General features: G+C 34.2%; 86 protein-coding genes (2 of these 86 running past the window's edge). 45 read left to right on the forward strand and 41 right to left on the reverse strand.

The window, feature by feature from the left end:
* The 7 genes from C1S72_RS08930 to C1S72_RS08960 form a co-directional block, all read right to left on the reverse strand.
* Window positions 1–218 carry the 5' portion of a F0F1 ATP synthase subunit epsilon gene (locus C1S72_RS08930; protein WP_104735841.1) on the reverse strand. It extends 61 nt beyond the left edge of the window, so 218 of the gene's 279 nt are visible here — the first part of the coding sequence; its start codon is at window positions 216–218; its stop codon lies beyond the left edge, outside the window.
* A 78-nt stretch (window positions 219–296) separates the two neighbouring features.
* On the reverse strand, window positions 297–1,805 hold the full coding sequence (atpD, locus tag C1S72_RS08935) for a F0F1 ATP synthase subunit beta (RefSeq protein WP_104735265.1): 1,509 nt from the start codon (window positions 1,803–1,805) through the stop codon (window positions 297–299).
* 169 nt (window positions 1,806–1,974) lie between these two features.
* The gene (locus C1S72_RS08940) at window positions 1,975–3,468 is read right to left on the reverse strand and encodes an SGNH/GDSL hydrolase family protein (RefSeq protein ID WP_230401606.1); all 1,494 of its coding nucleotides are present in this window, start codon (window positions 3,466–3,468) and stop codon (window positions 1,975–1,977) included.
* Window positions 3,469–3,472: 4 nt separating this feature from the next.
* The gene (locus C1S72_RS08945; protein WP_104735266.1) at window positions 3,473–6,226 is read right to left on the reverse strand and encodes a TonB-dependent receptor; all 2,754 of its coding nucleotides are present in this window, start codon (window positions 6,224–6,226) and stop codon (window positions 3,473–3,475) included.
* Between the two features lie 151 nt (window positions 6,227–6,377).
* A complete protein-coding gene (gene glmS / locus C1S72_RS08950; protein ID WP_104735267.1) occupies window positions 6,378–8,225 on the reverse strand; it encodes a glutamine--fructose-6-phosphate transaminase (isomerizing) in 1,848 nt (615 codons plus the stop codon).
* Window positions 8,226–8,231: 6 nt separating this feature from the next.
* Complete coding sequence (locus C1S72_RS08955) at window positions 8,232–9,827, reverse strand: DUF4270 domain-containing protein (RefSeq protein WP_104735268.1); 1,596 nt, start codon at window positions 9,825–9,827, stop codon at window positions 8,232–8,234.
* Window positions 9,828–9,851: 24 nt separating this feature from the next.
* Window positions 9,852–10,661 carry a glycogen/starch synthase gene (locus C1S72_RS08960; RefSeq protein WP_104735843.1) on the reverse strand — a complete coding sequence of 270 codons (810 nt, stop codon included), beginning with the start codon at window positions 10,659–10,661 and terminating at the stop codon, window positions 9,852–9,854.
* 110 nt (window positions 10,662–10,771) lie between these two features.
* Between C1S72_RS08960 and panC the strand changes: the two genes are divergently transcribed.
* The 10 genes from panC to C1S72_RS09010 all read left to right on the forward strand — a co-directional run bounded on the left by panC (window position 10,772) and on the right by C1S72_RS09010 (window position 22,187).
* Entirely contained in the window at window positions 10,772–11,620 is an 849-nt protein-coding gene (gene panC / locus C1S72_RS08965) for a pantoate--beta-alanine ligase (protein ID WP_104735269.1), read from the forward strand.
* Window positions 11,621–11,633: 13 nt separating this feature from the next.
* A complete protein-coding gene (panD, locus tag C1S72_RS08970; protein WP_104735270.1) occupies window positions 11,634–11,984 on the forward strand; it encodes an aspartate 1-decarboxylase in 351 nt (116 codons plus the stop codon).
* Between the two features lie 2 nt (window positions 11,985–11,986).
* A complete protein-coding gene (locus C1S72_RS08975; RefSeq protein WP_104735271.1) occupies window positions 11,987–12,943 on the forward strand; it encodes a lysylphosphatidylglycerol synthase transmembrane domain-containing protein in 957 nt (318 codons plus the stop codon).
* A gap of 90 nt (window positions 12,944–13,033) precedes the next feature.
* Window positions 13,034–14,170, forward strand: coding sequence for an alpha/beta hydrolase (locus C1S72_RS08980; protein ID WP_104735272.1), 1,137 nt, complete (start codon window positions 13,034–13,036; stop codon window positions 14,168–14,170).
* Between the two features lie 87 nt (window positions 14,171–14,257).
* Entirely contained in the window at window positions 14,258–15,466 is a 1,209-nt protein-coding gene (locus tag C1S72_RS08985; protein ID WP_104735273.1) for an alpha/beta hydrolase-fold protein, read from the forward strand.
* Window positions 15,467–15,537: 71 nt separating this feature from the next.
* Window positions 15,538–16,899 carry a DNA repair protein RadA gene (gene radA, locus C1S72_RS08990; RefSeq protein ID WP_104735274.1) on the forward strand — a complete coding sequence of 454 codons (1,362 nt, stop codon included), beginning with the start codon at window positions 15,538–15,540 and terminating at the stop codon, window positions 16,897–16,899.
* Between the two features lie 70 nt (window positions 16,900–16,969).
* Entirely contained in the window at window positions 16,970–20,404 is a 3,435-nt protein-coding gene (gene ileS, locus C1S72_RS08995) for an isoleucine--tRNA ligase (RefSeq protein WP_104735844.1), read from the forward strand.
* Between the two features lie 4 nt (window positions 20,405–20,408).
* Window positions 20,409–20,792 carry a TraR/DksA family transcriptional regulator gene (locus tag C1S72_RS09000; RefSeq protein ID WP_104735275.1) on the forward strand — a complete coding sequence of 128 codons (384 nt, stop codon included), beginning with the start codon at window positions 20,409–20,411 and terminating at the stop codon, window positions 20,790–20,792.
* Window positions 20,793–20,850: 58 nt separating this feature from the next.
* Window positions 20,851–21,474, forward strand: coding sequence for a DUF4097 family beta strand repeat-containing protein (locus tag C1S72_RS09005; protein WP_104735276.1), 624 nt, complete (start codon window positions 20,851–20,853; stop codon window positions 21,472–21,474).
* Between the two features lie 92 nt (window positions 21,475–21,566).
* Window positions 21,567–22,187, forward strand: coding sequence for a lipoprotein signal peptidase (locus C1S72_RS09010; protein ID WP_104735277.1), 621 nt, complete (start codon window positions 21,567–21,569; stop codon window positions 22,185–22,187).
* Here C1S72_RS09010 and C1S72_RS09015 read toward each other — a convergent pair.
* The 4 genes from C1S72_RS09015 to C1S72_RS09030 are packed head-to-tail and all read right to left on the reverse strand — an operon-like array spanning window position 22,184 to window position 25,007.
* On the reverse strand, window positions 22,184–22,747 hold the full coding sequence (locus C1S72_RS09015; RefSeq protein ID WP_104735278.1) for a 5-formyltetrahydrofolate cyclo-ligase: 564 nt from the start codon (window positions 22,745–22,747) through the stop codon (window positions 22,184–22,186). The two genes, C1S72_RS09010 and C1S72_RS09015, sit on opposite strands and share 4 nt — an antisense overlap.
* On the reverse strand, window positions 22,744–23,706 hold the full coding sequence (locus C1S72_RS09020; protein WP_104735279.1) for a succinylglutamate desuccinylase/aspartoacylase family protein: 963 nt from the start codon (window positions 23,704–23,706) through the stop codon (window positions 22,744–22,746). Before C1S72_RS09020 ends, C1S72_RS09015 begins: the two co-directional genes overlap by 4 nt.
* Before the next feature lie 6 nt (window positions 23,707–23,712).
* Window positions 23,713–24,585: a 30S ribosomal protein S6--L-glutamate ligase gene (gene rimK / locus C1S72_RS09025; RefSeq protein ID WP_104735280.1), complete on the reverse strand. Its 873-nt coding sequence runs from the start codon at window positions 24,583–24,585 to the stop codon at window positions 23,713–23,715.
* The gene (locus C1S72_RS09030; protein WP_104735281.1) at window positions 24,582–25,007 is read right to left on the reverse strand and encodes an ATP-dependent zinc protease family protein; all 426 of its coding nucleotides are present in this window, start codon (window positions 25,005–25,007) and stop codon (window positions 24,582–24,584) included. Before C1S72_RS09030 ends, rimK begins: the two co-directional genes overlap by 4 nt.
* A 122-nt stretch (window positions 25,008–25,129) precedes the next feature.
* On the opposite strand from C1S72_RS09030, the gene uvrC reads away from it, so the two are divergent.
* The 10 genes from uvrC to C1S72_RS09080 all read left to right on the forward strand — a co-directional run bounded on the left by uvrC (window position 25,130) and on the right by C1S72_RS09080 (window position 39,744).
* Entirely contained in the window at window positions 25,130–26,923 is a 1,794-nt protein-coding gene (gene uvrC / locus C1S72_RS09035) for an excinuclease ABC subunit UvrC (protein ID WP_104735282.1), read from the forward strand.
* Window positions 26,920–29,148 (forward strand): patatin-like phospholipase family protein, encoded by a 2,229-nt coding sequence (locus C1S72_RS09040; RefSeq protein WP_104735283.1) that lies wholly within the window; start codon window positions 26,920–26,922, stop codon window positions 29,146–29,148. Before uvrC ends, C1S72_RS09040 begins: the two co-directional genes overlap by 4 nt.
* Before the next feature lie 182 nt (window positions 29,149–29,330).
* Window positions 29,331–30,488 (forward strand): homogentisate 1,2-dioxygenase, encoded by a 1,158-nt coding sequence (locus C1S72_RS09045; protein WP_104735284.1) that lies wholly within the window; start codon window positions 29,331–29,333, stop codon window positions 30,486–30,488.
* A 15-nt stretch (window positions 30,489–30,503) separates the two neighbouring features.
* A complete protein-coding gene (hppD, locus tag C1S72_RS09050) occupies window positions 30,504–31,664 on the forward strand; it encodes a 4-hydroxyphenylpyruvate dioxygenase (protein WP_104735285.1) in 1,161 nt (386 codons plus the stop codon).
* Between the two features lie 143 nt (window positions 31,665–31,807).
* A complete protein-coding gene (locus tag C1S72_RS09055; RefSeq protein ID WP_104735845.1) occupies window positions 31,808–32,590 on the forward strand; it encodes a DUF3108 domain-containing protein in 783 nt (260 codons plus the stop codon).
* A gap of 9 nt (window positions 32,591–32,599) precedes the next feature.
* Entirely contained in the window at window positions 32,600–33,517 is a 918-nt protein-coding gene (locus tag C1S72_RS09060) for a tryptophan 2,3-dioxygenase family protein (RefSeq protein WP_104735286.1), read from the forward strand.
* Window positions 33,475–34,782 carry a M23 family metallopeptidase gene (locus C1S72_RS09065; protein ID WP_104735287.1) on the forward strand — a complete coding sequence of 436 codons (1,308 nt, stop codon included), beginning with the start codon at window positions 33,475–33,477 and terminating at the stop codon, window positions 34,780–34,782. The genes C1S72_RS09060 and C1S72_RS09065 overlap by 43 nt, the downstream gene beginning before the upstream one ends.
* 3 nt (window positions 34,783–34,785) lie before the next feature.
* On the forward strand, window positions 34,786–36,429 hold the full coding sequence (gene pgi / locus C1S72_RS09070; protein ID WP_104735288.1) for a glucose-6-phosphate isomerase: 1,644 nt from the start codon (window positions 34,786–34,788) through the stop codon (window positions 36,427–36,429).
* Between the two features lie 164 nt (window positions 36,430–36,593).
* Window positions 36,594–39,209 carry a TonB-dependent receptor gene (locus C1S72_RS09075; RefSeq protein WP_104735846.1) on the forward strand — a complete coding sequence of 872 codons (2,616 nt, stop codon included), beginning with the start codon at window positions 36,594–36,596 and terminating at the stop codon, window positions 39,207–39,209.
* 94 nt (window positions 39,210–39,303) lie between these two features.
* Window positions 39,304–39,744: a hypothetical protein gene (locus C1S72_RS09080; protein WP_104735289.1), complete on the forward strand. Its 441-nt coding sequence runs from the start codon at window positions 39,304–39,306 to the stop codon at window positions 39,742–39,744.
* Window positions 39,745–39,789: 45 nt separating this feature from the next.
* On the opposite strand, the gene C1S72_RS09085 is transcribed toward C1S72_RS09080, so the two are convergent.
* Window positions 39,790–40,845, reverse strand: coding sequence for an endonuclease/exonuclease/phosphatase family protein (locus C1S72_RS09085; protein WP_104735290.1), 1,056 nt, complete (start codon window positions 40,843–40,845; stop codon window positions 39,790–39,792).
* A 139-nt stretch (window positions 40,846–40,984) separates the two neighbouring features.
* Between C1S72_RS09085 and C1S72_RS09090 the strand changes: the two genes are divergently transcribed.
* Window positions 40,985–43,744 carry a carboxypeptidase-like regulatory domain-containing protein gene (locus C1S72_RS09090; protein WP_104735291.1) on the forward strand — a complete coding sequence of 920 codons (2,760 nt, stop codon included), beginning with the start codon at window positions 40,985–40,987 and terminating at the stop codon, window positions 43,742–43,744.
* Window positions 43,745–43,780: 36 nt separating this feature from the next.
* Entirely contained in the window at window positions 43,781–45,178 is a 1,398-nt protein-coding gene (locus C1S72_RS09095; RefSeq protein ID WP_104735292.1) for a DUF5689 domain-containing protein, read from the forward strand.
* Window positions 45,179–45,237: 59 nt separating this feature from the next.
* On the opposite strand, the gene C1S72_RS09100 is transcribed toward C1S72_RS09095, so the two are convergent.
* Window positions 45,238–46,182, reverse strand: coding sequence for an endonuclease/exonuclease/phosphatase family protein (locus C1S72_RS09100; RefSeq protein WP_104735293.1), 945 nt, complete (start codon window positions 46,180–46,182; stop codon window positions 45,238–45,240).
* Between the two features lie 113 nt (window positions 46,183–46,295).
* On the opposite strand from C1S72_RS09100, the gene hflX reads away from it, so the two are divergent.
* Both hflX and C1S72_RS09110 read left to right on the forward strand, forming a co-directional pair.
* Window positions 46,296–47,510, forward strand: coding sequence for a GTPase HflX (hflX, locus tag C1S72_RS09105; protein WP_104735294.1), 1,215 nt, complete (start codon window positions 46,296–46,298; stop codon window positions 47,508–47,510).
* Between the two features lie 70 nt (window positions 47,511–47,580).
* Window positions 47,581–49,830, forward strand: coding sequence for a transglycosylase domain-containing protein (locus C1S72_RS09110; RefSeq protein ID WP_104735295.1), 2,250 nt, complete (start codon window positions 47,581–47,583; stop codon window positions 49,828–49,830).
* Window positions 49,831–49,876: 46 nt separating this feature from the next.
* Here the strand turns inward: C1S72_RS09110 and C1S72_RS09115 are convergent, their stop codons facing one another.
* From C1S72_RS09115 to C1S72_RS09205, 19 genes are all read right to left on the reverse strand, one after another.
* Window positions 49,877–50,812, reverse strand: a complete 936-nt coding sequence (locus C1S72_RS09115) for a DUF3078 domain-containing protein (RefSeq protein WP_104735296.1) — start codon at window positions 50,810–50,812, stop codon at window positions 49,877–49,879.
* Between the two features lie 61 nt (window positions 50,813–50,873).
* Entirely contained in the window at window positions 50,874–51,380 is a 507-nt protein-coding gene (locus tag C1S72_RS09120) for a DUF2480 family protein (protein ID WP_104735297.1), read from the reverse strand.
* A 4-nt stretch (window positions 51,381–51,384) separates the two neighbouring features.
* On the reverse strand, window positions 51,385–51,708 hold the full coding sequence (locus C1S72_RS09125) for a DUF59 domain-containing protein (protein ID WP_104735298.1): 324 nt from the start codon (window positions 51,706–51,708) through the stop codon (window positions 51,385–51,387).
* 2 nt (window positions 51,709–51,710) lie between these two features.
* On the reverse strand, window positions 51,711–52,133 hold the full coding sequence (locus C1S72_RS09130) for a SufE family protein (protein ID WP_104735299.1): 423 nt from the start codon (window positions 52,131–52,133) through the stop codon (window positions 51,711–51,713).
* A gap of 31 nt (window positions 52,134–52,164) precedes the next feature.
* Complete coding sequence (locus C1S72_RS09135; RefSeq protein WP_104735300.1) at window positions 52,165–52,947, reverse strand: META domain-containing protein; 783 nt, start codon at window positions 52,945–52,947, stop codon at window positions 52,165–52,167.
* An 81-nt stretch (window positions 52,948–53,028) separates the two neighbouring features.
* On the reverse strand, window positions 53,029–54,096 hold the full coding sequence (locus tag C1S72_RS09140; protein ID WP_104735301.1) for a zinc metalloprotease: 1,068 nt from the start codon (window positions 54,094–54,096) through the stop codon (window positions 53,029–53,031).
* Window positions 54,097–54,262: 166 nt separating this feature from the next.
* Complete coding sequence (locus tag C1S72_RS09145) at window positions 54,263–55,477, reverse strand: aminotransferase class V-fold PLP-dependent enzyme (RefSeq protein WP_104735302.1); 1,215 nt, start codon at window positions 55,475–55,477, stop codon at window positions 54,263–54,265.
* Between the two features lie 4 nt (window positions 55,478–55,481).
* Window positions 55,482–56,708: a ligand-binding sensor domain-containing protein gene (locus tag C1S72_RS09150; RefSeq protein ID WP_104735303.1), complete on the reverse strand. Its 1,227-nt coding sequence runs from the start codon at window positions 56,706–56,708 to the stop codon at window positions 55,482–55,484.
* Window positions 56,709–56,800: 92 nt separating this feature from the next.
* The gene (sufD, locus tag C1S72_RS09155; protein ID WP_104735304.1) at window positions 56,801–58,114 is read right to left on the reverse strand and encodes a Fe-S cluster assembly protein SufD; all 1,314 of its coding nucleotides are present in this window, start codon (window positions 58,112–58,114) and stop codon (window positions 56,801–56,803) included.
* 9 nt (window positions 58,115–58,123) lie between these two features.
* Window positions 58,124–58,876 (reverse strand): Fe-S cluster assembly ATPase SufC, encoded by a 753-nt coding sequence (gene sufC / locus C1S72_RS09160; protein WP_104735305.1) that lies wholly within the window; start codon window positions 58,874–58,876, stop codon window positions 58,124–58,126.
* A gap of 3 nt (window positions 58,877–58,879) precedes the next feature.
* The gene (locus C1S72_RS09165) at window positions 58,880–59,308 is read right to left on the reverse strand and encodes a hypothetical protein (protein WP_104735306.1); all 429 of its coding nucleotides are present in this window, start codon (window positions 59,306–59,308) and stop codon (window positions 58,880–58,882) included.
* A gap of 10 nt (window positions 59,309–59,318) precedes the next feature.
* Window positions 59,319–60,767, reverse strand: coding sequence for a Fe-S cluster assembly protein SufB (gene sufB / locus C1S72_RS09170; protein WP_104735307.1), 1,449 nt, complete (start codon window positions 60,765–60,767; stop codon window positions 59,319–59,321).
* 9 nt (window positions 60,768–60,776) lie between these two features.
* Window positions 60,777–61,106, reverse strand: a complete 330-nt coding sequence (locus C1S72_RS09175) for a HesB/IscA family protein (RefSeq protein ID WP_104735308.1) — start codon at window positions 61,104–61,106, stop codon at window positions 60,777–60,779.
* Window positions 61,107–61,211: 105 nt separating this feature from the next.
* The gene (locus C1S72_RS09180) at window positions 61,212–62,288 is read right to left on the reverse strand and encodes a cytochrome-c peroxidase (protein ID WP_394338522.1); all 1,077 of its coding nucleotides are present in this window, start codon (window positions 62,286–62,288) and stop codon (window positions 61,212–61,214) included.
* A 3-nt stretch (window positions 62,289–62,291) separates the two neighbouring features.
* Window positions 62,292–63,065: an MbnP family protein gene (locus tag C1S72_RS09185; protein ID WP_104735309.1), complete on the reverse strand. Its 774-nt coding sequence runs from the start codon at window positions 63,063–63,065 to the stop codon at window positions 62,292–62,294.
* Window positions 63,062–64,390, reverse strand: a complete 1,329-nt coding sequence (locus tag C1S72_RS09190) for a hypothetical protein (RefSeq protein ID WP_317045759.1) — start codon at window positions 64,388–64,390, stop codon at window positions 63,062–63,064. The genes C1S72_RS09185 and C1S72_RS09190 overlap by 4 nt, the downstream gene beginning before the upstream one ends.
* Before the next feature lie 4 nt (window positions 64,391–64,394).
* Entirely contained in the window at window positions 64,395–65,603 is a 1,209-nt protein-coding gene (locus C1S72_RS09195) for a choice-of-anchor B family protein (RefSeq protein WP_104735311.1), read from the reverse strand.
* 8 nt (window positions 65,604–65,611) lie between these two features.
* Window positions 65,612–67,099, reverse strand: a complete 1,488-nt coding sequence (locus C1S72_RS09200; protein ID WP_104735312.1) for a choice-of-anchor B family protein — start codon at window positions 67,097–67,099, stop codon at window positions 65,612–65,614.
* A gap of 9 nt (window positions 67,100–67,108) precedes the next feature.
* Entirely contained in the window at window positions 67,109–68,656 is a 1,548-nt protein-coding gene (locus C1S72_RS09205) for a choice-of-anchor B family protein (protein WP_104735313.1), read from the reverse strand.
* 152 nt (window positions 68,657–68,808) lie between these two features.
* Here C1S72_RS09205 and thiL point away from each other — a divergent pair, with 152 nt between their 5' ends.
* On the forward strand, window positions 68,809–69,852 hold the full coding sequence (gene thiL, locus C1S72_RS09210; RefSeq protein WP_104735314.1) for a thiamine-phosphate kinase: 1,044 nt from the start codon (window positions 68,809–68,811) through the stop codon (window positions 69,850–69,852).
* On the opposite strand, the gene C1S72_RS09215 is transcribed toward thiL, so the two are convergent.
* Both C1S72_RS09215 and C1S72_RS09220 read right to left on the reverse strand, forming a co-directional pair.
* Window positions 69,849–70,130 (reverse strand): hypothetical protein, encoded by a 282-nt coding sequence (locus C1S72_RS09215; protein WP_104735315.1) that lies wholly within the window; start codon window positions 70,128–70,130, stop codon window positions 69,849–69,851. The two genes, thiL and C1S72_RS09215, sit on opposite strands and share 4 nt — an antisense overlap.
* Before the next feature lie 56 nt (window positions 70,131–70,186).
* Entirely contained in the window at window positions 70,187–70,966 is a 780-nt protein-coding gene (locus C1S72_RS09220; RefSeq protein ID WP_104735316.1) for an alpha/beta fold hydrolase, read from the reverse strand.
* A gap of 35 nt (window positions 70,967–71,001) precedes the next feature.
* Between C1S72_RS09220 and brnQ the strand changes: the two genes are divergently transcribed.
* Window positions 71,002–72,285 (forward strand): branched-chain amino acid transport system II carrier protein, encoded by a 1,284-nt coding sequence (brnQ, locus tag C1S72_RS09225; RefSeq protein WP_104735317.1) that lies wholly within the window; start codon window positions 71,002–71,004, stop codon window positions 72,283–72,285.
* Between the two features lie 31 nt (window positions 72,286–72,316).
* Here the strand turns inward: brnQ and C1S72_RS09230 are convergent, their stop codons facing one another.
* The gene (locus C1S72_RS09230; RefSeq protein ID WP_104735318.1) at window positions 72,317–73,609 is read right to left on the reverse strand and encodes an aminopeptidase P family protein; all 1,293 of its coding nucleotides are present in this window, start codon (window positions 73,607–73,609) and stop codon (window positions 72,317–72,319) included.
* A gap of 141 nt (window positions 73,610–73,750) precedes the next feature.
* On the opposite strand from C1S72_RS09230, the gene C1S72_RS09235 reads away from it, so the two are divergent.
* The 7 genes from C1S72_RS09235 to C1S72_RS09265 all read left to right on the forward strand — a co-directional run bounded on the left by C1S72_RS09235 (window position 73,751) and on the right by C1S72_RS09265 (window position 83,922).
* On the forward strand, window positions 73,751–76,591 hold the full coding sequence (locus tag C1S72_RS09235) for a WD40/YVTN/BNR-like repeat-containing protein (RefSeq protein WP_121495518.1): 2,841 nt from the start codon (window positions 73,751–73,753) through the stop codon (window positions 76,589–76,591).
* Between the two features lie 49 nt (window positions 76,592–76,640).
* On the forward strand, window positions 76,641–77,519 hold the full coding sequence (locus tag C1S72_RS09240; protein WP_104735319.1) for a hypothetical protein: 879 nt from the start codon (window positions 76,641–76,643) through the stop codon (window positions 77,517–77,519).
* 155 nt (window positions 77,520–77,674) lie between these two features.
* Entirely contained in the window at window positions 77,675–78,352 is a 678-nt protein-coding gene (locus tag C1S72_RS09245; RefSeq protein WP_104735320.1) for a succinate dehydrogenase cytochrome b subunit, read from the forward strand.
* 14 nt (window positions 78,353–78,366) lie between these two features.
* Window positions 78,367–80,364, forward strand: a complete 1,998-nt coding sequence (locus C1S72_RS09250) for a fumarate reductase/succinate dehydrogenase flavoprotein subunit (protein ID WP_104735321.1) — start codon at window positions 78,367–78,369, stop codon at window positions 80,362–80,364.
* A gap of 10 nt (window positions 80,365–80,374) precedes the next feature.
* Complete coding sequence (locus C1S72_RS09255; protein WP_104735322.1) at window positions 80,375–81,121, forward strand: succinate dehydrogenase/fumarate reductase iron-sulfur subunit; 747 nt, start codon at window positions 80,375–80,377, stop codon at window positions 81,119–81,121.
* Between the two features lie 81 nt (window positions 81,122–81,202).
* The gene (locus C1S72_RS09260; RefSeq protein WP_230401607.1) at window positions 81,203–82,135 is read left to right on the forward strand and encodes a M20/M25/M40 family metallo-hydrolase; all 933 of its coding nucleotides are present in this window, start codon (window positions 81,203–81,205) and stop codon (window positions 82,133–82,135) included.
* A gap of 17 nt (window positions 82,136–82,152) precedes the next feature.
* Entirely contained in the window at window positions 82,153–83,922 is a 1,770-nt protein-coding gene (locus C1S72_RS09265; RefSeq protein WP_104735323.1) for a MutS-related protein, read from the forward strand.
* Here the strand turns inward: C1S72_RS09265 and C1S72_RS09270 are convergent.
* Together C1S72_RS09270 and C1S72_RS09275 are read right to left on the reverse strand one after the other, a co-directional pair.
* Window positions 83,919–84,554, reverse strand: coding sequence for a GldM family protein (locus C1S72_RS09270; RefSeq protein ID WP_104735324.1), 636 nt, complete (start codon window positions 84,552–84,554; stop codon window positions 83,919–83,921). The two genes, C1S72_RS09265 and C1S72_RS09270, sit on opposite strands and share 4 nt — an antisense overlap.
* 66 nt (window positions 84,555–84,620) lie before the next feature.
* The gene (locus C1S72_RS09275) at window positions 84,621–85,514 is read right to left on the reverse strand and encodes a thioredoxin family protein (RefSeq protein ID WP_104735325.1); all 894 of its coding nucleotides are present in this window, start codon (window positions 85,512–85,514) and stop codon (window positions 84,621–84,623) included.
* 371 nt (window positions 85,515–85,885) lie between these two features.
* Between C1S72_RS09275 and C1S72_RS09280 the strand changes: the two genes are divergently transcribed.
* Together C1S72_RS09280 and C1S72_RS09285 are read left to right on the forward strand one after the other, a co-directional pair.
* Window positions 85,886–86,671, forward strand: a complete 786-nt coding sequence (locus C1S72_RS09280) for a sensor histidine kinase (protein WP_230401608.1) — start codon at window positions 85,886–85,888, stop codon at window positions 86,669–86,671.
* Window positions 86,668–87,360: a LytR/AlgR family response regulator transcription factor gene (locus tag C1S72_RS09285; protein WP_104735327.1), complete on the forward strand. Its 693-nt coding sequence runs from the start codon at window positions 86,668–86,670 to the stop codon at window positions 87,358–87,360. The genes C1S72_RS09280 and C1S72_RS09285 overlap by 4 nt, the downstream gene beginning before the upstream one ends.
* A gap of 53 nt (window positions 87,361–87,413) precedes the next feature.
* Here the strand turns inward: C1S72_RS09285 and C1S72_RS09290 are convergent, their stop codons facing one another.
* Window positions 87,414–89,504: a S46 family peptidase gene (locus C1S72_RS09290; protein WP_104735328.1), complete on the reverse strand. Its 2,091-nt coding sequence runs from the start codon at window positions 89,502–89,504 to the stop codon at window positions 87,414–87,416.
* A 79-nt stretch (window positions 89,505–89,583) separates the two neighbouring features.
* On the opposite strand from C1S72_RS09290, the gene C1S72_RS09295 reads away from it, so the two are divergent.
* The 3 genes from C1S72_RS09295 to C1S72_RS09305 all read left to right on the forward strand — a co-directional run bounded on the left by C1S72_RS09295 (window position 89,584) and on the right by C1S72_RS09305 (window position 91,940).
* Entirely contained in the window at window positions 89,584–90,726 is a 1,143-nt protein-coding gene (locus tag C1S72_RS09295; RefSeq protein ID WP_104735850.1) for a methionine aminotransferase, read from the forward strand.
* Between the two features lie 65 nt (window positions 90,727–90,791).
* Window positions 90,792–91,145: a hypothetical protein gene (locus tag C1S72_RS09300; protein WP_104735329.1), complete on the forward strand. Its 354-nt coding sequence runs from the start codon at window positions 90,792–90,794 to the stop codon at window positions 91,143–91,145.
* 15 nt (window positions 91,146–91,160) lie between these two features.
* Window positions 91,161–91,940 (forward strand): amidohydrolase, encoded by a 780-nt coding sequence (locus C1S72_RS09305; RefSeq protein WP_104735330.1) that lies wholly within the window; start codon window positions 91,161–91,163, stop codon window positions 91,938–91,940.
* Here the strand turns inward: C1S72_RS09305 and C1S72_RS09310 are convergent.
* Both C1S72_RS09310 and C1S72_RS09315 read right to left on the reverse strand, forming a co-directional pair.
* Window positions 91,927–93,483: an Ig-like domain-containing protein gene (locus C1S72_RS09310; protein ID WP_230401609.1), complete on the reverse strand. Its 1,557-nt coding sequence runs from the start codon at window positions 93,481–93,483 to the stop codon at window positions 91,927–91,929. The two genes, C1S72_RS09305 and C1S72_RS09310, sit on opposite strands and share 14 nt — an antisense overlap.
* A 99-nt stretch (window positions 93,484–93,582) precedes the next feature.
* A complete protein-coding gene (locus C1S72_RS09315) occupies window positions 93,583–94,263 on the reverse strand; it encodes a ComF family protein (RefSeq protein WP_104735332.1) in 681 nt (226 codons plus the stop codon).
* Window positions 94,264–94,419: 156 nt separating this feature from the next.
* On the opposite strand from C1S72_RS09315, the gene C1S72_RS09320 reads away from it, so the two are divergent.
* Both C1S72_RS09320 and C1S72_RS09325 read left to right on the forward strand, forming a co-directional pair.
* On the forward strand, window positions 94,420–95,304 hold the full coding sequence (locus C1S72_RS09320; RefSeq protein ID WP_104735333.1) for a hypothetical protein: 885 nt from the start codon (window positions 94,420–94,422) through the stop codon (window positions 95,302–95,304).
* Between the two features lie 63 nt (window positions 95,305–95,367).
* Window positions 95,368–96,909, forward strand: a complete 1,542-nt coding sequence (locus C1S72_RS09325; protein WP_104735334.1) for a glycine--tRNA ligase — start codon at window positions 95,368–95,370, stop codon at window positions 96,907–96,909.
* Window positions 96,910–97,021: 112 nt separating this feature from the next.
* Here C1S72_RS09325 and C1S72_RS09330 read toward each other — a convergent pair whose 3' ends face one another.
* A complete protein-coding gene (locus C1S72_RS09330; RefSeq protein ID WP_104735335.1) occupies window positions 97,022–100,456 on the reverse strand; it encodes a hypothetical protein in 3,435 nt (1,144 codons plus the stop codon).
* 122 nt (window positions 100,457–100,578) lie between these two features.
* Here C1S72_RS09330 and C1S72_RS09335 point away from each other — a divergent pair, with 122 nt between their 5' ends.
* The 5 genes from C1S72_RS09335 to C1S72_RS09355 all read left to right on the forward strand — a co-directional run.
* A complete protein-coding gene (locus C1S72_RS09335) occupies window positions 100,579–101,340 on the forward strand; it encodes an exodeoxyribonuclease III (RefSeq protein WP_104735336.1) in 762 nt (253 codons plus the stop codon).
* Between the two features lie 19 nt (window positions 101,341–101,359).
* A complete protein-coding gene (locus C1S72_RS09340) occupies window positions 101,360–102,316 on the forward strand; it encodes an OmpA/MotB family protein (RefSeq protein WP_104735337.1) in 957 nt (318 codons plus the stop codon).
* A gap of 32 nt (window positions 102,317–102,348) precedes the next feature.
* Window positions 102,349–103,386, forward strand: coding sequence for an NADP(H)-dependent aldo-keto reductase (locus C1S72_RS09345; RefSeq protein ID WP_104735338.1), 1,038 nt, complete (start codon window positions 102,349–102,351; stop codon window positions 103,384–103,386).
* Window positions 103,387–103,588: 202 nt separating this feature from the next.
* Window positions 103,589–111,220 (forward strand): T9SS type A sorting domain-containing protein, encoded by a 7,632-nt coding sequence (locus C1S72_RS09350; protein WP_104735339.1) that lies wholly within the window; start codon window positions 103,589–103,591, stop codon window positions 111,218–111,220.
* Between the two features lie 306 nt (window positions 111,221–111,526).
* On the forward strand, window positions 111,527–115,343 hold the 5' portion of the coding sequence (locus C1S72_RS09355; RefSeq protein WP_104735340.1) for a T9SS type B sorting domain-containing protein. The gene runs 2,345 nt beyond the window's last position; the window shows 3,817 of its 6,162 coding nt (coding positions 1–3,817); the start codon lies at window positions 111,527–111,529; its stop codon lies off the right edge, out of view.

Genomic DNA, 115,343 nt, shown 5'->3' on the forward strand with positions numbered 1-115,343 from the left:
AACCAAATACCATTATCATCTCCTTTTGAAAACTGGTCTTGAACCTCTTCTTCTAAAGTAATATTACCATATATCTTAACGTTACCTGCTTTTAATAAAGACACAATAGGAGCGTGATCTTTTAACATTTGGAACTCACCATTAACACCAGGAACGGCTATACTAGTTACTTCTCCGCTAAATAAAGTTAATTCTGGTGATACAATTTCTAAATACATAGTCATTCAGTATTTGGTATTCAGTATTCAGTATTCAGAGCATAAATGCAAACTGCAACTGAAAACTGCCTACTAGTTTTACGCTTCTGCTAACATTTTCTCTCCAGCTTCAATAGCTTCTTCAATAGTACCTTTAAGGTTAAACGCTGCTTCTGGTAAGTGATCTAATTCACCATCCATAATCATGTTAAATCCTTTGATAGTCTCTTTAATATCAACTAAAACACCTGGTATACCAGTAAATTGTTCTGCTACGTGGAAAGGTTGTGATAAGAAACGTTGTACACGTCTTGCACGGTTTACAGCCATTTTATCTTCTTCTGATAATTCTTCCATACCAAGAATGGCAATAATATCCTGAAGTTCTTTATAGCGTTGTAATAACTCTTTTACACGAGTTGCACAATCGTAATGTTCATTACCTAAAATATCTGCAGCCAAAATTCTTGAAGTAGAATCTAATGGATCTACCGCTGGATATATACCTAACTCGGCAATTTTACGAGACAATACAGTTGTTGCGTCTAAGTGGGCAAATGTTGTTGCAGGAGCAGGATCCGTTAAATCATCCGCAGGTACGTAAACCGCTTGTACCGATGTAATAGAACCTCTTTTAGTTGAGGTAATACGCTCTTGCATGGCACCCATTTCGGTTGCTAATGTTGGTTGGTAACCTACAGCAGAAGGCATACGACCTAATAGTGCAGACACCTCTGAACCAGCTTGTGTAAAACGGAAAATATTATCTACGAAGAATAATACATCTTTTCCTTGACCTTCGCCAGCACCATCACGGAAATATTCTGCAATTGTTAAACCAGATAAGGCAACACGCGCACGCGCTCCAGGAGGTTCGTTCATTTGTCCGAATACAAACGTTGCTTTAGATTCTTTCATTTTAGATTTATCAACTTTAGATAAATCCCATCCACCTTCTTCCATAGAATGCATGAAATCATCGCCATAACGGATAATTCCTGATTCTAACATTTCTCTCAAAAGGTCATTTCCTTCACGCGTTCTTTCACCTACACCAGCAAATACTGATAAACCACCGTGACCTTTTGCAATATTATTAATTAACTCCTGAATTAATACTGTTTTACCTACACCAGCACCACCAAATAAACCAATTTTACCACCTTTTGCATAAGGTTCAATTAAATCTATTACTTTAATACCAGTAAATAAAACTTCAGTAGAGGTAGATAAGTCTTCAAATTTTGGTGCCTCTCTGTGAATTGGTAAACCAGCATCTCCAGCTTTAGGTAAATCACCAATACCATCAATGGCATCTCCAATTACATTAAATAAACGTCCATAAACATCTTCACCAATTGGCATTTGAATAGGCGCACCAGTAGCAACTACTTCTGTTCCTCTAGATAAACCATCTGACGAGTCCATGGCAATAGTACGAACTGTATCTTCACCAATGTGAGATTGTACTTCTAATACTAAAATAGAACCGTCAGGTCTTTTGATTTCTAATGAATCGTAAATTTTTGGAAGTTCAGCGCCAGCACCGAATTCAACATCGATAACCGGACCTACTATTTGTGCAACTTTACCTGTAACTTTTGACATTACTTATCTGTTTTTATTTTGCTAAATTTTTAATCCGAAAAAACACCTCGTTTTTCGCGCTGCAAAGATATTATTTTAATTTAAAAACTAAAGCAATTTTGTGGGGATTTTTAGGTATAAAAAAATGCCCTCTCAACAAGGGCATTTTAAATTTTTAATTTCGTCTAATTTATTGAAGGGTAGGCGAGTAATTCGTTGGGTATTCACCTATATCAACTAAATTACCAGAAGCTTCAAAGTTAGAGCCGTAAGTAGCATCAATTGCTTTCATAAACTCGTTAGCAGCAACAGCATAGCCTCTAGATGTTAAATGCACGCCATCAAGAGAAAACACACCACCAGTTACTAAACTAGAAGTTAAAACATAGTTACCTGATGCAATACCAGTACTATTTAATTCTGACAATAGTGCATTGGCATCAACAAAAGCTAAACCTGCTTGATTTGCAGCAGCCTGAATAGTAGCATTAAAATTGTCTACTGCAGCCCTTATTTCTGCCTGTTCACTTGGCAACAAAACCCATTTATCAGCCAAAGGCACAGCAACACCGTTTACGGTTAACGGATTTCCAGGTACTGCTTCAGTTCCAATAAACGATAATGCAGGTAATACCAATAAATCAGCTGCAGTTGCTTGTCTGATACTTGGTAAGCCTAAAGCTGATAAATTTGTTAAGCTTTCATCTTCAATAACAACTGCATTAGTTTCAGATGCTTCAAACATTATAGTTCTTGCAGCAGCTTCATCAGCAGAAATTAGTCCACCTCCTAAAGCTAATTGTAAACCACCGTTATATTGTGCATATGCTTGATTTACAGCTCCAGCTGTTGCAGCATCTAAAGGAACAGGGTTGTGAGGTACTGTAGTAAAATGAGCAATATCTGTAACATAAGGTATATTTGCAACAACACCTTTAGCTCCTTGAGAAGTTAAGGTTGTTATAAGCGTTGAAACAGCAAAATCAAAAGTTGGCTGATCTGTTATTGGACTTGTTCCATCTCCACCTGTTGTAGCATAACCTAATACATCATTATTTCCTATCCATAATGAAAAGAATGTAGGTGCTTGAGCCATAGAAAGTTCTAAAACACTGGCATCAGGCGTTGATCCAGTCATTCTTACATAGTAAGGGTTAGCATTCGGCAGATTCATGATATTTCCATAACCAGGTGCCAATAAGTGGAAACTTCTTGCACCAGGAACTCCCATATTATTAAATGGACCAGTTGGATTATTTAAGGCAATATCAGTTGAAACAGTAATAGGTCCAATAACATCCTCAAGCGGTTGAGGAGCTCCACCAGTTGTTACTAATCTTGGATTGAAACCTGGAATTCTATTCCCAGCTAAAGCCAAACCTCCAAAGTTATCATTCATTAATGGCTGCGTGAAATTTCCTCCACCTATCATAGAAAATTTATTAGCTAAAATATTGGGAAAGGAATTTTCTTGAGTAGCAATAAATAAAGCACCATCTGAAAATCCAGAAGTTAATGAATTACCTAAAGCAACATAAGTTGAAAAATCCGCTTCTCCTGATGTTAGAGCTGGTAATGGAGCAGAACCATTAGTTGAGTCGTCGTCATTACTACAGGCTGTAGTAAGCCCTAGGGCTATTAGTAATAGCCATAAATATTTTGTATTCATAATTATCTTTTTCATGTTCTTATAGATTGTTTATCACTATTGATGCATAATACATAGATCCAATATATCCAGTACCAATGGCGGTAAAATATTCATCGCCTAACATATTGGTTGCACCAACTTTGATTACAGATTTTAGTTTAGGGATGGTATAGCTTAATTGAGCATCAAGTGTATGATAAGCTGGAATATCACCATCACCAAAAGTGGCTTGCCAGAAATAAGCATCACTCCATCTCCATGCTACATTAAATCCAAAATTCTTGAAGAGATCCGTATTTCCAAAACTCAATTTTACTTTGTGCTCAGGTGTATTAAAGCTTGTTCTAAAATCAGGATCTGCTGCTTGATCAAAATCCTGTTTAGCAAAGGTATAATTGGCACCTAAATCAAAATCTCCTAACACTTTGGTTGTTAATCCAATAGATGCGCCGTAAGAATTTACATTAGCATCAGAATTAGTATAAGTTTGATATTCTTGAGTGTCATCAAAATTAATAGCATCAATAGACAAACTATTATCACCTACTTGACCATATAATGGTGCAATAACACTTTCATTGGATATAAAATTCTTGTAAGAATTATAATATACACTAGCATCAACTATTAAACGATTTAATTTTCCACGATAACCTACTTCGAATGAAGTTACCTGTTCAGGTTTTACAACTTCTGAATTACCAATTTTCAATAGGCTAGCATCTCTCGTTCCAGGTGTATTACCACTTGCTAAATAAGCATCCACAGACGCTTTAGAGAAAGAATTGGTATATGCATTTCCAGCAGATTGATTTATCGAATTAGCTTGAGCAGGGTTATTTACGCTATATGGTCTAACATAACGGTCTAAATTGGCTTCTGCAGAACCAATCAATACATAAGGACCAGCATCTAAACCAATAAATAAATCTTGAGTGGTTGGGTTTCTGAATCCAGTTTGAAAGGAACCGCGGATATTGTGATTCTCATTGACCGTAAAACCAGCAGCTAATCTTGGAGATAAAAAACCATCAAATAATTCTGATTTATCATAACGAATTGATCCCGTTAATTTTAAATCAATACTTTCAGATAATTCCAAGTCTTTTTGAATTTGTGTGTAAATTCCGTATTCAGAATATTCGATAGGTCCATCAGAGTCCGTATAAATAGTTCCTGAAGAGTTTAGGCTATATTGTCTAAAAGAACCTCCAACTTGAATTTCAGCCCAGTCAACTAAATGACTAAAATTGTAATTACCATCGGCATGGTAATATTTTGAGGCATCTTGAAATTTTGAACCTGTAGCTAATTCAGGGTCGTTGATACTACGATTAAAAGCAGCTTGAAACTCTGGAGTTCCAGGAAGGAATCTTCCAGATTCAGCGGCAGCTCTTGCTGCAGCATGTGCTTGTTCTTCAGTAGCACCACCTAAAGTCGCTCCAGCAAATGTGTTTATATAGTCACCAAACCAATCTTCATCGCTTTTCCATGCTCTGTTGATTTGAATACCAGTTACAGTCATGTCATACGAATCACCAGCTTTGTCTGCAACAACATAACCTCTTACGAAAAAATTATTGTTTCTAACCTCAATTTTATGCTGTTGTTGCGTAAAACCATTAATGTAATAGCGGTTAGATCCTTGATAAATTGTTGATCCTGTTCCAATTTTTCCTACGTAAGCGATTTCAAAATCATTAGCCCAAGGTCTTAAATATAATCCCCAATCTGCTTTTATACTTTCAGCATTATAGTCCGTTAAGTCACTTTCATTATAACCTGTTCTACTCACTGTTACATCAGGGATAATACCTAGACCACCAGAAGCAGCTCGTATGTTAGTTGCAACCTCATCACCAAAAACATTATAACCATCATATCCTAAACTAGCACGTGTTGCTCCTGTTCCTGGCTTACCAGCATAATTATCAGCAACCCAATCAGTACCTTTTAACCAACCAAAGTTAACTTTGGCAGCAAAATGATCTGTAAATTTATGAGCCATTCTAATACCTACGTCTGTATAGCTATTATCACCAGCTGCATCTTGAGATGTAATACCTTGTTTAATGTAGCCACTAATACCTTCAAAGTCAAACGGATTTTTACTGCGCATAAACAAAATACCATTAAAAGCATTGGCTCCGTAAAGCGCTGAAGCTGCTCCAGGTAGTAGTTCTACGCTTAACACATCAGTTTCAACCATTCCTACTAAATTTCCAATAGGGAAGTTTAATGCTGGTGTAGAGTTGTCCATACCATCTACCAATTGCATAAAACGGTTATTAGCAAATGTTGCAAAACCTCTAGTATTAATAGATTTAAAAGTTAAACTGTTAGTGTTTACATCAACACCTTTTAAGTTTTCTAGACCGTCGTAAAAGTCGGCTGAAGCGGTGTTTTTAATTTCTTTTAAACCAAAACGTTCAACAGTTACAGGTGATTCAAATATGCGTTCTGGTGTTCTTGAAGCAGAAATAACGACTTCGTCTAGAGCTGTTCCTTCAGTCAAAACCAGTTTAATTACATCTGAGCTTGAAGTTACTTCGAGTGTTGCAGTTTCAAACCCAACACTACTTGCTTGAATACTAAATGGAGGCGTTAAATCTGTAGTAATTGTAAAGCCACCATCAAAATCGGTAATATTTCCTGTTGAAGTCCCTACAATTATTACATTGGCCCCTGGAACAGGTTGTTCATTGTCATCCACAACTGTTCCCGAAATTGTTGTTTGAGCAAATGTAAAAGCGCCACAAAACAACAATAGAATTGAAAGAATTGATCTCATTTTTTAGTTTTAGTTAATTATTATGATAGCAATATATATAAATCTACGAAAACTGAATGAAATTTTCTTAAAAAATTATGCGTGCATAATATAAATTAACAAAATAAGACTAGAAAAATTGATAAAATGATAATTTTTTGAATAAAACCTTTTATTCTACGGTTACAGATTTTGCAAGATTCCTTGGTTGATCTACATTCTTACCTAACATCACAGCAATATGATAGGATAATAGCTGTAAAGGAATAGTTGTAAGTAATGGTGATAATGATTCAAGTGTTTCAGGTACTTCAATGATGTGGTCAGCTAATTCTTTCACATTTATATCTCCTTCAGTAACAATTCCAATTATTTTACCTTTACGAGATTTTATTTCTTGGATATTACTTACCACTTTTTCATAATGCCCTTTTTTTGTAGCGATAACAATAACAGGCATTTGTTCATCAATTAGTGCAATTGGACCATGTTTCATTTCAGCTGCAGGATAGCCTTCAGCGTGGATATAAGATATTTCTTTTAATTTAAGAGCTCCCTCTAATGCCACGGGAAAATTATAACCACGACCTAAATAAAGGCAATTTCTAGCATTTTTATAGATATCAGCAACTGCTTTTATATGTTCGTCAGATTTTAAAGCTTTTGAAACTTTATCAGGTATTAATTCTAATTCTTGAAGGTGGTAGCGATAGTCCGAGTTTGAAATTGACCCTTTAGCTTTGGCTAACTTTAGTGCAATGAGTGTTAAAACAGTAATTTGAGTTGTGAATGCTTTAGTTGAAGCTACACCAATTTCGGGTCCAGCATGTGTGTAAGCACCTGCATTAGTTTCTCTAGCAATAGAAGATCCTACAACGTTACAAACGCCAAAAACAAAAGCACCATTAGCTTTCGCCAATTTTATGGCAGCCAATGTATCGGCAGTTTCACCTGATTGTGAAATAGCAATAACAATATCATTAGGGGTAATTACAGGATTACGATATCTGAATTCAGAAGCATATTCTACCTCAACAGGAATGCGAGCCAAATCTTCAAAAATATACTCTGCTACTAGCCCAGCATGCCATGACGTACCACAAGCCACAACAATTATTCGGTTAGCATTTAGGAATTTTTCGATATTATCATCAATTCCTGACATTCTAATAATACCATCCTTAACCAATAAACGACCACGATAAGTGTCTTTTATGGCATTGGGTTGCTCGTGAATTTCCTTCAACATGAAATGTTCGTAACCTCCTTTTTCAATTTGCTCAAGATTCATTTGTAATTCTTGAACGTAGGGGTCAACAAGCGTGTCGTCTTTTATTTTGCGGATTTTAATGTCTTTATTCATCCTTAAAATTGCCATTTCTTCATCTTCTAAATAGACGGCATTTTTTGTGTATTCAATAAAAGGAGACGCATCACTAGCAATAAAAAATTCATTGTCACCAATTCCAACAGCCAAAGGGCTTCCTAGCCTGGCTATTACAATTTCATCGGGTTTATTTTTATCAAAAACGGCAATAGAATACGCTCCTATAACTTGATTTAAGGCTATTTGAACAGCTTTCCCTAGCTTCACATTCTCTTTTAATTTTACATCCTCAATTAAGTTTATAAGAACTTCAGTATCGGTATCAGATTTAAAGGTGTATCCTCGAGCAGTCAACTCTTTTTTTAGAGCGTCATAGTTTTCTATAATACCATTGTGGATTATAACAAGGTTTCCTGAGTTGGAATAATGAGGATGTGCATTAATGTCATTAGGAACTCCGTGAGTAGCCCATCTCGTATGACCAATTCCTAATTTGGCATTGGTAGAAATTTCAGTAGCAACACGATTTTCTAAATCTGCTACTTTACCTTTTGTTTTGGAGACTTTAAGGTCTGTACCATCAAATAGTGCGATACCAGCACTGTCATAACCTCTATATTCAAGACGCTTTAAGCCTTCTATAATGATAGGATAGGCCTCTCTGTGCCCAATATAGCCTACAATGCCACACATATTTTTTTAATTATTTGGTTCGGTAAAATAGATTTCAAATTGTACTTTATTGTCACTAGGAACATTTTGACTTGTTCCATATAATGCAGTTCCACGAGGTGATAATACAGTTCCTGATGGTGCATATTCATCAGGAGAATTTAATACATCTGCCCTTTGGATATCATTAACATTGGTGGATACATACAAACCTAGGTTTACATTCAAGGAGTCTCGAAGCAAAATATTATTCAAATGTTCAGTTAGACGAAGTTTATATTTTACGCCGTTATCATCATCATCTCGCTCTAGCTTCTTTGAGAAATTGATTTTAGAGTTTAATGGATTAGAATTGTTTGTTGACGAGTCAAAAAAGTAATCAATTATAGGTGTGTTATTTTTTAAATCATAAAGAATAACCCGATCAGGCTCTTGGTCGTTGAAAATAGTTTGGTCAACATAAAAATATAAATTAGCCTCGTTTATTAGCCATGTGTCTTTTTTGCTTTTAAAATAGTCAAAAGCATCTACCATATCACCATTCTCATCTTGTATTTCTCCATTAAATAAATCAATAATAGCGTAAGATCCTTCACCACCTTTAAGATAAAGAACATCATCTCCTTCGTTAGGGTTAGCGTTTGCATCAGCATCACTGATTATTGTGTTAGTAGGGTCATTTTCAAGAATATTAAGCCGATTTCCAGAAAAGTTCATTCTAATAAATCGTTGTTCTGTAATCTCAACTAAATCACCTGTGTCCTCATCTATTTCCGTACCTGTGACAAAACTGTAGTAAACTTGAATGTATGCTTGTTGGAAATTCATCATTGCCATGTTTCCATTAGAGTCAGGTAGTTCTTCAATTTTCAGATATACGCCTCTAAAATAGTTTTTAAAATTGTTTTGATTGCTTAATTCAGGCATAGATGCAGGGTCATCTTCACCAAAGAAAAATAAATCATCCCAAAAATTGTTAGTATTTAATAATTCAACATGGATGCCAGGAGGTGCTGTTTGTTCTGAAGTTATATTTAACTCTTCATTGCTTGGGATAAGATTATCATTGACATACAACAATTCTCCAATATGATTATCAAAATTAATGGTTTCATTTGCATTGCTATAATAATTTTGGGACTCTTCCAAATTTGTTTCAGGGTTGAAGTCTCTCAAAAAGTAGTTATTTTGAAAAACAGAAAGTTTTATTTTTTGATTTCCAAAAATCGAATCTAATTCATAAATTTTGTCGCCATCATCGTCGGTGCCTGTGTTTTTGGAATAATATGGGATAACTAATACAACTGAATCTACAACAGGATTGTCTCCAAAATTAAAGCTAAATGTACTTGGAACAACTTGACTAACAACACTAGCAATTGTTTTGCCATAAATAGGATCGTTATAAACTCCTAAAAGATTTGAAGAAAGACCGTTCGTTTGAACTGGGTTAAGTTGCTTATTGTAAGCAACTACTGGGAATTTACTTGAATTGTTTTCGAAGTTTTTTATACCTTCAATATCACTTTCAATAGTCGTGAAATCGCGGTCACATGCGTACAATGACAACATTATCACTGAAACAAACAACAATGGTTTAAATATATTAAATGTATTTTTCATAGATTTTTTTGAGACAATTGTGGTTTAGCCTAATACTTTTGTATTGTAGAATTCGGTGTAGGCTTCACTAAATTCATCTTTCGACTTGTAATCTAATACAGGTTTTTCAGAATTTTGTAAATGATTTGTTAATTCTTCTGGCAGTTTTTCAGAACCTATAATTAAAGCATCAGAATAATCAATAGCAACCTTCATTAGGTTGTTGTATGTTGGTTTATTCAAGGACTCAATTGCAGCATCATCAATATTATCAAATTTAATTTTACTGTGCATATCTTTATTTAACGAGCCATCAAAGCTTTGATTGTATATAGATGTTACTATTTTGCTTTCATTAAAAAGAGGTTCATCCTTATAATATTCTTTTAAGTACAATGGTAATAAGGAAGCTAGCCACCCATGGACATGAATAATATCTGGTGACCAATTCAGTTTTTTAACAGTTTCAATGACACCTTTAGCAAAAAATATAGCTCGTTCATCATTGTCTGAAAACAAGTTTCCATCTTCATCAGTTAATGTCGCTTTTCTTTTAAAGTATTCGTCATTATCTATAAAATATACTTGAATACGTTCTTTAGGAATTGAAGCTACTTTTATAATCAAAGGCATATCTAGGTCATTAATCACCAAATTAATTCCTGATAGTCTAATAACTTCATGCAATTGATGCCTTCTTTCATTTATATTGCCATATCTAGGCATGAAAATTCTGATTTGACCACCAAGTTGATTAACCATTCTTGGTGCTTCAAATGACATAGATGAAATTTCAGTTTCTGGTAAATAAGGCACTACTTCAGATGATACGTATAATATCCTCTTATCTTTCATATGGTATATTGCTTTTGAAGATTCAAAATAAAAAACACGCAAAAGTACAAAAATTTATGCAAATTGCCTTTAAAATATTAAGTTTGCACCCGTTAATTTTTTATTAAAAGGTGAGAGTCTTTACAGAAAAAAAGCTGATTCAAAAACAGTTACAACAATTTAAAGCTAAAAAACAAACCATAGGGTTTGTGCCAACAATGGGTGCATTGCACCTAGGGCATGTCTCTTTGGTTATAAAAGCATTGGAAAACAATGCTGTGGTTGTTGTAAGTATATTTGTGAATCCTACTCAATTTGATAATAGTGAAGATCTTAAAAACTACCCAAGAACATTAGAAAGAGACACTAATTTATTAAATGCAGTGTCGTCGAGTATTATAATTTATGCACCTTCAGTCGATGATATTTATGAAGGAAACACCAAGTCTCAAAAGTTTTCATTTGGAGGATTGGAGTTTGAGATGGAAGGGAAGTTTAGAGTAGGACATTTTGACGGTGTTGGTACAATTGTAAAGCGATTATTTGAAATTATTAAGCCTGATAACGCTTATTTTGGAGAAAAAGACTTTCAACAATTGGCTATAATTAAAGCTATGGTAAAAAACCATAATATTCCTGTAAATGTTGTTGGCTGCCCAATTCATAGAGAAACCAATGGGTTAGCAATGAGTTCACGCAATGAGCGTTTAAAACCAAAATATAAAAAAGTGGCACCTTTCATTTTTAAAACGTTAAAGACTGCCAAGCAAAAATTTGGCACAAAAAGTGCTAGTAAAGTGACAGAATGGGTTGAAAAACAGTTTGATAATCAAGAATTATTGGAATTGGAATATTTTATAATTGCTGATGTTGAAAGTTTAAAGCCTGTAAAACGTAAATCAAATAAAAAAGAATATAGAGCCTTTATAGCAGCCTATGCTGATGATATTAGACTAATAGATAATATCGCTCTAAATTAATTATCTTTGCCGCATGCAAATTCAAGTAGTAAAATCAAAAATTCACAGAGTAAAATGTACAGGTGCAGACCTTAATTACATTGGTAGTATCACTATTGATGAAGACTTAATGGATGCTGCCAACATTATTCAAGGTGAAAAAGTTCAAATAGTAAATAATGATAATGGTGAGCGACTGGAAACCTATTGTATCCCTGGCCCACGAAATAGTGGTGAAATCACGTTAAATGGTGCTGCTGCTAGAAAAGTTTCAGTTGGAGATACCTTGATACTAATTACTTATGCTTTTATGGACATGGAAGAAGCCAAAGTATTTAAACCATCGTTAGTTTTTCCTGATGAAGCTACTAATAAGCTTATATAGATTTGAAACCATCAATTAAGAGAATATTAAAAATTACACTCCCGATTTTATTGGGAGTTTTTTTAATATGGTATTCTTTATCCAAAGTTTCCTTTTCTGAATTAATGGTTTATTTTAAAAATGCTGATTATTTCTGGATTGTACTCGGAATGTTTTTTGGCTTATTGAGTCATTTGTCAAGGGCATACAGATGGCGCTTCCAATTAGAACCCATGGGCTACCATATTAAATTACCTAACAGTATTATGGCCGTTTTTGCAACCTACCTTATAAATTATACCATTCCACGGGCAGGAGAAGTTGCTAGAGCATCTATTTTAACGACTTACGAAGGCGTCCCATTCGAAAAAGGTTTTGGAACCATTGTGGCTGAACGTGTGGCAGATTTGATAGTGGTTTTTGCTATAATTGCGTTAACATTATTCCTTCAGTTTGATTTCATATTATCATTTTTAACCAAATCCTTCAACCCGAAAAGCATAGTGATTGGGCTTTTAATATTTTTAATCGCTGTTCTAATATTTGTTTTTTACATAAGAAAAGGGACTTCTGGAATCGCCTTAAAAATTAAAACTTTTATTAGAGGGTTGACAGAAGGAGTCTTGAGTATTTTTAAAATGGAGAAAAAATGGGCTTTTATTTTTCATACCCTTTTTATTTGGACTATGTACATACTCATGTTTTATGTAACCTCATTTTCAGTTGCTGAACTTAATGGCATTCCTTTTGGAGCTATATTGATAGGGTTTATATCTGCTAGTTTTAGTATAGCAGCAACTAATGGAGGAATAGGGTCTTATCCGATTGCAGTTTATGCAGCTTTTTCAATTTTTGGAATACCAGAAGATCCAAGTATTGCTTTTGGTTGGATTGTCTGGACATCACAAACACTAGTTCTTGTAGTGCTTGGAGGTTTGTCATTATTGCTTCTACCCATCTACAACAAAGTCAAGGGGTAAAAATTTTAAAAAGTGTCTAATTACTAGAAATTATTTCTTTTAAACTTTAGCCTTTATTTCATAACTTGCCATAAATATTTCAATTTAAAAATGAAAAAACTAGCCTTCTTTCTCACTACTATATTTGTGTTACAATCTGTTACATCTCAAGTAAATTTCGAGTCTTTTCAATCTTCAAAACTAGGAGAAACCAGAGATTTAAAAATTCTTCTTCCTAGAGGCTATAATCCTGAAGAGAAAACCGAATATCCTTTGGTTATTGTATTAGATGGTGATTATCTTTTTGAACCAGTAATTGGAAATATAGATTACCAGTCTTATTGGGATGACATGCCAGAATGTGTGGTTGTAGGAGTTAAACAAGCCGATACGAGGACGCTCGATTTTTCGTTTAGTGATGAAACCTTTCTGCCTTCATATGATGGTGCCAGTTTTTTTGAATTTATTGGAATGGAACTCATTCCCTATATTGAGGATTCTTACAGTGTTTCTGATTTTAGGATTGTAATTGGCCATGATTTAAGTGCCAATTTTATTAATTATTACCTGTTCAAGGAATATCCGTTATTTAGAGCCTATATTTCTTTAAGTCCAGATTTAGCACCTCAAATGGACATTCGTCTTCAGGAAAAATTGCCTGCGCTGCAAGAAGACACGTTTTATTATTTAGCGACTGCCGATGATGATATCAAGGCATTACATGCTAAAATTGTTTCAGCTAATGATTTGTTGAAAACTATTGATAATCCAAAACTGCATTATAGATTTGACAATTTTGAAGATGCTAACCATTATTCTCTGGTAGGTTTAGGTATTCCGAAAGCCATTAATGAAATATTTACACTTTATAAACCTATCAACCGATTGGAATATCAAGAAAAGGTTTTAACGTATGAAGAAGGTCCTTTTGCTTATTTGGAAAAAAAATATGAAGATATCAAGACGTTTTATGGTTTTGAGAAAAAACCTATAGAGAATGATTTTAGAGCTGTTGCGGCAGCGGCCAAGAAGCTTAATGATTTAGAGTCATTAGAAAGTTTATCTAAAATGGCTAGAAAAGAATATCCTGAATCTATGATTAGTGCCTATTATACAGGGATGTATTTTGAAGAAAAAGGAAATATTAAAAAAGCATTGCAATACTACAATAGCGGTCTTTTATTAACGCCATCAGAATTTATTGACAAAGAAATGCTTTTGGAAAAAACCTATGAACTTCAAGATTAAATTTCAAAAACAGTGCATTTCATCGAATATATTTGCACTTTAAAGAATAATTAGTACTTTTATAGCCCAAATCTTAACCTACTAATTATGAAAAGAGCTGTACTTATTACGCTGTTTTTAACTTTTTCTGTGTCGTTGTTTGCTCAAACAACTATTAAAGAATTTAAATCAGGAAAGTTAAATTCCACAAGACAATTAAAAATTAAGCTTCCTAAAGATTATGATGATACTTCAACAATAAAGTATCCGTTAATAATTGTATTTGATGGCGATTATCTCTTTGGTCCTGTAGTTGGGCAAACACAATTTCAAACCTATTTTGATGAAATGCCAGGCTGCATTGTTGTAGGTATTTCCCAAGGTAAAGAAAGACCATACGATAGTCTGGTTGACGAAGTTACGGGTCTGCCTTTTGAGTCAGGAGCTCGTTTTTTTGAGTTTATTGGTCAGGAATTAATACCTTATTTAGATGCAAAATATAATACAAGCAAGTTCCGTGTAGCGGTTGGTCATAATATTATGGGGAATTTTATTAATTCTTTTATGATGAAAGATCTTCCGCTATTTCATGCTTATGTAAATTTGAGTCCTGATTTGGTTGGTTCTATGGGTGAGAATATTTCAAATCGTTTGAAGTGGGCAAAGAGTGATGTGTTTTACTACATGGCTACGAGTTCTAAAGATAAAAAGCGATTGAGAGAAGAAATTTTAGAAACAAATGAAAGAATCAAAGCGTTAGATAATCCTAAACTAACCTATTATTTTGATGATTTTGAAGGAGAATCCCATTACACATTAGTAACTGGGGCTGTTTCTAAAGCTTTTGATAAAATCTTTGAAATGTATAAACCACTTCACGAAAAGGAACTTACCGAAAAGGTACTTCCTTTTGATGGTACTCTGGATGAATATTTAGTTTCACGTTATGACCGTATTGAAGAGCTTTTCGGTATTGTAAAACCTATATCAGAAGAAGAGTTTCAAAAAGTAGTTGCTGTTGCTGATGAAAGAGAAGATATTGAGTCTTTACAAAAATTGGGTAAGTTGGCAAACAAGCAAAACCCAGATTTACTGCTTGGTAATTACTATTTGGCATTACATGCTGAAAAAACAGAAAAGCCTAAAAAAGCAGTTAAATTTTATGAAGCGGCTTTAGCACTAAATGAAACTGAGGCAATAAAAAAGGATCTTATTCAAACTAATATGGATGCTTTATTGACTCAAATTTCTAAAAGCAAAGAAAAGGACAAGGACAAAGAGATTGAAGAAAGTGAAGTTGTAGCTGAATCAGACTAACAAAAACTCTTAAAAACTATTTGCATTTACAATAGAATAATAATTACTTTAGCCTAAATAAATTATATTTTTTGGCTAAAGTAAAAACAACCTTTTATTGTCAGAATTGTGGGTCGCAATATGCCAAATGGCAAGGTCAGTGCAATGCTTGTAAAGAGTGGAACACTATTGCCGAAGAAGTTATTCAGAAACCTGAAAAAAGCGATTGGAAATCTACCTCTTCGGCTAAATCGAAACGTACTTCTAAACCACTATTAATTAATGAAATTGATGCCTCGCAAGATGCCAGAATGCAAACCAACGATGCCGAATTTAACCGTGTTTTAGGTGGTGGCATTGTACCAGGATCATTAACACTTTTGGGAGGCGAACCAGGTATTGGTAAAAGTACACTGCTATTGCAAATAGCCTTAAAATTACCCTACAAAACGCTTTATGTTTCAGGAGAAGAAAGTCAGAAGCAAATAAAAATGCGCGCCGAACGCATTAATCCCAATAGTAACAACTGCTACATTCTTACAGAAACTAAAACTCAAAATATTTTCAAACAAATTGAGGATTTAGAACCAGATATTGTAGTAGTCGATTCAATTCAAACACTTCATAGTGATTATATTGAATCCTCATCTGGAAGTATTTCTCAAATAAAGGAATGTACTACCGAACTTATAAAATTTGCTAAAGAAACAGCTACACCAGTTGTATTAATTGGTCATATTACTAAAGACGGAAATATTGCAGGGCCAAAAATTTTGGAGCATATGGTTGATACTGTTTTACAATTTGAAGGCGATCGTAACCATGTGTTTAGAATACTTCGAGCTAATAAAAATCGTTTTGGCTCAACCAACGAACTGGGTATTTATGAAATGCAAGGTTCAGGTCTTCGAGAGGTTTCTAATCCTTCAGAAATTTTGATTTCGAAAAAAGACGAAGAACTATCAGGAAATGCCATTGCAGCCACTTTAGAAGGTATGCGACCACTCATGATTGAAGTTCAAGCGCTAGTTAGTACGGCCGTTTATGGAACGCCTCAACGTTCTGCAACTGGTTTTAACGCTAAACGTTTAAATATGTTACTGGCTGTTTTAGAAAAACGAGCAGGCTTCAGACTTGGAGCTAAAGATGTTTTTCTAAATATTACAGGTGGTATAACGGTTGATGATCCAGCTATAGATTTAGCTGTAGTTGCAGCCATATTATCTTCGAATGAAGATGAAGCGTTACAAAAAGATTATTGCTTTGCCGCAGAAGTAGGTTTGTCGGGAGAAATTCGTCCTGTGCAACGTGTGGAGCAGCGCATTCTTGAGGCTGAAAAACTTGGGTTTTCTACCATTTTTGTATCTAAATACAATAAAATAGCTTTAAAAAATACAGTTATCAAAATTCAAATGATTTCCAAAATTGAGGATTTGGTAAGTTTTATTGTTTAAAAAGCTCTAAACCAAAGGCTGTTTTATCAAAATTCATTAATTTCGCAGGTCGAAAAGAATGAATGTACTCATGAGCACGAAATTTCCTGAATATAAAGGACTTGACTTACCAAAAGTAGCTGAAGAAATTCACGGCTATTGGGAAGAACATAATGTATTTGAAAAAAGCATTACTACACGTGAAGGCAAGAAGCCGTATGTGTTTTTTGAAGGACCACCTTCAGCAAATGGATTGCCTGGTGTACATCACGTTTTAGCACGTGCTATAAAAGACATCTTTCCACGATACAAAACCATGAAAGGTTACCAAGTAAAGCGCAAAGCTGGTTGGGATACGCACGGATTGCCAATTGAACTAGGTGTGGAAAAAGAATTGGGGATTACTAAAGAAGATATTGGTAAAACCATTTCGGTTGAAGATTACAACGCTGCCTGCCGTAAAGCGGTTATGCGTTATACCGATGTTTGGAACGACCTTACACAAAAAATGGGTTATTGGGTTGATATGGACGATCCATATATTACCTACGAACCTAAATATATGGAATCCGTTTGGTGGTTGCTCAAACAAATTTACACTAAAAATTTGCTGTATAAAGGTTACACCATTCAGCCGTATTCTCCAAAAGCTGGTACAGGATTAAGTTCACATGAGCTAAATCAACCAGGAACCTACCAAGATGTCACAGATACAACGGTTGTTGCGCAGTTTAAAGCTAATGAAGCATCGCTTCCGGACTTTTTACAAAACGAAGGAACCATTTATTTCTTGGCTTGGACTACTACACCTTGGACGCTTCCTAGTAATACAGCCTTAACAGTTGGGCCTAAAATTGATTATGTGTTAGTTGAAACGATTAATCCATATACATTAAAAGTTAATAAGGTAATTCTTGCAAAGAACCTTTTCTCTAACCACTTTGTTGATGAGTTAGGAGGAGAAGTAAAAGTCGGAAAATCTCAAAAGGTAGAAGAATACTCCGAAGACACATCAATTCTTTTTAAAGGAGGAAAGCCGAAAGAATGGAGAATATTAAAAGAATTTAAAGGGAAAGATTTAGTAGGCATCACTTACGAGCAGTTATTGCCATACGCCTTACCACATGACAATCCTGAATATGCGTTTAGAGTCATTGCAGGTGATTTTGTAACAACTGAAGACGGAACAGGAATTGTTCATACAGCACCAACCTTTGGTGCAGACGATGCCTTGGTTGCTAAACAAGCTACTCCAGAAGTACCACCAATGTTAGTGAAAGACGACAATGGGAATTTAGTACCATTGGTTGATTTACAAGGAAAATTCAGGCCAGAAATGGGTGAATTTGCAGGTAAGTATGTAAAAAACGAATATTACAATGATGGTGAGGCACCAGAAAAATCTGTTGATGTTGAGTTGGCCATCAAATTAAAAACCGAAAATAAAGCCTTTAAGGTTGAAAAATATAAGCATAGCTATCCTAACTGCTGGCGAACTGATAAGCCAATTCTTTACTATCCATTAGATTCTTGGTTTATTAAAGTAACCGATGTTAAGGACAGAATGTTTGAATTGAACGAAACCATTAATTGGAAACCAAAAGCAACAGGAACTGGTCGTTTTGGAAATTGGTTAGCTAATGCCAACGATTGGAACTTATCGCGTTCGCGTTATTGGGGAATTCCGTTGCCAATTTGGAGAACCGAAGATGGTAAAGAAGAAATCTGTATCGGTTCGGTTGAAGAACTAAAAGCTGAAATGGCTAAAGCTGTTGAGGCTGGTGTAATGAAAGCTGATATTTTTGCTGATTTTGAAGTAGGAAACAATTCTGAAGAAAACTATGCAAAGTTAGATTTACACAAAAACATTGTTGATGAAATTGTGCTTGTGTCACCATCAGGACAACCAATGAAGCGTGAAAGCGACTTAATTGATGTTTGGTTTGATTCAGGTTCTATGCCTTATGCACAATGGCATTATCCTTTTGAAAACAAAGAAAAAATAGACAACAACACTTCATTCCCTGCCGATTTTATCGCAGAAGGTGTAGACCAAACTAGAGGTTGGTTCTATACGCTACATGCTATTGGAACTATGGTGTTTGATTCGGTGGCATACAAAAATGTGGTGTCTAACGGATTGGTTCTTGATAAAAACGGACAGAAAATGTCTAAACGTCTTGGAAATGCTACAGACCCATTTGAAACCTTATCAACTTATGGTGCCGATGCCACACGTTGGTACATGATTTCAAACGCAAATCCTTGGGATAACCTAAAATTTGATGTAGATGGCATTGAGGAAGTAAAACGCAAATTCTTCGGAACACTTTACAATACCTACTCATTTTTCAGTTTATATACCAATTTAGATAAGTTTAATTACAGTGAGGCTGATATTCCATTGCAAGAACGTCCAGAGTTAGATCGTTGGATTTTATCAGAATTACACACCTTAATTCAAAAAGTAGACACATTCTATTCAGAATACGAACCTACTAAAGCAGCCAGAGCTATTTCAGACTATACACAAGAGTATTTGAGTAACTGGTATGTGCGTTTAAGTAGAAGACGTTTTTGGAAAGGCGATTATCAAACCGATAAAATTTCGGCTTATCAAACGCTTTACACCTGTATGGTCACTATCGCAAAGTTAGGAGCACCAATTGCACCTTTCTTTATGGATAAACTGTATTTAGATTTAAACTCGGTTACCAACAAAGAATCGTTTGAGAGTATTCATCTTGCCGATTTCCCAGTCTTTGATGAGACTTATATAGATAAGAGTTTAGAACGCAAAATGGAAGCGGCTCAAACAATTTCATCTTTAGTATTGTCGTTAAGGGCTAAAGAAAAGATTAAGGTACGTCAGCCGTTACAAAAGATTATGATTCCAATTGATTCAAATCAGCAAAAAGAAGAGATTTTGGCTGTAGCTGATTTAATTAAACATGAAGTTAACATAAAAGATATTGAGCTTTTAGAAGATGCTTCTGATATTTTGGTGAAACAGATTAAACCTAATTTTAAAGTATTAGGTCCACGTTTTGGGAAGGATATGAAGGCCGTTTCTGCTGAAATTCAAAAGTTTAATGCTGAAGACATAAAAAAAATCGAGCAAAATGGTGTTTTAGACGTTGAAGTTAACGGAAAAAATATTACTTTAGAACTCGAAGATGTTGAGATTACATCACAAGACATTGAAGGTTGGTTAGTTGCTAATGAAGGTGCATTAACTGTTGCTCTAGATGTCACAATTTCTGAAGATTTACGCAGAGAAGGGATTGCTCGTGAGCTCGTAAATCGTATTCAAAATTTACGTAAAGATTCAGGATTTGAAGTCACAGACAGAATTGATGTGATGCTTCAAAAAGAAGACAATATTGTTAATGCAGTCCGAGCTAATATGGAATATATAAAAGCGGAGACTTTAACGGAAGAATTAGAAATTAAAGATCAAATAAATAGTGGTATTGAAATCGCTTTTGATGATATAAATACCAAGTTGTTTATTCAAAAACATTAAAATTATGGCAGTAGATTCAAATGTAAGATATTCAGATAAGGATTTAGCAGAATTTAAGGAGCTAATACAAGAGAAGATAAAAAAAGCACAGCACGATTTAGAGCTTATAAAAAGTGCCTATATGAATGACCTTAACAATGGAACTGATGATACATCACCCACATTTAAGGCGTTTGAAGAGGGTAGTGAAACCATGAGTAAAGAAGCGAATTCACAGCTGGCAATTCGTCAAGAAAAGTTTATTCGAGACCTTAAAAATGCGTTAATTAGAATTGAAAACAAAACGTATGGTGTTTGTCGTGTAACAGGTAAACTTATAAGTAAGGAACGTTTAAAACTAGTTCCTCATGCTACACTGAGTATTGAAGCTAAAAATATGCAGCAATAAATCTGAATCAGATAAAATTTTAAAACGCTTCAAAACATCCTTGGAGCGTTTTTTTATTATGAAGTATTATTTTACCGTTTTTTTATTAATTGTTATATCATGGCAAGCTTGTGCGCAAAAACATATAGCAAAAAATCTTGATGCATCTCACATTTCAAACATTAAGATCAATGGTAATAATTTGTTTAAAATCAATATTACTTCCCAAGCAACTAGCAATATTGATATGCTATTGAAAGTAGAGGGAGAAGATAACGAACAGATATTACTTCTTTCACGGGTTCAAAATGACACACTATATCTAGCAAGCTCTTATCAACCTTTATTTACACCACCAGACAACAAATCCAGTGCTCATAAACAAATATCCATAGAGTTGGTATTGCAGATTCCCGAAAATGTCAATTTATTTTTAGAAAGTGATATTGCTTCTGTTTTTATTTCGGGAAATTATCATGATGTACTCATTGAACTATTAAATGGGCATTTTAAAACAAGTCAGTTTTTGGGTAACCTAGTTGTCAATACCTTACTGGGAGATATTTATGTTGAAACCAATTATGCCGTAGTTGATTGCTATACAAGAAAAGGTGCTGTTTTTCAGGAAAAATTGGTTGCTGGAGAAAATCAAATTTCGTTAAATTCAGTTAATGGCGACATAACCGTAACTAAAACTGAATAATATTTCTATTTTTGTGCTTCATTTTCAAATCAATGGCTTCAATTTAAGCCCAAATATAAATTTAAAAGATTGCCACTTTCTTGGTGAATATTATGTCCCTAAAAAAATCCATTCTTTTTATTATTATTATTTTATTGATTGATCAGGTTAGTAAAATTTATATAAAAACACATTTTGTGTTAGGAGAAGATGTTGAAGTCTTTTCTTGGTTCAAGCTATATTTTGTGGAAAATGACGGTATGGCTTGGGGAACAAAAATTAGTGATTTCATCTCTTTTATTAGTGACCGTAAGGCAAAAATTGCCTTAACTGTCTTTAGAATTATAGCCATATGTGGAATAGGCTATTGGCTATATAATGCAACAAAAAAACAAAATTCAAGAGTTTTGATTTGGGCTGTAGCATTAATATTTGCTGGTGCTATGGGTAATATTATTGACTCTGTGTTTTACGGTGTGTTGTTTAATGATAGTTATGGGCAAGTCGCTTCATTTTTGCCCAAAGCAGGTGGTTATGATAGTTTGTTACACGGAAAAGTAGTTGATATGCTCTATTTTCCATTATGGAAAGGTTATTTGCCAGACTGGTTACCATTTTATGGTGGTAAATATTTTACTTTTTTTGAGCCTGTTTTTAATATAGCAGATGTAGCCATAAGTACAGGTTTTGGGTTACTAATAGTTTTTAATAAAAGGGCTTTTAAAAGCAATTAAAACTTATAAGTTTTGTCAGGTGTTGTACAGTAGTTCAAGCGAATGTCACTTTCAAAAACATCTTTAATATCTTCTTCAGCTTCAAAAAAAGACAATCCAATTTTTAAGGCTTCAGGTTTGCACGTAGCTAAAAATTTATCATAAAACCCTTTGCCATAACCTACTCGGTGACCTTGCTTATCAAATGCTAAAAGCGGTACAAATACAACGTCTATTTTTTCAGCAGAAACTTCAATGCCATCTAATGGTTCTGGAATATTGTATTTGTTTTTTTTTATGGTTGTATTATCTGTTAGTAAATAATGAGTCATTGAAAAGTCACCGAAATCAGATTTTGAAATGGCAATATTCTTATCTTTTCCAGATAGAATATTTAATAAGTAATCACTATTAACTTCATTTTGTTCAGTAATAGATAAAAAAACATGGTAAAATGAAGCGTCCCAAATATTCAATTGAAGCAGTCTGTTAGCTATTTTTAAGCTTAAATCATCCACGGTCGCTTGACTTAAAGCCTTACGCTTGGATTTGTAGATGTTTCGGAGTTCAGATTTGGTCATTTTAATTTAGTAGTAATATGGAAAAGCGCATCACCTTGATATACTATAGGTGATTCGTTTACATTTATGACATAACCAGAATGAGCTGCTTTTACAAAATGATTAAATTTACCATAAGGGTCTGTTATATTCCCAATGATATCATCTTTTTCAACTTGAGAATTGATGGCTATTGAGGCTTTGAACATCCCAGAATAATTTGCGCGATGCCATTTGCTTTGTGAAATAAAAACACAATCTTTTTTAGGTTTTGTTACTTTGAATTTTGAGCCTAACATCCCAAAGTCATGCAAAATACGCTTGGCACCATTTACACCTGTGTTGGTTACGTTTGCATCAATGTAATAAGATTTTCCACCTTCAAAAAGTAACATCGGAATCCCTAGTTTATAGCAGGTGTTCCTGAAGGATTTTTTAAGGTTTTTCGAGTATAAAACAAAAGGTGCGCCAAAGGTTTTTGCCCAGGCATCCAGTTTAGGATTGTTTTTAGCAATCCGTATTTGAGGTGCATTAAAACGTCCAGATCCACCAGTGTGAAAGTCCATAACGAAATCTACTTGCGTGACCACTTCATTTACCAGTTTATAAGCTACTCGACTAGCCAGCGAACCTCTTTTAATTCCCGGAAAGACCCTATTTAAATCACGACCATCTGGAAACTCACGTTTCATATTTATAAAACCAAAAATATTGATGACTGGAATACAAATAATAGTACCACATTTTGGCTTATTGATACCTTTAGCAATCAATTGCCTCACGATTTCTACACCATTAACTTCATCACCATGAATACCGGCAGTAAATAAAATAGTTGGACCAGGTTTTTTGGAACGTTCCACAATGATAGGGACATCTATAGCTGAAGCCGTATGTAGTTTGGCAACATCAAAATTGAGCTCATAACTTTTGCCAGGTAGAATGGGCGTTCCTAAAATAGTAATTGGTTTTACTGGCATAATATTTTACCTATTTCGTTCTATAAAAGTAATAATGGCTCTCGCAATATTTTTGTGTGTAGCGCCTTCAATACCTTCTAATCCGGGTGTTGAATTTACTTCAAGTAATAAAGGACCTCTTGCAGATTGTAACATATCAACTCCACATACAGGAAGTTTTAGCGCTTTTGAAGCGTTCATAGCCAAACGCAGCTCATCTTCATTCAATTTTATAATATTGGCTGAACCACCACGATGTAAATTTGAACGAAATTCACCTTCTTTACCTTGTCGTTTCATGGCGCCAACTACTTGACCATCTACTATTAGTGCGCGAATATCGGCACCTTTGGCTTCTTTTATAAATTCTTGTACAATTACGCGAGCTTCTAATCCATTAAAAGCTTCCAAAACCGATTCGGCAGCATTTTTGGTTTCAGCTAAAACAACGCCAAGGCCTTGAGTACCTTCTAATAGTTTAATAATTACTGGAACACCACCAACATGCTCAATAACTTCTTCAACATCACGAGAATAATTGGTAAAAACCGTTTTTGGCATTCCAATTCCTGCTTTACTTAAACGTTGTAAGCTTCGTAACTTGTCACGAGAGCGTTGAATGGCATCAGAAGTTACAATAGTAAAGACATTCATCATTTCAAATTGTCTAACTACAGCACAACCGTAAAAAGTGACTGAAGAACCAATTCTAGGAATAATGGCATCAACATAATCTAAATAACGATCTTTATAATAAATAGTTGGCTTTTCCTTTTCAATGATAATATCACATTTTAAAGGATCAATCACTTCCATTTTATGGTTGCGTTTTTCACCTTCTTCAACTAGACGTTGGGTTGAGTACAAATTTGGATTTCTGGAAAGAATAACAATGTTCATGCTTGCTTTTTGTTAAATGAAATATTTTGCTCGTCAACATCAACCAGAAATTTTTTGTTTAAAAACTGTCTGCCAATAAGAACAGGAAACTTCATATCATCCCGAGTGCTTAAAGTTAAGTTAATCTTATACGTTTTTCCAAAGAATATGACTTCAGATTTTATTTTAAATCTATTTTCCTTGTAACCATTACTACTTTTAACATCTGTTCTCGAATACTGTTTAAAAACGACTTCCTTACCACTAAAGTTTGGATGTCCTTTGCTATAAAAGGTGCATTTTAGGCCAGTTTCCTCTTCAATTATCTGCGAACAATGAATGGCCGATGTATAAGCACCAGTGTCTATTTTAGCATCAATATTAAATAATTCCAATTTTGGAAAGTCGATTTTATCAACGCGTCCAACAATTTGTTTTGTCATTAAAAAAAATTTTAAAAAAGTGGCGCAAGGTAGGAAATTGAAACTAGTAAAAGCATACTTTTATTATAAAAGTTTACCTGTAATTAATCTGCTACAAAATAGAAATAATTACCTTTGAGGTAATGCCAAAAAGAGAGTTAGACATACAATTAAAAACCCTACCAAACGAGCCTGGTGTTTACCAGTATTTCGATAAGGAAGGTGCTATTTTATACGTTGGGAAGGCTAAAAATTTAAAAAAGCGTGTAAGTTCCTATTTCACCAAACAGCATGACAATGGTAAGACACGAGTTTTGGTAAAAAAGATTGCAGATATAAAGCATATAGTGGTGAACACTGAAACCGATGCGCTTTTACTAGAAAACAATCTTATCAAAAAACACAGGCCACGCTACAATGTGTTGTTGAAAGATGATAAGTCATATCCTTGGATTTGTATAAAAAAAGAGCGATTCCCTCGTGTGTTTTCAACGAGACGTGTAATAAAGGATGGATCAGAATATTTTGGTCCTTATACCAGTATGAAAACGGTTTCAACTTTATTGGATTTAATTAGAGGCTTGTTTTTGTTACGAACCTGCAATTACGACTTATCACAGGATAAAATTGATGCCGGAAAGTATAAGGTTTGTCTAGAATATCATCTGGGAAATTGTAAAGGCCCTTGCGAAGGATTTGAATCCGAAGCAGAATATCATGGAAATATTGAATCAATTAGAGAGATTTTAAAAGGAAATTTTAAAACATCTCTTAATCAGTTTAAAGCACAAATGCATGTTTATGCCGAAGATATGCGCTTTGAAGATGCCCAAAAAATAAAGGAAAAAATAGATGTTTTAGAAAACTATCAAGCCAAGTCAACAATCGTAAATCCAAAGATTAGTAATGTCGATGTATTTTCGGTTGTGAGTGATGAAAGCTATGCTTATATTAATTTTTTACAACTATCATATGGCTCTATTATTCGCTCACATACATTAGAAATTAAAAAAAAACTGGATGAAACCGATAAGGAGCTTTTGGAGTTGGCTATAACTGAAATCAGACAGCGTTTTCATTCTAATTCTAAAGAAATTTATGTGCCGTTTAAAGTGGATTTAGGTGAAGATTTAAAAGTCACAATTCCAAAATTAGGCGATAAAAAACGTATTTTAGAGCTGTCGGTTCGCAATGCCAAATATTACCGTTTGGAACAGTTAAAACAAGTTAAAATTGTAGACCCAGACCGTCATACCAATAGAATTATGGCGCAAATGAAATCGGACTTACGATTATCTGAAGAGCCACGACATATTGAGTGTTTTGACAATTCCAACATACAAGGAACTAATCCTGTTGCAGCTTGTGTGGTGTTTAAAAACGGGAAGCCTTCTAAAAAAGATTACAGACATTTTAATATTAAAACAGTCGAAGGCCCAGATGATTTCGCTTCTATGGAGGAAGTGGTTTATAGACGTTATAAAAGATTACTTGATGAAGAGCAACCGTTGCCACAACTAATTATAATTGATGGAGGCAAAGGACAATTATCTTCTGCGTTAAAAAGTTTAGATGCACTTGAATTACGTGGTAAAATTGCGATAATCGGAATTGCAAAGCGTTTAGAAGAATTATTTTATCCAGACGACCCAATTCCTTTATATTTAGATAAGAAAAGTGAAACGCTTAAGATTATTCAGCAATTACGAAATGAAGCACACAGATTTGGAATTGAACACCACAGAAATAAACGTAGTAAAAGCGCGTTAAACACAGAATTGGAAACCATTCCAGGTATAGGAGAGAAAACAGTTGTTGAATTATTAAAACAATTTAAATCTGTAAAACGTATTTCAAAAGCTACTTTAAAAGAATTAGAGACCGTTGTTGGATTGTCAAGAGCACAAAAAATACATAGTTATTACAACAAAAAATGAAGCAACTACTATTACTTATATTATTCTTTTTTACTCTTGTCGGTTTTTCACAGGAAGCAAACCAACAAGAAGTAAGAGTTGGTTTGGTCTTAAGTGGTGGTGGTGCTAAAGGGTTGGCACATATTGGTGTTCTTAAGGTTATTGATAGTTTGGGTATTAAAGTAGATTATATTGCTGGTACCAGTATGGGAGCAATAGTAGGCTCACTATATGCATCTGGTTATTCAGGAAAAGATATTGATTCAATTTTTGAGGATGTAGATTTTGACAAGATTATTAATGACAATCTACCACGAGCAGCCAAAACATTTTATGAGCGAGATAATTCTGAAAAATATGCTGTTACCCTCCCCTTTGATAAATTTAAGCTAAAATTGCCTTCTGCACTATCGCGTGGTCAAAACACTTTGAGCCTATTGTCGAAATTAACATTGCACGTTTGTGATGTTGAAGATTTCAGTAAACTACCTATTCCGTTTTTTTGTATCGCAACTAATGTTGAAACTGGAAAGGCCGTTATTCTGGATAAAGGAAGTTTGCCCCAAGCTATAACGGCAAGTGGAGCTTTTCCATCGCTTTTTCAACCTGTAATTATTGACGACCAAATTTTAATTGATGGTGGTGTGGTAAATAACTATCCAATTGACGAGTTGAAAGCGAAAGGTATGAATGTTATCATTGGAGTAGATGTTCAGGATGATTTAGCAACGCGAGATGAACTTAAATCGGCACCAGATATTCTACTTCAAATCAATAACTACAGAACCATCAATGATATGAAGGAAAAAGCCAAGAAAACAGATGTTTATATTAAACCAGATATCACCGAGTACACAGTTATTTCCTTTAATGATGGTGATAAAATAATTAAAAATGGTGAGTTGGCTGCCATAAAGAAAAGAGATGCTTTGGGTAAAATAGCATCCATGCAAACTCAAAAAAAGGAATCCTTTGAGACTATAAAGCCAATAGACAGTGTAAAAATCAATTCTATACTAATTGATGGAAATGAAAAGTACACCAGAGCCTACGTTTTAGGAAAGCTAAAGTTTAAGCAAGAAGAAACTATAAAATACTCAAGACTGGTAGAAGGGGTAAATAATTTATCGGCAACAAATAATTTTGAGAGTGTTATTCATCAATTAAAAACCTCTTCAGATAAAAGTGGTTATGATTTGTACTTTACACTTAAAGAAAGTTCTCAAAGAACCTTTTTAAAACTGGGAATTCATTATGATGATTTATACAAAAGTGCAGCATTAATAAACCTTACCAGAAAACAATTATTGTTCAATAACGATGTGGTATCATTTGATTTTATTTTGGGAGATAATATTCGTTATAATTTTGAATATTATATCGACAAAGGATTTTATTGGAGTATTGGTTTACTATCAAGATTTAATCAATTTGAAAAAAACATACCTGTTTCTGCATTGTTAACTGATGAAGATTTAGCTGATATTGATGTTAATAAACTAGATGTTGAACTAAATGATTTTACCAATCAATTCTATTTACAAACCTTATTTAGAAAAGACTTTGCTTTAACCCTTGGAGCCGAGCATAAGCGTCTTAAAATCTTATCTGAAACCATTACTCCTAATGCCAATGATGATGCGACGATATTTGAAAATAGTGATTATTTGAGCTTATTTGGTAAATTGAAATTTGACACTTATGACAACAAGTACTTTCCCAATGAAGGTATATTGTTTGATGGTGACTTTCATCTATATCTATATTCATCAGATTTTAATAATAACTTTAGCGAATACTCAATAGCCAAAGCAACTATTGGATATACGCATAGTTTTGGAAATTTTTCGACTAATTTAACAACTCAAGGCGGTTTTACTATTGGCGAAGACACGTCACCATATTTAAACTTTGTGTTGGGTGGCTATGGAAATAACCTCATAAATAATTTCAAATCATTTTACGGATATGATTATTTGTCTATTCCAGGAAATAGTTTTGTAAAAGGTGTTATTACTTTTGATTATGAATTGTTTAAAAAACACCATATTAATTTTGCTGCCAATTATGCCAATGTAGCCGATAATATTTTTGATACCGGAGAATGGATAACCTCTCCCAATTATTCGGGCTACGCTTTAGGGTATTCTTTAGAAACATTTTTAGGTCCAATAGAGGCAAAATACTCATGGTCACCTGAAATAAAAACCGGAATATGGTATTTTAATTTAGGGTTTTGGTTTTAGTAGGTTTCGTTTAAAAATCTTAATGTTAACTCATAATTTTTCACGATATTTGTAGATATATGAAACTTTTTTGGCAAGATTTATTAACTGTTTTAAAATTTCTAATAAAAAGAAACCCTGAATGATAGCCCATCATTTCTTTGATTTAGAAAAAACCCTTATTTTAATTAAAACTACACATTATGCCATTTTATCATAAATTAGGAAAAATACCTCCTAAAAGACATATTCAATTTAGAAAAAAAGATGGGAGTTTGTATTACGAACAACTCTTTGGGACTATAGGTTTTGACGGTATGTCAACCAATAGCTATCATGAGCAGAGACCAACACAGGTTAAAGAAATTAAAAAGCAGTATAGCATTGCTCCAAAAGTTGCTAAAAATAACAATATTCAATCATACCGTTTTCATGGATTCAAAGTTCCACAAGTAAACGATTATTTAGAAAGCAGAAAGGTTGTATTAACTAATAGCGATTGTAATATCATTCTAGCTGCTCCCAAAAAATCAACAAAAGACTATTTTTATAAAAACACAGATGCTGATGAATTAATTTTTGTACATCGTGGAACAGGCAAATTACGAACCATGCTAGGTAATCTTGATTTTAAATATGGTGATTACTTGCTAGTTCCTAGAGGGATCATTTATAAAATAGATTTTGATACGGAAGATAATAGACTTTTTATAGTTGAATCGTATTCGCCTATTTATACACCTAAACGATACCGGAATTGGTTTGGGCAGTTACTTGAGCATTCTCCTTTCTGTGAACGCGATATTAGACAGCCTTATGAATTAGAGACCAATAACGAAAATGGAGATTTTTTAATTAAAGTAAAAAAACAAAATGATATTATCGAAATGGTTTATGCCTCACATCCTTTTGATGTGGTAGGATATGACGGATTTAATTATCCATATGCCTTTTCAATTCATGATTTTGAACCTATCACTGGAAGAATACATCAGCCACCACCAGTGCACCAAACTTTTGAAACCAATGCCTTTGTGGTGTGCAGTTTTGTGCCAAGATTATATGATTACCATCCAGAATCAATACCAGCACCTTACAATCACAGTAATATAGATAGTGATGAGGTTTTGTATTATGTTGATGGCGATTTTATGAGTCGAAATGATATTGATGCTGGTCACATTTCATTGCATCCAGCAGGTATTCCTCATGGTCCACACCCAGGAGCGACTGAACGCAGTATAGGTAAAGTGAAAACAGACGAATTAGCAGTAATGGTTGATACATTTAAACCATTGAAAGTAACAGAAGAAGCTTTAAAAATAGCAGATGAAGATTATTTTAAATCTTGGTTGGAATAGTAAAATTTAAATAAGATGAGTAAAGAAATAAAATCCGTAGAGTACGGACTAGAAAAAATATTTGAAGGCGCAGAAGATTTTCTACCTTTATTGGGAACAGACTATGTGGAATTTTATGTTGGAAATGCCAAGCAAGCAGCCCATTTTTATAAAACGGCATTTGGTTTTCAGTCTTATGCATACAAAGGGTTAGAAACAGGTTCAAGAGAAGCCGTTAGTTATGTTTTAAAACAAGACAAAATCCGTTTGGTACTAACAACGCCATTATCAAGTAAATCACCAATTAATGATCATATTGTTAAGCATGGAGATGGTGTAAAAGTTGTCGCGCTTTGGGTAGAGGATGCTCGTAGTGCTTATGAGGAAACTACAAAACGTGGTGCTAAATCTTACATGGAGCCAACTGTGGAAAAAGATGATCACGGTGAAGTAGTACTTGCTGGTATATATACTTATGGCGAAACAGTCCATATGTTTGTTGAGCGTAAAAACTACAACGGGCAATTCATGCCTGGATTTGTAAAATGGGAATCTGATTATAATCCAAAACCAACAGGCTTAAAATATATTGACCATATGGTTGGCAATGTAGGTTGGGGTGAAATGAATACTTGGGTTAAATGGTATGAAGATGTTATGGGATTTGTAAACTTTTTATCATTTGATGACAAACAAATTCATACCGAATATTCAGCTTTAATGAGTAAGGTAATGAGTAATGGTAACGGTCGTATAAAGTTTCCTATCAACGAACCAGCTGAAGGCAAAAAGAAATCACAAATAGAAGAATATTTAGATTTTTATGAAGGTCCTGGTGTTCAACACATAGCTGTGGCGACTGATGATATTATTTCAACTGTCTCTGATCTGCGTTCTCGTGGTGTAGAGTTCTTATCAACACCACCTGAAGAATATTATAAAGCTGTTCCTGGAAGATTAGATGAATTTAGCCATGAACTTCGTGAGGATATTGAAACCTTAAAAGGACTAGGTATTATGATTGATGCTGATGAGGAAGGTTACTTGTTACAAATTTTCACAAAACCAGTTGAAGACAGACCAACATTGTTCTTTGAGATTATTCAGCGTATGGGAGCAAAAGGCTTTGGAGCAGGTAATTTTAAGGCTTTGTTTGAGTCCATAGAGCGCGAACAAGCATTGAGAGGGACTTTATAACAAATATTTAACTAAAATAAACTTAAAAACTCTATCAATCATGTCGATAGAGTTTTTTTGTTTTATACTTTTGGAATAGTAATTGTAATTAAAAGCTTAAACAATAATTTATGCTTGAAATTATGAGTGCAAATCAAAAACATATGAAAAAGAGCTTAATAGTAATCGTATTTATATTTTGTGCGCAATTATTGAATGCTCAAAATGAAAGTTCTTATGATGTTGGTGAATGGTTTCGTTTTGAAATGAGTTATAGCGGTTGGATGAAAGCAGGAGAAGCTACGCTCACAGTCAACGAAAGTTTTTATAAGAGTAAGCCAGTTTTTCATGTTGTAGGAAAAGGTTGGACAACAGGTGCTGTTAGTTGGTTTTTTAAAGTTGAAGATCGTTATGAAACATATATTGACAAGCGAACAAATATGCCTTACAAATTTATTCGAGATATAGATGAAGGCGGTCATACCAAAAACATTGAAATTGAATTTGATCAACAAAAAAACAAAGCCTATGTTCACAATATAAAACATAACAAAAAAGGAGTTTTTGATACCAAACCAAATATTCAGGATATGGTATCAACCTTTTATTATTTAAGAAACAACCTTCATGTTGAGAGCTTAAAAATAGGCGATGAAGTTTTTGTTAATATGTTTTTTGATGAGGAAAATTATGGCTTTAAATTAAAGTATTTAGGAGAAGAAATTATAAAAACTGAATTCGGAAAAGTGAACACCTTAAAGTTCAGGCCTTATGTTATGGCTGGGCGTGTTTTTAAAGAAGAAGAAAGTTTGACTCTTTGGGTTTCTAATGATAAAAATAAAATACCTTTACGTGTCAAAGCAGATTTGGCTGTAGGCTCATTGCGTGCAGATTTAGAAGCTTTCAAAGGGTTGAAGCACCCTTTTAAAATAGTTGTTGATAATTAATTTTTAAAAATGACCAAAGATATAACCAAGCAATTAAAAGAAAAATACGATAATTTAGGGCAAGATTTAGACACTCATTTAGAAGGTTTGCTTTACAGTAAACCTATTAATTATTGGGATTATATTCAAACAGATGCGCTTTTAGACTTGCAAACCCAACGCACTGTTTTACCAGATGAAATGGTTTTTATTATGTATCATCAAATAAACGAATTGTTATTTAAGATGATATTATGGGAAATCGAACAAGTTGCCAAAACACAAAAACTCACGGCAGATTTTTTTTCTACTAAACTGATGCGTATCAGTCGCTATTTTGATATGCTAACGTCTTCTTTCAATATTATGAGAGAAGGTATGGAAGTTGAGCAATATAATAAATTTAGACTCACTCTTACACCTGCAAGTGGCTTTCAAAGTGCACAATATCGTAAAATTGAGTTTTCTTCAACGGAACTTATTAATTTAATTGATAACCGTTTTAGAGAAACAATTGATAGAAATACTTCTTTTGAACATGCTTTTGAGCATTTATATTGGCAAGCTGCAGGAAAAGATTACAAAACTGGAAAGAAAAGCTATTTATTAACAGTTTTCGAAGAACGATACAAAGATGAATTTATTAGATTTGCGAAGTTCTATAACACAAACAACCTCTGGACAAAGTTTAAAGAACTTCCAGAGAATGTGAAAGAAAACAAAGTTTTAATTGATGCCATGAGACACTATGATCACACTGTAAATATCAAATGGGTTATGGCACACTATAATACAGCAAACCACTATTTAAATATAGGTGGAAAAACAGCTGAAGCAACAGGAGGAAGCGAATGGGTAAAATATATGCATCCAAAATATCAACGAAGAATATTTTTTCCAGACTTATGGACCAAACAAGAATTAGCAGATTGGGGAAAAAATGTATAACAGTTTTAGTTTTAGCTTTATCATTTTTTAGTTGTAAAAATGATAAGCCAGAACAGGAAGTCGTAGAAGAAGTGGCTGTCATTGAGCCTCAAGACATTTATGAGTTTGGGTTTAATCTAAACGATTATATAGTAAAGAGAGATACCATTAGAAAAGGCGATAGCTTTGGTATCATTATGGAACGTAACAAAATAGGTTATCCCAAAATTTTTCAAATAGCTGAAGGAGCTAAAGATAGTTTTGATATCAGAAAATTACAGATTGGTAAGCCTTATACCATACTTTGCTCAAAAGATACACTTCAGGAGCCTAAATGCTTTATTTATCAGCCTAATCGGGAAGAATATTATGTTGTCAATTTTAATGATTCCATACATGCCTATAAAAGCAGAAAGCCAATAAAATATGTAGAAAAAGAGATATCAGGCGTCATTACTAGTAATATATCTGAAACGTTGGATGAGAAGGGTATTAGTTTTATCCTAGCCTATAAAATGTCAGATATTTATGCTTGGACTATTGACTTTACAAGACTTCAAAAAGGCGATAATTTTAAGGTAATTTACACTGATAAATATATTGATGATAGTATTTATGCTGGAATTCATGAAATTAAAGCCGCTTACTTTGAGCATAAAAACGAACCCTTTTATGCTTTTGAGTTTGAAACAGATAGTATTAAAGGCTTAAGTGACTATTTCAATGAAGAAGCTAAAAATTTACGTCGTGCTTTTCTTAAAGCTCCAGTCGAGTACAAGCGCATTTCATCTAGATATAATTTAAGACGTCGTATAGCCTTATACGGAAACAGAATCAGGCCACATAAAGGAACTGACTTTTCCGCTAATGTGGGAACACCAATACGTGCTACCGCTAATGGGACAGTAACAAAATCTGCATATACAAGAGGAAATGGTAATTATGTCAAAATACGCCATAATAACACCTATGAAACTCAATATTTGCATATGAAAAAGCAGAATGTAAAAGTAGGTCAGTATGTCAAGCAAGGTGATGTGATTGGTTGGGTTGGTATGACAGGAAATACATCTGGCCCTCATGTGTGTTATCGTTTTTGGAAAAATGGTAAACAGGTAGATCCTTTTAAACAAAAACTTCCAGAAGCCGAGCCTATTTCCGATAGCTTAAGAGTGAGATACCTCGAATTTATTAAGCCGTTAAAAAAACAATTAGACGGCATTGGATTTGAAAATGAGATGGATATAGATTTACCTACAAGTTCAGAAATTACAGATTTGCAATAATTTATGCCACTACCTAAAATTAATCCAACTACAACAAAGGCTTGGAAAAAACTTCAAGAACATTTTAAAGAAATAGAGCATATTCATATGAAGGATTTGTTTGCAAAAGATCCAGAGCGTGCAAACAACTTCACCATTGATTGGCAAGATTTTTATGTAGATTATTCAAAGAATAGGATAACCGAAAAAACTAAAAATTTATTAATTGATTTAGCTGATGAGGTTCAACTTGGGCAAGCTATAAAGGACTATTTTTCAGGAGAGATAATAAATGAAACCGAACAAAGGGCTGTTTTACATACGGCTTTAAGATCTCCCGCTACTGAAAAAGTAATTGTTGATGGAATTAATGTTATTCCAGATGTTTATAATGTAAAAGAAAAAATCAAGCAATTCACAAATCAAATTATCAATGGCAAACTCAAAGGCTTTACAGGTAAGGTTTTTACAGATGTTGTCAATATAGGAATAGGAGGATCAGATTTGGGTCCTGCCATGGTGGTAGATTCTTTACAATTTTATAAAAATCATATAAACACACATTTTGTTAGTAATGTTGACGGTGATCATGTGAATGAAATTATCAAGAAACTAAATCCTGAAACAACACTTTTTGTAATAGTTTCAAAAACATTTACAACTCAAGAAACCCTGTCCAATGCTAATACCATTAGAGATTGGTTTTTGCAAACTGCTGATGAATTACACGTTTCAAAACATTTTGTGGCGGTTTCAACAAACATTAATAGCGTTCAAGAGTTTGGCATAGATTTAAACAATATTTTTCCAATGTGGGATTGGGTAGGTGGAAGATTCTCGTTATGGAGCGCTGTTGGCTTATCAATTAGTTTATCAGTGGGATATGACAACTTTGATAAACTATTATCAGGAGCACATAAAATGGATGAACATTTTAAAAAAGAATCTTTTAAAGACAACATTCCAGTAATCCTAGCATTATTAAGTGTATGGTATAACAACTTTTTTAAAGCAGAAAGCGAAGCTATAATTCCATACTCTCAATACCTCAATCAATTTGCAACCTATTTGCAACAAGGTATTATGGAAAGTAATGGGAAAAGTATAGATAGAAACGGAAAACCTGTTAATTATCAAACAGGAACTATTATATGGGGAGAACCTGGAACCAACTCGCAACATGCTTTTTTTCAGCTAATACATCAAGGAACAAAATTAATACCAGCTGATTTTATTGGTTTCGCTCAATCACTTCATGGAAATCAAGATCATCAAGACAAATTGATTTCTAATTTTGTTGCCCAAACCGAAGCTTTATTAAACGGTAAATCTCGTGAACAGGTTATTTCTGAATATAATTCTTCAAAAGGAATTACTGAAAGCGAACAAAATCAAATTCCTTTTAAAATTTTTCAGGGAAACAAGCCAACTAATACGATTTTCATTAAAAAACTAACGCCCGAAAGTTTAGGAAAACTCATTGCGCTGTATGAACATAAGATATTTGTTCAAGGTATTATTTGGAATATTTTCAGTTTTGACCAGTTTGGAGTAGAACTTGGTAAACAACTGGCAAAAAATATTCTTCATGATATAAAAAATAACATAAATGCAAATCATGATGCATCTACTGCCAATATTTTGAACTATTTTCAAAAAAACAACTAATTAATTGTTGAAAAACATGTTGATAGGTTTATTTGTTAATTACTTTTCAGACACGTTTTATTGTATAACTTCAAGCAACTAAAAATTCTTAACTATAACATAATGCATATATGTTATTAAAAAGTAATTTTGCCAAAAATTTAAAAACCAATCTTATTAATACAATGAAAAAAATTACAAGATTTTTATTTTTAGCAGTAGCGTTTATGTTTACTGGTTTAGCATTGGCACAAAGTACTGTATCAGGTACTATTATGGATGCCGAAATGAACGCACCACTTCCAGGTGCCAACATCATTGAAAAAGGCACAACTAACGGTGTGTCTTCTGATTTTGATGGGAATTTTACAATTACTACAGAAGCTACTTCTGGTCAATTAGTAATCTCTTATGTTGGTTACAGCACTGTAACCGTATCATTTGATGGTAGCACAAATTTAGGAAACATTACTTTGGCAAGTGACAATACATTGGACGAGGTAGTTATTATTGGGTCTGGAGTTATTGATTTAGCTGAAACAAGAGAAACGCCTATTGCAGTTTCTACAATTAAGAAGGCTGAAATTCAAGAACGTGCTATTGGTAATGTTGAGGTTTCTGAAATAATTAAAAACACACCTTCTGTTTTCGTTTCGGGACAAACTGGTTTTGGTGATTCACAATTATTTTTACGTGGTTTTGACCAAACTAACATTGCAATTCTTTTAAATGGTCAGCCAGTGAATGGAATGGAAGATGGTCTTGTATATTGGTCCAACTGGGCAGGTATTGCTGATGTTGCCAATGGCGTTCAAGTACAGCGTGGTTTAGGAGCTTCAAAATTAGCAATATCATCTGTAGGTGGAACTATGAATTTGATTATGAAATCTACCGACAGAAAAAAAGGCGGATTCGCAAGATTCATGGGTGGTAATGACAGCTACTTTAAAGGAACTGTTTCTTATGATACAGGTTTAAGTGAGAAGGGATGGTCATTTTCTGTTTTATTGGATTACTGGAAAGCACATAGAAAATGGGCTCAAGGAACATTCGGTTCAGGTCAAACATACTTTATTTCAGCAGGATATAAACCAAATGAAAAGCACGCTTTCAACTTATTGTTGACAGGTGCACCACAACAACATGGTCAAAGATGGTCTCAAAGTTTAGAAACACTTGAAGAAACACCAAAGTTCAATCAACATTGGGGTTACACTTCTGGTTTAAACGGAAACCAATACACGGAAGAAATAGAATCTGAAAGAACAAATTATTATCACAAGCCAGTATTTAACTTTAACTGGGATTGGAATATTTCAGAAAAATCTGAATTGTCAACGGTTGCCTATGCATCTTGGGGACGCGGTGGTGGAACTGGAGATCGTGGAAGAGGTAGAATAAGAACAGCTGATGGTCAAATGGATTATTATGCTATTGAACAACAAGCAGCTGCTGATGACAACGGAATTGGTAATGAAGATGGCGAAAGAAACACTAGTTACATTAGAAGATCGTCTGTAAATAATCATGCATGGTATGGGTTGGTAACCAACTTCAATCATGAAATAAATGAAAACTTAAATTTCAATTTAGGTGCTGATTTACGTTTTTATAGAGGTGATCACTTCAGACAAGTAACTGACTTTTACGGCTTAAATGGTTGGGCTAATGATAGACCAGATGATGCTGTCGTAACTGACTCATTTGATGCTACGCCTTGGGCGGCACTATTTAATTTTGCCGATGAAGGTCAACGTATAGATTATGATTATTCTGAAAACATAAATTATCAAGGTGTTTTTGGACAAATTGAATATGCAAATGATGATTTTTCTGTTTTCTTTCAAGGAGCTCTTTCTAATCAGTCATATCAGAGAGATGGCCGTTTTGATGGAGATGGTGGTTTAGGTAAGTCTGATAAATTAAGTAAAATAGGATATAACTTAAAAGGTGGTGTTTCTTATGCGATTGCACCTTCTAGTAGATTGTATTTCAATACAGGGTTTTATTCAAGACAACCATTTTTAGATAATATTTTTAAAGATATTAGAAGCTCAAATGAAATATTTGACAATCCAGAGGTTGACAATGAGGAAATTACGAGCTTTGAATTGGGTTATAAATTTCAAGTTAATCGATTTAGAGCAAACTTTAATTTCTACTATACAGATTGGTCTAATCGCGTGATTTCAAGTACAGATATCGATCAGAATAATACCCCAAATGATGATTCTGATGATATTGAATTAAATATTTTTGATAGAGGAGTAACGCAAATACACAAGGGTGTAGAATTAGATATGCAATATAATGTTACTGATGCTATAAGTTTAACTGGATATATTTCAGGTGGTAGTTGGGAGTATGATGGAACTTCTAATGTTGCTGTTTATAATGACCAAACAGGCGATTTGATTTCTGAAACACCTGGTATTAATAGAGATGGTGTAAAAGTGCCAAACGCACCTCAATTCACAACTGGTTTTGGTGCTCGTGCAAGGGTGATAGACGGTTTAACTGTTTATGGTAACATCAATTACTACGCAAGACTCTGGATAAATGATAGTTTGGCATTAGATGGAAGCGAAGCTGTTCAAACTCAAAATGTAGGAACGCTTTCTCCTTACTCTTTGACTGATTTAGGGCTAACTTATAACTTTGAACTAGGTGGTCAACGTTTAACATTAAACGGTAACGTATATAATGTGTTTGATGAAGTTAGAATTCAGCAAACAGATAGATTCGGATATTTCAATACAAATGGAATGACATTTAATGCTTCAATTAAATATAATTTCTAAAACTAACTAGAGTTTAAAAAAACCTCTTCCAAATGAAGAGGTTTTTTTATGCACTTTTATTAGTACATTTGTTTAAATTTAAAACAACAATCTCATGTATAATACCATTAAATTACTTCATTCTTATTGGGCTTACCTAGTCTTATTTATGTTGATAATTGCAGTTATAAATGCCTTAATAAAAAGATTAGGTGATAAAGAATATGGTGCAAAGGATTTTAGGATTGCACTTTTCACTTTAATAGTTTCACATATTCAATTACTGTTGGGATTAATATTATATTTTGTTTCTCCTAGATTTAGTCTGTTTAGTGAATCTGGTATGGGTGAGATAATGAAAAACGCTGTTGATAGACTCTACTTAGTAGAGCATCCTATAGTAAATATTTTAGCCATAGTTCTCATTACTGTTGGTTATTCAATGCATAAAAAGAAACTCATTTCAAAAGCTAAATTCAATACTATTACTGTTTTTTATGTAATAGCACTTGTGTTATTCTTATCTAGAATTCCATGGAATACTTGGATGGCATAAAAAAAGGCGACTAAAACAAGTCGCCTTTTTTTATTTATAATTTTTTCATTCAATTACTTCTTTAATCAAGAAAATATATGATGGGAAGTGGTCACTGAATCCATCGGTAAAGCCACCGTTTGAAAAACTCCGTTTAGGATATCCTTTCCACCTTCCACGTTTACTTACTAAATAATTTTTATTATAGATATTTGCCTGATAAAATTGAAAAGAAGAATAGTCTTTTTCAAGGAAAGGCTGTGTTATAATAATTTGGTCAAATAAACTCCATGCATCACGATAGGCATTAGAACCTAATCCAGCCTTAAATAAATTTTCATACGGATTGTAAATTTCTTTAAAACCAACATCTTCTCTATCGTTTTTAGTTTTTAAAACCTCTTTCATACTGGCATTTGTAGGGTCATCGTTAAAATCGCCCATGGAAATTATTTTAGCATAAGGGTCTAAAGTTTGTAACGAATCAATAATTTTCTTGTTTAGTTTAGCGGCAGCAACACGTTTTGGTCTGCTTCTTGCTTCACCACCACTTCGAGAAGGCCAGTGGTTTACAATAATATGAATCATTTCACCATCTAATTTCCCACTAACTAGTAGTTGGTCTCTAGTATAAACTCGTTTTTGAGATTGATCATCAAAAAGTAAGAGTTCATGTGAGCTTGTAAATAAAGGCGTGAATAATTTTTTTTGATATAGCAAGGCAACATCAATGCCACGTCTATCAGGAGATTCGTAATGAACAATCCCATAGTCCATGTTTACCAAGGCTGGGTCATTTATCACATCTTCAATAACATCTCTATTTTCAACCTCTGAAATTCCTATAATAGCAGGAGAATTTTTAGCTGTATCAGTTCCTATATCAGCCAATACTCGAGCCATATTCCGAACTTTTTTCTTGTAAATTTCACTTACATCAATTTTCATCTCCATGATTGGGCTTGCCTCATCATTTTTGGTTGGGTCATTGATAGTGTCAAATAGGTTTTCTAAATTATAAAAAGCAACAGTATGGATTTTAAATTTTTTAGCTTCTTGAGAATTGGCAGTTAGAGCAACACATACAAGTAGTGTTGTAAACCAAAATTTTATATTTTTCATTAAATTAGAATGTTACGTTTTTGTTATGGTATTACAAATCTTACGCCAAAAGTAGATATTTATTAGAAAAAATGTAAATTTGCAGGCTTAATTAATCAAAAATTAATGCAAAATCTATTTTTTAACTATAATTTCTAACATGAAAAAAAGTTTAATTGTTTTTTTATTTGTAATTTTTTCAGCATTTACTATACATGCGCAACAAACTATTGTAACTGGTAGTGTAACAGAATCAATTTCACAAGAACCCATTGCAGATGTTACGGTTGTTATTGAAGGAACGGATTTAATTACTCAAACAGATGAATTAGGAGCTTTTGAATTTACTTCAAATCTACCTTTGGGAGAACAAATATTAAGAATTTCTAAAGATGGTTATTCTTTTAAAAGATTTCCTATAGTAATTAATGAAGGTCAAACGGTAAATATCCAAGACATGGCCTTATTAAAAGATTCAGCAGCCGATTTATTTACTATTAGTTTATCTGACGATGAATTAAATGATGATGGTGCAGGATTAGATAATATTTCTGGTTTATTGCAGTCATCTCAAGATGTCTTTCAACGTACAGCTGCATTTGAATTTAGTTCATCATTTTTTAGAGTAAGAGGTTTAGACTCTGAAAATGGTTCAGTACTAATAAATGGTATTGAGATGAATAAAATGTTTGATGGTAGACCACAATGGAGTGATTGGGGAGGATTGAATGATGTATTAAGAAACCAAGAATTAACCACTGGTTTACAACCATCAAGCTATAATTTTGGTGGAATATTAGGAACTACTAATATGAATGTTCGTGCGTCACAGTATAGAGAAGGTGGTAGAATTACTTACTCTTCCTCTAATAGAAGTTATAGAAATAGAATTATGGCCAGTTACTCTTCAGGATTATTAGAAGGTGGTTGGGCTTACACTATAATGGCTGGCAGACGTTGGGGAGATGAAGGTTATCAAGATGGTACGTTATACGATGCTAACTCATTTTTTGCTTCAGTTGAAAAGAAATTGGGAGAAAAACACAGTTTAAATTTCACATCAATTTACACGCCAAACCGTAGAGGAAAATCTTCACCAAATACACAAGAGGTTTATGACCTAAAAGATATAAGGTATAATGAATATTGGGGTTGGTTAGATGGTGAAAAGCGTAATTCCAGAATAAAGGAAGTTGTTGAACCTATTTTAATGTTAAACCATTATTGGGACATAAGTAGTAAAACGAGTTTAAACACCAATGTTGGATATCAGTTTGGTAAAATAGGTAATAGTCGTTTAGACTTTGCTGGTGGAGCTAACCCAAGTCCTGCTTACTATCAAGATTTACCTAGTTATTTCTTGGCCGATGATGATGGTCCAGATTATGAAGGCGCTTATTTGGCTGAACAAGAGTTTATTAATGATGGACAGATAGATTGGGAGCGTATTTTGGACGCAAACGTCACAAATAATGCGGCCGGATTACCTGGTGCCTATGTGTTATATGAAGATAGAACTGATGATACTCAATTAACATTAAATTCTATTTTAAACACAGAAATAAATGAAAATATTCTAATTAATGCAGCCTTTACTTATAAAGATTTTAAATCTGAAAACTTCGGAAATATCATTGATTTATTGGGTTCTACAGGTTACTTGAATGTAGATAACTTTGATGGTTTTCAATTTGATGCAAGAAACCCAGACAGAATTGTAGGTGAAGGTGATAAGTTTCGTTACAATTATGAGATTGATGCTTCTGTAATATCAGGTTATGCACAAGCACAGTTTAAATACAGTAAAGTAGATTTTTATGCATCTGCTAGCTTAACTAGTACATCCTATCAAAGAAATGGTTTATGGGAACATTCAGCTTTCGCAAATTCATATGGTAAAGGTGAAAAATTGACATTTACTGGAGTTGGAGCAAAAGGTGGATTTACCTATAAGATTACTGGAAAGCACTTAATTGATGTAAATGGAGGTTATTTAACTAAAGCACCTACATTAAGAAATAGCTATTCTAACGTTAGAGAAAACAATGATGTCGTATCAAATATTACCGAAGAAAAGATCGCTTCTGTTGATGTTAGTTATATTTACCGTTCTCCAATTGTAAAAGCCAAATTAACAGGTTATTACACCAAAATTCAAGATGCCAATGAAATAGCATTTTATTTTGCTGATGGTTTAGCAAATATTAATACGGTAGGAAATGAATCGGTTTCAATTAACCAAACAACTGCATTTGTTCAAGAAGTATTGCAAGGTGTTGATAAAAAACATATTGGAGCAGAATTGGGTCTAGAAGCCCAAGTGACACCAACTATTAAATTAAAAGGTGTAGCTTCTATTGGTCAATATACATATGATAACAATCCAGATTTATATTTAACGTCTTCTATATTTGGTAGAACAAATACCTATACGGCAAATATTAAAGATTATAAGGTTTCTGGTGGGCCACAAAAAGCCTATTCAGTTGGATTTGAATATCGTGACCCAGATTATTGGTGGTTTGGTGCTACAGCCAATTTCTTTGACAACGCTTATGTAGATATTAGTCCGTTGACACGTACTGAAAACTTTTATTTAGATAGAGATGGATTGCCAATTAATAATTACGATCCAGAAATAGCTAGAGACTTACTAAAACAAGAAGATTTTGGTGATTATATGGTAGTAAATTTAACAGGTGGAAAATCTTGGAAAATTGGAGATTATTATGTGGGATTATTTGCAAGTATTAATAACTTGCTAGATGAAATCTACAAAACAGGTGGATTTGAGCAAGGTAGAAATGCCAATTACAACGAATTATTGGCTGATAATTCTAATCCTAAACGTGTATTTGGACCAAAATATTGGTATGGTCGTGGTACAACTTATTTTTTAAATGTTAACTTTAGATTCTAAAAACGAAAAAGAAAAATTAATTAAAATAGTATTACAATGAAAACAAATAGATTTTTTACAATAGTACTTGGTTTAATAGCAACAATAGCTATTACCTCATGTGTACAAGATGACGATTACACAGTTCCTGAAAGTCTTGGAGATGAAGAAAACATAGGATTAAATAACCTAATTGCAAATTCAACAGCTATCACGGTTTCTGAAGCAAAATCTTATTTTGTTCCAGGAGAGGTAACAGCAATAACGACTAATGTTTATGTTAAAGGTTACGTGTCTTCTTCGGATAGAACAGGTAATTTTTACAAGGAGTTTTTTATTCAAGATAGTCCATCAAACCCAACAGCAGCAATTAAAGTTGTATTAAATCAAGTAGACTCTTATAATCAATTTAACTTTGGTAGAGAAGTTTACATTAATTTGAATGGTTTAGTTATTGGTGAAGTTAGAGGTGGAGACGATGTAATTGCAATTGGAGGAACTGGAAATAGTGATGGAGAAGTTGAACAAATTACAGGAAACAGAGTACCTTCAAAAATTTTCAGATCTCAAGTAACCGAAACTATGGAGCCATTAGTTGTTACCTTTTCACAAGTTAACGATTCTCATATTGGTATGTATGTTATGGTTGAAAATGCACAATTCCCAGACAGTTTAGAAGGGGAGTTTTATGTTGACCCATTTGATGATTTTGATACGTCTAGAACAATACAAAGTTGTGATGGGTTTGGTTATTCATCATTTCCATTAGAAACAAGCTCTTTTGCAGATTTCGCACAATTACCATTACCAACAAGTGGTGGTGGAACTATTGCAGGTGTTATTACCAAAACGTTTAACGGTAGTAATTTAGTAATGGCATTAAATACAACAGACGATGTTAAATTTGATCAAGCTAAATGTGAGCCATTAGATATCGATGAATTTGATATTATTTTTGAAGAAGATTTTGTTGGAGGACTAAATGGTTGGGATGTTATTACTACCGAAGGAACTAGAGAATGGTATGCTACATCTTTTGGTGGTGTATCTTATATTAGAGGTTCAGCTTATAATGGTAGTTCTGGAGAACCAATGATTAGTTGGTTAATCTCTCCATCTTTTGATTTTGATGCTCAAGAAGATGAGCAGATGATATTAGAGATAGCTGATGCATTTAGTGATGCAGGGGAAGAGCCTTTAAAAGCATACTTTTCTAATGATTATGTTGCAGGAGCAGATCCAACTACTGCAACATGGACTGAAATAGGCCAGACTGAAATAGAGGCATTACCAATAAATGGTGGTTTTTTCGATAATGAGTACGATGTAACAGGTCTTATTGACCTTTCAGAAGCAAGTGGTAATGGATTTATTGCTTTTGTTTATGACAGTAATGGTGGGGCAATATCTTCAACTAGAGATTTAAGTAATGTTAAAATTTTGGCACCTCAATAATTTAGGAGCTGATAAAGATTAATAATTGAAAAGCCTGCATTTCGCAGGCTTTTTTATTTCTAATTCTCTTCCAATATAATATAAACAGGAAAGTGGTCACTGTAGCCACCCTTATACTTTTTACCAACATACGTTCTAAAAGGAGCACCTTTAAAAGGACCACGATATTGTTTTAAAAAATCTTCATCAAATAGAGCAGCAATACTAAAAGAGAGACGGTTAGGTGTTGTTTCAAAGAAATTGGTGCTAAATAAAATTTGATCAAATAAATTCCATTCATCAAAATGGCGTGTGGTTCCTGAATCATCTGATAATAACGTTGCCATAGGGTTATATAAATCATTTGATTGCATAAGACGTTTTATACTATTACTAAAAGGATCGTCATTAAAATCACCCATTACAATAATTTTAGCATTTTGGTCTTCAGTTTTAATTTGCTGTATAATTTCACCTACTTTTTCGGCCGCTAACAACCGTTTTGGTTCAGTTATTAATTCGCCATCGTGTCTAGAAGGCCAATGATTTACCATTATATGAACATGTTCTGCATTCAAAATACCTCTTACTAACAATATGTCACGCGTATAGTCAATACTGCCATCATCATCGTAAATATGTACAGGAAAAACTTCCGATACTTCAACTTCAAAAACCGATGTATCATAAATCAGCGCCACATCAATTCCACGTTCATCAGGCGAATCAAAGTGAACATAATCATATGGCTTATTTGCTAAATGCTCTGAATTTAATAAATCGTCAAGTACCAAGTTGTTTTCAACTTCGGCCAAACCAATTAATGCTGGTGGATTCCCTGTTTCTTCCTTACCAATATTAGAAATAGCAAAGCCTAGTTTCCGCAGTTTGTTTTGGTAGCGTTTAGGTGTCCAACGCTTAACCGAATCAGGCAAAAAATCATTGTCATTAGTTAACACATCGTCATAAGTGTCAAATAAATTTTCTAGGTTATAAAAGGCAACTGTAAACAATGATTTTGTCATGCTATAATTTTCAATGCAATCAGTGATTAAGATGCTAATTTAATCATAAGAATACAGTAAATTAGAATACATTACATATTATCATTGTAACTTTGTATTATATTTTGACGATTATGATAGAAAAGAAAGACATAGAATTAGAACGCGCTGTTTTAATTGGAATAGTAACAAAAAACCAAGATGAAGATAAATCTAAAGAATATTTAGATGAGTTGGAATTCTTAACATACACGGCTGGAGGTGAAGTTTTAAAACGCTTTACACAGAAAATGGACATGCCTAATCCTAAAACATTTATTGGAACTGGTAAGATGCAGGAAGTTCAGGCTTTTATCGAAGAGTATGATATTGGAACTGCTATCTTTGATGATGAACTGTCTCCAGCACAAGAACGGAACATTAGCAAAATACTCAATTGTAAAGTGCTAGATAGAACCAATTTAATCTTGGATATTTTTGCTCAACGAGCTCAAACCAGTTATGCCAGAACGCAGGTTGAATTGGCACAATGTGAATATTTATTACCACGTTTAAAAGGTATGTGGACTCACCTTGAAAGACAAAAAGGTGGGATTGGAATGCGTGGTCCAGGTGAAACAGAAATTGAAACAGATAGACGTATTGTACGCGACAAAATATCCTTACTCAAAGCTAAAATTAAAACCATAGACAAGCAAATGGCTGTGCAACGTGGTAATCGTGGTAAAATGGTTCGTGTAGCTTTAGTTGGCTATACAAACGTTGGGAAATCTACGCTAATGAATACCATAAGTAAAAGTGAGGTTTTTGCTGAAAATAAATTGTTTGCAACTTTAGATACTACAGTCAGAAAAGTGGTTATTCAAAACCTACCGTTTTTGTTAACTGATACGGTTGGGTTTATTCGTAAGCTACCAACGCAATTGGTGGAAAGTTTTAAAAGTACATTAGATGAGGTGCGTGAAGCCGATTTACTATTACATGTCGTTGATATTTCACATCCTAATTTTGAAGAACACATTGAATCAGTAAATAAAATATTAGGTGAAATAGATAGTGCAGACAAACCAACCATTATGGTGTTTAACAAAATTGATGCTTATGAAGCTGAACCTTTTGATGACACCGATTTGGTAACCGAACGTACTAAAGCTAACTATAGCTTACAAGAATGGAAAAAAACATGGATGAATCGCATTGGAAATAACGCTTTGTTCATTTCGGCTTTGAATAAGCAAAACCTAGAAGATTTTAAAAAGCGTGTTTATGATGAGGTTCGCGAAATTCATGTCACCCGTTTTCCTTACAATCACTTTTTGTACCCTGACTACAACTATGAGGAAGAATAGTAATTATTAACATTCAGTTAACTGGCAACTTTCTAATAAATCAAGTAATCTGTCGTTTGTTAAAATAAACATGGAAAAACTACGCGCATTATTTAAGAAAAAATGGGTAAAGTGGCCAATGATACTATTGGTTTCTGCTGTTCTTTTTCTTACGCTATTGTATGGCTTGACTTATTTGGGCTTATTCGGGAAACTACCAACACAGCAGGATTTAAGTACTTTAAAACAAGCTGAAGCAACTCAAGTTTTGGATAGTAATCAAAAACTTATAGGGAAATACTATATTTATGACAGACAGCCATTGCTATATAAAGATTTTCCACAACACTTAATAGACGCTTTAATTGCGACGGAAGACGTACGTTTTTATGAGCACAACGGTGTAGATAATAGAAGTTTATTACGCGTTTTTTTTAAAAACATCCTACTTCACGATGAATCTGCTGGAGGCGGAAGTACTATTACCTTGCAACTAGCAAAAAACCTTTTTGGCAGACAAGATTATTTAGCTTTCGGGATACTTATTAATAAGTTTAAAGAGTCTATAACAGCCAAACGTATAGAATCTATTTACTCTAAAGAAGATATTTTAACGCTTTATTTAAACACCGTTCCATTTCCAGATAATACATATGGTATTGAAAGTGCTGCACAAAAGTTTTTTAATAAACCTGCTAACAAATTAAGTTTATCTGAAGCAGCTACACTTGTTGGGACTTTAAAAGCCAACAATTATTACAATCCTAGAATTTCCAAAACTCGTAGTGAATTGCGACGCAATGTGGTTGTTAATCAAATGTTGAAGTATGACTTTATTGACCAAGAACAAGCCGAAGCCATAAAACAAGATTCACTGGTTTTAGACTACCACTCTTTTAATCACGATATGGGATTAGCACCATATTTTAGAGCACAGGTTAAAAAGGAACTTATTGAAAAATTAAAAACTATTAAAAAACCAAACGGTGAGCCTTATGATATTTACCGAGATGGCTTAATAGTACATACGACTCTTGATGCTACCATGCAATTGTATGCAGAAGAAGCTATGAACGATCATCTTACCAAGTTGCAAAATGAATATGAAAAGTCTTATGGAACTCGTGCACCTTGGAGACCTGAATCAGCTATATTTAAAAAATCACTTCAGGACTTGCCTATTTACAAACGTCTAGAAGAATCTGGTTTATCAGAAGACGCCATTCAAGATAGTTTATCAAAACCTAGAGATATTGAAGCCTTTTCTTGGAATGATACCAAAACTGAACAACTTTCAGTAAAAGATAGTTTATCACATTATTTAAAGTTTTTAAATACTGGGATGCTTTCAATTGATCCCTCAACTGGAGCTATTAAAACGTATATAGGCGGTATTGACTATCGTTTTTTTAAGTATGATCATGTTTCACAAAGTGAACGTCAGGTAGGCTCTACTTTCAAACCCATTGTATATACTACAGCTATTGAACAAGGGATGAAACCATGCTCTTATTATGACGTAAAGGCCATAACATACACCAATTATGATAATTGGACACCAACCAATTCTGGTCAAGAAGAAGATGAAAATATCAAGTATAATCTTGAAAAGGCCTTAAGTCATTCTATAAACACGATTGCTGTAAAAGTTTTAAATGATGTGGGCATTTCAGCCACAATTGAACAAGCCCAAAAAATGGGTATCGTTAAGGATTTACCTCAAGAACCTGCTTTAGCTCTAGGTGTTGCCGAAATTAATTTGAAAACATTAACAGGTGCATATGCCAGTTATGTGAATAAAAGTAAGGCTGTAAAACCTTATACTATTACTAAAATAACCGATAAAGCGGGAATCGTAATAGCAGAATTTGAACCTCAAGTTTCTAAAGAAGAAGCTTATAGTGATTACACACGTCAAGTGTTGTTAGAAATGATGAAATCAACCATAAATCAAGGAACAGCATCCAGATTAAGGACTACATATAGACTCAATAACGCTATAGCTGGGAAAACGGGAACCACACAAGATAATAAGGATGGTTGGTTTGTAGGTCTAACACCAAAACTAGTAACCGTAACTTGGGTAGGAAACGACAATTACAATATTGGCTTTAAAACTACAGGTTTAGGCCAAGGGGCTAATTCGGCTTTACCACTATTTGCTAAATTCTACCAGAAACTTAACAACGACTCTAAATTCAAACAAATAACTCAAAGTCAGTTTGAAAAACCAAGCGCAGAAGTTTTAAATGATTTAGATTGTAAGTTAGAAAAGGAGGATAACTTTTTTCAGCGATTGTTTAAAAGCAAAAAGAAGAAAAAAGAATTTAAAGGGAATTAAAAAAGCGACCTAATTGGTCGCTTTTTATAATAAATAGTATCGTGTGTTAGAATGAATAACTCAAACCAAACGTTGTATAAACTTGTAAGTCATTATCTACATTATCAAAAGTAGGCTCTGGTTGAGTACCCATTGGATCCCAGTTTCCATAAGCAAAATTAACAGCTTCTTGCTTGTTATCTCTTAATCCTACTTCAAACCCAAGACCTAAACTTTTCCATACTTTATAGCTCAACGAGTTTATCCATGTCCAGTTTGATAGGTTTGAATCTTCATAGCTCATGAATGCTGATAAGTTAGAGTTGAAAGTCAAGCCTCCAAATTCTTTCTTATAGTTGGCTACTACTTTAGCACCGAAAGATGACTCAAAAATAGCATCATTATCAGCAAAAACAAAGTTGTAGTTCAATGGGTGTACCACAACAATTAAGTTGTCAATTGGAGTCCATGTAATACCAATACCAACATCTAAATATCCTGGATCATTAAAATTGTTAATTAATGTGGTGCGATATTCTGCAAGCGTAGAAGCTGCGAGTGATTTGGTTAATTTGTAACCGTAAAGTGACGTTACACTAAACACATCATTAGCTTCTCTAAAGCTATCATCATCAGTTGGGTCATCTTTATCATCAAATTTCACCCAACTCAAGTTTATATTGGCTGTATTATACCAAAAATATTTTTCACGATCCAATTTGGCAAATGGGTTAGCCGTTATTGTAATATTACCTGATGAGTTATTTGGCGTACCTTGTCCGTACCAATTATTAAATTGAGAAAAACTTGCTCCAATAGTACCGAAAGCTCCAAATTTCCAACCTGGAAATTCATCTATCTGCTTTTGTAAATCATCAATTCTACTTTGAATAGCATCAACTGAATCTTGTTTTTGAGATTTCTCTTCTTTTAGCTCGTCAATAGTTTGCGAAAATGAAGCTGTCGCAAGCAGCATGAAACCTAGTGTAAAGATTTTTTTCATAAGAATAAAAATGGATTAATTATAGCGTTTCTATAATTAGATTAATAACAAAGCAAAAATACTACTTTCTTTTAAATAATGGAACATTTGAACAAGCTTCACCAAACATTATAGATTTTGCTACTGGTTTTAACTTGCTTGAAATCATGCTGTAAGCATTCAAAGGGACGGGCTTTTTAGAACAGCCTTTTATAATTATGGGTTTGTCCTCTAGGTCAGAGACATCTAAATTATCTATAATATCTTGGTAAATTACCGTTTCCAAAGCCTCTAAATTTCCTACAACAGTTAATTTAGAAAAGGGTTGAAGTTCAACGGATATTAACATATAAGCCCAAGCAGGAATAATAGCATCAGTAGAGCAGTTAACAGCAACGTATTTGTTTTGGTATTGAGACCAGTTATGACTCAATACGTGCGCTCTAAATTCTTTTTCACGAAGTACAATGCCTTCATAAAGCCAGTTTGAAATATCTAATAAGACCCGTTCGCCTGTTGGATAATAATCCTCCAAGTCGAATGTAACTAATTTACTGTTCGCTACGCGATTTACAATATCATCTGCCATAGCTTTAGAGCATGCCTAGTTCTAGTTTTGCCTCTTCACTCATTAAGTCTTGACTCCAAGGTGGGTCAAAAGTAATTTCTACTTCTGTAGAATTCACAGCATCTAAAGATTTTACTTTTTCTTCAACTTCTAATGGCAATGTTTCGGCCACAGGGCAATTAGGTGTTGTCAATGTCATGAGGATTTTTACATCATAATCTTCATTTACAAATACATCGTAAATAAGGCCTAATTCATAAATATCTACAGGGATTTCAGGATCATAAATGCTTTTTAAAACCTTAACAATTTTTTCACCTAGTTCGGTTGTATCTATAGTTTCGCTCATAATTATTGTAGTTGTGTTTGGTATGCTATGGCATACATTTTCAATTGCTTTATCATACTCACTAAACCATTAGCGCGAGTAGGGGATAAATGATCTTTTAATCCAATTTCATCTATGAAATCAGTATTGGCTTTAATGATGGCTTTTGGCGACTGATTTGAAAAAGCTCTAATAAGAATAGCAATGATTCCTTTAGTTATTATGGCATCACTATCTGCAGTAAAAATAATTTTCTCGTTTTTCATTTCAGCATGCACCCAAACTTTACTTTGGCATCCTTTTATGATGTTTTCTTCCGTTTTATATTGGTCATCAATAAGTGGTAATGTTTTACCTAAATCTATCATGTATTGGTAGCGCTCTTCCCAATCATCAAACATAGAAAACTCATCAATTATTTCGTTTTGAATATCTTCAATAGTCATTAACTCAAATTTTCTACAAAAATACAGATAACTATTGTTTCACTGCCTTTTTCTTCATAGATAAAACCTTATTCACGATATTTTCTATTGATTTTGGTGGATTCCCATGATCAAAAATAGGTGTTTTGTAGGTTTTCCCATTTAGCTCAATTTGTAATGTAGCAGCTGCTGCTGCATCATGATGACTTGATTTTGAAGGTGCTTCTAAATTTGATAATGAATCAAGGTCTAATTCATTAACCATTTTTTCTAATTCATTCCATAGAGTATCTGGGTATTCACTACTCTCACTAACATCAAGGTTATAATCATTTGAAAAATTAATATGTTCTTGATTAATCCAGATTTTTTCAAAAAAACCTCTAGTAGAAGCTTGATAGGTAATCATTAAATTGTTTTGTGTTTGAAAAGCCGTAATAACGTTAGTATCATCTTTTTTTAGGGTTATAGTCTCATCATCAATAAGAAAATTATTAGCATTGGTTAAGGCTTCCAGCATTTTGGATTCAACGGCATTTTTTTCTTCAGGACAAGACATTCTTGTTGCTGCAAGAGATCCAATTTTTATGTTGGAACCGTTTATTTCATAGGAGCCAGTAAACCTATTACAACCAGAATAACCAGATACCGTTTTTAAACTATCATTGAATATGATTGTTAATTCAGATGAAGCCTCGTTGGAGTCGTTAATAAGGCCAATTTTATAGTTGCCATTCGGAAAATTTTCTGAAATAGCAATTTCATTAATTTTTTTCTCTGAGTTTCCGCATGAAGCAATTGAAATAAAAACAGTTAAGATAAACGTGAATTTCATTTGTTATAATTTTAATATTATATATAATAATACAAAAAAGACGCCAAAGTTGGCGTCTTTTAAAAATTATAATGAATGTGCTTAGTTTGCCATGGCACTTCTAGGGCCATTTGAAGCAAAAATTGAGCGCATTCTTGTTTTTTGACCTTCAGAAAACATGTACATACAAGCATCGTTAGTATAATCCATATAGTTCATAGTCATATCATTTGAACGACAATTCCTCGTTGGATAGGAAGGGCAACCATAGTTTGGACCATCTGATGTAGGTGTGTCAGAAACAAAATCATCTCTATTACATCTACCATCTCCCCAAATATGACGTAAGTTTAAGTAGTGACCAACTTCATGAGTTGCTGTTCTTCCTTCATCAAAAGGAGCAGAAACATAACCTGTTGTTCCAAAATATTGAGGTGAAATCACAACACCATCAGTTGAGCTAGGTCCGCCAGGGAATTGAGCATATCCTAAAATCCCACCACCTATGTTACAAACCCAAATATTTAAATGAGTTTGCGGTGTTACTGGAGGATAAGCAGCTTTCATTGCATCATTGGTTCCCCAAGATGTTCTAGAATTAGAATGTCTGAAAACTCCTGCTAGCGAAAATGTTATTTCACTATCAGCAACTAATCCAGAAAATTCTGAAGGCACTTGATTTGCATCATTATTGGTAGCTCTAAAATCATCATTTAAAACGTTAATTTGTGAGTTAATTTGGGTACTACTAATGTTTTCATTCGAGTTACTGTAAATTACATGCACATAAACAGGGATGTCAATCACACCAAGGTTGTCTCCTGATCCGCCATCACCACCGTCGCCACCACCTGGGCCACCGCCATTTCCATTGCCATTTCCTCCTTTTTTACCAGCAATAAATTTTCTAGAATTAAATTCAATGTCAAACATATTTTGTTCTAATTCTGCATTTTCATTCAATAATCTATTTAGGTTGACCATTGAATAACAAGCTTTAGATTTACCGTCTGCAATTCTTGAAGCTTCATCAATATCTGCATCGGTATAGACATAAAAATCACTCATGTCAATTTTTGATTGGTCGTCGTTTGAAATGGTTTCCTGATCATCATTACATGATCCAAATAGTAGAGCTAGAGCAGCCATACCAAGAAGTGTTTTTTTCATAATTATGTAAAATTTGGTTTAAAATATTGCCGAATATATAATTAATTAAGAAAAAATTAACACAATAGATAAAAAAATATTAAATTTTTCGACGAAAAGCATTTTGCTTATAAAAACAAAAAAAACACCCATTGGGTGTTAGTATTTGATTGTCAAAAAGTTAAGTTTATGATAGCATCATTTTAGCTTTTTTCACGCCCTCGATTAATGTATCAACTTCTGATATGGTATTGTAAAAGGCAAAGGAAGCTCTAACAGTTCCAGGTATTTTAAAATAGTCCATGATGGGTTGCGCACAATGATGACCCGTTCTTACTGCAATCCCTAATTTATCCAGTATGGTGCCTACATCATAAGGATGAATACCTTCTAGATTAAAAGAGATGACAGAGGTTTTGTGCTTTGAAGTGCCGTAAATTTTTAAGCCTTCAATTTCAAGTAGTTTTTTTGTAGCGTAAACTAATAACTCATTTTCATAATTGGTTATGTTATCAAAACCAATTTGATTCATGTAATCTATAGCAGTTCCAAAGGCAATACCACCACAAATATTTGGTGTTCCTGCTTCAAACTTATGTGGTAAATCAGCATAAGTAGTTTTTTCAAAAGTTACTTCAGCAATCATTTCACCACCACCTTGATAAGGCGGTAATTTGTTTAGCCAAGCTTCTTTTCCATATAATATACCAACACCTGTTGGGCCACACATTTTGTGGGCTGAAGCTACGTAGAAGTCAGCATCCAAATCTTGAACATCTGGTTTTACGTGAGGGCATGCTTGTGCACCATCTACTAAAACAGCAGCACCAACCTGATGAGCCTTTTCAATGATATCCTCAATGGGATTTAAGGTTCCTAAAGCATTGGAAATATGGTTTACAAAAACTAATTTGGTATTTGAGGACAACAGCTTATCATATTCAGACATGACCAATTCACCGTATTCATTCATAGGAATGACTTTTAGAATGGCACCTGTGTGTTCAGAGAGCATTTGCCAAGGCACAATATTGCTATGATGTTCTAAAGCTGAAACAATAATTTCATCTCCCTTTTTTAATAATGACGAAAACCCATTGGCAACTAAATTAATACCATGAGTTGTCCCAGAGGTAAAAATAATTTCATGGGCTTTTTGGGCATTAAAATGTTTTTGTATGGTTTGTCTAGCTGTTTCGTATTTATCAGTGGCTTCTTGACTTAATGTATGGACGCCTCTATGAATATTAGCATTGTAGTTTGAATAATAATCTACAATACAATCAATGACTTGCTGCGGTGTTTGCGAGGTAGCTGCATTATCTAAATATACTAAAGGCTTACCATTTACTTCTCTTAAAAGTATGGGGAAGTCTTTGCGAATGTCTTCTATGTTAAGCATTGTATTATTTGTAGTATTTTATTTTCTGTCCATCAAAATACCCTATGCCATTTAGGTTTGTCAAAAATACGAAACGGTTTTTATCTAAAAACTCAAATTTCTTAACAGACATTTGATATCCAACAGCATTTGGCAAACCTGCCTTCCACGTTAAAGTAGGGTTTAAAATTAACTCTTTATCATAGCTACCATCTTTTTTTATTATCCTAAAGAAGCCATTATTAGTGTAATAATACACTGAATAATCAAAAGGATTATATGATATTGGGCCTAAATATTCTTTAATATCCATTTTAGTGTAAGAAATGAAATCCCCATCTTTATTTTTATATTCTTTAATAGAAGTTTCGTTTTCTAAAATGTATTTTAAAGATTCATTTTTATAGAAATCTTCAAAATCTGTTTTCTTTAAAACATCAATTCTGCCATCAACAAAAAAGTGCATTAAACTTTCGCTTGTATAAAAATTACCTTCACGATCTTCGGTAATTCCCTTAATATTAGATGTGTAAAGGTTATGAGGAAACTTAATCAAAGTGTCAGTTTTTGTTATTACCACCTTTTCAGGAAATTCTGAAAAAATTATTGAATCATCTTCTGGCCAATCTCCATATTTATCATTATATATAGAGCCTAAACTATCGTCACAAAAAAACTCTTTAGTATTAAGATTAAAAAAACACATATCTCCACCCCATTCTCCAGAATCATAGCCAAGCCATAACCTGTTTTTACTATCTAAAAAGTATGTATCTGGCTTAATTAAACTGTTTGAAGGTTTTCTATATCCAGACCTCCAGAAAAAACGAGAATTTTTATCGTTAGGCTGATAAATCTTTCCATCTAGAACGAATGATTTATTTGTAACAATAAGCAATTTATTGTTATTATCGATTAAAATAAAATAAATATGTTCCTCTTCAGGAACCTTAGTAATTATTTGATTACTGCTAGTCACAATAACTCTACCATCAGATAAACCTACAAAAATTTCATTTTTAGAATTTTTGGTAATTGAATTACTATTGCTATTAATTAATTTAACTTTATTTGATTGAGTGTTCCAAGCTACTAAACTATCACCTTTAGTGATGGCATAGACATCATTTTCGAGAACAACAAAGTCCTTATAGTTGGTATCTAGATTATTAAAAACAATTGAAGGAATACTATCTTGACTGAAGATCAGATTTGTCTCAAGTATGACAAGAAATATTAAAAGGATTCTCATAAATGTAGTTTTAGTTTTCGTAAAACTATTTTGAAATACTTAATTATAAAACTCAAAATGAGTCAAGTAAGATTATCCATGAGTAAACAATATCAAAGATCAAACCCAATCTTAACTCCAAGCTTATTGGCAATAATTTTGGTAATACGTTGCTTAATTTCAGGAATTTTCACAGAACTTAATATGTTATTACTAAACGCATACATCAATAACGCTTTCGCTTCTTTTTCAGGAATACCACGTGAGCGCATGTAAAACATAGCACTTTCGTCTAACTGACCAATGGTGCAACCGTGAGAGCATTTTACATCATCTGCAAAAATTTCTAATTGTGGCTTGGTATTTATGGAAGCTTTATCGCTTATCAGGATATTATTGTTAGCCTGAAATGCATTTGTTTTTTGAGCTTCTTTTTCGACTACAACTTTTCCGTTAAAAACGCCTGTTGCGTTATCTCCAAAAATACCTTTGTAATCTTGATGACTTTCGCAATTTGGTTCTATGTGATGAACCAATGTGTTATGGTCAACATGCTGCTTGTTACCAATGATAGTGACACCTTTTAATGTTGAATCTATACGTTCGCCTTTTTGAAAGAAATTTAAGTTATTACGTGTTAGTTTACCACCAAACGAAAATGTATGTACTGAACAATGACTTTCTTGCTTCTGACTGATAAATGTATTATCTATTAGTGAAGCAGTTTCTCTATCGTTCTGAACCTTATAATAATCTACAATAGCACGTTTATTGGCAAAAATTTCGGTCACACTATTGGTTAATACAGGGTTGTCTGTTAAGCTTTGATGACGCTCAATTATTTGAACGTGAGCATTCTCATCTACTACAATTAAGTTTCTAGGTTGCAACATTAAGGCCGATTCATTTCCAGAGCAAAAATGTAAGATTTGAATGGGTTTTTCAACCAATTTATTCTTCCTGATATGAATGTATGCACCTTCACCCGCAAATGCCGTATTTAAGGAAGACAAGCTGTCTTTAGTTGCTGCTTTATTGAAATAATTTTCAATAACTAAACGGTATTTAGGCTTGCTTAAGGCTGATGACATCAAACAAACGTCAATACCATCATGTGTTGTTTGTGATAAATGTGAAGAGTATCTTCCATCAACAAATACAATTTTATAACTGTCTATATCGTGAATAAAATACTTTTTGACATCACGATATTCTAAAGCATTTTCTTGTTTTGGAAAAACACTATAATCCTGATTTAAAATAGATTTTAGTGATGTGTATTTCCAAGCTTCTTCTTTTTTAGTTGGGAATCCTTTTTCTTCAAAAGTTTTTATTGCTTGATTTCTAATATCATGCAATGGTGAATTGTCATCCAAATGATCCTCGAATGCTAAATATGAAGAAACTATTTTATCTTTTAAATCCATTTGCTTTTTTTAAGCGTTCACTTCTTCTTTTATCCAGTCGTAACCTTTTTCTTCTAGCTCATGTGCTAGTTCTTTTGGTCCAGATTTTACAATACGACCATTGTGTAATACATGTACAAAATCTGGGACTATATAATCCAATAGTCTTTGATAATGCGTAATTACAATGACTGCATTGTCTTTGCTTTTTAGCTTGTTAACACCATTTGCAACAATACGCAGCGCGTCGATATCTAAACCAGAATCGGTTTCATCTAAAATAGCTAGTTTAGGTTCTAACATAGCCATTTGAAATATTTCGTTACGTTTTTTTTCACCACCAGAAAAGCCTTCATTTAAAGAACGCGATAAGAACTTTCTATCAATTTCTAATAATTCAGATTTTTCACGTATCAGCTTCAGCATTTCATTTGCTGGCATGTCTTCTAATCCTTTAGCCTTTCTTGTTTCGTTTATGGCTGTTTTTATGAAGTTGGTAACTGATACTCCAGGAATTTCAACAGGATATTGAAATGACAAAAAGATACCTTTGTGAGCACGTTCTTCAGCAGCTAATTCATCGATATTTTCACCTTCTAATAGGATTTCTCCCTTATCAACTTCATATTCTTCTTTTCCTGCGATAACCGAAGCCAGAGTGCTTTTTCCAGAACCGTTAGGGCCCATTATAGCATGGACTTCACCAGGCTTAACTTCAAGGTTAATGCCTCTTAAAATACTTTTATCCTCTACACTTGCGTGTAAGTTATTTATCTTTAACATAGTTTATTTTGATTCCAATTTAACAACATTATTGCTTTCTGGGTTTGACGGAGCAACTTCCATAATTTCTTTTATGGCAACTCTAAAATCCCAACCTTCTTCATTTTCAGGTTTAGGCGTAATTTTTCCTCTTATGGCAACGGTAACATAGTCAGTAGCTTCTTTTTTATACTTTTTTGCCATTTTATCCAACTCATGCATTTTTTCGTCAATCACTACAGCATAAACCTCTCTGTGAGTCTGTAATACAGCGGCATCTGCGAAGTAAACAAATTCACCTTTTAAAAGGGTTAATCCATCGTTTTGTTTTTCTGTTCGGTTTGGACTGTCAACATCTATAGGTTTTGAAGTTGACGCATCTTCTGTTTTAGTATCGTTTTTACAAGCAACTAAAACAATAAAACTGATAAATAAGACTGCTAATTTCTTCATGATTATAATTTTATCCTACTGATCCTTCTAAACTTATTTCTAATAATTTTTGAGCTTCAACAGCAAACTCCATTGGTAATTTATTTAGAACTTCTTTACTAAAACCATTAACAATTAAGGCAATAGCTTTTTCGGTGTCAATACCTCGTTGATTACAATAAAAAATTTGGTCTTCACCAATTTTACTGGTTGTTGCCTCATGTTCAATTTTTGCCGATTTGTTTTTAGCTTCTATGTATGGAAATGTGTGTGCTCCACATTCGTTACCCATAAGCAAACTATCACATTGCGAAAAGTTACGTGCGTTTTCAGCTCGAGAACTTATTTGAACTAATCCTCGATAACTATTTTGAGATTTTCCAGCTGAAATACCTTTTGAAATAATTGTTGACTTGGTGTTTTTTCCAAGATGAATCATTTTTGTACCAGTATCGGCTTGTTGGTAATTATTTGTTACGGCAATGGAGTAAAACTCACCAACAGAATTATCACCTTTAAGAATGCAACTTGGATATTTCCAAGTAACTGCAGAACCAGTTTCAACCTGTGTCCATGATATTTTTGCGTTCTTTTCACAAAGCCCACGTTTTGTTACAAAGTTGTAAACACCACCTTTGCCTTCAGCATTTCCTGGATACCAGTTTTGAACAGTTGAGTATTTTATTTCAGCATCATCTAGAGCGATAAGCTCTACAACAGCTGCATGTAATTGATTTTCATCACGGCTTGGAGCAGTACAACCTTCTAGGTAAGAAACATAACTACCTTCATCCGCAATAACTAATGTTCTTTCAAATTGACCAGTTCCCGCTTGGTTAATTCTGAAATAGGTAGATAGTTCCATCGGGCATTTAACACCTTTTGGAATATAACAGAAGGAACCATCACTAAAGACAGCAGAGTTTAAAGCTGCGTAAAAATTATCTTTTTGAGGCACTACAGTTCCAATGTATTTTTTTACTAATTCAGGATGCTCTTTAATGGCTTCAGAAATACTCATAAAAATAATGCCTTTTTCAGCCAAGGTTTTCTTAAAAGTTGTAGCTACAGAAACTGAATCTACAACAACATCCATAGCAACACCTGCTAACTTTTTTTGCTCATCAAGGGATATCCCAAGTTTTTCAAATGTGGCTAACAGCTCTGGGTCTACTTCATCAAGACTATCATATTTTGGCTTACTATTTGGTGCCGAATAATATGAAATAGCTTGAAAATCGGGTTTTGTATAATTCACATTGGCCCAATCTGGTTCAATCATTTCTTTCCAAATCTTGAAAGACTCTAATCGCCATTCAGTCATCCATTCTGGTTCTTCTTTTTTCTTCGAAATTGCCCGAACAATATCTTCATTTAAGCCAATAGGAAAGGTTTCAGATTGAATATCTGTATAAAAACCATACTCATATTCCTTGGTTTTTAATTCCTCTCTTAAATCGTCTTCCGTGTATTTACTCATGTTTAGAATTTAAAGTGAAAAAGATTCGCCACATCCACATGTTCTATTAGCATTAGGGTTATTAAAAACAAAACCCGATCCGTTTAAACCACCTGAATATTCAAGTGTTGTGCCAATTAGGTATAAAAAGCTTTTCTTGTCAACAATAATTTTTACGCCATTATCTTCAAAAACTTTATCGTCATCTAGTTGTACTTTATCAAACTTTAAATCATAAGACAAACCAGAACAACCACCACTTTTCACACCAACCCGAACATAGTCGGTTGCCATATTAAAGCCGTCTTCAGTCATTAATTCAATGACTTTCTTTTTAGCTGTTTCAGAAACTTTTATCATATTCTTTAATTAGATTTTGTCTAAATAGAGTGCAAATATACAATATAAGTCATGGATTACCATATAACCTAACATTATATTAGCATATGGTTTAATAGCTTTTTGCTATTGGTTTTGAAAGTCTGGATTATTAATGAATGATGGGTCAGAAAGAGAAAGTAGGAATGCTTTTAAGTCAGCTTTATCCTGATCAGAAAGTTGCACACCACCTTCGTTAACTTTTTTCATGAGTGGGTCTATAGTTGGTGAATCCTGAAGACCTTCACTATAATGATTAATAACATCATCTAAAGTAAAAAACCGACCATCGTGCATATAAGGTGCGGTAAAGGCTAAATTTCTTAACGAAGGTGAACGGAATTTACCATTATCGGCTGGATCTCCTGTGACTTCACCTAATCCTAAATCGGAAAAAGTCGCATCTAAACCATTGTTGTGGAATGCATTGTCTGTCCATAACGGATTGTTTGGATTGCCATGACAATGAAAACAATCGCCTCTTTCTTCATCCATAAAAACATTGAGTCCGTTTTCTTCTTCAGGCGTTAAGTTTGTTAAACCTAAAAGATACCTATCAAATTTTGAATTTGCTGAAATGAGTGTTCGCTCAAATTGTGCAATAGCTTTCGTGGCTTTTTCTTTTGTTATTGGACCATTTCCAAAAGCACTGGTAAACATGTTTGGATATTCTGGATGCTGTTGTAATCGTTGAATTACAACTTCCCAAGTATTATGCATTTCAACCGGGTTAATTACTGGTTCCAGAGCCTGATGTTCTAGACTAAACACGCGTCCGTCCCAAAAGAAATTTTCGTCATAGTTCCAAGCTAAATTGAACAAAGGCATTGAATTCCTATTCCCTGGAACACCATCTACACCAATACTAAATCTTGGAATATCACTAAAAGCATTTTGAGGTAAGTGACAGTGCGCACATGATTGTGTGTTATTTGAAGAAAGTAGTGGATCGAAAAATAATTTCTTGCCCAACGCAATACCTTCAACAGTTTGAGGGTTGTCTATTGGGATGACTGGGTCAAGAATGTTATCGGAAAAAATTTGCGGTATTTCTAATGGTGCAGGTGTTGGTCTATTTACATAGCCATTGTCTTCGTCGTCTTTTTCACAAGCTGAAAAAAAGACAAAACTGAAAAGCAGTAAATATGTAAAATTAAATTTCAATTCCTATTGTGTTATATTACCAATTGAAAATACAGAAGCAACATTTTCCTGCATCATTTTTTGAGCATCATAATTAGGCATTAAAGGTGTGTCTAACACATTTAAATCCCATGTATTAGGATTTTTAAAAAATTCAGCAAAATTCATTTTTACTTCAATGGTGGCATTATTTGTAATTGTAATTGGGGTAGATAAATTGATTTCGGCAAAATTCTGCTCAAAGACACCATCACTTACTCTGGCAGTGCCATTGTGAAAATTAAATGGTGATGGTGCAGAAGTATCTACATTATATTGACCGTCAAATTGTAAGAAATGATAACCACCTCCCAACATAGCAGGCCAGTTCCATGAAGCACTATTTAAATCAAGGTAAGCACCATCAATATTATCTGTTTCATTGAATCCCCAAATAAATTTCAAGGTGTAATTACCAGTAGGAATGTTGTTATTCACTGGAGTAAAGCTATATGTGCTTTCGTCCTGCAAATCAGTAAATTTATAGTCATCAAAAAGGTAAGCGTCACCATTTTCATTGACCAATTCCAACCTTGAAATTAAGTATCTAATTCTGGCCATACTCATTTTTTCGCCGTGTTCATTTGTGACAATTTCTGTTTGTAAATTTGTGCTATTAATAGTAGTCCCATCCCAATTATGTGAAAAGGTAAAGCTTATATTAGCATTGGTTGGTCCAGGTAAAATGTTATCATCTTTATCTTCACTACAAGCAATGAACAATAGAACAAATGAGAGTAGGGCTAATATTTTTTTCATTTCATTTTAATTATTAATAAGTCAGTAAATCCTTTGTTTTCTTCAATATCACCATCAGAACTGCTTGACTCGCCAACAGCAATGATGGTATTATCTTCTAGTTTTGTAGCGTCATAACTAAAATCAATTTCAGAACCTCCTAATGTTTTTTGTGAGATTAAATTTCCGGAACTTCCTACTTCAATAACCCAAGCATCATTTTGTCCTTGATTTGACGAAACATCGCCATTGGCACTACGGGAGCTACCAGAAATAATAAACTTATCATTAGATTTTTGAATGGATCTAGCGACATCAAAGCTAGAGCCACCAAAAGTTTTTTCCCAAATTAAATCACCACTAGGAGAAATTTTTATCAGCCATAAATCGGCAGCACCATTATTGCTTGAAACATCAAAATCACTGCTTCTAGTGTCACCAGTTATTAAGTAGTTTCCGTCACCCGAATCTACTATTCCTCTTGCTTCATCAATTTCTGTTCCGCCATATGAGCGTTCCCATATGAGTGTACCAGTTTCAGAAATTTTTATCACCCAAAAATCGTAAGTGCCAATATTATTTTGAATGTCAACATCATTGCTATCTGATGAGCCTACAATAATATAACCATTATCTGGCGTTTGAATAGCATCATAAGGTGTGTCAGTAAATCCACCACCATAATATTTACTCCATTCGCGATTTCCGCTAGCATCCAATTTTATCGCCCAATAATCACCGCCTGCATGGCGCATTCCTGAAACACGTGTATTACCTTCTCCTCCTGAAGCCGTAACATCTAAAACACCAGTTATAAAGTAACCAGAATCATTTGTTTGAATTAAGGTAAATCCAATGTCGGAGCCTGTATAACCAAACGATTTTTGCCAAGTTATGTTTCCGTTGGTGTCAAGCTTTGAAATCCAATAATCTTGAGCACCTGCATTATCTGTAACGTCCAAATCATTACTTGTACTGTAGCCTAATATGGCATAACCACCATCTTGGGTTTGAATAATGGCATGGCCTCTATCATCTCCTGTTCCACCATAAGTTTTAGACCATTGCAAATTGTGAGTCATATCAAATTTAAGTACCCAGTAGTCAAAACTTTCATTGGTTTTATCTGTTATATCGCCATCATTACTTTGTGAGTAACCTAATATTACATAACCACCATCATTAGTTTTTGCAATAGATTGAGCACTTTCATTTTTAGTTCCACCATAAGTTTTTGCTAACTGAAGATTGGGTTCAGGAGATATAACTTGGCTGTCGTCATCTTTTGAGCAATTAAACAAAAACAGCATAGAAGCAAAAATCAATATTTTAAATTGGTTCATCATGATTTTATGTGCCACTTTTTCGTATGATAAAAAGTCCTCTATTAATGTCACTAATTATAATATTACCACTTTCAAAGTATGGGTACACATTCCAAGCGCCTCTAAAGTTAGTAGCATTGTTTTCAGGGTGTGTGTCAAAATACCCAATTTTAGATATTGAATTGTTTTCAATGTTAGAAACATCATAAATATTTACACCAGCAGTATAATTGGCTTGGTAATATAAATTGTCTTTCACATAGCCATTATGATCAATGGCAGGAGAATTCCCAAAAAAGTCTGTGTGATATATAGGATTGTCTAAATCTGTAAAATCAAATACTAGAGTTCTTGTATTACCTCCATAATTAACTTCATCAAGTTCATCACCTAAAATAAAATAGTTCATATCAGACGTGAACCAACCTTGATGTGTATAGCCTATATTGGAATAATTTACAGTTGAAATTTCAATTGGATTCGACTTGTCTGTTACATCAAAAAGACCAACTTCATAGACATTACTGCCTATTAATATTTCTCTGCCAGTGTAATCATTATCAGGCCCATTATAAGTTATTACTTGCGCGTCATGAGAATAACCAGAAAAACCACCTGCTCCAAAAGGATTTAATGGATCTTGAATATTTACAAAATGAGGACCTCCCGAAAACGTATCAGATCCTACGGCATATGCGAAACCAGAAACTTCATTGATAACAATATTATGAGCGCTTCCAAATCCTGTGTAATGGGCATCAGCAGTAAAGTTCTGTGGGACAGTTGTTAAATCACTAAGGCGTGTTAAATCAAAAATTTGCATCCCATGATTATTGGCCTCACTTACAATAAAAGCATAATTATTATAAACCTTAACATCTCTCCAAGAACTCGCTACAGTAGCAGTATTTAGTGTACCTAAATATATTGGATTAACAGCATCGGTAACATCAATAAATGACGTGCCATTACTAGTGCAAATTATGGCAAATTCTTTTCCCGAAGCACTATCTGTCCAACCCCAAGAGTCGTTCCCAGTAATGCCAATACCGCCAAAAGTAGAAAGCGGTAAATGGGCAATTAAATCATAATTGTTACAAGGGTATATCCCAGCAAAACCATTGTTACACTCGCTATTTTGAGGAATATTAGGCGTGCTATCGGCATTATCATCACTTGAACAGCCATAAATACCAGCTAAAATAAATAGCAAAAAAAATATTTTAGGTTTCATTTGTATTATTAATTACTCTGTCTGATTATAAAAAGACCACCTTCAATATCACTAACTATAATATTTCCACTTGGAAAATAAGGATATACATTCCAAGCACCATTAAAGCTGGCACTGTCACTCGAAGGATACGTATCAAAATAACCAACCTCGTTCATCACATTAGAATTTAGTCCAGAAATATCAATAAACCTAACACCAGCTCTGTAATTAGATAAATAATAGATGTTGCCTTTTACATAACCATTGTGATCAATTGCTAGGGTAGGACCAAAATAATCCATATGAAAGATTGGGTTATCCAAATCAGTGAAATCAAAAACAATTGTACGGGTATTATTTCCAAAACCTTGTTCGTCAGTTTCATCACCAAGAATAAAATAGTTTAAATTTTCTGTAAACCAACCTTGGTGCGTATAACCAATATTATCATAATCAATTGTTGAAATAATCTGCGGATTAGATTTATCAGAAACATCAATGATAGCAACTTCATTTTCGTTGCTGCCAACCAGTATTTCACTACCGGCATAATCAGCATCAGGTCCATTATAAGTAATGACTTGTGCATCATGTGAATACCCTGAAATACCGCCTTCTTCAATTGGATTTAATGGGTTCTGTATATTTAAAAATATGGGGCCGCCAGCATAAGTCGTATTTCGGCTACCACCTACTATGTATGCATATCCAGAATTTTCATTGATAACAATATTATGGGCTCTACCAAAACCTGTGTAGTGAAAATCGGGAGCAAATGCTTCTGGCGGATTTGCTACATTCCGAAGTCTCGTTAAATCAAAGACCTGCATACCATGATTAGAAGCTTCACTAACTATAAATGCATGGTTGCTATATACTTTAACATCGCGCCAAATATTTCCACCATTTCCAGGATTAGCACTAGCAAGCCTTCCTAATAATAAGGGGTTTGTTGGATCAGTGACATCAACAAAAGCTGTCCCTTGAGTGGATGCTACCAACGCGTATTCCTTACCTGTTGTAGGGTCAGTCCAGCCCCAAGAATCATTGCCTTCAGCTCCAGGCTCACCTAAAACATCTATAGGAATATGACCCATTAAGTCATAATTGTCACAAGGATAAGGTCCTGCCATTCCATTTTCACAAGGAAATAGAGGTGTTAAATCTGGGTTGTTTTGACAAGCGTTTCCTATGCCGTCACCATCGTCGTCTAATTGATCAGGATTTGGAATAAGAGGGCAGTTGTCAACATCATCTGGGATGCCATCATTATCACCATCGTTGTCATTAGTTGTGTCACAGCTATCTCCAATGCCATCATTATCGGTATCAGCTTGATTTGGATTAGAAATGGAAGGGCAATTATCTTGTGAGTCTGGGATGCCATCATTGTCGGAATCAACTATAATTATAGGGTCTACAGGTTCGTCATCGCAACTCTGGAAGAACGTTAAGCTAAATAAAACGAATGATAGGATAGTTGTAAAATAGGATGTTTTTAAAAAGTGTTTCATTTTGTATTTTTACTTTAATAGCAATTTTTTAGTTACTTCAGAATTGATTTTAACCAAGTAAACTCCTTTCTGATAATTTTTTATTGGTAGAACGAATTTTTGAAGATTAATATTGCGTTCTTCAAAAACCATCTTACCAAGTATATTATATATCTCTATAGAATTAATGACTTTTCCGTTAACTGCAGAAACCGTTGCATTTGTTTGAGTAGGATTAGGAGTCAATTTAAATGTATTTTTTTCATTAATAAAATTAGAAACATCTAGTGTCCCACTTTTCCTCACAATAAATAGGCCGCGATCGATATCACTTATAATAATATTACCACTGTTAAAGTAAGGATATACACTCCAAGCACCATCAAAACCCGTATTATTGCTTTCAGGGTGAGTGTCAAAATAACCAATTTCTGTCATAGAATTTGTTGGAGATGCAATGTTTGAAATATCCAATATACGTAAGCCAGCTCTATAGTTAGCCATATAAAAAGTATTACCTTTTACATAGCCATTATGGTCAATGGCAAGTGTAGGGCCAAAATAAGTTGATGACAAAACGGGATTATCCAAATCTTGAACATCAAAAACTAATGTGCGTGTATTCATCCCAAATGCTTGCTCATCCGTTTCATCACCCATTATAAAATAACGATGATCATCAGTGAACCAACCTTGATGGGCATAACCAGGTTGAGAGTAGGTTACTTCAGAAATTTTGGTAATGTTATTTTTATCAGTAACATCTAAAAAAACTAATTTGTCGTTACTGGAAAAACTCCCATTGCTCGCAACTAGTATTTCTCTACCAACATAGGTAGGAATTGAAGTTGTATTAGAATCAGGGTTTGAATCTGGTCCATTATAGGTTACAACTTGGGCATCATGTGTATAACCACTTGCAGTATAATCTCCCAAAGTTATTGGAGCCATTGGATCCGAAATATCAATAAAAATTGGGCCGCCACCATTAGCGGAATTACAACCAACTAAATAAGCGATTGCTTCACTCTCATTAATAACAATATTGTGACAACTTCCAATGGACAACCCTCCCGTATCACCTGAATATGTTAAAATTCTATTAGGGTATTCACTCTCTTCAAAGGTTAAATCGCCATCAACACCATTTCTTAAAATTGTAAGGTCAAATATTTGGACTCCATGTGACCCTACATTATCCGCAACTATAAAGGCATAATTATTATAAACTTTTACATCTCTCCAGAAATTTGTTGCAGTTTCGGTATCTAATCTACCTAAAAAAATAGGATTTAAAGGATTACTAACATCAACAAAAGCAGTGCTATTAGTAGTAGCAATTAAGGCATATTCTTTGTTGTCAAGAGGATCTGTCCACCCCCAAACATCACTACCTTCCGGGTTGCCTTGAGTGTTGGCAAGTACTGAAATAGGAATGTTGGACATTAAATCGTAATCGTCGCATGGGAAAGAATCGCCTCCAGACACATTGGCAAACCCATTTTCACATGGGGTTTGACTAAAGCCAAAAAATGAGCAAACTAATGCTGTAGTTATTAAAGTAAAGTTTTTAAACATCAGGTTAAGCGTGATTGTATAAGCCCAACAAAATTAACAGAATAATCCATAAAATCTATTGGTTTAGTGTTAAATATCAGTTTTTTATATATAAAATCGTTTAAATTTAAATTCACAGATCGTATTTAAAAACACCTTAGTATTTTTGTAGCATGATAGAAGACAAAAACCAACAACGAACAGCATTGAATGATATTGGAGAATTTGGATTGATAGAACATTTGACCAAGAACTTCAAAATAAACCAAGATTCAACAATCATAGGTATAGGTGATGATGCTGCAATTTTGAATTTTGGAAAAAACCAAGTAGTGGTTTCTACCGATTTGTTAATAGAAGGCGTGCACTTTGATTTAAGTTACATGCCATTAAAACATTTGGGCTACAAAGCTGTTATGGTCAATCTGTCTGACATTTATGCCATGAATGCTTCAGCAACTCAAGTTACTATTTCTGTTGCCGTATCAAATAGATTTCCATTAGAAGCGTTAGAAGAATTATATTCTGGAATTGAAACAGCTGCAAAAATTTACAATATTGATGTAGTTGGTGGTGATACGACATCTTCCACATCTGGTTTAATTATTTCTGTGACAGCTATTGGAGGAATTAATAAGGGTAATGAAGTTTTAAGAAGTGGTGCCAAACCTAACGATTTGTTGGTTGTAACAGGTGATTTAGGAGCGGCTTATATGGGACTACAAGTTTTAGAACGTGAAAAAGAAGTTTTTAAGGTTAATCCAAACAATCAACCAGATTTAGAACCTTATACATATATTGTGGAGCGACAGTTAAAACCTGAATCAAGAAAAGATATTATTAAGCTTTTTAAAGAGTTAGACTTAAAACCTACATCAATGATAGATATAAGTGATGGGTTGTCTTCTGAAATTTTGCATATATGCAAGCAAAGTGATGTTGGATGTGATTTATATGAAGATAAAATACCGTTAGATCCCCAAGTTATATCAACTTGTGAAGAATTTAATATTGATAGTACTACTGTAGCTTTAAATGGCGGAGAGGATTATGAATTGTTATTCACTGTTTCACAAGAAGATTATCCCAAAATTAAAGCGAATCCCAACTTTAGTGTTATTGGTCATATAAAAGAAAAAAGTGCGGGCACACATCTAGTTACTCGTGCTGATACACGAATACCATTAAAAGCTCAAGGATGGAAGAGCTTTGATTAAGCAGGAATTCTTAAATCTGAATTTAGGTAAGGCCTGTTATTTTGTAAACGCATTAAACGCCTTGTATACATTTGTTCAAGAATACTGTTTATCTCACGATACTTTGGTGTAAGAACTGTTAAATTTCCATTTCCATTTGTTGTTAGTTCTTTTCTACAATGCGAACAGGTATATTCCTTTACATGATGAGTAACCTTTCTAGAAACTTCATAATCATGGCCAAAAATAGTACAATACAATTTTGGCAGTAATGCTGTTTTTTGGGTAGTTGTGTTCATAAGTATTTGATTTGGAAGAATAAAACTAGCAAAAAAATCCAAATAATCGACAAAAGTTATATTAAATCGATGAAATGCATTATTTCTTGTAGGAAAAAAACTTCATTTTCAATATAACTCATATGTCCACCTTCAAATTCTATAAATTTTATATCGGCAGATTTTGCCTCACTAACAAGGCTATCACTTTGTATTACAGTGTCATGGGTGCCAATCAACATCAATTTTATAAAATTACCAGTTTCCAAAATATTTTTTCTTGAAGGTCTTATTTTCATCCCTTCAAGCGCAGCTATTATTCCTTGAAGAGGAGTTTTTAGAGCTTCATTCTTAACGCTATCAATTTCAATTTTGAGATTTTCACGATTATTTTCAGCAAATAAATTGGTTACAGCCATACTCACAAAGGCTTTGTGGTTTTGTTTTACTGCTTTAATGGCTCTATCTCTATTGATTTTTCTTTCGTCACTATCTGCTTGAGACGTTGAGTTGGCAAGGCAGATGCCTGAAACTTTTTCAGGAAATAAATCGGCAAAGGCTAAAGCTACATATCCACCCATAGAATGACCTATAAAAACAGCTTTTTTTATATCTAAATGTTCCAATACTGCTCTCACAGCTTCAGCCATATCTTCCATTGTATGAATGTAACCCAAACAACCAGTATTTCCATGACCCAGAAGATCAATTGAAATTACCCGATTTTTATGGCATATATGTGATATGGTTTTGCTCCACATTGACGTGTTTTCTAAAAAGCCATGTAATAAAACCACAACATCGCCTGAACCGTCATCAGTATAAAAAACAGGAATACCTTTGTAATCTAAAATCATAATTACGCTATATTGTACAAATATACCGTTTGGAAATGAATAACACGAAGCAAACATTTGTATTTGGATTTGCCATTTTTGCAGCCTTCTTTGGCGCTGGCAATTTAGTTTTACCTCCCTTGTTAGGGTTTAATTCAGGACCTGATTGGTGGTTGGTAGGTTTAGGGTTTATTACATCTGCTACAATTATTCCGCTTTTTGCTTTATTTGCTCATGCAAGACTTCAAGGAACAATGCTGGATTTTGGTAATAAAGTATCACCTTTTTTTAGTTTAATTTTTTGTTTTTGTGTTTATCTCATTGCAGTTGCTTTACCATGTCCAAGAACTGCAGCCGTAACGCATGAAATGGCTATTGCGCCTTTTTTTGGAACGCCTTCAATTTTAACGAGTAGTGTATATTTTGTTTTGGTCTTTCTGTTTGTAATGAATAGAGGAAAAGTTCTTGATTTGTTGGGTAAATATCTAACACCTTTAATTGTTATAATTCTTTTAGCAATCATAGTTATTGGAATTTTTACAACACCAAGCGAAATAGAACCATCAATATATAATTCAGCTTTTTTAAGTGGCTTTTTTGAAGGCTATCAAACCTATGATGCTATAGCAGGACTGCTTACGGGAGGGATTGTGATTATTTCATTAAACATGCAAGGTATTACATCTTTAGAAGAGAAGAAAAGCATAATAGCACGTTCTAGTTTTATTGCTATGGCTGGGCTTTTTATAATTTATATTGGACTAATGTTTATTGGTGCTCATTTTAATGGGCAATTTGATTCATCAATATCTCGTCCAGAATTGCTTTCAGGATTGGCCTTAAAAACACTTGGTAATTTTGGAAATATCTCTTTGAGTATATTGGTAGCTTTAGCTTGTTTTACTACAGCAGTTGCTATTATTGTGGGTACAGCTGACTTCTTTAAAGGACTGTTTAATGAATCACGAAGTGTTTATACAATAACTGCTATTATATCTTGTGTTTTAGGGATTTTGGTTGGTCAAATGGATGTAAAATATATCATAGATGTGGCACTTCCTGCTCTAATGTTTATTTATCCTTTAACGATTGTGCTAATTTTTTTAAATGTTATTCCAGAAAAATTTGCTTCAGAAAAAGTTTTTAGAGGCGTCGTTTTAGTAACATTTGTATTTAGCATTCCAGATTTTTTAGGCTTTTTAATGGAAACTAATTGGCTTAATCAATTGAAAGACACCATACCATTAGCCAAAGATAATTTAGGTTGGGTTTTTCCATCACTAGTAGCATTTATCATCTTGAATTTAATAAAAAACAAAAACCCTCATTTAAATGAATAAATGAGGGTTTGATATGGTATCAGAATTATATTTAAGAGTTCATGATTTCTTCAATTTCATCGGCCTCAATAGGAATATTAGCCATCAAATTAAATGGTTCGCCAGATTCTTGTATAACCACATCATCTTCCAATCGCACACCAAATCCTTCATCAGGAATGTAAATTCCTGGCTCAACAGTAAAGACCATATTGGCTTGCATAGGTTCGGTAAGAATCCCATAATCATGAGTGTCTAAACCTATATGATGACTGGTTCCGTGCATAAAGTATTTTTTATAGGCTGGCCAATCGGGATTTTCGTTTTGTACATCAGCTTTATCTAATAGTCCTAATCCCAACAATTCAGAAGTCATAAGTTTTCCAACTTCAACATGATAATCAGCCCAAAGCGTTCCTGGAACCAATAGTTTAGTTGCTTCATTTTTTACATGATTTACAGCATTGTAAACGGCTTTTTGTCTTTTGGAATACTTGCCTGAAACAGGAATTGTACGTGTTAAATCACTAGAGTAGTTAGCGTATTCTGCTCCAACATCTAAAAGGATTAAGTCGCCATCTTTACATTGTTGATTGTTCTCAATATAGTGTAAGACATTAGCGTTATTACCAGAAGCAACGATTGGTGTATAAGCAAATCCTTTTGATCGGTTTCTTAAAAACTCGTGCATCAATTCGGCCTCAATTTCATATTCCCAAACTCCAGGCTTTATGAAGCTTAAAAGTCTTCTAATTCCCTTTTCAGTAATGTTGCAAGCCTTTTGCATTAAATCAATTTCTATAGGATCTTTTATAGAACGCAAACGTTGTAAAATAGGATTGCTCTTGGCAACGCTATGAGCTGGATAACGTTCTTTTAGCCATTTGGTAAATCGGTCTTCACGAGTTTCGGTCTCAACATTAGCACGATAATGCTCGTTAGTGTTGATGTAAATCGTATCACATTGGGTCATCAGTTCGAACATGGTTTTTTCCATATCTTTTAACCAATACACCGTTTTAATACCACTAGTTTTGTAAGCTGCTTCTTTAGTAAGCTTCTCACCTTCCCAAACCGCAATATGTTCATTGGTTTCTTTCAGGAATAAGATTTCCCTATTTTTCTCATTAGGACAATCTGGAAAAATAACCAATACACTCTCTTCTTGATCAACACCACTTAAATAAAAAATATCACGATGTTGTTGAAATGGCATAGTGCTATCGGCACTTATGGGATAAATATCATTGGAATTAAAAACAGCCAGGCTTTTAGGCTTCATTTTGGCTGCAAAATTCTTACGATTCTTGATGAATAATTTATTATCAATAGGATGGTATTTCATAATGGATAAATTAAATTTCTCAAAGCTACATATTTCAATAATGTCTAAAAAATATCACTTGACTTTTGTTAAATTTTAACATCAGATTTTGATGCCTATTGGTTTATGGCTATTTTTCGAATCTAATTCTAACTAGCTATTATGAAATCTAAATTATTATCTACTCTTTTTATAGTATCATCAATTTTTGTTTTTGCTCAACAACCAGCATCATCCCCAAATGAGGTTTTAGAGGCTTTAAACAGTAAACAGGATTTACAGAAAAATTCTTTAGTAAAAAACATTCCATTTAAAAATATTGGCCCAACAATCATGAGTGGTCGCGTTGTAGATATTGACGTAAACCCAGATAACCCAACCGAGTTTTACGTTGGCTATGCTTCTGGAGGCGTATGGTATACTACGAATAATGGCTCTACATTCTCACCAATTTTAGACTCATCAGACACCCAAAATGTAGGTGATATTGCAGTCGATTGGAATAGCAAAACCATTTGGGTAGGAACTGGCGAAAATAATTCATCGCGCTCCAGTTATGCTGGAATAGGCATATTAAAATCAACTGATAATGGTGAAACTTGGGAAAATATGGGACTACCAGATTCCCATCACATTGGTCGCATATTAATTAGTCCTAATAATCCAGACGAGGTTGTTATAGGGGTTATAGGACATTTATACACGCCTAATGATGAGCGTGGTGTTTTTAAAACCACTGATGGAGGAAAAACTTGGAACAAAACCTTGTTTATTGATTCAGAAACTGGAGTAATAGATGTACAACATGCACCAGGAAACTTCAAAGTAATGTATGCATCATCTTGGACTCGCGATAGAAAAGCTTGGAATTTTTCAGGAAGCGGAAATGGTTCTGCAATCTATAAAAGTACAGACGCTGGTGATACTTGGGAAAAAATATCTATAGAAAACAGTGGTTTTCCAACGGGGAATGGTGTTGGTAGAATAGGTTTAGCTGTTTATGATGAAAACACAATTTATGCTTTGCATGATAATCAGTTTAATCGTCCGAAATCAGATGAAAAAGAGGAACGCAGAGGTCTTTCTAAAGACGATTTCAAAGCCATGACGGTTGAAGATTTTCTGAAATTAGAAGATAAAAAACTCAATAACTACCTTAAGGATAATAATTTTCAAGAAAAATATCGAGCGGAAAGTGTCAAACAAATGGTTAAAAGTGGAGCAGTAAAACCAATTGATTTGGCACGTTATTTAGAAGACGCTAATGCCATGTTATTTGATACGCCAGTTATAGGTGCTGAAGTTTATAAAAGCACTGATGGTGGGAAAACCTGGAAAAAAACACATGATGATTACTTAGATGGTGTATTTTTTAGTTACGGCTATTATTTTGGTGAAATTCGTGTAGATACACAAAACCAAGATGCTATATATGTAATGGGAGTCCCTATTATTAAATCGAAAGATGGTGGAAAATCATTCACATCAATAAGTAGAGAAAATGTACATGCAGATCATCAAGCACTTTGGGTTAACCCAAACAAGTCTGGACATTTAATAAACGGAAATGATGGTGGTTTGAACATGAGTTATGACGATGGTGAGAATTGGGAAAAACTGAATGTAAATTCGGTAGGACAATTTTACACGGTAAATGTAGATAATCAAAAACCATACAATGTTTATGGTGGTTTACAAGATAATGGTGTTTGGGTTGGATCGCATAGTTCAAGCGTCAATAAAAGCTGGCAACAAAGTGGGCAAAACCCTTGGGAAAGCATAATGGGTGGCGATGGTATGCAGGTTCAAATAGATAGTAGAAATCCTAACATTGTTTATACAGGTTTTCAGTTTGGAATCTATTTTAGAATAAATAGAGAAACTGGCGAGAATGCCAACATTCAACCAAAACATCAATTAGGTGAGAGTCCTTATCGCTTTAATTGGCAAACCCCAATTTTATTATCACCTCATAATCAAGAGATCTTATACATGGGTGGAAATAAACTCATGCGTTCCATGAATCAAGGAAACGATTGGCAAGCTATTAGCCCAGATTTAACGTCTGGAGGTAAGCAAGGAAATGTTGCTTACGGTACAATTACGAGTATTAGTGAATCACCTTTTCAGTTTGGATTAATGTATGTTGGAAGTGATGATGGGTTTGTTCATCTTACAAAAGATGGTGGTGGAAGTTGGAACCGCATTTCAAACAGTTTCCCAAAAGATTTATGGGTTAGTCGCGTAATAGCTTCTCAACATAAAAAAGAGCGTGTTTATGTAACGTTAAATGGTTATCGTTGGGATGATTTTAATACCTACATCTATATGTCTGATGATTTTGGACAAACGTGGAAAAATATCAGTTCAAACATGCCAAACTCTCCAGTAAATGTAGTAAAAGAAGATCCTAAAAATGAAAATGTTTTGTATGCTGGTACAGATAATGGTGCTTATGTTTCTTTCAATAAAGGAAATTCTTGGGAAGCATTTTCAAACGGATTACCAAATGTTGCCGTTCATGATTTGGTTATTCATCCTGAAGCTAATGATTTAGTTCTTGGAACACACGGAAGAAGCATCTATTTAGCCAATATTGAGCCATTTCAGAATATGAATCCAAAAATGATGGAAAAATCTATAACTCTTTTTGATATGGATAATATAAGACGTTCTTGGAATTGGGGAAGTTCATGGAGTAAGTTTTTAGAGCCCTATGAACCATCAGTGGACATTAAGATTTTCGCAAAAAATGATGGAAGTGAAACTATTAAGATACTTTCAGAAAGTGGTGTAGTATTGAACGAGATAAAAGCCAATTTTGATAAAGGTTTTAACTATATAGAATATGATTTAACTATGACAGAAAAAGGTAGAAAAGCCTTAATGAAAGAAAATTCAGAAATTGATATTTCAAAATCTCAAAATGAGAAGTATTATTTACCAAAAGGCAAGTATACTATAGTTGTTAACAACCAACAAACAACCCTTGAAATTGAGTAATATACTAATTTTAGTATATTTGAGTTAATATTATAAACACCCAAATCTTATGAAAACTATAAAATTAATTTTTAGTATTTGTCTTTTAGCTTTTTTTTCTTGTAGCGATGATTCTTCAGATAATCCACCACCAGGAAATAATACATCGGAAGCTAATTTGGTCATCAAGTTTAAATTCGATCCTAATCAAGTACGTTTAGATAATTTAGGGCAACCAGCAAGTATTCCAAGTGGTAATGCAGCACAATCGCCAGATTTCGCTATGATGAGCGCTAATTACATTGAATTTGCACCAACAGCTACAACCTTATTAGGACAGGGCGAAATCATTTTTGAAGGCCCTAAAACTACAACTGGAGGTGATGAAGCCATCGATTTTCAAAATGCAACGTTTGCAGGTCATAACGAAACGTTTTTGACTATTCCATTAAGTGACGTTTCTGCCGGAAATTATCAATGGGTAAGAATTTCATTAGCCTATCAAGAAGGTGAAATAGACTTTCTACTTAATGGTACAGATTATACTGGAACATTAGCAAGTTTTGTAGGATTCAACACCTATATTTCGTCGTTCGATTTAAATGGTGAAATGGTTGATGTTAATGCAAATAAGCTTCAAGGTTTTTGGGCATTTGAATCTAACGGGTTTCTGTCTCAAGGTCAAGCACCTCCTGGTGCAACAACAGTCCCAAACCCACTTTTTGATACGTCACCAGTACCTCAAGGTTCTTGTGTAGTAACTGGTCATTTTGAAAATGGTTTAACCATCACTGGTAATGAAACACAAGATGTTGTTGTTACGCTGTCGTTTTCGGTTAATAATAGTTTTGAGTGGACCGAAGTTAATGCAGATGGAAAGTACGAACCGCAAGCCGGAGAACAAGTTGTTGATATGGGATTACGTGGATTAATTCCGTCTGTAGAATAATTATAAAAAATAGTATTACATAAGCCTATCTCTCTATTGGATAGGCTTTTTTTGTCTCTGTTTAAAATCATTCTAAATATGCATTTATAGTGGTCGGACTTTGTCTAGATGTCTTTTGTGGCGTATCTTTGTTGAGATAAAAATAAACTTCAACAATGAGCGGAATTTTGAATTCTTCGATTGGAAGAAAAGTAGCCATGGCACTTTCGGCTTTCTTCCTTATGATTTTTTTATTGCAACATTTTATAATTAACTCATTATCAGTTATTAATCCTGATACTTTCAATGAGGTTTCTCATTTTATGGGAACCAATTGGTTAATTCAATATGTTATGCAACCTATTTTAATTTTCGGTGTGATTTTCCATTTTGTTATGGGATTTGCACTAGAGATTAAAAATAAACGTGCCAGACAAATAAGCTATGCTAAAAACAATGGTGCAGCAAATTCAACTTGGATGAGTAGAAACATGATTTACAGTGGTCTATTTATTCTAATTTTCTTAATTATTCACTTTATTGATTTCTGGATTCCAGAAATCAATACCAAGTATATTCAAGGTGATATGTCAGGTTTATTAGCAGATGGCGAAGGGTTTCGTTATTATGAAGAATTGGTTCATAAATTTGAACCTATATGGCGTGTTGCTTTATATTGCTTGGGCTTTGTGTTTTTGGCATTGCATTTATTACACGGTTTTATGTCGGCTTTCCAATCGGTTGGAGCCAATAATAAATATACAAACGCATTAAAAGGTTTTGGTAAGGCTTACTCTATTCTAGTTCCATTAGGATTTGTAGTTATAGCATTGTTCCATCATTTTAATCATTAAAAATACATCTAAATATGGCTTTAGATTCTAAAATACCAAAAGGACCACTTGCAGATAAGTGGACTAATCATAAAAACAATATTAATCTGGTAAATCCAGCTAACAAACGTCTTATTGATGTAATTGTGGTAGGTACAGGTTTAGCAGGAGGTTCTGCTGCCGCAACATTAGCTGAATTAGGATATAATGTTAAAGCATTTTGTTTCCAAGATTCACCACGACGAGCGCACTCAATTGCTGCTCAAGGCGGAATTAATGCGGCAAAAAATTATCAAGGTGATGGTGATTCAACCTATCGTTTATTTTACGATACTGTAAAAGGCGGTGATTATCGCTCGAGAGAAGCTAACGTATATCGTTTAGCTGAAGTTTCAGCAAATATTATTGACCAATGTGTGGCTCAAGGTGTTCCTTTTGCTAGAGAATACGGTGGTTTATTAGATAACCGTTCATTTGGAGGCGTTTTAGTATCGCGTACATTTTATGCTGCTGGACAAACTGGTCAACAATTATTGTTAGGCGCGTACTCGGCATTAAATCGTCAGATCGGACGTGGTAAAGTTAAAATGTACAACCGTCATGAAATGCTAGATGTTGTTATTGTTGATGGTAAAGCAAGAGGTATAATAACACGGAATTTAGTGACTGGAGAAATTGAAAGGCATTCAGCTCATGCAGTAGTTCTTGGAACAGGTGGTTATGGGAATGTTTTCTTTTTGTCAACAAATGCCATGGGCAGTAATGTTACTGCGGCTTGGAAAGCTCACAAACGTGGGGCTTATTTTGCTAACCCATGTTACACGCAAATTCACCCAACATGTATTCCAGTTTCGGGAGATCATCAGTCTAAATTAACCTTAATGTCGGAATCCTTAAGAAATGATGGACGTATTTGGGTGCCAAAACATAAAAAAGATGTTGAAGCCATTCGTGCAGGAAAATTAAAACCTACACAAATAGCCGAAGAAGATAGAGACTATTATTTAGAACGTCGTTATCCTGCATTTGGTAATTTAGTACCTCGTGATGTGGCGTCTCGCGCTGCAAAAGAACGTTGCGATGCTGGTTACGGTGTTAATGCAACAGGTGAAGCTGTTTATTTAGATTTTGCTGCTGCATTCATGCGTTACGGAAAAGAGGTGGCTCACGTGAGAGGACTTGATGAGAATGATGATGCTTTAGTGAAGAAATTAGGACAGGAAGTCGTAAAAACAAAATATGGTAACCTATTCCAGATGTACGAAAAAATCGTGGATCAAAATCCATATGAAACCCCAATGATGATTTATCCAGCGGTACATTACACTATGGGTGGTGTATGGGTAGATTATAACTTGCAAACTACTGTTCCTGGATTGTATTGTATAGGTGAAGCTAATTTCTCTGATCATGGAGCTAACAGACTTGGTGCTTCGGCATTAATGCAAGGATTAGCAGATGGTTACTTTGTATTGCCTTATACTATAGGTGATTATTTAGCTGATGATATCCGAACAGGAACAATTGCAACAGACACACCTGAATTCGATGAAGCTGAAAAGAGTGTTCGCAAAAATATAGAACATTTAATTAATAATAACGGAACGCACTCTGTTGATCATTTCCATAAGCGTTTAGGAAAAATTATGTGGAATAAATGCGGTATGGCTCGAAATGCTGAAGATCTTAAATCTGCAATTAATGAGATTGCCGAATTAAGAGCAGAATTTTGGAAGGATGTTAGAGTTCCTGGTACAAATGACGAGTTTAATGAAGAATTAGCAAAAGCATTACGTGTAGCTGACTTTTTGGAATTAGGTGAGTTATTTGCAAAAGATGCATTATTAAGAGAAGAATCAGCTGGTGGACACTTTAGAGAAGAATATCAAACGCCAGAAGGAGAAGCCATGAGAAGAAAGGAATTCCAATTTGTTTCTGCATGGGAATACAAAGGCGAACCAAAAGATGCCGTATTACACAAAGAAGATTTGGTTTACGAAAATATTGAAGTAAAAGAAAGAAGTTATAAATAAAAGGAAAGCTATGAATTTAACGTTAAAAATTTGGCGTCAAAAAAACGCTAACGATAAAGGTAAAATGGTTGATTATCCCATTAGTGATGTATCTCCTGATATGTCTTTCCTTGAAATGTTAGATGTTTTAAATGAGAGTTTAGTACAGAAAAATGAAGAGCCAGTAGCATTTGATCATGATTGTCGTGAAGGTATCTGCGGTATGTGTTCATTATATATTAATGGCGAAGCCCATGGTCCTGATAGAGGTATTACAACGTGTCAATTACATATGCGTATGTTTAAGGATGGTGATACAATCACTATTGAACCTTTTAGAGCAACAGCATTTCCAGTAATAAAGGATTTAGTTGTAGATCGCAGTGCTTTTGATCGTATTCAACACGCTGGGGGATTTATCTCCGTAAATACTTCTGGTAATACCATTGATGCGAATGCTATTCCAATTAATAAACATGATGCAGACGAATCATTCGAAGCAGCAATGTGTATTGGTTGTGGTGCTTGTGTAGCTAGTTGTAAAAATTCAAGTGCCATGTTATTTGTAGGAGCTAAAGTGTCTCAATTCGCTTTATTACCTCAAGGACAAGTAGAAGCCACAGACCGTGTATTAAACATGGTTAAACAAATGGACGAAGAAGGATTTGGTAACTGTACCAATACTGGCGCCTGTGAAGTGGAATGTCCAAAAGGAATTTCCTTGGAGAACATAGCGCGTATGAATCGCGAATACTTAAAGGCTAGTTTAAAAGGGTAGTGAGCTTTAACAATATTATGTAAAAATCTCAAGATTAATCTTGAGATTTTTTGTTTCTTTACTCTAATAATCAACCAAAAAATGAAAAGTTTTTCTATAATAATCATGTTACTGCTTCTAGGTTGTAGCATAAGTTGCACTGCACAAAAAAAAGAAGCAATTAGCACCACTGAAATAGCTTTTTTATATAATACAGATTCATTATTACATCATGTTAGAATATTGTCATCAGATGTTTTTGAAGGCAGACGTACAGGAACAACAGGTGCATTAAAAGCCAAAGATTACATAGTAAGTAAATTGCAAAAATTGCAGGTAAAACCACTTGTGGAAAACTATGAACAATCATTTTCATTTTCATCTAGAAAAAAGGACTATCAAGGTGTCAATATTTTGGGCTTGATTTCGGGAAGTGATTATCCGGAAAAATATATTGTAATTAGTGCTCACTATGATCATGAAGGCATCAAAAATGGTCAGATTTATAATGGGGCTGACGACGACGCTTCAGGTGTCAGTGCCATGTTGGCATTTGCAGAGTATTTTCAAAAACATCAACCTAAACATTCTGTGATTTTAGCATTTTTTGATGCAGAAGAATTAGGGCTTCAAGGTTCTCGTTACTATGTGGATAATACTATTGAGCCGTTGGAAAGTATCAAACTCAACATGAATATGGACATGGTGAGTAGAAATGACAAAAACGAATTATACATAACCGGAGCTAGAGACAATGAAGCTTTTAAAAACGCCATAGAAAATCAAGATACTTCAGAGGGTTTTAAATTCTTAATGGGACATGACGGAAAAGATGGGAAACAAAACTGGACATTCTCATCAGATCATGGGTCGTTTTTTAGAAAGGGTATTCCGTTTTTATATTTTGGAGTTGAAGACCATAATGATTATCATAGGCCAACGGATGATTACGAAAATATCCACCCTGAATTTTATAAATTAGTAGTACAGAACATAATTTCACTTTTTACTGAAATTGATGCGCTAAACCTATAGTTATAAAAACAACTTTCATGCAAAATCCGCAAGATTTTTATTCTGAACAATTAAATCATTATCAGAAAATTGTCAAGGATTTAAACAAACAACTTATTCAATTAAGCACGTTCCGTGTTCTGGTTTTTTTACTGACAGGATTTGGTATTTATTTTCTATTTCCTAATTGGATTTTTGTGGCAATTGCAAGTGTTTTAGGAATTGGAATTTTTCTGTTTTTATTATCAAAGTATACGAATGTAAAGTACAATCGTGATTTAAATAAAGCATTGGCGGTACTGAATGAAGACGAATTACAAATAGCTTCAGGCGATTTCCATCAGAGACCAAATGGCAATCAATTTCAAGATCCTAAACATTTTTATAGTCTGGATATAGACCTGTTTGGAAAAGGGTCTTTTTTTCAATTCATCAATAGAACGACCATTTCTGAAGGCACTCATTTATTGGCAGAACTTCTAAAAGCAAATAATATTGAAGGAATTACGTCTAGACAAGAAGCTATAAAAGAATTAGCTCATAAACCAACATGGCGTCAACATTATTCTGCTGCTTCCAGTTTAATTCAAGTTGAAACCTCTGCGGGCGTTATTATATCTTGGTTGAAAAACCATAAGTCATTTCTACCACAAATCATGCGATGGCTGCCTATGGCTTTCGGTTTGGTTTCTGTGTTGTTGATTTTACTATCTGTGTTTCAATTCATATCACCCAATTTTGTTGGCTATTGGTTGTTGTTGGGATTTGCCATTACTGGAAAGTATCTGAAAAAGATTAATAGTCTGGCTTCAAATACCGACAAAGTTAAGGATACGTTTAAACAATACGCCACGTTGTTGGATAATATTGAACAAGAATCTTTTGACTCCAAGCTATTGCTAGATAAACAACAACAAATAGAGACCGATCACCAAAAGGCATCAGCTATTTTCAAGCAGTTTTCAAGGCATCTGGATGCATTAGATAATAGAAACAATATGATTGGCGCTATTTTGGGTAATGGCTTTTTTCTAACCGATTTAAAACATAGTTTTAGAATCGAACAGTGGATTGAAAAGCACCAGCAAACTGTTACCAAATGGTTTGAAGTGGTTTCCTTTTTCGATGCGTATAATTCCTTGGGTAATTATGTGTTTAACCACCCAGAATACGTCTTCCCAAAAATAGTTGATACCAAACAAACTATTTTTGCACGAGATTTAGGTCATCCTTTATTGGACAAAACCAAACGGGTTAACAGTGACTTGGAAATCAATAACCAAGAGTTTTTTATTGTAACAGGTGCCAACATGGCCGGAAAGAGTACGTTTTTAAGAACCGTTTCACTGCATATTGTTATGGCCAATGTGGGTTTACCTGTTTGCGCCAAATCGAGTGAATATCATCCCATTAAATTAATTACGAGTATGCGTACAAGTGATTCATTGACTGATGATAGTAGCTATTTCTTTTCTGAATTAACACGCTTAAAATTCATTGTAGATGAAATAGCCAAAGAACCTTACTTTATTGTATTGGATGAAATTTTAAAGGGCACCAATTCCACCGATAAAGCTATTGGCTCTAAAAAGTTTGTGGAGAAACTGGTTGCTTCAAATGCTACGGGTATTATTGCCACGCACGATTTAAGTCTTTGCGAAATTGAAGCGGAATTGGAACCTGTAAAAAATTACTATTTTGATGCGCAAATTGTTAATGACGAACTCTTTTTTGATTATAAGTTTAAAAAAGGTATTTGTCAGAATATGAATGCCAGTTTTTTATTGAAGAAGATGGAGATTGTTTAAAGCTTAATAATATTTATTCTTATTGTGGAAGGTTTTTTCATTTTAAAATAAGAAAAGGGAGGACTATATTTTGCTCTAATATCATAAATTGTTATGCTGTCTCCTAGATTAATATCTTCAATGCTATCTCTAACATTATCTCCTTCAATGGTATAAATTTCATTATTTAATTTTAATTTGAATGATGTTACTTCAGCGGTATATTCATGAAGAAAGTTATCAAATTTAATTCCAACGCTTCCATTTAAAAAATCATCTTTTGTTAATTCTATTAGACATTCTTTACCACAACCTAATTTGTTAAATGTTCCAATCGCTGCAGGTAAATCCATAATTCGCAATTCTTTTGTGTCATAAATAGTATCACCATCTTTAGTAAGCCCTTTAAATTTTATAACTGTATAATCTCCTGATTGAGGCATCAAATTATAGGCTGTAGAATCGTTAAGTATTCTTAATCCAGGAGCCGATGCTTCAAAGGAAACCGTTCCAGGCATGCTTAAGGTTAATGTGTTGCCAGCACCTCTATAAACGATATTCATTTTATTGACTTCAACAACGGCTTTGGGTGGTTCTTGTGAAAAACAAGAAAGACTGGCCAGAAGAAATAAGGCATAAAAAAGGTGTTTCATAACGGATGGTTTAGCTAAACTAATAACTAAAATTACCGTTTTTTATTTTAATAATTTATCGAGAAGTTATTCTATTTTAGACTTAATCTTCTCGATCATCTCTAGGGCATTGTCATCATCAGGCTTCAGGCTCAAAACTTTGTAGTAGTTTTTTAGGGCCTTATCGTAGTTCTTGGTTTCAAAAAAAGCCTCACCCAAACTGTCATACACATTGTATTTGTAAGGAAAAATTTGAGTGTTCAAATCAAAAACATACAAGGCTTTGTCATATTCCTGGGCTCGTAAATACACGTATCCTAAAGTATTCAATTCACGACTTCCTTTTACAAATTCAGCCAATCTGGGAACAAGTACTGCTTCTTCCGACTGTAAACTATCAATCGATTTTTCGGATAGTAAGTAGTTCAAATAGTTTGCAGCCATATAGTTTGGCGTGTATTTATTGTTTGTGACAATTGTTAACATATCACGTTCTAATGTTTCAACAGGATGCTCTACAATACGATTAACTTCCTGTCCATTCTTATAAAAAATAAATGTCGGCACACGATGTATATTCAAACCTTTTTCTTCGTGGTTTGGAGCTTGCTTATAGGCTTCTGGAGTTCTATCAACTGCTACGACTTCCAACTTATGTTCTGGAAATTTAGCTTCAGTTAGAATACTGTAAAATCGTGGCACTTCTTTTTTACTGTCGCCACACCACGTACCTAAAAAAACTTTAATAGTGTATTGATTTAGGGAATCTTTTAATTTAGAAACAACTTTTTTGTTCAGTAGGTATTGGTCATAATTAGGGTCAAACCATTCGTTAAATGGTACTTTCTGCAAACCCTTTTTGTCAATTTTTCCTAGTAGTTTTTGATTCCCCTTTTCGTCAGTAACGGTTTGATTAATTGTTTGCGAAAACACGATTTGGGTGCAAAAAAGGATCGTTAAAATAAGTATAGTTCGTTTCATGATTGATGATGTTTTTACCAAAATTATGATGAAGAGCTCTAGAATACCAATAATCTGTATTTTCGACTTAAATGAATACACCAACGTAAAAATTTTAGATACAAATGGTAGTTTGTTACGTTATTTGAGACTTTCGTACATATATTTTGACCAACTAAAGAATTCTATTTACTTTTCTACTTTATATGAATAATCTTAAGAAACACAGCTCACAAATATTGGTGCATATCCTGTTTTGGATATTGTTTATCATGGTATCGCTGTTTGTTTTTTCGCCGTATTATTGGCGCGAAAATCCCTTTTTGCAATACATATCCATTCTAGTAATCATAGTTTATGTTAACAATCTCGTGCTGCTACCATTTTTTGTGATGAAGAAAATGTACGCGTGGTATGTTTTGGTCATTGCCTTGATTTCCTTTTTGGCGACACAATTGTATTGTTACGAATTTGCGCAATGTGGTTGTTCTATAATGAAATGCTTGAGTGATTATTTATGGCAAACCTTGGTGCCACTCATTTTCTTCTCCTTTGTTTGGGTGTTATATCGGTTTATAGATAAGCAAGAAGAAGTGGAGCAAATAAAGAAGGAACATTTGGAGATGGAGCTCAAGTTTTTAAAATCGCAGATTAATCCGCATGTGTTGTTCAATAATTTGAATACCATTTATTCATATGCTTTAGAGAAACCCAATGAAACGCCGGAGCTCATTTTAAGGCTTTCAGATAATTTAAAGCATGTGTTGTATGAAAGTAATGCTAAAAAGATTCCATTGCATAAGGAAATTCAGTTTATTGATAATTATATGACCTTTCAAGAACTGAGAACCGAAGGCGTGAACACTATTGTTTATACTAAGCGTATTGAAAATGAAAACAGTCCAATAGCACCTTTATTACTCATTACCATCATTGAAAATGCGTTTAAACATAGTTCATTAAACAGTCAAATTTCAGTTTCTATAAATGAAAATAATGGTGTGCTAGAATGTGTTTGTGAAAACGATTTCACAGAAAAAGATAATGACTTGGCTGAATTTAAAATAGGATTGCAGAATTTAGAAAAGCGTTTAAAGCTTTTATACAACAATGATTATGAGTTTACCATAATACAGAACAGTAAATACAAAGTGTATCTAAAACTGAATTTAGTATGACCTGTATCATCATAGAAGACGAAATTCCAGCTCAAAACATTCTCAAGAATTTTTTGAAGAAGTTACCTGATATGAAATTGGTAGCAACGTTTAAAGCGGCTATTGAAGCCAATAATTTTCTAAAGAATGAAACTGTTGATATGGTGTTTTTAGACATTAATTTACCTGATATTTCTGGAATTGATTTCATTAAAACTATTAAAAACCCACCAGCTATTATCATGACAACGGCTTACCCAGATTATGCAGTGAGCAGTTTTGAACTGGATACTATTGTTGATTATTTAGTCAAACCGTTTTCATTTGATCGCTTTTTAAAGGCCATTAATAAAGTTAAAAACAGAATTGAAAAACCAGAAGCGATTAATCCTGATCAGACTGAAATTCTATTTTTAAATGTAGACAAAACGCTTCATAAAATTGTTTTGGATGATATTATCTATATAGAATCGGATAGAAATTATATTACGGTTATTACTACTAAACAAAAATTATCTTATATAGAGTCGCTTAAAAGCTGGAAAGAAAAATTACCTGACAATCAATTTATTCAAACCCATAAAAGTTACATTATAAACCGAAAGTTTGTCGATAAAATTGCAGGAAATGAGATTTATGTAAACAGCAATCGATTACCTATTGGCAGAACCTATAAGCAGGACTTGTTGAAGAAGCTAAATATTGTTTAATTAAAAAAGCCCCAAGTAAATGAGGCTTTTAATATTATTAAAGTTTTATGATTTTATTTCTTTGGATGCACCAATTCCATTTCATCAATTAGGTGTTTAGCTCCTGCATATTTATCGACAATAAACAATACATAACGCAAATCCACCATGATGTTGCGGCAAATTTCTGGATCGTAATTCATGTCACTCATGGTGCCTTCCCAAACACGATCAAAATTCAAGCCCACTAAATTACCATGAGCATCAATAGCTGGACTTCCTGAATTTCCACCTGTTGTATGGTTGGTTCCTAAAAAACAAACGGGTACTTTACCATTAGCATCAGCATATTGTCCGTAATCCTTTGCCTCATATAAATCAATCAATTTTTGTGGTACATCAAATTCATAATCGCCTGGTACATACTTTTCAATAACACCATCCAAATAACTAACGGGCTGATAATATACAGCATCCCTTGGTGAATACCCACGAACTTGACCATAAGTAACACGCAAAGTACTGTTAGCATCTGGGAAATAACGGGCGTTTGGCAGTGCTTTCATTAATGCTGTCATGTACTCGGTTTGAAGCGTAGTTATCGGTTCGTTTTTTTGTTCAAACTCCGCATTAATAGATGTAAAGAAATCTTCAATCATTGGTTTGGCGTAAGCATAAGCAGCATCTTCATTTAATTTTTTAATCACATCTTCAGCAGAACCTTCAAATAATTTTAATGCACTATCCAAATTGGTAAAAGCAGTCTTGTTATAAATGGTTGGGTCAATATTGGTTTTGTTATACAAAGGCATTACGGCCTCAAAAACACCTTTATCCACATTAACATCGTAGTTTTTGTGAATGCCACTTAATAGACCTGTTATATAGGCTCTATCTTTTTCAATATTATCTGGATTCTGCTTTAACGATTGTTCAACCTGATAGGCTCTAAACGTCATTTGCATCAATTCATTGGTTACCAAAAACACTTCAATAAAATTTCGGCGCTTAACATTGACATCAGCAAAATCTTTATAGAGTTTGTCAAATTCAGGTAAGATATAGCCATACTTGTCTTCAAGTCCTTTTTCTTTTAAAGCTTTAGTGAATGTGGCTTCAAATGCTTTGCGTTCAGTAACCGCATTACTTTTTTCGATTCCTAAATTTTCACCAATCCATTTTTTCCAAGCATTAGCAATACGTGCTTGTTTGGATGCGTATTTAATACGCACTTCGTCATCAGCTTTCATTTGTGCATCAATAACTTTTAAAGCTGCCTCACGAATAGCAATATTACTTGGATTATAGTCTTTTGTAATATGCTCAATAGCAACGGCTGGAAGGTACTCGTCGGTACGACCTGGAAAACCAAATACCATTGTGAAATCGCCTTCGGCAACGCCATCTAAAGAAACTGGCAAAAAGTGTTTTGGTTTGAATGGTACGTTGTCTTCACTATATTTTGCCGGACGATTGTTTTTATCGGCATAAATTCTAAACAGTGAAAAATCACCCGTATGTCTCGGGAATACCCAGTTGTCAGTATCACTACCAAACTTACCTATACTACTTGGTGGAGCACCAACCAAGCGGATATCTTCATAACGTTCCGTTACGAACAAGAAATACTGATTGCCTTTGTAAAATGACTTGACTTTAGTGTCTTGCCAAGCCTCTTTTTTTACTTCAGCTTGTAAGCTATTGCTGTTTTTATCAATGGTCGATTGCTTTTCCTTTTCGGTCATTTCTTCGGTTACACCTGCTAAAACTTGGTCAGTAACATCTTCAATGCGAATAATAAACTCAATAAACAGACCTTCGTTTGGTAATTCTTCATCTAAATTCATAGCCCAAAAACCATCCTTTAAATAATCGTTTTCTAATGAAGAATGCGATTGAATTTGACTAAAACCACAATGATGATTAGTTAAGACTAACCCTTTTGGGGAAATTACTTCACTGGTACAACCACCGTTAAAATGACCAATGGCATCTTTTAAGCTAGAGTTGTTAACATCGTAAATATCTTTAGCCGTAAGCTTGCTTCCTAGGGCTTTCATTTCGTTCTCGTTCATGCCTTCCAATAACGAAGGAATCCACATGCCACCTTGTTGTGCTGAAACTTGAAGTGTAATAAAAAGAAAAAGAATTCTGAATAATTTCATAGTGTATAAATTTTGAATCTTTCAAAGATAAAAAGTTCTGGTTATAAAATTGTTAATTGAAGTTATTACCTTTACAAATATGAGTTATAAGTCAAAATTACCACATGTTGGGGATAGTATTTTTTCGGTGATGAGTGCTTTATCTAATAAGCATAATGCCATTAATTTAGCTCAAGGATTTCCTAATTTTAAAAGTGACCAGAAACTAATTGATTTAGTCTGCAAAGCCATGAATTCTGGTTATAACCAATATGCAACTATGCCAGGAAATTCAGAATTGCGTCAAGCTATTTCAAAGAAGTTTGAACACTTGTACAATGTAACCTATCATCCGGAAACTGAAATCACAGTTACGGCAGGAGCTACGCAGGCCATTTTCACAATTATTTCAACCTTTATAAAACAAGATGATGAGGTAATAATTTTTAAGCCAGCATATGATTGTTATGAACCCAGTGTTGAGTTGTTTGGAGGAGTTGTGAAGTCTATTCCATTACATGCACCAAATTATCGTGTTGATTGGGAATTAGTTAAAAATACTATAACCCATAAAACCAAGATGATTATCATCAATACGCCACATAATCCAAGTGGAACTGTGTTATCTGAACAAGATATGTTACAGCTACATAGACTTACGGAAAATACAGATATCATTGTTTTAAGTGATGAAGTGTATGAACATATTATATTTGATGGACTAAAACATCAAAGTGCTTGTCTGTTTCCTGATTTAAAATCACGTAGTTTTATTGTAGCTTCTTTTGGAAAGACTTTTCATAATACAGGTTGGAAAATGGGATATTGTTGCGCACCTAAAGACTTAATGGATGAGTTTAAGAAAGTACACCAGTTTAATGTGTTTGCTGTTAATCATCCTATGCAAAAAGCATTAGCCGATTATCTGCAAGAACCAAGTCATTATTTAGAATTATCAGAGTTTTACCAAGAAAAGCGTGATTATTTTCTAAAATTAATTCACGACTCGAGGTTTCAATGTAATACATCTCAAGGAACGTATTTTCAGGTGTTAGGATTTTCAGGAATTACAAATGGAAGTGATGTTGAATTTTCTAAACGACTCACCATTGAAAATGGTTTAGCATCTATACCAATGTCTGTTTTTAATGAGCAAGGAAAGGATGATAAAATGTTGCGGTTTTGTTTTGCTAAAACCAATGAAATATTAGAGCAAGCTGCCGAGATATTAAATAAAATATAATTCGTGTTACTAATCTTAAATTATTGTGTCTAAAGCTTTATATTCACAAATAAATGAATTAATACATGAAAGGAATAATTTTGTTTTTGGCATTGATAATGTTTAGCTTTAATCTATCTGCTCAAGGATTGAGTGAGAAAGAAACTAAAGCCATTCACAAAGAGCACAAAAAAGCTGAAAAAGAACTGAAGCGTGCTGAAAAAAAGGACAAAAAGGCAGAGAAAGAACACCAAAAGAAAGAAAAAGCTAGAAAGAATTTAGAGAATGCTAAAGAGAAGTATGAAGATAATCAATCTAAATACCTAAAACTTAAAGCCAAAGGAAAGCTTGACGCAGATGCTGAAGAGAAATGGTTAAAGAAACTAGATAAACTAAATGAAAATATTATAAAAACAGAAAAGAAACTTAAACAGACTTAAGCATCAAAAATAACTATGCAAAACCAACTAAAAACAGCCATTATTCAAACCGATTTAGTTTGGGAAGATGCCAAAGCTAATCGTAAAAACTTCGAACAAAAATTTGAAGAACTACCATCAGATATAGATTTGATTATACTCCCTGAAATGTTCACAACAGCTTTTACCATGAATGCTGAAGCAGTTGCTGAAACCATGGACGGGAAGTCCGTTGCTTGGATGAAGAATCATGCAATGCAGTTAGATACTGCTTTAATGGGAAGTCTAATAATAAAAGAAAATGATAAGTTTTATAACCGTATGATTTTTGCTTTTCCTGACGGTTATATAGTTACTTATGATAAAAGCCATACATTTTCTTTGGCAGGAGAAGACAAGGTGTTTGAAGCTGGTAAAGAAAAAGTTATTATTGATTATAAAGGTTGGAAATTGTGCCCATTAATTTGTTACGACTTGCGTTTTCCAGTTTGGTCTAGAAACACTGCAGAATATGACGTAGTGATTTACGTAGCTAACTGGCCAAAACCAAGAATTGCAGCTTGGGATGCCCTTTTAAAAGCAAGAGCTATTGAAAACATGAGTTATGCTGTAGGAGTGAATCGAATTGGGATTGACGACAAACAAAATGAATATTGTGGTCATTCAGCGGTTTATGATGTTTTAGGAAATAACATAACACCTATTAGACCAAACAAAGACCAAATAGAAACTGTGACTCTTGAGAAAAAGCACATTACCTATTATCGTGAAAAGCTCAAATTTCTCAATGATAAGGATACGTTTACAATAATGTAAACTCTACAATCAAATCAAAGTTGGAACGTATCTCTTGTATTTTAGGATAGTAGCTGACACGTTCAGGTTGGCGTCTTTCAAGAAATTTACCAGGATCATATTTGCCGTTTTCATTAGCATCATAGATTACTCTTAAGAAGAGATCACCTGTTTCTAAATGCCTAAAATCAAGAGGCTCTGGTTTGGTGCTATATAATTCATATTTTACTTCGCCTTGCTCTGTTACTAATTGAACAATTGCAGGGTATTCAGCATTTTTTAAAATCACCCGCAGATTACCATAATCCGCAAAAGTTTTGGTGTTTAGGTTATACCTTAAAGTGTCATTAGTGTCACCAAAAAAATCAGTAAAAGCTTCAGGTAGAATTTCAATCTTATAGCGTTCACTTTCTTTCTTTTCAAAGTTGAAGATATACGTGTTTGTAATAGAATCCAACTTGGTCGAAAAAGTTACCGCAAGGGAATCTTTATCCAAAATACGTACTTTCTCTTTATCAAAGTTTGTAAATGGAACCGAGCCCGAAATTTCAAAATCTTGATTAAAATTTATGGATCCGGCTGGTGAAGCAGAAACTGTTAATGTGTCTCTGGTTTGTTCACTTATTTTAACTGTAAAATCTTCAGAGTAGTCAGTATTGGTAACATTAAATAATAATGAATCAACTTCTAAACGTGGTTTATACCAATAATTCAAAGTGTCAGACTTGGCATCTTTTGTAATACGGTATTCATGGTTATCAGGTACTTCAGATAGTACTTTAATTTGGACATTCTTATAAGGACCTTCATAGCCAAACCCTATTTTTTCACCTGAAATTAATCGTGGTCTAATAATTTTAGGATCTAATTCCTCTTTGAATAATTTTAACGTAAAAAGGCTATCCGTCGGGACATCCACATAAGTATCTTGAAAGGCTATTTTATCTGTTTTAGGTTGGAATTTATAATCTTGATTTTCATCCTTTATTGCAACCATCAAATACTTGCCAGCTTTTAAGTTTTCTAAAGTGAAAGTTGTTGTACTATCTAATGTGTTGGTAATATATCTGGGTTGTTTATTATAAATTATAGAATCCGTTAAAGTAGAGTCCACTTCATATAACATGACTGAGACAAAATCATCAGGTTTCTTTAAGGTTGCATCAATAATTTGTCCTTTAACTGAAAGTGAATCTATGTAATCACCCGTTGAAAAAACGTATTTGTAATAAGGAAAAGGATTCTCTTCGTTATTATCAACAATACTATTCCCAAAATTAAAAGCATAGGTAGTATTTGGAGACAGTGTATCCGTTATTTTTATTTTTATGTCTTTACTAGCATTACCCAATGGAGTAATTTCTGGAATAGGATCCATAGGAGGAGAAATAATCAGTTGGCGTTGGAGATTCTTGATTTTTATATATTCATCAAATTGGATTTTAATTTCATCTCCATCAAAATTAACCGATTGATTTTCAGGGTCTGATTTAACAATTGTTGGTGGTGTAACATCTTTAATTCCACCACTAGGCCTTCCTCTATTGGCACAATTGGAAATCATGAGCAATAAAACTATTGTGAAAATAAAATTTAAAAATAAGTTCCGCATTTCTACCAATTATTTGTGCAAAGAAACAACATATTTATCATTAACAAAATATCAAGATGCCACAGCCATTGTTGCAATACTAATTTTAACATTAGGTGCTTTTTGTAAAACCAGAATACAGGATTCCAAGGTGGCACCAGTTGTAACTAAATCGTCAACTAATAAAATATGTTTGTCGGCAATCCGTTCAATATTTTTGGTTTTAAAAACTTCAGGATTATTAAACCATCTGGAAATACGATTTTTGTGAACCTGTGAATTTGTATTGGTTGTTTTTATGAGTACATCTTCTATAAATTCAGCCTGAAGAGTTTTGGCTATTTGTTGTCCAAATAGGCTTACTTGATTATAACCTCTTTTGCGTTGTTTCTTTTTGTGTAAAGGAACAGCTATGACCGCATCAATATTATTGTAATGTCTACAATTGTTAAGTTCATTACCAAGCCAATCACCCAAAAACTGACCTATTTCCTCAAAACCTCTATATTTTAAATTATGAATTAACCTTTGGGTAATACCTTTCTTTTCAAACCACAGTAAGGCTGTGGCTTTTTCAATTTGGCATCGCCCATAAAGAATATTTTCAACTGTTTTGTCTTGGTTAAAATGAAAGTTGGTAACCGGTAAATCATGCCTGCAAGTGGTGCAAATATACAGCTCATTGTCATGAAGCAAATTGTTACAAGCGTAACATACTTTTGGAAAGAATATGTCAATTAGATGCTGCAACATTATTAAAGAATTTATTATAAATATATTACAAGTTTATTATTTCAAACATATTATTTGACCAGCAACTTTGTTTTTAACAAGTTTTTTATCTTTTTATCGATAAAAATCACGCAACACAATCTTAATATTTAGATTCGTAGGATAAAATTAATTAAGATGATAGTTAACCCTCAATTATTTAACTACAGATTAATTATTGGTACTTTGGTGATAGCCATTGTTGTATTAGGGTCGTATAGCTTTTCTAGTTACAACACACTTAAAAATCATGAACAGTTTGTTCAACAAGAAGTTAATCTTGTTCAAAACGAATTATCAGACATGATTGCACTTTATGATGAGGTGAGTGTTGATAACAAGGAATTAGCATTACAGTTACAACAGTCACAATCTAGAATGCAAATTATTCTTGATTCGTTGAAAATGGCAAAAGCTAATTTCCCTTTAATTTCTAAGTATAAAAATGAAATTGCAGTTTTAAAACAAGAACGAAGAAGCTTGTTTAAGCAAATTCAAACTATTCAAAATAAGAACAACGATCTCGTTGAAGAAGCACAGCATGTTTCAGAAAAACTGGAAATACAAGCCAATACAATTACCATGTTGTCTGAAGAGAATGCTAAACTTGAGAGCATTGTCAATGAGGTGACAGCCTTAAAATTAGCCAATATTGATGTTTCGGCGATTATTACAAACAATACAAATTATGATGTTGAGACTACAAAAGCAGTTGAAGCAGATAATTTAGAGGTTTGTTTTACAGTTCAGCAAAATGCTTTCTCGCCAGAAGGGAATAAAGATATTTATGTACAAATTTTGGGACCAGATAACAATGTGGTTTCAGATCGTGGTGCTGTGTCCTTTGGAGATTCGGAATTAATTTACAGTGGAAAAACATCTGTTAATTATAGAAATAAAAACCTTGATGTTTGCACCAAAATCAATGTTAATCAAAAACAAAAATTAAAAAGAGGAAATTATATAATTTCCGTTTTTCATGATGATTTTAAATTAGGATCATCAGAGATAATACTTAATTAACTAATCAATTTTATTTTTCAAGAAACCGTTCCATTAATTGGAGCGGTTTTTTATTTTTGCAGCATGGCAAACAACGACGATCAATTTAAAAAAGTAATCTCTCACGCAAAGGAGTATGGTTACGTATTTCAAAGTAGTGAAATCTACGATGGATTAAGTGCAGTGTATGATTATGCTCAAAACGGCGCAGAATTAAAAAAGAACATTCGTGACTATTGGTGGAAGGCCATGGTGCAAATGCATGATAACATTGTGGGTATTGATGCAGCCATTTTTATGCATCCAACCACTTGGAAAGCCTCTGGTCACGTAGATGCGTTTAACGATCCGTTGATTGATAACAAGGATTCTAAAAAGCGTTATCGAGCGGATGTTTTAATAGAAGATTATTGCGCCAAACTGGAAGCCAAAATTGATAAGGAAATCGCTAAAGCTGAAAAACGTTTTGGTGATGCTTTTAATAAAGAGGAATTTATATCAACAAACGGTCGAGTTCTAGGTTACCAAGAGAAAATTAACACTATTCTATCACGAATGGGCAAGTCTTTAGAAAATGAAGATTTAGCCGATGTCAAAGCTCTAATTGAAGAGCTTGAAATAGCCGATCCACTATCAGGAAGTAAAAATTGGACAGATGTAAAGCAATTTAACCTCATGTTTGGAACCAAACTAGGTGCGTCTGCTGAAACAGCTATGGATTTGTATTTACGTCCTGAAACCGCTCAAGGGATTTTTGTTAATTTCTTGAATGTTCAAAAAACAGGCCGCATGAAAATTCCATTTGGTATTGCCCAAACAGGAAAAGCCTTTAGAAATGAAATTGTTGCCAGACAGTTCATTTTTAGAATGCGTGAGTTTGAACAAATGGAAATGCAATTTTTTATCAAGCCTGGTACCCAAAAGGAATGGTTTGACTATTGGAAGGAAACCCGATTAAAATGGCATAAATCTTTAGGAATGGGAGATGACAATTACCGTTTTCACGACCATGAGAAATTAGCGCATTATGCCGATGCTGCAACCGACATCGAATTTAAATTCCCGTTCGGGTTTAAGGAATTAGAAGGAATCCATTCGCGTACCGATTTTGATTTAAAGCAACACGAAGAATATTCTGGAAAGAAATTACAATATTTTGACCATGAAGAAAATGCGAGTTACACGCCATATGTTTTAGAAACCTCAATTGGTCTGGACCGTATGTTTTTGGCTGTGTTCTCAAATTCATTGGTTGAAGAAGAATTAGATAATAATACCACAAGAACCGTTTTAAAACTACCAGCAGTTTTGGCTCCAACAAAAGCTGCCATTTTCCCATTAGTTAAAAAAGATGGCTTACCAGAAGTTGCTAAACAAATTGTTGATGATTTGAAATGGGATTTTAATGTGTTTTATGATGAAAAGGATGCTGTTGGAAAGCGTTACAGACGACAAGATGCCGTAGGAACACCATTTTGTATAACAGTTGACCATGACACATTAGAAGATAACAGTGTTACCATTCGTCATCGTGATACTATGGATCAAAAACGTGTTAAAATAGACGAGCTTCGAGACATTATTAAAAAAGAAGTTGATGTTAAGGAATGGTTGATGAGAATGTGATTCTGGACGTTGAGGTGTCACATTGAGCTTGTCGAAATGTTCTCGAAACGTCCTTCCAGAATATAAATATCAAAATCCCAGGTTAGCACTTGGGATTTTTTGTTTCACTTTTTTAAAAATAAGCCTTTAACTGAACATTCCCAGTATGTATCACTTTACTGGTTTCAGATTTTCTGCCGTAATAGGTCAGGTTTAAATCTAAATACCTTGTAATTTTTTTCTGTGCCAACACGCTCCAGGTGTAGTTTTTTCCAGGTTGCAAGCCTTCCATCATTTGATATGCCACTGCAGTATTGGCACTACCAGCAAAATCATTTGTGAAATAATTAAATTCGCCACTTATGGCAGACTTTTGAAAGTTAGCAAAGGTGAACGAGGCACCATATTTCTGCTGTTTTAAGGTTTCAAAATTGCTAATAGTATTTTCTTTTGAGGCATATTGAAAAAACACATCAAAACGTGTGTTGTCATTTAAGAGGTATGATAATTTGGGATTCAAGTTGGTTTCGTCAATATCAAAGTTCTTGCTGGCATAGTTTTCACTAATACTGATGTTATTGTTGAAATTAGATTCCAGATTTAGTAACCAACTGGTGGCAAATTTATGTGTAAATTGTAGTTTGTGACTTTTCAGTTTACTTTCAATAAAACCAAAGGATAAGGTGTTTTTTGTGGTGTTTGTCAAATAGGTGTAAGACGTTGTATAGCGTTGCTTCCCTCGATTAAAAAACAAAACACTCCTAAAGTTTTGTTGTAATGCCAATTGATTAGCCTCATCACCACCAAACGGATTTAAGTTAAAGGTATTACCCTCTCGCTTTTCTTTCCTATCAATTAAAAATGAGGTTTGACTATGAAAATGCGATAATACTTTTAAAAAACCATGGCTGCTATTTGACCATTGTTGTGGGTTTAAAGTCAATAATTGGCTCAACCTATTTTGATGGGTTTTAATAAAAACCTGGTTGGGTAACAGCACACGAATATAATCTGCTTCATCCTGAAATTGTGCTATTTCAAATTCCTCCAATTCTTGAATACCATTGTTGTTATAATCAATCCACGTGTAAATACCAGTACCAGATTCCACTTCCACATACGTAAAGTCTTGCTGTGGTAAGGTACCAGAATTGGTTTCAAAAATAGTATTCCAATAAATGAGTTGTTCAAAAAAACGTTGCCCATAAATTAGACGTGAATTTATGGACTGTTCATTTTCTTTATCAGCATCAACATCTTTCAAAACGCGATAATTGGCATAAATTGATAAATTAGTTTGGTTATTTTGAATAATTCTGGAATCTAAATAAACCGTATTCGAGGTATTTACTTTTTGAAGGGTGTTGTTTCTAATGCTATCATTGGTTCGGTATTTGTAGCCAACCTCAGTAAATATTTTGGTGCTATCACCAATGCCTGCAAAAACTTCGTATGATTGAAATCGTTGACTTAATGGTGTGTAAGTGTTAGTTTCTTTTTCTTTTTGCTCATTGTCTTCCAAGCCTATTCGTGTTCCTGTCCAAGCTTTGTTAAAACTATAGGTTACTTGATTGTAGGAACGTAAGAATGTAGAAGTGTTAGTACTAGCCGTTGCCGATAAAAAACTGGAATTTGAAATAATACGCCAACGATCTAAATTGAAATTAAGACCCATCAAATGCCTATTGCCGTTAAAGTTATCAGTGTAATTTAAATGTTCAAACTGATAATTGGCAATACCTTTTTCGGTATGAAATAGGCTTAAACCAGATTTGAAAATCAATTGATTGCCAAAGTTGGTAATATTCTGCGAGCCAGTTTCCAAACCTAAATTCCAGTCACGGTTAAATTCTGCATTATAAATACGCTGAATGGTTCTAAAGTTTTCATTGATATAATCGGTGTCTATATTTGCAGTGATATTCCATAAACTATCATTTTTCACAATAGCTTGATCAATTTTGAGTTTGGCTGCATAACCGTCATTATTGTCATCATCAATACTTGAGAACAAATTTAAATCATTCTTGCTGCCTGCTATTTCAAAGCCAATACTGGTTTTTTCTGTTGGTGTATAAGCACCATTTACAATAGCCAGTTGCAGCTTGGTAGGTGCTACTAGCTGGATAATAGGCTCATAATTTCCCTGTGGAATTCCAGCTATGGGCTCTACATATTCATAAATAGTTGATATAGCATCAATTGAACTTACTATATAATTCCCTTGGTTCTCACCTACTAATGAAAAAGTGACACTAAATAGCACATCATCTGGATTATTGGAAAACACAAAAGCTTCAACACCATTAATAATTTCTTTCTTGTAAAGGATACGATTTTCATTGAAGGCTTCAGGTGTGCTTGAAGGTGCTACCATTAAACTCTTGTCGTCACCAGCTTCAGATAATATTTGAACCTGTTCTTCAGATAGATTTTGCTGCAGCGGATTATTTTTGGAGTCATTTTCACTATAAACACTTACGCCTAGTTTCAATTTGTCACTTGTGTAATTTCCGCCACCAAAAACCACTAAACGCGAATAGTTTCTCTCACTAAATTGGTAATCGACAGTGATTCGCATTTCTGAAGTTATAGGGAAAGTAGCATTAAAGATGATTTCGCCAGCATTATAATCAATAATGTAATCTTTATTTTCACCACGTTCTAATGGTATGCCATTTACATAAACCGTTTCACTTCCCGAAACAATTAGTACATATAACTCTTCATTGGGTCCTCTCAATTTATAAGGCCCTTGATTGCCTTCTTGAGCTATAAACTGACTTGTAGTAAATTGACCTCGCACCAAAGCACCAGCAGCAAATAAATTGGTTGTAGATTCCGAATGGTTTAATCGGGCATTTATAGAAAGTCCTTGAACACGCTTGCTGAAATTTCCAAAATAGGAGTTGTTGTTTTCTAAATCCACATCACCAGCTCGTATTTTCCAATTTTCACTAAACAATTCAATAAACACTTGGTCAAATTCGTCCAAACGCTGTGAATAGCCACTCTCTTGCAAAGGAATATTGGCATCTTGAATAGATGCCCTTAATGATACTTTCTCACTTAATTTACCTGTAACCTGTAAATCCAATTCGCTGTTCAATACCGAATTTTGATTGTTGCCTATAACAATACCACGTGAAATACTTCCGGTAGTTGTTAATCCATCAAATGGTGTGAAATTTGATTTTTCGCTAGGTTGGGAAAGCTTATACAATTTCTGCTGATTGGTTGTATTGGCTAATATGATATCATCTTCTAATTGTCTGTAGGTTTTGGTTAAAAAATCTGGATAAGCTAAATAGCTTATAATTATGGAATCTGATGGGATTGGGTTTGTAATTGTTAAAGTAGCTTTGGTAAAATCAACTTTATAAAAAGAGGCATCAACAAAAGTACTGTCTTTAGTCTTTATTGAAAAAAAACTAGAATTGATACTTACAGAATCGATAACGATTGTGTCAGAAACAGCCACTTTTTTGCTTTTGTAATTAGAGTTTTGGTCTTGAGCAAAAGCACAAAAACCAATAAAAAACAATAAAAGCGTTGCAGTTAATTTCATTTGATACTTAAACTACTTTATATCCAAAATATTTTGTTGATAGTTTTTGTTAAAAGCACTTTAAATTAATAGTGTAAAAGTAACGCATTATTTATTTTAGCTAAAATTCTAATCAACTTAAGATGAAAATCATTTCCTATAACGTCAATGGCATCAGAGCTGCTTTAAATAAAGGCCTCCTTGATTGGCTTGAAAGTGCCAATCCTGATGTGGTTTGTTTGCAAGAGATTAAAGCTATGAAAGAGCAATTGGATTTAAGTGTTTTTGAAGATGCTGGTTATCACTATAATTATTGGTTTAGCGCTCAAAAAAAAGGGTATAGTGGCGTGGCAATTTTAAGTAAGATTCAGCCTAATCATATAGAATATGGAACAGGAATCGAATCTATGGATTTTGAAGGCAGAAACCTTCGTTTAGATTTTGATGATTTCTCCGTAATGAGTTTATACTTACCATCTGGAACCAATGATGCTAGATTGGATCATAAACTAGAATACATGGATATGTTTCAAAACTATATTAATGATTTAAAAGTAGAGATACCCAATCTTATTATTTGTGGTGATTACAATATATGCCATGAAGAAATAGATATCCACAATCCCAAAATGAAAGGAGTATCAGGGTTTTTGCCAGTTGAACGTGAATGGATTGGTAACTTTATTAGAAGTGGTTTTATTGATTCCTTCAGGTATTTACATCCAGAAAAACAAGAATACAGTTGGTGGAGTTACAGAGCCAATGCTAGAGCCAACAATAAAGGTTGGCGATTGGATTATGCAATGGTGTCAAAACCTTTACAAGAAAATATAAAAAGAGCCGTTATACTTTCGGAAGCAGTACATAGCGATCATTGCCCTATTTTATTAGAAATAAGTAACTAACAGATTAATAGCATTTTAAATGAAAAAACAAATTTTAGGAGTTTTAGTAATCGTCATGATAAGCTCCTGTGTATCTCCAAAAGTATATAAAGATTTAGAAAGTAAATACAATACTTTAAAAGATCAAAATAGAGAACTTTCTTCAGAAAATGATGCCCTTCTAAAGGCAAAAAGTCAAGCCTTAAATGATTTGAATGCTTTGCAAAAAGAATATGACGAAACCTTGGCGCAACGTGACAAATTACAGCGTGATTATAACGCCACAAAGTCTAGTTTGGATAATCTAAAAGCATCCTATGATGCACTTGAGAAAAACAGTTCAGCGTCAATTGCTGAAAATGCTCAAAAAAATCGTGAATTATTGGCGCAACTAGAGGCTAAAGAACAAGCTTTGGCAGCTGAAAATGCGCGATTGGAAAGGCTGAAAAAAGAACTTGAAGATCGATCTAATCGTGTTGCAGAATTGGAAAATGTGTTATCTGCAAAAGATGCGCAAATGAAGCGTTTAAAAGATGCTATATCTAGTGCATTGACTGATTTTGAAGGTAAAGGATTAACCGTAGAACAACGTGGTGGAAAGGTTTATGTGTCCATGGAAAACAAATTGTTGTTTGAGTCCGGAAGCTGGGCAGTTGGTTCAAATGGAAGAGAAGCAGTCAATCAATTAGGAAATGTATTGGCAGACAATCCTGAAATCGCAATCCTTATTGAAGGTCATACGGATAATGTGCCTTATAAAGGTAGTGGGCAATTAAGCGGCAATTGGGATTTATCTACAAAACGTGCTACTGCAATTGTAAACATTTTAAGAGAAAATAGTTCAATTAATCCTGAAAATTTAACAGCGGCTGGTCGAGGTGAATATGCGCCAATAGCATCAAACGATACGGCTGAAGGAAGAGCTAAAAATAGACGTATTGAAGTTATTTTAACGCCAAAGCTAGATGAGATTACCAAATTATTAGATGATATGTAATTTTTTGAAATTCAAATCACAAGATCAATCTTATGAAATATACCAATTTACCACATACAAATATTAAGGTCAGTAAAATTTGTTTAGGAACCATGACTTGGGGAAATCAAAACACCGAATCTGAAGGTCATGAGCAAATGGATTATGCACTAGCTCAAGGTGTTAACTTTTTCGATACGGCTGAATTGTATCCCGTACCAGCAACTGCTGAAACCTATGCTGAAACGGAGCGTATTATTGGGAATTGGTTTCACAAAACAGGCAATCGAGACAAGGTGGTTTTGGCGACAAAAATTGCGGGACCTGGAGACTATACTGCACATATTCGTACCAATGGTTTTAGTCGAGATGCTTTAAGGGATGCGGTTCATAATAGCTTAAAAAGGCTTAAAACAGATTATATTGACTTATACCAACTGCATTGGCCTGAAAGACAAACAAATACCTTTGGGGTTAGAGATTACAAGCACAACCAAAGCGACAAATGGCAAGATAATTTCAATGAAATTTTACATGCTTTAAATGAAATTATAAAGGAAGGCAAAATAAGACATATTGGTATTTCAAATGAAAAAGCTTGGGGTGCCATGCGATATCTGGAGGAATCAAAAAGAAATAATCTACCAAGAATGGTTACCATACAAAATGCTTACTCACTTTTAAATCGTGTTTTTGAAGGTGATATGGCTGAACTATCCATTCGTGAAAACATGGGTTTATTAGCATATTCCCCCATGGCATTTGGAGTGTTATCAGGTAAATATATAAAAGGGAATGCTTCAGATAATGCGAGATTGAAATTATTTCCACGATTTTCTCGTTACAGTAGCGAGCAATCAACAGAAGCAACCAAAAAGTACATGGAATTAGCTGCTGAAAACAACATGTCCCTTGCTCAAATGGCACTGGCATTTGTGACACAACAACCCTTTGTAACCAGTAATATTATTGGTGCTACAAATATGAATCAACTAAAGGAAAATATTGAAAGTATCCATGTCAATCTGAATAAAAGTGTTTTGGAATCAATAGATGAAATCCATAAATTGATTCCGAATCCAGCTCCTTGATTAGAGGAAAATGCTATAATCTTCGACAAACAGTTCCTGCTTATATTGTGTTGTCCAATTCAACGAATAAAGAAGTAGTTTGTCATATAGTTCCTCTGTAAACAATCATTTTCATTAATTTTAAGGCTCTATATTTTACGGTCCCAGTAAAATAGTTACAACCTACTGCATTATTAGTCATTAAACCTAACAATTAATAACGATGAAAAAATTTACATTTTCCATCTTATTTGGGTTGATTTCACTTTGTGGGTTCTCTCAAATAGGATTAACTGAGAATTTCGATGGCAATTTAGCTTTACCAGCTGGTTGGACCTCTGATGCCGGCGATTATTTTGGAGCTGTAGTACAAGTCTGCGATGGGTTTTCCCAACGTGTTAACTTGTTCGACGCCAATACCACGGCTCACCTTACTTCTCCTAACATAGTAGGGTCTTCAAATGGCAGTGATTTGACTATCACCTTTGATTATAAAATAGTTGATTGGTCTGCTGCTGTTGATGCTACACCTCCAGGATGGGGAGAACTTCGGGTTCAGTACTCAACCAACGATGGCGGTAACTGGACAACCATAGAAACAATCAATGATGATAATCATATTACATCAAGTGATTGTTTTAATTTTAGTACAGTAGTTCCAGCGGCAAGTTTGCCAAACGGATCAGATTTTAAGTTGCGTTTTGATTCATCTTGGTTAGAAGGAACTTATTACATATATATAGATAACGTTACAGCAACACAGGTTGTTGTAGATCCACCTTCATGTGTGAATCTAATTACACCGGCCAATGGTGCAAATGGTGTTGGTATTAACACTAATTTAGAATGGAGCGCAGCTTCAGGTATTCCAACAGGCTATACATTGACTGTGGGTACAACTCCAGGCGGAACCGATGTGGTAGATAACCAAGATGTAGGTTTGTCAACGTCTTTCAATTTTGCGGCACCTTTAGAGTATTCAACTACTTATTATGTAACAGTATTAGGTTATAATGCAAATGGGCCTGCGGAAGGATGTGAAGAGTTTTCATTTACAACAGGAGCTGATCCAAATGCGCCAGTAGATTGTGCAGCAGGTACACCAATAAATACGGTATTCTGTTATGATAACAATGAGACGATGACCTGGAACTTTCAAAGTTCAGATGGTGGTCCAATGAACGTGTTTTTTAATGCTGGACAAATGGAAGGCTGTTGTGATGAGATTACTATTTATGATGGTACAGACAACACAGGAGTCGTATTATATGATGACAACAATGGTGGAGATATGACAGGTGTATCTGTTAATTCCACAACAGGATTTATATTCATAGAGATAGATAGTGATGGTTCAGTAAGTTGTGCAGCTAATGGATATACACCATTGAATTTTGATGTATCATGTATAGATACCACAGCTGTACCAAACTGTAATTCAGTATTAACAACACCGGCGAATGGTTCGGTTGATGTTAATGAAAACACAGACATCACATGGAGTCCAGCTTCAATCATTGTAACTGGTTATACAATTTCGATAGGAACTACACCAGGAGGAACAGATATACTAGACAGTTTTGACAACGGACCAGCAACAACCTATGATCCGGGGACATTAGATTATGAAACCACATATTATGTAACTATTGTGCCGTATAATGATAATGGTCCTGCGATTAATTGTAACGAACAGAGCTTTACAACAAGGGATGATCCTAATCAAATAGTTGATTGTTCAACTGGAGAAGTTATAAACACAACTTACTGCTATGGTCCAAATGACACGATGGTATTCAATTATGCGAGTAGTGATGGTTCACCTTTATCAGTTGTGTTTAACGCAGGTCAAGTAGAGAACAATTGGGATGAGTTGATAGTTACTGATTCTGATGGAACCGAACTATACAATGGTTATGGTAATGCAGGAAATTTGGCAGGATTGGTATTTGTTTCTTCAGGAAGTACTATAGCAGTTGCTATAAATTCAGATGGTGTAGGAAGCTGTACAACAAGTGGCTATACACAATGGGATATTGATGTTTCATGTGTTGATACTACAGCACTGCCAAACTGTAATGCATCCTTAACAGGTGAAGTCGCAGATGGAACAACTGATGTAAGTGAAAATGAAGATTTAACATGGAGCGCTGCATCTGTTTTTGTTACAGGATATATAATCAACATGGGAACGACTCCGGGAGGTACTGACGTATTAGATGGTGTTGATGTAGGAAATGTTCTTACCTATAATCCAGGTACTTTAGCATATGATACAACGTATTACGTTACTATTATACCATATAATGATAACGGTAATGCAACAGATTGTACAGAGGAAAGTTTTACAACTAGACCAGATCCAAATCAAACAGTTGATTGTGAATCAGGACAAATAGTGAATACAACTCATTGCTACGAAAATGGTAATAATACCTATGTAGAGATATATAGTTATCAAAGTTCTAATGGTAATCCGTTAAACATATTTTTCCATGCAGGAACTATTGAAACTTGCTGTGATACCATAAGAATAGAAGAAGGAGATGGTACTGTTATTTATGAAGGAACAGGAAACGGAGGTGATTTAGCAGGTCTTTCTTTAAACTCTACTGGAGATAGAATAGTAGTATTTGTTGAAGCTGATGGTTCAGTTAGTTGTTCAAGCGGTAGTAGAATAGAATGGGATTTTGATGTGTCATGTATAGATACATCAGCAGTGCCCAACTGCAATGCAGCCCTGACGGGTGAAGTGGTAGATGGATCAATAGATGTAGATGAAGATGAAGATTTGAATTGGAGTCCAGCTTCTATAATTGTTACAGGATATATTATTAATATGGGTACTACGCCAGGAGGAACAGATGTTTTAGATGGTGTTGATGTTGGAAATGTCTTAACATATGATCCAGGTACATTAGATTACGATACGACATATTATGTGACAATTATTCCATACAATGATAATGGTAATGCAACTGACTGTACTGAAGAAAGCTTCACGGTAAGATCAGATCCATTCCAAATCGTTGATTGTGATGCTGGGCAAGTTGTAAATACAACCCATTGTTACGAAAACGGTAACAATACTTATGTAGAGCTTTATAGTTTCCAAAGTTCTTCAGGTTTCCCGTTAAACATCTTATTCAACTCTGGAACGATAGAAACATGCTGTGATACATTAAGAATCGAAGAAGGAGACGGTACAGTATTGTATCAAGGAACTGGAAATGGTGGAGATTTAACAGGTCTTGCATTTACTTCCACGAGTGATACTATTATAGTTTTTGCAGAAGCTGACGGTTCTGTGAGTTGTTCCAGCGGCAGTAGAGAGATATGGGATTTTGACGTTTGGTGTCAAACGTGTGTGCCACAAACCGTAAGTTTTGATGTGGTAAATGGTGATTGTATTACTGACCCTAACAACCCAGTATTTGAGGTTAGTGTTGATGTCACTGATATGGGAAGTGCTGAATCAATTACAATTTCTGATAATCAAGGTGGAGCACCACAAGTTTTAAATGGAGTTGGAACGGTTACTTTTGGCCCTTTTGCGGCTAATACAAATGTTATTATAACTGCCGCAAATACTGATGACCCTAACTGTATCATTGAAAGTAATCCGTTATCATTTTTATGTCCACCACCACCAAACCCTTGTTCTATAGCATATGCTGGAGAGGATACGGCAGTGGATTGTGAAAATCCAGATGCGGAATTGACGGCTAATTTCCATCTTTATGGTCAAGACACTGAAAACTATGATATAAATGCTATTGATACATGTCCAACACCTCCTGTTGATGGAGCAACACCAACAAGTGTTGAAACGGATGATGTGTGGTCTGAAGTTATTGATTTAGGATTTGAATTCTGTTTCTACGGAGGGACTTATGATCAAATTATTGTAGGTTCTAATGGTGTTTTAAGTTTTGAAACAGAGTTTGCTAACACTGGAAATGGTTGGGCATTTGATCCTGAAGATACATTACCAAATAATGATAACCCATCTATTACTGAAGGAAATATCTTTGGTGTAGGTCATGATATTGACCCAAGTGTTTGTGGAAGTATTGATTATGTTGTACTTGGTTCTTCTCCTTACAGACAGTTTGTTGTTAATTATAATGCTGTTTGTCATTTTGGATCTCAATGTAATTCAAATACATCTACCACTCAAATTGTACTTCATGAGTCATCAAATAATATTGATATACATATCTTAAGCAAGCCAACTTGTACAGCTTGGAATGATGGTTTAGCAGTAGTTGGATTACAGAGTGTTGATGATACACAAGGTGTATCACCTCCAGGTAGAAACATGGGTGTTTGGACAGTTGATGAACCAGAATCTTGGAGATTCTCTCCATCTGGAACGCCTAACTATACATTACAATGGTTAGATGATGAAGGTACTGTTGTTGGAACAGAAGATACCGTAACGGTATCTCCAACAGAAACAACAACTTATACGTTTGCCGTAACTTATGATTTATGTACAGGTGGTCAAGCTACAGTTACAGATGATGTAGTTGTAAGTCATACTGGCGGAGGCGGAGGCGATGCTTCATTTACAATGGAAGCAACTTGTGATGGTGGTACTGCAACTATAACTGGAGATGAAGGAGGAACCTTTGCATTCAACCCTGAACCAGATGATGAAGCTGAAATAGATGAAAGTACTGGAACTATAACAGGAGGGACTCCTGGAGAAACCTATACAGTTGAATATACACTAGGCGATGAAAACTGTCCTTCAGTGAGTACTCAAGATGTTACAGTATTGGATGCTGAAGATGCGTCCTTTACTATGGATTCAACTTGTAACGGTGTTACAACTACCATCACTGGAGATACTGGAGGAACATTTAGTTTTAATCCAGAGCCAGGAGATGAGGCAGAGATTGATGCTCAAACAGGTGAAATTACCAACGGAACTCCAGACGCTACTTATACGGTTCAGTACACAACTGCTGGTAATTGTCCAGCCACTAGCACACAAGATGTTACGTTGTTATCTGCAGAAGATGCTTCGTTTACACTAGAAGCTACTTGCGATGGTGCGATTGCAACCATAACTGGAGATGCTGGAGGAACATTTAGTTTTAACCCTGAGCCAGGCGATGGTGCCCAAATAGATTCTGATGGAACTATAACTAATGGAACACCAGGAGCAACTTATACGGTAGAATATACTACAGCTGGTGAATGTGCTTCAAGCAGTTCACAAGATGTAACTGTTTTATCTGCAGAAGACGCTTCGTTTACGTTAGAAGCAACCTGTGATGGAGCTATAGCAACTATAACAGGCGATACAGGAGGAACATTTAGTTTTAACCCTGAGCCAGGCGATGGTGCCCAAATAGATTCTGATGGAACAATAACTAATGGAACACCAGGAGCTACCTATACAGTAGAATATACAACAACTGGAGAATGTCCAGCTAGCAGTTCGCAAGATGTAACTGTTTTATCTGCAGAAGATGCTTCGTTTACATTAGAAGCAACTTGTGATGGGGCTATTGCAACCATAACAGGTGATGGTGGAATATTTAGTTTCAATCCAGAACCAGGAGATGGCGCGACTATTGATCCTGTTACAGGAACTATAACCAATGGGACATCAGGAGCAACTTATACAGTGGAGATTATGACTACTGGACCATGTCCAGCCACTAGCACACAAGATGTAACAGTTTTAGATGCTGAAGATGCATCGTTTGCATTGGAAGCAACTTGTGATGGTGCTACTGCAACGGTAACTGGAGATGCAGGAGGAACATTTGCGTTCAACCCTGAGCCAGGAGATGGTGCTCAAATTGATTCTAATGGCAACGTTACTAATGGAACACCAGGAGCAACCTATACAGTTGAATACACTACTTCAGGGCCTTGTCCAGCTAGTAGCACACAGACAGTAACTGTATTGCCAGCTGAAGATGCATCATTTACATTAGATTCAACATGTACCGAAGCGACAGCAACTATAACTGGTAATATTGGAGGAACATTTAGTTTTAATCCAGAGCCAGGCGATGGAGCAGAGATTAATGAAACAACAGGTACGATAACCAATGGAACATTAGGTAATACCTATACTGTAGAATATACAACTTCAGGTCCTTGTCCTGCTAGTTCAACAGAGACAATTACATTAGAGGATAATGTGCCTCCAGTGGCAATTGCTCAAGATATTACAATTGAGTTAGACAGTTCAGGTAATGTAACTATTACTGCTGAAGATATCAATAATGGATCATCAGATGATTGTGGAATTGCATCAATTTCAATTGACATTGATACTTTCAATTGTGATAACGTTGGTGATAATACAGTGACATTAACTGTAGTTGATGTTGCAGGAAATGTATCAACAGCAACAGCGACAGTTACTGTGGAAGATAACACAATGCCTGATGTTGTTTGTAACAACATTACAGTCTCATTAGACTCAAGTGGAAGTTATACATTATCAGCTGGAGACCTTGATGCTATTAGTTCAGGAAGTAGTGATGCTTGTGGAATTGCATCAATGAGCGTTTCTCAAGAAAATTTCTCTTGTGAAGAAATAGGTGATAATACAGTAACGCTTACTGTTGTAGATGTAAATGGAAATGAGAATAGTTGCGAGGCAACAGTTACTGTTGAAGGTGTTATTCCTGAATTATCAATTACTGAAGAACCACTTTCAGTATTCTGTCAAGGTGTAATTTTAACAGCTGAAAGTGATGTGCCTGTAACCTATGAATGGTCTACCGGTGAAGACACCCAAAGCATTACTGTTACCGAAAATGGAACTTATGGTGTTACAGTGACTTCAGAAACAGGCTGTACAACTTACGCTGAATATTTAGTGACTAGTATTATTGAAGGAACACCTTTATCTGATTATACAATTTTTGCGTCAAATGAAGTTTTCCTTCATGGCAATAATGCTGTTCAATCGGGTGGTGTTGGTGTAGGTAGTGCAAACGGTGAAATTAAGTTACATCAAGATAGTCATATCGAAGATTTTGGTCAAGCTACATCATTTACACTTAACCAAGGTAGTACAATTGGTGAAGAAATAAATAATCCTGCAAATCCAATCATGCCTGATTTTATTTATAATACGCTTTCAAGTAATAATAGTGAAACTGTTAGAATTTCTAATGGAGATACACAAACACTTGATGGAGAAGTTTATGATGAAGTATGGGTAAGAGCAGGAGCAACCGTTATTTTCTCACAACCAAACGTCTTTATTAACAGATTAAAAACGAGCGAAGGAGCTACTATAGAGTTTGAAGGTTGTTCCAATGTATATTTGAATAGCATGTTTATGTTAGCAAAATATGGAACTATCAATTCCAATGGAAATGCTATAACATTCTATGTTAATAATGATGTTCATATTGAGAAAGGATCTGACGTGAACGCAGTCATTTATTCAACAGGTCAGATTTTAGCTAAAGGATCTAATGTCAATAGTAATAACCCTGAACCAACTTACATGACTGGTTTATTTATTGCAAATAAAGTTCACGGTCTTAACAATGTTATTTGGAATGCAGCTGATATATGCGACCCATGCCCAGTATATGATGATGTTTCTCCTCAAAATAGAGAAAGTCAATTTGATGCTGTAGCATGGCCAAACCCATCAAACACAACATTTGATATGAGAATTATCTCTCCAGATGTTAATAATGATGCAGTTGTATATGTTTATGATATGAGTAATAAGTTAGTTCATACTGCTACATTCGGACCAGATCAAAAGCATACTTTTGGATCTGATTTAGATGGAGGAGTTTATATCGTTAAAGTTAAGCAAGCTAAAAACTCTAAAGTAATTAGATTGATTAAATATTAAATTTCATAAAGTTTATAAATTAAAATGCCTGGTTTTACCAGGCATTTTTTTTGCTTTCTCTGAATTATTGGGATTTAATGGAATTTAAGCAAGTTCACTTTAACGATTAATTTTGTCGTTAATCTATTAACTGTGGGTTTGTTTATTCATGACATAAAAATTCCTAATTTTAGGGATTAATTTTTTTGAAAAGATAAAACAGTCTAAATCTAGTATGATTTATTAGTTTTTTTAAATTTTATTCAAGTCTTAATCAGTTGATATTAAATGATTTAAGACCGCTAACTAACTTATTGATTAATAACAATGAAAAGAATTACATTTTCCATCTTATTTGGGTTGATTTCACTTTGTGGGTTCTCTCAAATAGGATTAACTGAAAATTTCGATGGCAATTTAGCTTTGCCAGCTGGTTGGACCTCTGATGCCGGTGATTATTTTGGAACTGTTATAGAAGTCTGTGACGGCTTCTCACAAAGGGTAAACCTTTTTGATTCCAATACCACGGCTCACCTTACTTCTCCTAACATAGTAGGGTCTTCAAATGGCAGTGATTTGACTATCACCTTTGATTATAAAATAGTTGATTGGTCTGCTGCTGTTGATGCTACACCTCCAGGATGGGGAGAACTTCGGGTTCAGTACTCAACCAACGATGGCGGTAACTGGACAACCATAGAAACAATCAATGATGATAATCATATTACATCAAGTGATTGTTTTAATTTTAGTACAGTAGTTCCAGCGGCAAGTTTGCCAAACGGATCAGATTTTAAGTTGCGTTTTGATTCATCTTGGTTAGAAGGAACTTATTACATATATATAGATAACGTTACAGCAACACAGGTTGTTGTAGATCCACCTTCATGTGTGAATCTAATTACACCGGCCAATGGTGCAAATGGTGTTGGTATTAACACTAATTTAGAATGGAGCGCAGCTTCAGGTATTCCAACAGGCTATACATTGACTGTGGGTACAACTCCAGGCGGAACCGATGTGGTAGATAACCAAGATGTAGGTTTGTCAACGTCTTTCAATTTTGCGGCACCTTTAGAGTATTCAACTACTTATTATGTAACAGTATTAGGTTATAATGCAAATGGGCCTGCGGAAGGATGTGAAGAGTTTTCATTTACAACAGGAGCTGATCCAAATGCGCCAGTAGATTGTGCAGCAGGTACACCAATAAATACGGTATTCTGTTATGATAACAATGAGACGATGACCTGGAACTTTCAAAGTTCAGATGGTGGTCCAATGAACGTGTTTTTTAATGCTGGACAAATGGAAGGCTGTTGTGATGAGATTACTATTTATGATGGTACAGACAACACAGGAGTCGTATTATATGATGACAACAATGGTGGAGATATGACAGGTGTATCTGTTAATTCCACAACAGGATTTATATTCATAGAGATAGATAGTGATGGTTCAGTAAGTTGTGCAGCTAATGGATATACACCATTGAATTTTGATGTATCATGTATAGATACCACAGCTGTACCAAACTGTAATTCAGTATTAACAACACCGGCGAATGGTTCGGTTGATGTTAATGAAAACACAGACATCACATGGAGTCCAGCTTCAATCATTGTAACTGGTTATACAATTTCGATAGGAACTACACCAGGAGGAACAGATATACTAGACAGTTTTGACAACGGACCAGCAACAACCTATGATCCGGGGACATTAGATTATGAAACCACATATTATGTAACTATTGTGCCGTATAATGATAATGGTCCTGCGATTAATTGTAACGAACAGAGCTTTACAACAAGGGACGACCCTAACCAAGTGTTGGATTGTACCAATGGTGAGGTTATTAATACTACTTATTGTTATGAGCAAAATGATACCATGGTATTTAACTATGCCAGTAATGATAGTTCTCAAATATCGGTTGTGTTTAATTCGGGATGGATTGAAGCAGGATGGGATGAATTAATTGTTACTGATTCTGATGGAACTATAATTTTTCAAGGAGATAATGGAGGAGACTTAACTGGACTATCATTTTTATCTTCGGGAGATTCTATTTCTGTTGCTGTTAACTCTGATGGTTCAGTGAGTTGTCAAAGTACTGGTAATGCCCAATGGGATTTTACAGTTTCATGCTTTGATGCAACATCAGTTCCTAACTGTAATGCATCCTTAACAGGTGAAGTGGCAAATGGAACTATTGATGTGAATGAAAATGAAGATTTAACATGGAGTGCTGCATCAGTTCTAGTTACTGGATATATCATAAATATGGGTACTACACCAGGAGGTACTGATGTGCTAAATGGTGTTGATGTTGGAAATGTACTTACTTATGAGCCTGGTGTTCTTAACTTTTCAACAACTTATTATGTAACTATAATTCCTTATAATGATAATGGTAATGCAACAGGCTGTATTGAAGAAAGTTTTACGACTAGAGATGATCCTAATCAAATAGTTGATTGCGCATCTAATCAAGTAATAAATACAACCTATTGCTATGCAGGGAATGATACAATGGAATTTAATTTTGCAAGTAGCGATGGTTCTCAATTGGTTGTATTCTTCAATGCTGGTTGGATTGAAGCAGGATGGGATGAATTAATTGTTACTGATTCAGATGGAACAATTATTTTCCAAGGTGACAACGGAGGAGATTTAACAGGATTATTGTTTATTTCATCTGGTGATTCTATAACTATAGGAGTGGATTCCGACGGTGTTGCTAGTTGTGCAGGTTCAGCTAATGAACAATGGGATTTTGATGTTACATGTTTTGATGCTACTGCTGTTCCAAACTGCGATGCTGAAGTTTTAGTACCTGCTGATGATGCTATTGATGTGGCGATTGACACAGATATTACATGGAGTGCAGCTTCTATTTTTGTTACAGGTTACACTATTTCAATTGGCACAACTCCCGGAGGAACTGATGTGGTTGACAATTTTGATGTTGGAAATGTGCTTACATATGATCCAGGGATCTTAACTAATGCTACTGAATATTATGTGACAGTTATTCCTTATAACGATAATGGACCAGCAGATACAGATTGTACTGAATCATCATTTAAAACAATATGTATTCCACAAGTTGTTAGTTTTAATGCTGTTGGTGATTGTGAAACAGATCCTGATAATCCAGATTTTGTAATTGAAGTAAATATTACCGATTTAAGTGGTTCAGCTTCGATTATAGTATCAGATGATCAAGGCAGCGCACCACAGACTGCTGATACCATAGGAATTGTAACAATGGGTCCATATGCAGCGAATACTGTTGTTACCATAACAACAATTAAGTCAGATGATGATACTTGTGATGTGATTAGTAGTCCAATAACGTTTATTTGTCCACCACCACCTAACCCTTGTTCAATCATTTATGCTGGTGAGGACGTTACCATTGGTTGCGAAGAATCAACCGATTTAGAAGCAAGTTACCATTTATTTGGCCAGGATACCAATACTTATATTATTAATGGTTTGGATGCTTGTCCACTTCCAACAACTGTTGGTGGAACACCAACTAGTTTAGATATTGACGATCGCTGGTCTGAAGTTATAGACATTGGTTTTGAATTTTGCTTTTTTGGTGATACTTATACCCAATTATTAGTTGGTTCAAATGGTGTACTATCTTTTGAATTAGAAAATGCTGAAACTGGCAACGGTTGGGCAATGGCTGCTGGAGATTTATTGCCAAATAATACCAATCCAACTTTAGCAGAAGCTAATATTTTTGGTGTTGGTCATGATATTGACCCTGGTGTTTCAGGAGATATCAATTATTTAGTAATTGGTACGGCACCATATAGAATGTTTGTTGTGAACTATACAGATGTAGCTCACTTTAGTTCTGCATGTAATCAAACCCTATTTTCTAGCTCGCAAATCATTCTTTATGAATCTTCAAATAACATTGATGTCAATATTTTTGAAAAACCAATTTGTTCTGGCTGGAATGGAGGACGCGCTGTAGTTGGTGTTCAAAATATTGCTGGAGATACAGCTTTTACACCTCCAGGAAGGAATACAGGTGTATGGGAGGTAACTCCTGATCAACCTGAAAGCTGGCGTTTTGCGCCTTCTGAAGGAACACCTAATTATACATTTGAGTGGTTTG

This window comes from Hanstruepera ponticola (assembly GCF_002940745.1).
Lineage (GTDB): Bacteria > Bacteroidota > Bacteroidia > Flavobacteriales > Flavobacteriaceae > Hanstruepera > Hanstruepera ponticola.

Coding starts and splice junctions, on each gene's coding strand:
- C1S72_RS09005 (WP_104735276.1), top strand. CDS start 20,851: ATGAAGTATTATTTTACCGTTTTTTTATTAATTGTTATATCATGGCAA.
- C1S72_RS08945 (WP_104735266.1), bottom strand. CDS start 6,226: ATGAGATCAATTCTTTCAATTCTATTGTTGTTTTGTGGCGCTTTTACA.
- C1S72_RS09055 (WP_104735845.1), top strand. CDS start 31,808: ATGAAAAAGAGCTTAATAGTAATCGTATTTATATTTTGTGCGCAATTA.
- C1S72_RS09315 (WP_104735332.1), bottom strand. CDS start 94,263: ATGTTGCAGCATCTAATTGACATATTCTTTCCAAAAGTATGTTACGCT.
- C1S72_RS08960 (WP_104735843.1), bottom strand. CDS start 10,661: ATGAAAGATAAGAGGATATTATACGTATCATCTGAAGTAGTGCCTTAT.
- hppD (WP_104735285.1), top strand. CDS start 30,504: ATGAGTAAAGAAATAAAATCCGTAGAGTACGGACTAGAAAAAATATTT.
- hflX (WP_104735294.1), top strand. CDS start 46,296: ATGATAGAAAAGAAAGACATAGAATTAGAACGCGCTGTTTTAATTGGA.
- C1S72_RS09090 (WP_104735291.1), top strand. CDS start 40,985: ATGAAAAAAAGTTTAATTGTTTTTTTATTTGTAATTTTTTCAGCATTT.
- C1S72_RS09000 (WP_104735275.1), top strand. CDS start 20,409: ATGGCAGTAGATTCAAATGTAAGATATTCAGATAAGGATTTAGCAGAA.
- C1S72_RS09195 (WP_104735311.1), bottom strand. CDS start 65,603: ATGAAACCTAAAATATTTTTTTTGCTATTTATTTTAGCTGGTATTTAT.
- C1S72_RS09270 (WP_104735324.1), bottom strand. CDS start 84,554: ATGAAACACCTTTTTTATGCCTTATTTCTTCTGGCCAGTCTTTCTTGT.
- C1S72_RS08985 (WP_104735273.1), top strand. CDS start 14,258: ATGAAAAGAGCTGTACTTATTACGCTGTTTTTAACTTTTTCTGTGTCG.
- C1S72_RS09110 (WP_104735295.1), top strand. CDS start 47,581: ATGGAAAAACTACGCGCATTATTTAAGAAAAAATGGGTAAAGTGGCCA.
- C1S72_RS09100 (WP_104735293.1), bottom strand. CDS start 46,182: ATGACAAAATCATTGTTTACAGTTGCCTTTTATAACCTAGAAAATTTA.
- C1S72_RS09335 (WP_104735336.1), top strand. CDS start 100,579: ATGAAAATCATTTCCTATAACGTCAATGGCATCAGAGCTGCTTTAAAT.
- C1S72_RS08955 (WP_104735268.1), bottom strand. CDS start 9,827: ATGAAAAATACATTTAATATATTTAAACCATTGTTGTTTGTTTCAGTG.
- C1S72_RS09310 (WP_230401609.1), bottom strand. CDS start 93,483: ATGATTTCCAATTGTGCCAATAGAGGAAGGCCTAGTGGTGGAATTAAA.
- C1S72_RS09115 (WP_104735296.1), bottom strand. CDS start 50,812: ATGAAAAAAATCTTTACACTAGGTTTCATGCTGCTTGCGACAGCTTCA.
- C1S72_RS09340 (WP_104735337.1), top strand. CDS start 101,360: ATGAAAAAACAAATTTTAGGAGTTTTAGTAATCGTCATGATAAGCTCC.
- C1S72_RS09060 (WP_104735286.1), top strand. CDS start 32,600: ATGACCAAAGATATAACCAAGCAATTAAAAGAAAAATACGATAATTTA.
- C1S72_RS09190 (WP_317045759.1), bottom strand. CDS start 64,390: ATGATGAACCAATTTAAAATATTGATTTTTGCTTCTATGCTGTTTTTG.
- rimK (WP_104735280.1), bottom strand. CDS start 24,585: ATGAACATTGTTATTCTTTCCAGAAATCCAAATTTGTACTCAACCCAA.
- C1S72_RS09345 (WP_104735338.1), top strand. CDS start 102,349: ATGAAATATACCAATTTACCACATACAAATATTAAGGTCAGTAAAATT.
- C1S72_RS09325 (WP_104735334.1), top strand. CDS start 95,368: ATGGCAAACAACGACGATCAATTTAAAAAAGTAATCTCTCACGCAAAG.
- ileS (WP_104735844.1), top strand. CDS start 16,970: ATGAGCACGAAATTTCCTGAATATAAAGGACTTGACTTACCAAAAGTA.
- C1S72_RS09265 (WP_104735323.1), top strand. CDS start 82,153: ATGCAAAATCCGCAAGATTTTTATTCTGAACAATTAAATCATTATCAG.
- C1S72_RS09125 (WP_104735298.1), bottom strand. CDS start 51,708: ATGAGCGAAACTATAGATACAACCGAACTAGGTGAAAAAATTGTTAAG.
- C1S72_RS09330 (WP_104735335.1), bottom strand. CDS start 100,456: ATGAAATTAACTGCAACGCTTTTATTGTTTTTTATTGGTTTTTGTGCT.
- C1S72_RS09135 (WP_104735300.1), bottom strand. CDS start 52,947: ATGAAATTCACGTTTATCTTAACTGTTTTTATTTCAATTGCTTCATGC.
- C1S72_RS09295 (WP_104735850.1), top strand. CDS start 89,584: ATGAGTTATAAGTCAAAATTACCACATGTTGGGGATAGTATTTTTTCG.
- C1S72_RS09290 (WP_104735328.1), bottom strand. CDS start 89,504: ATGAAATTATTCAGAATTCTTTTTCTTTTTATTACACTTCAAGTTTCA.
- sufD (WP_104735304.1), bottom strand. CDS start 58,114: ATGGATTTAAAAGATAAAATAGTTTCTTCATATTTAGCATTCGAGGAT.
- C1S72_RS09040 (WP_104735283.1), top strand. CDS start 26,920: ATGAAGCAACTACTATTACTTATATTATTCTTTTTTACTCTTGTCGGT.
- sufC (WP_104735305.1), bottom strand. CDS start 58,876: ATGTTAAAGATAAATAACTTACACGCAAGTGTAGAGGATAAAAGTATT.
- C1S72_RS09020 (WP_104735279.1), bottom strand. CDS start 23,706: ATGCCAGTAAAACCAATTACTATTTTAGGAACGCCCATTCTACCTGGC.
- C1S72_RS09165 (WP_104735306.1), bottom strand. CDS start 59,308: ATGAAGAAATTAGCAGTCTTATTTATCAGTTTTATTGTTTTAGTTGCT.
- C1S72_RS09300 (WP_104735329.1), top strand. CDS start 90,792: ATGAAAGGAATAATTTTGTTTTTGGCATTGATAATGTTTAGCTTTAAT.
- C1S72_RS09220 (WP_104735316.1), bottom strand. CDS start 70,966: ATGATTTTAGATTACAAAGGTATTCCTGTTTTTTATACTGATGACGGT.
- C1S72_RS09200 (WP_104735312.1), bottom strand. CDS start 67,099: ATGAAACACTTTTTAAAAACATCCTATTTTACAACTATCCTATCATTC.
- C1S72_RS09030 (WP_104735281.1), bottom strand. CDS start 25,007: ATGACAAAACAAATTGTTGGACGCGTTGATAAAATCGACTTTCCAAAA.
- C1S72_RS09150 (WP_104735303.1), bottom strand. CDS start 56,708: ATGAGAATCCTTTTAATATTTCTTGTCATACTTGAGACAAATCTGATC.
- C1S72_RS09285 (WP_104735327.1), top strand. CDS start 86,668: ATGACCTGTATCATCATAGAAGACGAAATTCCAGCTCAAAACATTCTC.
- C1S72_RS08940 (WP_230401606.1), bottom strand. CDS start 3,468: ATGAAAAAGATAATTATGAATACAAAATATTTATGGCTATTACTAATA.
- C1S72_RS09275 (WP_104735325.1), bottom strand. CDS start 85,514: ATGAAACGAACTATACTTATTTTAACGATCCTTTTTTGCACCCAAATC.
- C1S72_RS09095 (WP_104735292.1), top strand. CDS start 43,781: ATGAAAACAAATAGATTTTTTACAATAGTACTTGGTTTAATAGCAACA.
- C1S72_RS09065 (WP_104735287.1), top strand. CDS start 33,475: ATGGACCAAACAAGAATTAGCAGATTGGGGAAAAAATGTATAACAGTT.
- C1S72_RS09120 (WP_104735297.1), bottom strand. CDS start 51,380: ATGGCAGATGATATTGTAAATCGCGTAGCGAACAGTAAATTAGTTACA.
- C1S72_RS09080 (WP_104735289.1), top strand. CDS start 39,304: ATGTATAATACCATTAAATTACTTCATTCTTATTGGGCTTACCTAGTC.
- uvrC (WP_104735282.1), top strand. CDS start 25,130: ATGCCAAAAAGAGAGTTAGACATACAATTAAAAACCCTACCAAACGAG.
- glmS (WP_104735267.1), bottom strand. CDS start 8,225: ATGTGTGGCATTGTAGGCTATATTGGGCACAGAGAGGCCTATCCTATC.
- C1S72_RS09245 (WP_104735320.1), top strand. CDS start 77,675: ATGAGCGGAATTTTGAATTCTTCGATTGGAAGAAAAGTAGCCATGGCA.
- C1S72_RS09255 (WP_104735322.1), top strand. CDS start 80,375: ATGAATTTAACGTTAAAAATTTGGCGTCAAAAAAACGCTAACGATAAA.
- C1S72_RS09305 (WP_104735330.1), top strand. CDS start 91,161: ATGCAAAACCAACTAAAAACAGCCATTATTCAAACCGATTTAGTTTGG.
- C1S72_RS09085 (WP_104735290.1), bottom strand. CDS start 40,845: ATGAAAAATATAAAATTTTGGTTTACAACACTACTTGTATGTGTTGCT.
- C1S72_RS08980 (WP_104735272.1), top strand. CDS start 13,034: ATGAAAAAACTAGCCTTCTTTCTCACTACTATATTTGTGTTACAATCT.
- C1S72_RS09015 (WP_104735278.1), bottom strand. CDS start 22,747: ATGACCAAATCTGAACTCCGAAACATCTACAAATCCAAGCGTAAGGCT.
- C1S72_RS09230 (WP_104735318.1), bottom strand. CDS start 73,609: ATGAAATACCATCCTATTGATAATAAATTATTCATCAAGAATCGTAAG.
- brnQ (WP_104735317.1), top strand. CDS start 71,002: ATGAATAACACGAAGCAAACATTTGTATTTGGATTTGCCATTTTTGCA.
- C1S72_RS09250 (WP_104735321.1), top strand. CDS start 78,367: ATGGCTTTAGATTCTAAAATACCAAAAGGACCACTTGCAGATAAGTGG.
- panD (WP_104735270.1), top strand. CDS start 11,634: ATGCAAATTCAAGTAGTAAAATCAAAAATTCACAGAGTAAAATGTACA.
- thiL (WP_104735314.1), top strand. CDS start 68,809: ATGATAGAAGACAAAAACCAACAACGAACAGCATTGAATGATATTGGA.
- C1S72_RS09145 (WP_104735302.1), bottom strand. CDS start 55,477: ATGCTTAACATAGAAGACATTCGCAAAGACTTCCCCATACTTTTAAGA.
- C1S72_RS09215 (WP_104735315.1), bottom strand. CDS start 70,130: ATGAACACAACTACCCAAAAAACAGCATTACTGCCAAAATTGTATTGT.
- C1S72_RS09205 (WP_104735313.1), bottom strand. CDS start 68,656: ATGTTTAAAAACTTTACTTTAATAACTACAGCATTAGTTTGCTCATTT.
- C1S72_RS09240 (WP_104735319.1), top strand. CDS start 76,641: ATGAAAACTATAAAATTAATTTTTAGTATTTGTCTTTTAGCTTTTTTT.
- C1S72_RS09075 (WP_104735846.1), top strand. CDS start 36,594: ATGAAAAAAATTACAAGATTTTTATTTTTAGCAGTAGCGTTTATGTTT.
- C1S72_RS09185 (WP_104735309.1), bottom strand. CDS start 63,065: ATGAAAAAAATATTAGCCCTACTCTCATTTGTTCTATTGTTCATTGCT.
- C1S72_RS09350 (WP_104735339.1), top strand. CDS start 103,589: ATGAAAAAATTTACATTTTCCATCTTATTTGGGTTGATTTCACTTTGT.
- C1S72_RS09260 (WP_230401607.1), top strand. CDS start 81,203: ATGAAAAGTTTTTCTATAATAATCATGTTACTGCTTCTAGGTTGTAGC.
- pgi (WP_104735288.1), top strand. CDS start 34,786: ATGCCACTACCTAAAATTAATCCAACTACAACAAAGGCTTGGAAAAAA.
- C1S72_RS09045 (WP_104735284.1), top strand. CDS start 29,331: ATGCCATTTTATCATAAATTAGGAAAAATACCTCCTAAAAGACATATT.
- C1S72_RS09140 (WP_104735301.1), bottom strand. CDS start 54,096: ATGAAAAAAACACTTCTTGGTATGGCTGCTCTAGCTCTACTATTTGGA.
- C1S72_RS09235 (WP_121495518.1), top strand. CDS start 73,751: ATGAAATCTAAATTATTATCTACTCTTTTTATAGTATCATCAATTTTT.
- C1S72_RS09320 (WP_104735333.1), top strand. CDS start 94,420: ATGATAGTTAACCCTCAATTATTTAACTACAGATTAATTATTGGTACT.
- C1S72_RS09130 (WP_104735299.1), bottom strand. CDS start 52,133: ATGACTATTGAAGATATTCAAAACGAAATAATTGATGAGTTTTCTATG.
- sufB (WP_104735307.1), bottom strand. CDS start 60,767: ATGAGTAAATACACGGAAGACGATTTAAGAGAGGAATTAAAAACCAAG.
- atpD (WP_104735265.1), bottom strand. CDS start 1,805: ATGTCAAAAGTTACAGGTAAAGTTGCACAAATAGTAGGTCCGGTTATC.
- C1S72_RS09010 (WP_104735277.1), top strand. CDS start 21,567: ATGTCCCTAAAAAAATCCATTCTTTTTATTATTATTATTTTATTGATT.
- C1S72_RS09175 (WP_104735308.1), bottom strand. CDS start 61,106: ATGATAAAAGTTTCTGAAACAGCTAAAAAGAAAGTCATTGAATTAATG.
- C1S72_RS09280 (WP_230401608.1), top strand. CDS start 85,886: ATGAAGAAAATGTACGCGTGGTATGTTTTGGTCATTGCCTTGATTTCC.